112 protein-coding genes and 3 pseudogenes (2 of these 115 only partly in view) are annotated in these 115,343 nt (G+C 62.0%); 59 read left to right on the top strand and 56 right to left on the bottom strand.

Annotated elements, in window-relative coordinates:
• From R4P65_RS03235 to R4P65_RS03140, 20 genes and pseudogenes are all read right to left on the bottom strand, one after another.
• Positions 1-684, bottom strand: partial view of a hypothetical protein gene (locus R4P65_RS03235; protein ID WP_317825420.1) — the beginning only. It extends 810 nt beyond the left edge of the window; only the first 684 of its 1,494 coding nucleotides appear in the window; the start codon lies at positions 682-684; the stop codon falls past the left edge of the window.
• A gap of 15 nt (positions 685-699) precedes the next feature.
• Complete coding sequence (locus R4P65_RS03230; RefSeq protein ID WP_317825419.1) at positions 700-2,418, bottom strand: hypothetical protein; 1,719 nt, start codon at positions 2,416-2,418, stop codon at positions 700-702.
• Between the two features lie 316 nt (positions 2,419-2,734).
• Entirely contained in the window at positions 2,735-3,025 is a 291-nt protein-coding gene (locus R4P65_RS03225) for a hypothetical protein (protein ID WP_317825418.1), read from the bottom strand.
• 3 nt (positions 3,026-3,028) lie between these two features.
• Positions 3,029-3,409 carry an HK97 gp10 family phage protein gene (locus R4P65_RS03220; protein WP_317825417.1) on the bottom strand — a complete coding sequence of 127 codons (381 nt, stop codon included), beginning with the start codon at positions 3,407-3,409 and terminating at the stop codon, positions 3,029-3,031.
• Positions 3,409-3,747 carry a hypothetical protein gene (locus tag R4P65_RS03215; protein ID WP_317825416.1) on the bottom strand — a complete coding sequence of 113 codons (339 nt, stop codon included), beginning with the start codon at positions 3,745-3,747 and terminating at the stop codon, positions 3,409-3,411. The genes R4P65_RS03220 and R4P65_RS03215 overlap by 1 nt, the downstream gene beginning before the upstream one ends.
• 12 nt (positions 3,748-3,759) lie before the next feature.
• Positions 3,760-4,173, bottom strand: coding sequence for a hypothetical protein (locus R4P65_RS03210; protein ID WP_317825415.1), 414 nt, complete (start codon positions 4,171-4,173; stop codon positions 3,760-3,762).
• An 11-nt stretch (positions 4,174-4,184) separates the two neighbouring features.
• Positions 4,185-4,535 (bottom strand): hypothetical protein, encoded by a 351-nt coding sequence (locus R4P65_RS03205; protein ID WP_317825414.1) that lies wholly within the window; start codon positions 4,533-4,535, stop codon positions 4,185-4,187.
• Positions 4,535-4,846, bottom strand: a complete 312-nt coding sequence (locus R4P65_RS03200) for a hypothetical protein (protein WP_317825413.1) — start codon at positions 4,844-4,846, stop codon at positions 4,535-4,537. The genes R4P65_RS03205 and R4P65_RS03200 overlap by 1 nt, the downstream gene beginning before the upstream one ends.
• Complete coding sequence (locus tag R4P65_RS03195) at positions 4,846-6,621, bottom strand: Ig-like domain-containing protein (RefSeq protein WP_317825412.1); 1,776 nt, start codon at positions 6,619-6,621, stop codon at positions 4,846-4,848. The genes R4P65_RS03200 and R4P65_RS03195 overlap by 1 nt, the downstream gene beginning before the upstream one ends.
• Complete coding sequence (locus R4P65_RS03190; RefSeq protein ID WP_317825411.1) at positions 6,621-7,778, bottom strand: phage portal protein; 1,158 nt, start codon at positions 7,776-7,778, stop codon at positions 6,621-6,623. The genes R4P65_RS03195 and R4P65_RS03190 overlap by 1 nt, the downstream gene beginning before the upstream one ends.
• On the bottom strand, positions 7,778-9,097 hold the full coding sequence (locus R4P65_RS03185) for a terminase large subunit domain-containing protein (protein WP_317825410.1): 1,320 nt from the start codon (positions 9,095-9,097) through the stop codon (positions 7,778-7,780). The genes R4P65_RS03190 and R4P65_RS03185 overlap by 1 nt, the downstream gene beginning before the upstream one ends.
• 64 nt (positions 9,098-9,161) lie before the next feature.
• Positions 9,162-9,479, bottom strand: coding sequence for a hypothetical protein (locus tag R4P65_RS03180; RefSeq protein ID WP_317825409.1), 318 nt, complete (start codon positions 9,477-9,479; stop codon positions 9,162-9,164).
• Positions 9,480-9,630: 151 nt separating this feature from the next.
• Positions 9,631-9,978, bottom strand: a complete 348-nt coding sequence (locus R4P65_RS03175) for an HNH endonuclease signature motif containing protein (protein ID WP_317825408.1) — start codon at positions 9,976-9,978, stop codon at positions 9,631-9,633.
• Positions 9,979-10,235: 257 nt separating this feature from the next.
• Positions 10,236-10,526: a hypothetical protein gene (locus tag R4P65_RS03170; RefSeq protein ID WP_317825407.1), complete on the bottom strand. Its 291-nt coding sequence runs from the start codon at positions 10,524-10,526 to the stop codon at positions 10,236-10,238.
• 73 nt (positions 10,527-10,599) lie between these two features.
• Positions 10,600-10,842: a hypothetical protein gene (locus tag R4P65_RS03165; protein WP_317825406.1), complete on the bottom strand. Its 243-nt coding sequence runs from the start codon at positions 10,840-10,842 to the stop codon at positions 10,600-10,602.
• A gap of 798 nt (positions 10,843-11,640) precedes the next feature.
• Positions 11,641-11,991, bottom strand: a complete 351-nt coding sequence (locus R4P65_RS03160) for a hypothetical protein (protein WP_317825405.1) — start codon at positions 11,989-11,991, stop codon at positions 11,641-11,643.
• Entirely contained in the window at positions 11,988-12,722 is a 735-nt protein-coding gene (locus tag R4P65_RS03155; protein WP_317825404.1) for a hypothetical protein, read from the bottom strand. Before R4P65_RS03155 ends, R4P65_RS03160 begins: the two co-directional genes overlap by 4 nt.
• 11 nt (positions 12,723-12,733) lie before the next feature.
• A complete protein-coding gene (locus tag R4P65_RS03150) occupies positions 12,734-12,922 on the bottom strand; it encodes a helix-turn-helix domain-containing protein (RefSeq protein ID WP_317825403.1) in 189 nt (62 codons plus the stop codon).
• Between the two features lie 325 nt (positions 12,923-13,247).
• Positions 13,248-13,847 (bottom strand): annotated as a pseudogene (locus R4P65_RS03145) (DUF222 domain-containing protein); the annotation flags it as partial.
• 61 nt (positions 13,848-13,908) lie between these two features.
• On the bottom strand, positions 13,909-15,606 hold the full coding sequence (locus R4P65_RS03140; protein WP_317825402.1) for an MFS transporter: 1,698 nt from the start codon (positions 15,604-15,606) through the stop codon (positions 13,909-13,911).
• A gap of 149 nt (positions 15,607-15,755) precedes the next feature.
• Here R4P65_RS03140 and R4P65_RS03135 point away from each other — a divergent pair, with 149 nt between their 5' ends.
• The 9 genes from R4P65_RS03135 to R4P65_RS03095 all read left to right on the top strand — a co-directional run bounded on the left by R4P65_RS03135 (position 15,756) and on the right by R4P65_RS03095 (position 24,699).
• A complete protein-coding gene (locus R4P65_RS03135) occupies positions 15,756-17,249 on the top strand; it encodes a condensation domain-containing protein (RefSeq protein WP_317825401.1) in 1,494 nt (497 codons plus the stop codon).
• On the top strand, positions 17,249-18,712 hold the full coding sequence (locus R4P65_RS03130) for a condensation domain-containing protein (protein WP_317825400.1): 1,464 nt from the start codon (positions 17,249-17,251) through the stop codon (positions 18,710-18,712). The genes R4P65_RS03135 and R4P65_RS03130 overlap by 1 nt, the downstream gene beginning before the upstream one ends.
• A gap of 117 nt (positions 18,713-18,829) precedes the next feature.
• Positions 18,830-19,735, top strand: coding sequence for a sulfurtransferase (locus R4P65_RS03125; RefSeq protein WP_317825399.1), 906 nt, complete (start codon positions 18,830-18,832; stop codon positions 19,733-19,735).
• Positions 19,732-20,148: a SufE family protein gene (locus R4P65_RS03120; RefSeq protein ID WP_317825398.1), complete on the top strand. Its 417-nt coding sequence runs from the start codon at positions 19,732-19,734 to the stop codon at positions 20,146-20,148. Before R4P65_RS03125 ends, R4P65_RS03120 begins: the two co-directional genes overlap by 4 nt.
• Before the next feature lie 4 nt (positions 20,149-20,152).
• On the top strand, positions 20,153-21,553 hold the full coding sequence (locus R4P65_RS03115) for a condensation domain-containing protein (protein ID WP_317825397.1): 1,401 nt from the start codon (positions 20,153-20,155) through the stop codon (positions 21,551-21,553).
• A 138-nt stretch (positions 21,554-21,691) separates the two neighbouring features.
• A complete protein-coding gene (locus tag R4P65_RS03110) occupies positions 21,692-23,488 on the top strand; it encodes an acetyl/propionyl/methylcrotonyl-CoA carboxylase subunit alpha (protein ID WP_317825396.1) in 1,797 nt (598 codons plus the stop codon).
• A 76-nt stretch (positions 23,489-23,564) separates the two neighbouring features.
• Entirely contained in the window at positions 23,565-23,990 is a 426-nt protein-coding gene (locus tag R4P65_RS03105) for a DUF1707 domain-containing protein (RefSeq protein WP_230812502.1), read from the top strand.
• Positions 23,990-24,340: a hypothetical protein gene (locus tag R4P65_RS03100; protein ID WP_317825395.1), complete on the top strand. Its 351-nt coding sequence runs from the start codon at positions 23,990-23,992 to the stop codon at positions 24,338-24,340. Before R4P65_RS03105 ends, R4P65_RS03100 begins: the two co-directional genes overlap by 1 nt.
• Entirely contained in the window at positions 24,337-24,699 is a 363-nt protein-coding gene (locus tag R4P65_RS03095; RefSeq protein WP_317825394.1) for a VanZ family protein, read from the top strand. Before R4P65_RS03100 ends, R4P65_RS03095 begins: the two co-directional genes overlap by 4 nt.
• Here R4P65_RS03095 and R4P65_RS03090 read toward each other — a convergent pair whose 3' ends face one another.
• Positions 24,700-25,500 (bottom strand): tyrosine-protein phosphatase, encoded by an 801-nt coding sequence (locus tag R4P65_RS03090; protein ID WP_230812498.1) that lies wholly within the window; start codon positions 25,498-25,500, stop codon positions 24,700-24,702. It lies immediately after the preceding gene.
• Between the two features lie 130 nt (positions 25,501-25,630).
• Between R4P65_RS03090 and uraD the strand changes: the two genes are divergently transcribed.
• From uraD to R4P65_RS03060, 6 genes are all read left to right on the top strand, one after another.
• Positions 25,631-26,149, top strand: a complete 519-nt coding sequence (gene uraD / locus R4P65_RS03085; protein WP_317825393.1) for a 2-oxo-4-hydroxy-4-carboxy-5-ureidoimidazoline decarboxylase — start codon at positions 25,631-25,633, stop codon at positions 26,147-26,149.
• Positions 26,146-26,475: a hydroxyisourate hydrolase gene (uraH, locus tag R4P65_RS03080; RefSeq protein ID WP_317825392.1), complete on the top strand. Its 330-nt coding sequence runs from the start codon at positions 26,146-26,148 to the stop codon at positions 26,473-26,475. The genes uraD and uraH overlap by 4 nt, the downstream gene beginning before the upstream one ends.
• 64 nt (positions 26,476-26,539) lie before the next feature.
• Positions 26,540-27,457 carry a factor-independent urate hydroxylase gene (pucL, locus tag R4P65_RS03075; protein ID WP_230813208.1) on the top strand — a complete coding sequence of 306 codons (918 nt, stop codon included), beginning with the start codon at positions 26,540-26,542 and terminating at the stop codon, positions 27,455-27,457.
• 53 nt (positions 27,458-27,510) lie between these two features.
• Entirely contained in the window at positions 27,511-28,824 is a 1,314-nt protein-coding gene (locus R4P65_RS03070) for an 8-oxoguanine deaminase (protein ID WP_317825547.1), read from the top strand.
• A 7-nt stretch (positions 28,825-28,831) separates the two neighbouring features.
• On the top strand, positions 28,832-29,641 hold the full coding sequence (locus tag R4P65_RS03065; RefSeq protein WP_317825391.1) for an FAD binding domain-containing protein: 810 nt from the start codon (positions 28,832-28,834) through the stop codon (positions 29,639-29,641).
• Positions 29,638-32,346, top strand: coding sequence for a molybdopterin-dependent oxidoreductase (locus R4P65_RS03060; protein ID WP_317825390.1), 2,709 nt, complete (start codon positions 29,638-29,640; stop codon positions 32,344-32,346). The genes R4P65_RS03065 and R4P65_RS03060 overlap by 4 nt, the downstream gene beginning before the upstream one ends.
• Here the strand turns inward: R4P65_RS03060 and lat are convergent.
• Positions 32,343-33,671 carry an L-lysine 6-transaminase gene (gene lat / locus R4P65_RS03055; RefSeq protein ID WP_317825389.1) on the bottom strand — a complete coding sequence of 443 codons (1,329 nt, stop codon included), beginning with the start codon at positions 33,669-33,671 and terminating at the stop codon, positions 32,343-32,345. The genes R4P65_RS03060 and lat overlap by 4 nt on opposite strands.
• Before the next feature lie 65 nt (positions 33,672-33,736).
• A complete protein-coding gene (locus tag R4P65_RS03050; protein WP_003940830.1) occupies positions 33,737-34,201 on the bottom strand; it encodes an Lrp/AsnC family transcriptional regulator in 465 nt (154 codons plus the stop codon).
• A 30-nt stretch (positions 34,202-34,231) separates the two neighbouring features.
• Between R4P65_RS03050 and R4P65_RS03045 the strand changes: the two genes are divergently transcribed.
• Complete coding sequence (locus R4P65_RS03045) at positions 34,232-35,527, top strand: VOC family protein (RefSeq protein ID WP_317825388.1); 1,296 nt, start codon at positions 34,232-34,234, stop codon at positions 35,525-35,527.
• On the top strand, positions 35,514-37,019 hold the full coding sequence (locus R4P65_RS03040; protein WP_317825387.1) for an aldehyde dehydrogenase family protein: 1,506 nt from the start codon (positions 35,514-35,516) through the stop codon (positions 37,017-37,019). The genes R4P65_RS03045 and R4P65_RS03040 overlap by 14 nt, the downstream gene beginning before the upstream one ends.
• On the opposite strand, the gene R4P65_RS03035 is transcribed toward R4P65_RS03040, so the two are convergent.
• The 3 genes from R4P65_RS03035 to R4P65_RS03025 are packed head-to-tail and all read right to left on the bottom strand — an operon-like array spanning position 36,970 to position 40,188.
• Positions 36,970-37,755 carry an alpha/beta fold hydrolase gene (locus tag R4P65_RS03035; protein ID WP_317825386.1) on the bottom strand — a complete coding sequence of 262 codons (786 nt, stop codon included), beginning with the start codon at positions 37,753-37,755 and terminating at the stop codon, positions 36,970-36,972. The two genes, R4P65_RS03040 and R4P65_RS03035, sit on opposite strands and share 50 nt — an antisense overlap.
• Entirely contained in the window at positions 37,752-38,816 is a 1,065-nt protein-coding gene (locus R4P65_RS03030) for an isopenicillin N synthase family dioxygenase (RefSeq protein ID WP_317825385.1), read from the bottom strand. Before R4P65_RS03030 ends, R4P65_RS03035 begins: the two co-directional genes overlap by 4 nt.
• Positions 38,797-40,188: a nucleobase:cation symporter-2 family protein gene (locus R4P65_RS03025; protein ID WP_317825384.1), complete on the bottom strand. Its 1,392-nt coding sequence runs from the start codon at positions 40,186-40,188 to the stop codon at positions 38,797-38,799. The genes R4P65_RS03030 and R4P65_RS03025 overlap by 20 nt, the downstream gene beginning before the upstream one ends.
• Before the next feature lie 134 nt (positions 40,189-40,322).
• On the opposite strand from R4P65_RS03025, the gene R4P65_RS03020 reads away from it, so the two are divergent.
• From R4P65_RS03020 to R4P65_RS03010, 3 genes are read left to right on the top strand one after another with little or no spacing between them, the layout of a single operon-like run.
• Positions 40,323-40,886 carry a helix-turn-helix domain-containing protein gene (locus R4P65_RS03020; protein ID WP_317825383.1) on the top strand — a complete coding sequence of 188 codons (564 nt, stop codon included), beginning with the start codon at positions 40,323-40,325 and terminating at the stop codon, positions 40,884-40,886.
• Positions 40,887-40,940: 54 nt separating this feature from the next.
• Positions 40,941-41,945, top strand: coding sequence for an acyl-CoA dehydrogenase family protein (locus R4P65_RS03015; protein ID WP_317825382.1), 1,005 nt, complete (start codon positions 40,941-40,943; stop codon positions 41,943-41,945).
• Positions 41,946-41,979: 34 nt separating this feature from the next.
• On the top strand, positions 41,980-43,071 hold the full coding sequence (locus R4P65_RS03010) for an N-formylglutamate amidohydrolase (protein WP_317825381.1): 1,092 nt from the start codon (positions 41,980-41,982) through the stop codon (positions 43,069-43,071).
• Positions 43,072-43,095: 24 nt separating this feature from the next.
• On the opposite strand, the gene R4P65_RS03005 is transcribed toward R4P65_RS03010, so the two are convergent.
• Complete coding sequence (locus R4P65_RS03005) at positions 43,096-44,427, bottom strand: anaerobic C4-dicarboxylate transporter family protein (protein WP_317825380.1); 1,332 nt, start codon at positions 44,425-44,427, stop codon at positions 43,096-43,098.
• A 106-nt stretch (positions 44,428-44,533) separates the two neighbouring features.
• On the opposite strand from R4P65_RS03005, the gene R4P65_RS03000 reads away from it, so the two are divergent.
• Both R4P65_RS03000 and R4P65_RS02995 read left to right on the top strand, forming a co-directional pair.
• Complete coding sequence (locus tag R4P65_RS03000; RefSeq protein WP_317825379.1) at positions 44,534-49,081, top strand: ATP-dependent helicase; 4,548 nt, start codon at positions 44,534-44,536, stop codon at positions 49,079-49,081.
• 48 nt (positions 49,082-49,129) lie between these two features.
• Positions 49,130-49,921, top strand: a complete 792-nt coding sequence (locus R4P65_RS02995) for a DNA-formamidopyrimidine glycosylase family protein (RefSeq protein WP_317825378.1) — start codon at positions 49,130-49,132, stop codon at positions 49,919-49,921.
• On the opposite strand, the gene R4P65_RS02990 is transcribed toward R4P65_RS02995, so the two are convergent.
• Positions 49,908-50,477, bottom strand: a complete 570-nt coding sequence (locus R4P65_RS02990; RefSeq protein ID WP_230812462.1) for a TetR/AcrR family transcriptional regulator — start codon at positions 50,475-50,477, stop codon at positions 49,908-49,910. The genes R4P65_RS02995 and R4P65_RS02990 overlap by 14 nt on opposite strands.
• An 88-nt stretch (positions 50,478-50,565) precedes the next feature.
• On the opposite strand from R4P65_RS02990, the gene R4P65_RS02985 reads away from it, so the two are divergent.
• The 3 genes and pseudogenes from R4P65_RS02985 (at position 50,566) to R4P65_RS02975 (ending at position 53,117) form a co-directional block, all read left to right on the top strand.
• On the top strand, positions 50,566-51,507 hold the full coding sequence (locus tag R4P65_RS02985; RefSeq protein ID WP_317825377.1) for an oxygenase MpaB family protein: 942 nt from the start codon (positions 50,566-50,568) through the stop codon (positions 51,505-51,507).
• A gap of 17 nt (positions 51,508-51,524) precedes the next feature.
• The gene (locus R4P65_RS02980) at positions 51,525-52,061 is read left to right on the top strand and encodes a hypothetical protein (RefSeq protein ID WP_317825376.1); all 537 of its coding nucleotides are present in this window, start codon (positions 51,525-51,527) and stop codon (positions 52,059-52,061) included.
• Positions 52,062-52,162: 101 nt separating this feature from the next.
• A pseudogene (locus R4P65_RS02975) lies at positions 52,163-53,117 on the top strand (aldo/keto reductase).
• On the opposite strand, the gene R4P65_RS02970 reads toward R4P65_RS02975, so the two are convergent.
• Both R4P65_RS02970 and R4P65_RS02965 read right to left on the bottom strand, forming a co-directional pair.
• On the bottom strand, positions 52,999-53,742 hold the full coding sequence (locus R4P65_RS02970; protein ID WP_317825375.1) for a 3-hydroxybutyrate dehydrogenase: 744 nt from the start codon (positions 53,740-53,742) through the stop codon (positions 52,999-53,001). The pseudogene R4P65_RS02975 and the gene R4P65_RS02970 sit on opposite strands and share 119 nt — an antisense overlap.
• Positions 53,739-55,115 carry an MFS transporter gene (locus R4P65_RS02965; RefSeq protein WP_317825374.1) on the bottom strand — a complete coding sequence of 459 codons (1,377 nt, stop codon included), beginning with the start codon at positions 55,113-55,115 and terminating at the stop codon, positions 53,739-53,741. Before R4P65_RS02965 ends, R4P65_RS02970 begins: the two co-directional genes overlap by 4 nt.
• Before the next feature lie 153 nt (positions 55,116-55,268).
• On the opposite strand from R4P65_RS02965, the gene R4P65_RS02960 reads away from it, so the two are divergent.
• Complete coding sequence (locus tag R4P65_RS02960) at positions 55,269-56,216, top strand: LysR family transcriptional regulator (protein WP_317825373.1); 948 nt, start codon at positions 55,269-55,271, stop codon at positions 56,214-56,216.
• Here the strand turns inward: R4P65_RS02960 and R4P65_RS02955 are convergent.
• The 3 genes from R4P65_RS02955 to R4P65_RS02945 form a co-directional block, all read right to left on the bottom strand.
• A complete protein-coding gene (locus R4P65_RS02955) occupies positions 56,185-56,901 on the bottom strand; it encodes a GAF and ANTAR domain-containing protein (protein ID WP_095969034.1) in 717 nt (238 codons plus the stop codon). The genes R4P65_RS02960 and R4P65_RS02955 overlap by 32 nt on opposite strands.
• Before the next feature lie 50 nt (positions 56,902-56,951).
• Positions 56,952-57,494 carry a hypothetical protein gene (locus R4P65_RS02950; protein WP_095969033.1) on the bottom strand — a complete coding sequence of 181 codons (543 nt, stop codon included), beginning with the start codon at positions 57,492-57,494 and terminating at the stop codon, positions 56,952-56,954.
• A 100-nt stretch (positions 57,495-57,594) separates the two neighbouring features.
• A complete protein-coding gene (locus R4P65_RS02945; RefSeq protein ID WP_003940825.1) occupies positions 57,595-59,337 on the bottom strand; it encodes a glycerol-3-phosphate dehydrogenase/oxidase in 1,743 nt (580 codons plus the stop codon).
• 108 nt (positions 59,338-59,445) lie between these two features.
• Here R4P65_RS02945 and glpK point away from each other — a divergent pair, with 108 nt between their 5' ends.
• Positions 59,446-60,936 carry a glycerol kinase GlpK gene (glpK, locus tag R4P65_RS02940; RefSeq protein ID WP_317825372.1) on the top strand — a complete coding sequence of 497 codons (1,491 nt, stop codon included), beginning with the start codon at positions 59,446-59,448 and terminating at the stop codon, positions 60,934-60,936.
• Between the two features lie 171 nt (positions 60,937-61,107).
• Positions 61,108-62,523 carry an MFS transporter gene (locus R4P65_RS02935; RefSeq protein ID WP_317825371.1) on the top strand — a complete coding sequence of 472 codons (1,416 nt, stop codon included), beginning with the start codon at positions 61,108-61,110 and terminating at the stop codon, positions 62,521-62,523.
• Here the strand turns inward: R4P65_RS02935 and R4P65_RS02930 are convergent.
• On the bottom strand, positions 62,520-63,416 hold the full coding sequence (locus tag R4P65_RS02930; protein ID WP_317825370.1) for a LysR substrate-binding domain-containing protein: 897 nt from the start codon (positions 63,414-63,416) through the stop codon (positions 62,520-62,522). The two genes, R4P65_RS02935 and R4P65_RS02930, sit on opposite strands and share 4 nt — an antisense overlap.
• 84 nt (positions 63,417-63,500) lie before the next feature.
• On the opposite strand from R4P65_RS02930, the gene R4P65_RS02925 reads away from it, so the two are divergent.
• Complete coding sequence (locus R4P65_RS02925; protein ID WP_317825369.1) at positions 63,501-64,415, top strand: CoA transferase subunit A; 915 nt, start codon at positions 63,501-63,503, stop codon at positions 64,413-64,415.
• Positions 64,412-65,197 carry a CoA-transferase subunit beta gene (locus tag R4P65_RS02920; RefSeq protein ID WP_317825368.1) on the top strand — a complete coding sequence of 262 codons (786 nt, stop codon included), beginning with the start codon at positions 64,412-64,414 and terminating at the stop codon, positions 65,195-65,197. The genes R4P65_RS02925 and R4P65_RS02920 overlap by 4 nt, the downstream gene beginning before the upstream one ends.
• On the opposite strand, the gene R4P65_RS02915 is transcribed toward R4P65_RS02920, so the two are convergent.
• Together R4P65_RS02915 and R4P65_RS02910 are read right to left on the bottom strand one after the other, a co-directional pair.
• The gene (locus R4P65_RS02915; protein WP_317825367.1) at positions 65,178-66,359 is read right to left on the bottom strand and encodes a PLP-dependent aminotransferase family protein; all 1,182 of its coding nucleotides are present in this window, start codon (positions 66,357-66,359) and stop codon (positions 65,178-65,180) included. The two genes, R4P65_RS02920 and R4P65_RS02915, sit on opposite strands and share 20 nt — an antisense overlap.
• A 180-nt stretch (positions 66,360-66,539) precedes the next feature.
• On the bottom strand, positions 66,540-67,943 hold the full coding sequence (locus R4P65_RS02910) for an NAD(P)H-quinone dehydrogenase (protein ID WP_230812434.1): 1,404 nt from the start codon (positions 67,941-67,943) through the stop codon (positions 66,540-66,542).
• 154 nt (positions 67,944-68,097) lie between these two features.
• On the opposite strand from R4P65_RS02910, the gene R4P65_RS02905 reads away from it, so the two are divergent.
• Positions 68,098-68,568 carry a gamma-glutamylcyclotransferase gene (locus R4P65_RS02905; protein WP_230812432.1) on the top strand — a complete coding sequence of 157 codons (471 nt, stop codon included), beginning with the start codon at positions 68,098-68,100 and terminating at the stop codon, positions 68,566-68,568.
• Positions 68,569-68,581: 13 nt separating this feature from the next.
• Here the strand turns inward: R4P65_RS02905 and R4P65_RS02900 are convergent, their stop codons facing one another.
• The 4 genes from R4P65_RS02900 to R4P65_RS02885 are packed head-to-tail and all read right to left on the bottom strand — an operon-like array spanning position 68,582 to position 72,729.
• The gene (locus R4P65_RS02900; RefSeq protein WP_230812430.1) at positions 68,582-69,658 is read right to left on the bottom strand and encodes a hypothetical protein; all 1,077 of its coding nucleotides are present in this window, start codon (positions 69,656-69,658) and stop codon (positions 68,582-68,584) included.
• Between the two features lie 54 nt (positions 69,659-69,712).
• Positions 69,713-70,861, bottom strand: a complete 1,149-nt coding sequence (locus R4P65_RS02895) for a M20 family metallopeptidase (protein WP_317825366.1) — start codon at positions 70,859-70,861, stop codon at positions 69,713-69,715.
• A complete protein-coding gene (locus R4P65_RS02890; RefSeq protein WP_317825365.1) occupies positions 70,858-72,018 on the bottom strand; it encodes a M20 family metallopeptidase in 1,161 nt (386 codons plus the stop codon). The genes R4P65_RS02895 and R4P65_RS02890 overlap by 4 nt, the downstream gene beginning before the upstream one ends.
• Positions 72,019-72,030: 12 nt before the next feature.
• Entirely contained in the window at positions 72,031-72,729 is a 699-nt protein-coding gene (locus R4P65_RS02885) for an enoyl-CoA hydratase-related protein (RefSeq protein WP_317825364.1), read from the bottom strand.
• A gap of 67 nt (positions 72,730-72,796) precedes the next feature.
• Here R4P65_RS02885 and R4P65_RS02880 point away from each other — a divergent pair, with 67 nt between their 5' ends.
• Positions 72,797-73,594: a purine-nucleoside phosphorylase gene (locus tag R4P65_RS02880; RefSeq protein WP_317825363.1), complete on the top strand. Its 798-nt coding sequence runs from the start codon at positions 72,797-72,799 to the stop codon at positions 73,592-73,594.
• Positions 73,591-75,183 (top strand): phospho-sugar mutase, encoded by a 1,593-nt coding sequence (locus tag R4P65_RS02875; protein WP_317825362.1) that lies wholly within the window; start codon positions 73,591-73,593, stop codon positions 75,181-75,183. Before R4P65_RS02880 ends, R4P65_RS02875 begins: the two co-directional genes overlap by 4 nt.
• Here R4P65_RS02875 and upp read toward each other — a convergent pair.
• The gene (upp, locus tag R4P65_RS02870; protein WP_007727319.1) at positions 75,180-75,803 is read right to left on the bottom strand and encodes a uracil phosphoribosyltransferase; all 624 of its coding nucleotides are present in this window, start codon (positions 75,801-75,803) and stop codon (positions 75,180-75,182) included. The two genes, R4P65_RS02875 and upp, sit on opposite strands and share 4 nt — an antisense overlap.
• An 81-nt stretch (positions 75,804-75,884) precedes the next feature.
• On the opposite strand from upp, the gene R4P65_RS02865 reads away from it, so the two are divergent.
• From R4P65_RS02865 to R4P65_RS02845, 5 genes are read left to right on the top strand one after another with little or no spacing between them, the layout of a single operon-like run.
• Positions 75,885-76,199, top strand: a complete 315-nt coding sequence (locus tag R4P65_RS02865) for a type VII secretion target (RefSeq protein WP_317825361.1) — start codon at positions 75,885-75,887, stop codon at positions 76,197-76,199.
• On the top strand, positions 76,196-77,188 hold the full coding sequence (locus tag R4P65_RS02860; RefSeq protein WP_317825360.1) for a C40 family peptidase: 993 nt from the start codon (positions 76,196-76,198) through the stop codon (positions 77,186-77,188). Before R4P65_RS02865 ends, R4P65_RS02860 begins: the two co-directional genes overlap by 4 nt.
• On the top strand, positions 77,185-77,538 hold the full coding sequence (locus tag R4P65_RS02855) for a hypothetical protein (RefSeq protein ID WP_411742504.1): 354 nt from the start codon (positions 77,185-77,187) through the stop codon (positions 77,536-77,538). The genes R4P65_RS02860 and R4P65_RS02855 overlap by 4 nt, the downstream gene beginning before the upstream one ends.
• Positions 77,535-77,834 (top strand): YbaB/EbfC family nucleoid-associated protein, encoded by a 300-nt coding sequence (locus R4P65_RS02850; RefSeq protein ID WP_317825359.1) that lies wholly within the window; start codon positions 77,535-77,537, stop codon positions 77,832-77,834. Before R4P65_RS02855 ends, R4P65_RS02850 begins: the two co-directional genes overlap by 4 nt.
• Positions 77,835-77,881: 47 nt before the next feature.
• Complete coding sequence (locus tag R4P65_RS02845) at positions 77,882-79,120, top strand: primosomal protein (protein ID WP_230812417.1); 1,239 nt, start codon at positions 77,882-77,884, stop codon at positions 79,118-79,120.
• Positions 79,121-79,135: 15 nt separating this feature from the next.
• On the opposite strand, the gene R4P65_RS02840 is transcribed toward R4P65_RS02845, so the two are convergent.
• Genes R4P65_RS02840 through R4P65_RS02830 form a run of 3 tightly spaced genes read right to left on the bottom strand, consistent with a single transcriptional unit; the run spans position 79,136 to position 81,923 of the window.
• Positions 79,136-80,221: an adenosine deaminase gene (locus R4P65_RS02840; protein ID WP_317825358.1), complete on the bottom strand. Its 1,086-nt coding sequence runs from the start codon at positions 80,219-80,221 to the stop codon at positions 79,136-79,138.
• Between the two features lie 9 nt (positions 80,222-80,230).
• On the bottom strand, positions 80,231-81,526 hold the full coding sequence (locus tag R4P65_RS02835) for a thymidine phosphorylase (protein ID WP_317825357.1): 1,296 nt from the start codon (positions 81,524-81,526) through the stop codon (positions 80,231-80,233).
• Positions 81,519-81,923 carry a cytidine deaminase gene (locus R4P65_RS02830; protein WP_230812412.1) on the bottom strand — a complete coding sequence of 135 codons (405 nt, stop codon included), beginning with the start codon at positions 81,921-81,923 and terminating at the stop codon, positions 81,519-81,521. Before R4P65_RS02830 ends, R4P65_RS02835 begins: the two co-directional genes overlap by 8 nt.
• Before the next feature lie 253 nt (positions 81,924-82,176).
• On the opposite strand from R4P65_RS02830, the gene sdhC reads away from it, so the two are divergent.
• From sdhC to R4P65_RS02810, 4 genes are read left to right on the top strand one after another with little or no spacing between them, the layout of a single operon-like run.
• The gene (sdhC, locus tag R4P65_RS02825; RefSeq protein ID WP_020969155.1) at positions 82,177-82,581 is read left to right on the top strand and encodes a succinate dehydrogenase, cytochrome b556 subunit; all 405 of its coding nucleotides are present in this window, start codon (positions 82,177-82,179) and stop codon (positions 82,579-82,581) included.
• Between the two features lies 1 nt (position 82,582).
• Positions 82,583-83,038 carry a succinate dehydrogenase hydrophobic membrane anchor subunit gene (locus R4P65_RS02820; protein WP_003940699.1) on the top strand — a complete coding sequence of 152 codons (456 nt, stop codon included), beginning with the start codon at positions 82,583-82,585 and terminating at the stop codon, positions 83,036-83,038.
• A gap of 15 nt (positions 83,039-83,053) precedes the next feature.
• Complete coding sequence (gene sdhA / locus R4P65_RS02815; RefSeq protein WP_019747692.1) at positions 83,054-84,805, top strand: succinate dehydrogenase flavoprotein subunit; 1,752 nt, start codon at positions 83,054-83,056, stop codon at positions 84,803-84,805.
• The gene (locus R4P65_RS02810) at positions 84,805-85,572 is read left to right on the top strand and encodes a succinate dehydrogenase iron-sulfur subunit (protein WP_230812409.1); all 768 of its coding nucleotides are present in this window, start codon (positions 84,805-84,807) and stop codon (positions 85,570-85,572) included. Before sdhA ends, R4P65_RS02810 begins: the two co-directional genes overlap by 1 nt.
• 53 nt (positions 85,573-85,625) lie before the next feature.
• Here R4P65_RS02810 and R4P65_RS02805 read toward each other — a convergent pair whose 3' ends face one another.
• Positions 85,626-86,648 (bottom strand): LacI family DNA-binding transcriptional regulator, encoded by a 1,023-nt coding sequence (locus R4P65_RS02805; protein WP_317825356.1) that lies wholly within the window; start codon positions 86,646-86,648, stop codon positions 85,626-85,628.
• 75 nt (positions 86,649-86,723) lie between these two features.
• On the opposite strand from R4P65_RS02805, the gene R4P65_RS02800 reads away from it, so the two are divergent.
• From R4P65_RS02800 to R4P65_RS02785, 4 genes are read left to right on the top strand one after another with little or no spacing between them, the layout of a single operon-like run.
• Positions 86,724-87,515 (top strand): SDR family oxidoreductase, encoded by a 792-nt coding sequence (locus R4P65_RS02800; RefSeq protein WP_317825355.1) that lies wholly within the window; start codon positions 86,724-86,726, stop codon positions 87,513-87,515.
• Positions 87,515-88,555 (top strand): Gfo/Idh/MocA family oxidoreductase, encoded by a 1,041-nt coding sequence (locus tag R4P65_RS02795; protein WP_317825354.1) that lies wholly within the window; start codon positions 87,515-87,517, stop codon positions 88,553-88,555. Before R4P65_RS02800 ends, R4P65_RS02795 begins: the two co-directional genes overlap by 1 nt.
• Positions 88,552-89,418, top strand: a complete 867-nt coding sequence (locus R4P65_RS02790) for a TIM barrel protein (RefSeq protein WP_029254998.1) — start codon at positions 88,552-88,554, stop codon at positions 89,416-89,418. The genes R4P65_RS02795 and R4P65_RS02790 overlap by 4 nt, the downstream gene beginning before the upstream one ends.
• Entirely contained in the window at positions 89,415-90,416 is a 1,002-nt protein-coding gene (locus R4P65_RS02785) for a Gfo/Idh/MocA family oxidoreductase (protein WP_317825353.1), read from the top strand. The genes R4P65_RS02790 and R4P65_RS02785 overlap by 4 nt, the downstream gene beginning before the upstream one ends.
• Positions 90,417-90,474: 58 nt before the next feature.
• Here R4P65_RS02785 and R4P65_RS02780 read toward each other — a convergent pair whose 3' ends face one another.
• The 4 genes from R4P65_RS02780 to R4P65_RS02765 all read right to left on the bottom strand — a co-directional run bounded on the left by R4P65_RS02780 (position 90,475) and on the right by R4P65_RS02765 (position 94,575).
• Positions 90,475-91,287 (bottom strand): ATP-binding cassette domain-containing protein, encoded by an 813-nt coding sequence (locus R4P65_RS02780; RefSeq protein WP_007727336.1) that lies wholly within the window; start codon positions 91,285-91,287, stop codon positions 90,475-90,477.
• 3 nt (positions 91,288-91,290) lie between these two features.
• Positions 91,291-92,349: an ABC transporter permease gene (locus tag R4P65_RS02775; RefSeq protein ID WP_003940759.1), complete on the bottom strand. Its 1,059-nt coding sequence runs from the start codon at positions 92,347-92,349 to the stop codon at positions 91,291-91,293.
• Between the two features lie 63 nt (positions 92,350-92,412).
• The gene (locus R4P65_RS02770; RefSeq protein ID WP_317825352.1) at positions 92,413-93,414 is read right to left on the bottom strand and encodes a substrate-binding domain-containing protein; all 1,002 of its coding nucleotides are present in this window, start codon (positions 93,412-93,414) and stop codon (positions 92,413-92,415) included.
• Positions 93,415-93,573: 159 nt separating this feature from the next.
• The gene (locus tag R4P65_RS02765) at positions 93,574-94,575 is read right to left on the bottom strand and encodes a LacI family DNA-binding transcriptional regulator (RefSeq protein ID WP_317825351.1); all 1,002 of its coding nucleotides are present in this window, start codon (positions 94,573-94,575) and stop codon (positions 93,574-93,576) included.
• 116 nt (positions 94,576-94,691) lie between these two features.
• Here R4P65_RS02765 and R4P65_RS02760 point away from each other — a divergent pair, with 116 nt between their 5' ends.
• The 4 genes from R4P65_RS02760 to R4P65_RS02745 all read left to right on the top strand — a co-directional run bounded on the left by R4P65_RS02760 (position 94,692) and on the right by R4P65_RS02745 (position 98,232).
• Positions 94,692-95,717, top strand: coding sequence for a Gfo/Idh/MocA family oxidoreductase (locus tag R4P65_RS02760; protein WP_317825350.1), 1,026 nt, complete (start codon positions 94,692-94,694; stop codon positions 95,715-95,717).
• Positions 95,714-96,490 carry a TIM barrel protein gene (locus tag R4P65_RS02755; RefSeq protein ID WP_317825349.1) on the top strand — a complete coding sequence of 259 codons (777 nt, stop codon included), beginning with the start codon at positions 95,714-95,716 and terminating at the stop codon, positions 96,488-96,490. Before R4P65_RS02760 ends, R4P65_RS02755 begins: the two co-directional genes overlap by 4 nt.
• A gap of 174 nt (positions 96,491-96,664) precedes the next feature.
• Entirely contained in the window at positions 96,665-97,849 is a 1,185-nt protein-coding gene (locus tag R4P65_RS02750) for a phytanoyl-CoA dioxygenase family protein (RefSeq protein WP_317825348.1), read from the top strand.
• Between the two features lie 62 nt (positions 97,850-97,911).
• A complete protein-coding gene (locus R4P65_RS02745; protein ID WP_317825347.1) occupies positions 97,912-98,232 on the top strand; it encodes a hypothetical protein in 321 nt (106 codons plus the stop codon).
• 39 nt (positions 98,233-98,271) lie between these two features.
• Here the strand turns inward: R4P65_RS02745 and R4P65_RS02740 are convergent, their stop codons facing one another.
• The 5 genes and pseudogenes from R4P65_RS02740 to R4P65_RS02720 form a co-directional block, all read right to left on the bottom strand.
• On the bottom strand, positions 98,272-98,697 hold the full coding sequence (locus tag R4P65_RS02740) for a hypothetical protein (RefSeq protein ID WP_317825346.1): 426 nt from the start codon (positions 98,695-98,697) through the stop codon (positions 98,272-98,274).
• 58 nt (positions 98,698-98,755) lie between these two features.
• Positions 98,756-100,192 (bottom strand): rifampin monooxygenase Iri, encoded by a 1,437-nt coding sequence (gene iri / locus R4P65_RS02735; RefSeq protein WP_317825345.1) that lies wholly within the window; start codon positions 100,190-100,192, stop codon positions 98,756-98,758.
• Positions 100,193-100,313: 121 nt separating this feature from the next.
• A pseudogene (locus tag R4P65_RS02730) lies at positions 100,314-101,372 on the bottom strand (MFS transporter).
• A gap of 48 nt (positions 101,373-101,420) precedes the next feature.
• Complete coding sequence (locus R4P65_RS02725; protein WP_317825344.1) at positions 101,421-102,569, bottom strand: Gfo/Idh/MocA family oxidoreductase; 1,149 nt, start codon at positions 102,567-102,569, stop codon at positions 101,421-101,423.
• 106 nt (positions 102,570-102,675) lie between these two features.
• Entirely contained in the window at positions 102,676-103,413 is a 738-nt protein-coding gene (locus R4P65_RS02720; protein ID WP_230812384.1) for a GntR family transcriptional regulator, read from the bottom strand.
• A gap of 199 nt (positions 103,414-103,612) precedes the next feature.
• Here R4P65_RS02720 and iolC point away from each other — a divergent pair, with 199 nt between their 5' ends.
• From iolC to R4P65_RS02680, 8 genes are read left to right on the top strand one after another with little or no spacing between them, the layout of a single operon-like run.
• Positions 103,613-104,617, top strand: coding sequence for a 5-dehydro-2-deoxygluconokinase (iolC, locus tag R4P65_RS02715; RefSeq protein ID WP_317825343.1), 1,005 nt, complete (start codon positions 103,613-103,615; stop codon positions 104,615-104,617).
• A complete protein-coding gene (locus R4P65_RS02710) occupies positions 104,610-105,509 on the top strand; it encodes an aldolase (protein WP_317825342.1) in 900 nt (299 codons plus the stop codon). The genes iolC and R4P65_RS02710 overlap by 8 nt, the downstream gene beginning before the upstream one ends.
• A gap of 21 nt (positions 105,510-105,530) precedes the next feature.
• On the top strand, positions 105,531-106,403 hold the full coding sequence (gene iolB / locus R4P65_RS02705; protein WP_317825341.1) for a 5-deoxy-glucuronate isomerase: 873 nt from the start codon (positions 105,531-105,533) through the stop codon (positions 106,401-106,403).
• Positions 106,404-106,417: 14 nt separating this feature from the next.
• Positions 106,418-108,373 carry a 3D-(3,5/4)-trihydroxycyclohexane-1,2-dione acylhydrolase (decyclizing) gene (gene iolD / locus R4P65_RS02700; protein ID WP_317825340.1) on the top strand — a complete coding sequence of 652 codons (1,956 nt, stop codon included), beginning with the start codon at positions 106,418-106,420 and terminating at the stop codon, positions 108,371-108,373.
• A 52-nt stretch (positions 108,374-108,425) separates the two neighbouring features.
• Positions 108,426-109,331: a sugar phosphate isomerase/epimerase gene (locus tag R4P65_RS02695; protein WP_317825339.1), complete on the top strand. Its 906-nt coding sequence runs from the start codon at positions 108,426-108,428 to the stop codon at positions 109,329-109,331.
• 26 nt (positions 109,332-109,357) lie between these two features.
• Entirely contained in the window at positions 109,358-110,398 is a 1,041-nt protein-coding gene (locus R4P65_RS02690; RefSeq protein ID WP_317825338.1) for a Gfo/Idh/MocA family oxidoreductase, read from the top strand.
• A gap of 2 nt (positions 110,399-110,400) precedes the next feature.
• Positions 110,401-111,285, top strand: a complete 885-nt coding sequence (locus tag R4P65_RS02685) for a sugar phosphate isomerase/epimerase family protein (protein ID WP_317825337.1) — start codon at positions 110,401-110,403, stop codon at positions 111,283-111,285.
• 24 nt (positions 111,286-111,309) lie between these two features.
• On the top strand, positions 111,310-112,815 hold the full coding sequence (locus R4P65_RS02680) for a CoA-acylating methylmalonate-semialdehyde dehydrogenase (protein ID WP_317825336.1): 1,506 nt from the start codon (positions 111,310-111,312) through the stop codon (positions 112,813-112,815).
• Between the two features lie 62 nt (positions 112,816-112,877).
• Here the strand turns inward: R4P65_RS02680 and R4P65_RS02675 are convergent, their stop codons facing one another.
• Together R4P65_RS02675 and R4P65_RS02670 are read right to left on the bottom strand one after the other, a co-directional pair.
• On the bottom strand, positions 112,878-113,450 hold the full coding sequence (locus R4P65_RS02675; protein ID WP_317825335.1) for a dihydrofolate reductase family protein: 573 nt from the start codon (positions 113,448-113,450) through the stop codon (positions 112,878-112,880).
• A gap of 119 nt (positions 113,451-113,569) precedes the next feature.
• On the bottom strand, positions 113,570-113,968 hold the full coding sequence (locus R4P65_RS02670; protein WP_317825334.1) for a hypothetical protein: 399 nt from the start codon (positions 113,966-113,968) through the stop codon (positions 113,570-113,572).
• 103 nt (positions 113,969-114,071) lie between these two features.
• On the opposite strand from R4P65_RS02670, the gene R4P65_RS02665 reads away from it, so the two are divergent.
• Positions 114,072-115,343 carry the 5' portion of a D-alanyl-D-alanine carboxypeptidase family protein gene (locus R4P65_RS02665; protein ID WP_317825333.1) on the top strand. 39 nt of this gene lie beyond the right edge of the window, so 1,272 of the gene's 1,311 nt are visible here — the first part of the coding sequence; the start codon lies at positions 114,072-114,074; the stop codon falls past the right edge of the window.

Raw genomic sequence — 115,343 nt, 5'->3', positions numbered from 1 at the left:
GAGATAGACCGTGTCCCTACGCTTACGACGCATGTTGCGGACGTTGTTCTCGGAGGCGACATAAGACATCGTGTCCCCAAAAGAGCCATAGAACTGGCGAACCAAGTCGAGGACCGTACGACCGCCTACATTTTCCTGCCCCATCGGCCAGGTGACCGTGCCCGCATTGAAGAAGAAGTCCGAAATCGTTGACACCGACAGAGCAACACTCTTGAGGTAGATGGCTCTGTTCAGTGCGGTTTCCGCGAGGACGCTGGTGCCCGCTGGAATCTTGATGTTGCCGAGATCGCCCAGCTTGTCGGTGGCTGTCAGGTGAACCAGATAGAACCTCGGTACGCCGGTCTTCGGATGCTTCGGCCCCGGTTCGATCGTGATAGCCGAGATGCGGCCACGGAACATGAACCACTCAGCGAAGCCGCCGTCATTCTTGGTGTTGATGGTAATGATCTTGCCGATGATCTCACGGTCGCGCATGCGCTTCACGAAGTAGGTCGTCGGATCTTTGAAGGTGAACTGGAGAGTGCCCGGATCTGGATGTACCAGGTAGTCCGAGCGCCCCCAGGTGAACTTCATGCCGTCAAGGATGTCGATGCCACGGTCATTACCACAGGAGTAGATATAGCTGGAAGTTGGTGCATCACTGCGCTCTTCGAGCCAAACCTCTGGACTCACTTTGATGGTCATCGACATCCCCTTTCGTTAGAAATTGCGTGCATTGGTTGTGCCGGTCGTGATTCCGTAGTCAGACAGAATCTTCTTGAGTTGCACACCTGTGGCCACAGGGTCGATAGCGCCTTCGATGGTGACGTTGACGTTCGTGACGTGCTGAACGACGTTGCCCGAGGAGCCATTCGAGAACGATGTACCGATACCCAGGGAGCCAGACGAAGCCGCTGTGATCTGAGCCGGTGCAGCATCGAAACGCTGGAATGTCTCAGGCAGGAACTTCATGATGTCTGGCGGGAGGAACTTGAACTCTGCTTCACTGGAACCACCGAAGAGGTTTGTCATCCACGAGGGAGGACTCGGGAAGCGGATGCCGGTGATCTTGTCGATGAGCCTGCCGACGAAGTCGATGACACCCTGAATTGCGTCCTTGACTGCCTGCCACACACCGACCGCGACGTTCTTGGCAGTCTCCCATGCGTTCGAGAGACCGTCCTTCACCACCGCGATGATGATGTTGATCTTGTCGATGCCCCACTGGATCGCGTCGAGAATTGCGTTCCAGACCGTCGTTGCGACCGACACCATGATCTCCCAAACGTTCTGGAAGAACTGAGTTTTGGTGGCCACAAGAACGATGATGCCGATCAGGATGACGATTGCCGCGATGATCAGACCAACGGGGTTCATCATCATGGCCAGGTTGAATGCCAGCTGAATCGTGGTCCACACCGCAGTAGCAGCACGGACAACCAGCATGATCGCGTTGTAAGCAACCATCGCCCCTGTGACCGCGTACCAGGCAATAGCCATGCCAGCGAGGAAGGGAGCAATCGGTGTGATGAACGTGAGGATCTGGCCGAGACCCGTTGCAAGAGTTGTGATCAACGGTGTGACAGCAATCAGGGCAGTAGCGAGACCGGTACCGGCTTCAGCAACGAACTGAGCCAGCGGAGGAATCAAAGGTGTCAGGGCCACAACGAGCTCCGCGATAGCCGTTGCCACTTGAGGAAGGACGGGAGCCAGCGTCGTGAAGATCGTGACGAGCGCCTGACCCACAGCACCGCCGACCTCACTGAGAGCCGGGAGCATGCCGGTAACGGCCTGTGCCAAGCTGTTCAGAACCGACGCTAGAACCGGACCGAGCTGAACACCCAACTGAGTGAAGGCGTCGAGCACGGGGGCCAGCAGAGCATCCAGACCGCCCAGAGCCTGATTGAAGCCCTGGAAGAGTGCAGCCGGTACGGCAGAGAACTTCTCACCGATCGTGTCCATGATGCCGCCGAACGACGTGCCGAAGCCTGCCGCCTCTTGAGCCGCTGTGGCACCGAAGTCGATGAGTCCACCAGTAAGACCGACCAATCCGGGAGTCAGGGTCTCGACAAACGTTTTGGAGCCTTCGAGGAGCGCCTGAACGCCTGCCCTGCCTGGACCCGCAATCTGGTCGATGACGCCTGAGAACGCCTGAGAGGTTGCACCCGCGATGCCCTGAAGCTGTGGGGTGAGATCCGTGATGAGACTTCCGAATTGCTGGAAGGCTGGTGTCAGACCCTGCTCGAAAGTGGAGCTGACAGCGTCCCTCACGGCCTGAAACTGCGGAGCAATGGTCTTGGCAGCGTTGCTGATTCCGGTGAAGCCCAGGGCCACCACAGCCAGGGCAGGAGCCGCGACGGCAGCAAGACCAGCAGCACCGAGGGCAATAGATCCGACGATGCCGATAAGCGGTGCAGCTGCAGCAGTCGCCACAGTCATTGCCCCACCCATTTGAACGATAGAGCCGCCGATACGAGCAAAGGCCCCCGAAGCACCGCCACTCAATGTGTCAATGTCCCGAGAGAACTGACGTACTGAGTTGGCTGTGCGACGGAGGCCCCGTGCTGCATCTTCGGCATTGGCAACGATACGAATCGCGAGGATTGCGCTGTTAGCCATTGCTTTTACCCACTTTCGGCTTTCTCAGCCTGTTCGCGCAGGATCTCTACTGCGGTTGCGATAACTTCATCGCCCTCTTTGAGCCATTCACTGACTGGAATGTTCGTGGCCACAGCGAGGGCAACAACCATGTGCGCTATCGAACCGCTTTCGAAGGGTCGATTCCTTCAGGCCCACTCTCGGATTCACCTACGGCACCGGCTTCATTGCAGAAGTCGTCAAAGCCCTTGGTGTACTTGCCGAGTCGAGAGAGTGCCGCGAAGGCCATGAAGTTGATGAAGGTGAGAGGGTCGTCAGTAACGCTGCCCCACTTCTTCATCTTGGCCTGCTTCGAGTAGAGCATCTGATCTGCGATGTTGGTTTTGATGTCCTCGTGCAGAGTTCCGTCTTCCATCTCTACGTCGAGAATCATTCGTGTGAGTGCCATTGTCTAAACCCCTTCAATGCGACCGAGAATCCTGTCGATGCCCCGGTTGTAGTTGCGAACCCACAGCGGCTCAGTAGCTTTGGCAGCATCTGTAGCGAAGTGTGCGGGCTTGATGTTCCGTGCTGGCCAGCCCCATTCGATCGGGTTGGCGTACTTGACTGTCGTGTTGTTGCCGACGCGGACGACGCCTGCTTTCTTGGTAGCGCCAGCTCGGGCAGATCGACCAAGACGACCGGTCCGAGAGGGTGCTGTGTTTCCAGCGACTGTTGCGACGGTGTTGGCGGCTTCCTTGTTGAGAGCCTTCAGATCCGTTGCTTCGATGGCTGCACGTTGCAGCGTCTCGATCAATCGCTGGTCACCCAGCACCCTGACGGTGTAAGTCACTACCGCTCTACAAGGGCGACAGCGGTATTGGCGATGGTCGTACCGGCAAACGTCACAGTGACGGAACCGGTGCCATCGTTGAACTGCTTGACGAGCGGCACCCAAACCTCACCCGACGTGATCGCCAGGACGTATGCGGGATTGGGGTTCGGCTGACCGTAATCGTTGTTGCCGACTACGTCGATGGTCATCGTGACGATGGTTCCTGCCGTGTTCTTGGCAACCAGGAAGCGGTTGTTGCCGGTGCCGATCTCTGCTGTGGCCGAAGCGACTGCAGCGTTGAGAGTGGGCTTGAGACCTGTTGCCACAGAGAGCTTCTGGACTGGAATTGCAACCATGATTCAGAACTCCTAAACTGCCGGGGTCCATACAGGCTTGCCCTGTACAGAGAACTCGAAGTCGGCTGTGGGCTTGGTCTTGACCTTGCCGCCGAAGTCGATCGGGTCGACGGTGAGAGTGCCCGAGAGAGTCGGACCGTCAGCCGTATCAGGCGTGAAGCTGAAAGGCTGTTGGGTACCGGCATTGTCGTGGCAATACTTGTTGATGCCAGCGTCCGACCAGTCCTGTACGACAGTGCCCTTGAGGGTCCAGGTGTACGTGACATCGCCAGCGAGAACATCGCCACAGAGGGTGTTGAGTGCGTCCTCTTCATTCTTGTCGGGAGAGAGGGTGGCTTCGGTGATCTGGCAAGAGATCTCGATGAGAGTGCCCGACACACCAATCGTCAGGGTGCCTGGTCCCATCGTTCCGTAATTGACTGTCATTTCTGTTCTTTCTAGGAGGTAGGCACCTTGACAGTGACTACGAGAACCGGGAGCGGTTGACCGCTGAACCCAGGGGGTGTGATTACGCCGACCTGTGTGTCCCCATCCGGGTTGAGCACCGTGAGAACTTTGTCGAGCAGGGCAGAGAGATTGATGAGCGCCTGAGGGCGGCCCACGTCCCCAGTGATGAGAGTCAGCTTGATCGTCATTTCCGCTTGGCCACAGAGGTACTCATGACTGAGTGACTCCAGGTCAACGAAAACGCAATCAGGGTTGATGTCTCGGGGATCGAGGACCGCGTGCAGACCGTCGACGGAATTGAGCAGGTCCACAAGGGACTGAAGGGAGCCGAGAAGGTCCATCATCCGACCATCGGCTTCCGGTAGCTGCCAATTTCGAGGAGCATTGCGATGTCAGGATCGTTCCGCTGGATATAGACAGGTCCGAGATCGCCCATACTCTCGACACCACTGGAGGAGTTACGACGACGGTAAATGCGAGCCGCCAACATAACTCCCGCGTAGACGTGCCGGTACGGGAACTCGGTGCCCTTCCAGGCGAGGAGCAGATCATTCACCGCGTCCACAGCGTCCTCGACCAACTGAACATCAACGCCGGGGCTGAGTTTCAGGTAGTCGCGGACGGCTGTGTATGTGACGGGTGAGTCAGGCATTAGCTGACCGTGATTGCTGCGGTGTCGGTCTTGCCCTGGTAAGTAGCCGTGATGGTTGCTGCAGCGCCGGTAGCGACACCGGTAACAACACCAGCGGAGTTCACCGTTGCACGGGCAGGGTTGCTCGTGGTGAAGGTGACGTACTTGTTCGGGATGACGTTGCCGCTGTTGTCCTTGACGACCAGGAGCTGAGTTCCAGCCACAGCGATGGTTGCCGTTGCCGGGGTCAGATCCAGGGTCCAGCCGGATGCTTCCACGAAGACCTTGACGAGACCTGCAGCGTTGGCGAGGAATTCAGCGTGGTAGCCGAAGAGTGCGCCGTCGTAACCACCGTTGCTGATGGATACTGCGTCGACACGGATAGGCGAACCGCCCAGCTCGTAGAACTCGACAGCAGGCTTTGCACCGACGATGACCTGACCCTTGGGCACGAACTGAGATGCAACGAATGCGGACGGGCTGACTCCGAGAAGTTCCAGGAAGGCAGGAACATCGTTGGCCGATACGTTGATCAGCTCCAGGTGGTCCTCGGGGTTGACGAGCACGAAGGCCGCAGGAGCGCGGGTATCGAGCTTGACACGCTGAGCCGCGAGAGCAACGGCCTTCAAGATTCCTTCTGCGGCACCGGCAGCCGAAGCGTTGGCAGCGATGAAGGCAGCCAGAGCCTCGTCGGTCTCGTATGCGTAGGACTCAGCCATAGCCGAGAAGTACGCCGCGATGAACTCGGAGTCGTTGAAGTCGATGAACTTCCGGTCGATGTCGTGCGCGCCAGCCAGACGGAGAGCGTCGATGTTGACCGCTTCGGTCGTGGGCTGATTCGACGGGACATCGTTCTTGTCACCGGCATACGAAGCAACCTCGGGCTTGACCAGCCAGCGCCATCCAACTGCACGGTAGGAGGTCAGGGACTTGTTGGTGACGAGAGGAACGATGACGCGGTTGTACTGAACGCCGGACCACACCTCTCCGACCCAACCTGCAGGCGAGACAGCGGTGTTGGCCGAACGGGTGATGTCTGCGAGTGCAGCCGTGATGGTGTCGTTCATGTCACCGTTGCGAACTGCGTGCAGAGCCTGAACAACCTGAGAGAAGGTGATTTCAGACTTCTTGGGAGCGAGGACACCACCGGGGTTGAGGAGCTTCTGTGCTGCCTCGACCTCTGCGGCCTTTGCCTCTGCTGCGATCTTGTCGGATGCGGCCTTCTCTGCGGCTGCAATCTGCTCTGGGGTGAGTTCCATTTCGGTTTCTTTCTGTGAGCCGCCAGCGGATGCCGGGGAGTCTGATTTCTGTGCCAGGACGGACGACACGCGTGCATCCGAGAAGGCGGGGACTGCGACCAGGGCGACCGCGTCCAGTAGTGCGGAGATGACTGTCTTTCCGTCAGCGGACATTTGGACTGCGGAGAGTTCCACAGAGAGTCCGTCACGGATACCTTCGGCTGCTTCGACCAGGGCGATGTTGCCTGCCTCGGTGTTGCCGACCTTGAACTTTGCGACCAGCCCGTTGGGACCGTCTTCGATTGATTCCAGGTAGCCGACCGGAGATTCACGGTCATGATTGCGGAGCAGTTTCACTCGCTTCATGTCCTCGGGAATCTTGATTGCGCCAGCCTGGACAGTGACCTTGCCACCGGATGTGATGCCGGGGATGCCATATGGCAGAGCCAAGCCGTTGATGACTCGGGTCTCTACTGCCACAGCATCGGTAGGCAGGGAGACTGCTTCACACCGAAGGGGTCCGTTACTGTCGGCTGCTTGGATGGTGTTGTCGGACATTACTTTCCTGCCTTCGGTGAGTTGGATACCGGTGCCACCGAGGAAGGGGTTGCACCCGATGGCACCGGCTGGTCTTGGACGCGCTCGTCGTCGGACTTCACAGAGAGAGGAAGTTCGGTGCCGAGCACCTTGGTGACCTCGAAGTCGACGTGAACGCCCTTGGGAGACACGTCATCTTGAGAGAGTCGGGAAGCAATCGCCGCAATGTAGGGAGCCAGACCGTAGTCCAGGAACTCTGCGTTGCGGCTCTGCGTGGTTTCGTAGGTAAGACCACCGACCTGAGCCTGAGCGTCGATGAGTGCAGCCGGAATGCCCATGAGCCGAGCGATGTCGACAGCAGCAGCATTTCGACCCTCGGTGAGAAGGTGCTCGTTTGCCGATCCGTGTTCCTGTAGCTTGATCGACTTGTTGGTATATGCCACACCGCCATTGACGCCGCGCCGAGCAGCCACCCAGTCATTGACGAGGTCACTGACTTCAGTTCTCGTGAGCTGTGTGTCGCCCTCGTCGTGAAGTTCGATGTAGGCAGTAGGAGTAGCAGCAGCCCTGTCGGCAGACTTCAGAAGGTTGGAATACTGGCGAATAGTGCGAGCGCCAATCGCCAAGATGCCCTCATGAATACCGGGGATGAGAACGTACTCGTCTTCCCGAGCCGGCTTGGCGTCAGCACCGGTACCGATAAGGATCTGAGTACCGTCGTCGCTGAACGACCAGTTGGCGTAAGGAACATGGGAAGCCGCAATGATGGACTTGTCGAACTCACTACGAACGACGCGCCAGAGCGAGAAGCCGTAGAAGATCAGATCGTCCACAGTGGACTGCATGCGGTGGAACGGTGAGAGCATTCCACCTGTATGGGTAAGCCATTCGGGCTGTGTGGCCACCGGCTTGCCCTCGTCGTCGTAGGCGATCAATGGCAGTCGCGCAAGGAAGCCGCAGAGCAAACCGCGACCACGAACGACCGACGAGATCGACATAGCCTCTTGACGAGTAGGTGGAAGCTGGGCAATGAGATCGTCACCGAGCAGCCCCGTCCAGGCCACAGTCTGCAGCGGGGACGGCTCTGGTGCCCAGGGTGTTTCGATCTGCACTCGATGTGCCGCAGCCTCGATGACATGACCGTCAGGCACACCGAATAGTTCTTTCCAGAACCCCATTACGAACCTTCTTTCGCGAATGCAAAGCCAGGCTTGGGGGCCATCGGCTTGACGTGAGTGATTGCTCTGACCGCCAAGGTGGCTGCTTCGAGCGGAGCAATTGATGCTTGGTCGCTGGTGCGTTTGAACATCCAGGCGTCACCGACCGTGCGTTTGTCGGCGTACTTGACTGCCTCTGACATCGCGTAGTTCGGACGAAAGAGGATGGTGCCACAGATGATTCGGTCATAGACACCAGCAGCTGCAGCGCAACAATCCTTGGTGGACAACGTCAGCATCGGGATGTGTTCGAGATGGAGGTAGTCAGCCACGGTGCCCGAGGGACCGAAGCTGTCTACACCGATGTCCGACCTGTGGTTTGCGTACAGTTCGGCCAGTCGTGGTCCGACCCAATCGGTTCCTTCTCGGAATTCGATCAGCTCGACTATCGGAACACCCTCGACAATGGCTGCAGCACAGATGGCCGATGTCTTTCTATCGACACTGACCGCTGCACCGAAGCCGACACGAGCGTCATCCGGGATCTTCAGCTCAGTCTTGGTGCGTGCGTAGGCATCCAAGGGGACGAACTGCTCACGAGAGTTGGTCCAGCGGTTGCCGTATGCGCGAGCGAACTCACCGGGCGTCATCTGAACCTTGGCTGATTCGAGAGCCTTCATCTGGATGGTGTGACCGATTGCGGGATGGTGCGAGGCCACAGTGGGGAGGTCATTGGGGTCTACATCCTCGGGAATTGCCCACTCGAAGTATGCAATTCCAGGTTCTGCGGCCCTGCCCTTCTCGACATAGCCCTTGAACCAGACACTGTCTGCCGTACCAGCTGTACTGGTGATGACCGTTTGAGCACCTACGCGAGTGGCCTGAGTAGGGGTGATGGCCTGAATTACGCCCATTCCCTTGGCCATATCGAACGACCAGGCTTCGTCTACGAGGTTGAGGTCGGACTGTTTACCGTGCAGCGCATCATCTTTGGGTGGATGTGGCCGCAGTGTGGAGCCATTGGAGAAGGTGATCGACTCACTACCCTTGGCGCGCCGAATCGCCTTGATGACTCGTGCAAGCGGTGACTGTTCGAGTAGGTCGGCCAACTCATTCCACTTGTCGACGGCTTCGAGGCCGGTTTGCGCTGTGTGCCAGCATCTTTGATTGGGCTTCTGCAGGCAGCGATGCACCAGTGTGGCCAGCTCTAGTGTCGTCTTTCCCGACTGCCGAGGGACCGTGATGACCACAAGGGGGTAGATGTAGTTACCGAATCCGTCAGATTCACCGGCCACATCAGCGCAATACCGCTGCCAGGGCATGAGTGGAGTGCCCAACATTTCAGCGATCTTCGCTACTGCGCCACCGTAAGTCGGTCGTGAGTAGTCCCTTGCCGTAGCGAACTTAGGGGGTGGTGTATCCAGGCTTTCCCAGTTCATCGAAAAGCCTCCCTAGTTCATCTCCTTCTGCCTTCGCATCTCGACTCAGCGGCGTCATCTTCAGCGCCAGCAGGATGTCTTTGTACGGAGTCAGAAGTTGTGCGATTGCATAGCCAGGCTTGGAGCTGGTCGGTAGGGCTTCCGATGCGTCTAGTGCGTAGGCAGCTGCACGTGCCGCTGATACGAGTGCTAGGTCGGAATCCTGTAGTAGCGCGTCTCTCTGGGCTGCAGCTATAGCCTCTTCCAGCCAGATCGCGTGTCTTCCTTTGATCTCTTCAGTCATTTCTGAGCCGTTCTAAGTGGCCCCCTAGACGCTTTTCGGGGAAAAATGGACACCGGGCGCGGGGGCAGCCGAAGGCCCTCACCTAAAAAACTCGGGGTGAGGGTCATGTGTGTGATTAGTGATCTCTAACAATTTCTTTCAATGTTTTGATTCACCAATTACGAGAAGGTTCTGATACATGATGATCAGTAGGTGTGTGGGTAGCACCCCCCTGTGCTCTCTTCTTTTTTTGTTGAAGAAACCATTGAGAGAGAGGCATGTTGCCACGTGCACTGTTGCACCGTGAGTGAGCAGGTCGACCGTTCTCTATGCTGTTCTCTCCACCGTGTGAACGAGGAATGAGATGGTCTACGGTCGTGGCACCTGGTAGCCCACAGAGGTGGCAGGTGGTGCCGTACTCGCTTAGCACGCGGTCCCTGTATTTTCTTGCTGCCCTGCCTGAAAACGAATGCTGGCTCACAGCCCTACCCTTTCGAAGTAGATGGCCATAGACGCACATGAAGGGCACTTGGCCCACGACAAAGCCCCCGTATCGGAATCAATATCCAGTACGAGGGCTTCATCTGTTGTGCCGCATTCATCGCAGCCGGTGATCATGTTTCCTTGACTTCGTAGTGCTTCTCCACGAACACCATGCATCTGCCGCAGCAGCACCCACGAATATCCCCAGAAGGCCAGAGATCGAGTACAAGGTCAGCACCAGTATCGCCGCAAACATCACACCTCATCAGACGCTCGTTTTTCTCGTCGTTGAAGTTATCTGCATTGGTATTCATGGTTGCCGCCGTCGTACGCCAGTGTCTGCTCTACGGGCACCAGCTTGAAATGTGCGACATCCTGAGGCGTAGGAATGCCGAGGATGTTGTGCTGGAAACCTTTGGTCAACTTGGCGTCGAGTTCGTTCAATTCCTCTTCGCTGTAGTGCTTTCGGTAGCACTTGAAGCAGTAGGTCTCGTGATGCTTTGTTGCCATCAGCTTGTAGCCGTTGATCTTCGGGATCTTCGTGCCGCAGTCGTTGCAGAGCGTCTTGCCGTTGTTGGTTCTCATTCCGATTCGCCTTTTTCGTCTTCAGTGATCAGTGGCTGTTCTTCGTCCGGGATGCCGCCCTCGGTGAGTGTGCTCATCGGAACAACCTCGTCAGGTTCGTGGGTGCCGTGAAAGTGACTCGTAGACGGTACTTTTGGGCCACAGGGTCGGTGTCGTGGCTGGAGGCGGTGAGTTCTGCCTTGCGGTCGGCCCAGATGACATCGGAGGGCTTGACGGAAGGTTCCTGGACCAATCGCCGCTCGATATGGGTATTGGCTACCAGGATGACGAGAATTGCCGGGAGAATGGCACACAAGGCCATAGAGAGTGAGAGCATGACGAAACCCCTTCGAAAATGCTGGGTTGGAATGAAGAAACCCCCGACCGGCGTCCCCGGCTATGACTGCAGGGAGGTGATCGGGGGTTGAGAGTGTGCGCTGATTGGATTCAACGATTGCGCTGGCGCTAGCTTATCACTAATGCGGTGACAGTGTTTCTGCGACGGCTTTAGCCTAACACGAATCGTGTGACAGTGTTTTCGCGACGGCTTGAGCTTAACACCATTCATTGGACACTGTTTGTGCGACGGCTTGAGCCTAACATCAGACCGGCATCAGTGCGTTTACCAGAACCGGTAACCGGGGCCTTGAATCATTACCCACAGGATTCGGATACCGGGCAGTCCGATGATTAGTGCCGTGGTGATCGTGTCCGGCGTACTCATGACCGAGTCCCGTGAAGATCTATTCCGAAGCCGAGGTTCACTAGCGCCTGATGAACTTGCGGCCAGTAACTAGCCGACACGGTCCATTCCCGAAGAACCGGATTCCAGCGACGACAACTGAACGGGACGAGCTTGACGGCTTTGATTGCCGCCCGTGACGGAGATCGGAAAGTCGCATTACCGGTGTCGGTGTCGAGTTTGATCGAGATAACCATTGCGGTGCCTTTCTTGGTGCCGCGAAGCGGCATGCTTTTGGGTGAGGCGAAGCCGAACTGCCCTTTCCTGTGGAAACCCAATGGGATCTCTATGCCCCTCAGATCGACGCTGCGGCCTTGGATTGCCTAAGGGGTAGGCGGGTTAGGGTATTGGGGTGAAAGTGGCTCAGCGTTGGCCACAGGGATGGCAGCGGTGTCAGTCGGCGTAGGTAGCGGGGTCCGTCATCGTTGCGTACAAGGCGAGCGCATCGGTCTTAGCCTTCTGGATTATTTTCAGGGACTCCTCGATATCCGCGTTGTCGACGTTGATGTACACAACAGATCCGTGACCGCCACTGCCGTCAATAGCGCCTTCGTTTTCGCCCGGTTGGCCACTGATGTCGTATCTGATCTTCCGGTAACCGAGATTTTGGACTGACTCAAGTGCGGTTTGTCCCATCAGGTTGGATTCCTTGGCCCATCGCCTGGAGTTGTCGAACGCCTTCGGCTCGCTGCTGATTGCGATGTCCGTAGTGCCGTCGCCGCAGTCTTCGTGAGTGATCTTCATTTCGATGCCTCGTCTTCGTTCAGTTCAGCTTGGATTTCGTACCGGGTGAGTGCGTCCTGCTCGTCTGGGGTCAGCTGCTCACCGCGACGTTCTTTGTCTGCCAGCGCGGCCATCTCTGCCACAGGGAGGGCACTGGGGTTGCTTGTGTTCGGCGTAGCGCCCGGAGCCCCAGCGGAGGGCGGCGAAGCCGGATGTTTGTAACTCACTTCGCTTCTCACTCCACTCTCGCTTCGCTTCGTTTCGTGTCGCTTCGTATCGAAGGGACGAGTACTAGGCGTCGTACTAGGCGTCGTACTAGGCGTCACGTGACGCGTCACACCGCGAAGGGACCAGCACCGTTCAGGGTCGCATTTGCTATGGTCACCGGCCATATGGCGTCTATTTCGCTCAGTCCTGATCGCTGCATTCTCTGCACGTTTTTGCACCTCTTCTGCCGACAATTGATCGTCCAGGAAGTCGACAATCTGCCATCGTTTTGTCAGCGTTCTGTCAGACGTTTGTGCATCGTTCTGTACGACTTCTGACCACAGTTCTGCATCAACGAACGCCTGAGCGATGACAGCCGGTCGGCTTGCGTCCGTGAACAATCGAAGATCTCGGTACTGAATCAGGCCATCGGTGCCGTACTCGTTGGCGTAGGCAAGGGCCTCGAAGTACATGAGTCGCTGCGCCCGTGTGAGCTTGGTAAGACGGGGATCGCGGATCATCTTCAGGTCGAACCGGGACCACATTCTCTTCTGACTCATGACTTCACCTGTGTGGGGACGAGAAGGGCTTCAATCTCTGCGAGGTCGACCCGAAGGACACGCTCGGAGATCCGGTAGCCGGTCAGCTTGCCGCTCTGGACCCACCGACCGATAGTGATGGGATGCACGGTCAGCATCTTGGCCGCTTCGGCAGCACTGATGAGTTTGGTTGGTGTAGTTGACATCTCGACATTCCTATTCCACAGGTGTGTTCACTGTGGACGGCTCCGAAGCAGTGGCCCCCAAGCTCCGACCAGTTCGCGATGTCCCTATATGCCCATGAGGCTCAAGTGGATTACGTTTCCCGACCATTACTCGCTTGGGTGAGCTGATCGGCTACATCATTAGCATAACTAACATTCTCAGCACTGCCAAGTAGACCCGAAGCGTGGTTGAGGTTCAGGGCATCTATGCTGCTCAGCGAACCGGGCGACTCAAGATGTCTTCCAAGTGGAAAACGTCGCCCGTGTTATCCATGTGGATAACGTGACCCGTCTAACGAATCTTGACCCCGGTGAGGGCGTCGAAATCTCCGCGGACCACCACCCGACCGTTCAAGGTCGATGCGATGCGGAGCTCGTTGCGATCGGTGTCTTCGGCGGGCGGAATCTCATCGGATTCGAACAACCGCTCCAACGTCGCGATCACATGCCGCACCTTCGTTGTCGTCGCCTCCACACCCGACGCAGCCGCCAACAACAAATCGATGCACTTCGGTAATGCCTCCTCAGGCATCCCCTTCGGTGGTGATTCACAGAACGCCACGATCAACACGGCATGATCGAACGAGCAATCCCCACAATCAAATCTCGCTGCCACTGCCGGAAACGGCCGCAACGCCGCACCGAGGGCGGCGATCTTCTTCCCGTCTCGAACCTGCAGCATCGTGTTCGCCGCCAACCACGAACCGACACCGCGACTGGCAATCACCTGATCATCGGGACGCATCGACAGTTCGTCCACCACTGCCACCCGCACGGCTTCCAGGCGCAGAATCTCCGCACTCGCCTCGACAGCAGCAGCCCGCAACTCCGCAGCAGACAACCGCCACAGACGTCCACGCAACCCCACCGCAGAACCAGACACCACGTCCGACAACAAGACACTCATTGAATCCCCCGATCCCCACCCCCAACAATACTCGAACATGCGTTCGAGTCAAGGGTAACTCTCAGACAGGCGAATTGACCCGAGGCAGGGCAGTCGACGCCAACCCGATGCCGAGCGCAATTGCTGCGATGATCGCGAGTACACGGCGCTGAGCTTCGAGAAATGCTTCGCCGGCAGCGGCCCGAGTGGATGTGTACGCGGCATCAACTGCCACCTGAACGGATTGACCCCCGGCACCAGCGGAGCCGTCGCGGCGACATTGCGGCGCCACCTCCATCGGCGTTCCCGATGCCAATTGACTTGTCGCACAATCGACAAATGCCTTTTCTGCGATGTCGACGAGGCCAGGGCCTACGCCGGCCGCTTCGAGGTGCGCAACGTATTCAGGCCGCTCCCCCTGCACCGCTTGCGGCGCCTGCCCTGCCACGAGCGAGAAGAACACCACGCCGATCAATGCCAGTCCGATGGAGCTACCGACTTGCTGAACGGTCGGGAGAAGCCCGGACACCGAACCTGCGTGTGCGGGCTCGACCGTCGCGAGGATGGCGGTTTGCAGAGGTGCCACGAACAGTCCTAACCCAGCGCCTCCGAGAAGCAGTGGCCCGGCGAGCGCCAGCCAGCGTGGATCAGTTCCCTCGCGTTCGAGGATGACGGACAACGCGATCAACGAGCCGGCAAAAACTACCATTCCCAGAATCAGGACACGGTTTCCGAGCATCCGGTACACCGCCGATGAGAGTACCGCCGCCACACCCATCCCGACGGCCCACGGCAGCGTCATCACGCCCGCTCTCAGCGCGGAGAATCCGAATCCGAACTGAAGCGTGAGGCTGATGGTGAAGATCAGCGAAGTCAAGGTCCCGAAGAACACGAACGCAAGAATCGCACCGATGGCAAAGGCTCGGTCGCGGAAAAGCTCGAGACGAAGGACGGGATCGCCGCCTCGTTTCCCCAGACGCGATTCGTAGAGCACAAAAGCCAATCCCACCGGCACAGACATCGCGAGCATCACCACCAGCCCCGCAGGCCATCCACGCGCCCTCCCCTCGGCCAGGGGAAGGATCAGCAGGAACAGCGCCAGCGACGACAGCGCAGCACCGATCAGGTCGAGTGAGCGCACATGCTCCGCGCGAGCATCGACGAGATGGAAGAACCCGAGAATCAAGGCCGCGATACCGATGGGGACGTTGACAAAAAAGATCAGGCGCCAGCCCCAGTCGAACAGATTCCATTCGATCAGCAGCCCGCCGACCAGGGGTCCACTCACCGTTGCCAGCCCTATCGTCGCGCCGTAGATCCCGAACACCCGCGGATGCCTGGCCTTCGGGAACAGACCCGAGATGATGGCAAATGTCTGCGCGGACATCGCACCCGCCGCCAGCCCTTGCAGGCCGCGGAAGACGATCAACATCGTCGCACTCTGAGCGAGCCCGCACAGCAACGAGGCAGCGACGAATACGGACAGGGCGGTCAGAAATACAACTCTGCGACCGAACAGGTCCCCCAGCCGGGCCGCGGTGATCAAGGAACACGCGAAGGCCAGGATGTACACGCTGACCATGAGCAACTGCGCCGATACGCCGGCTTGAAGATCCACGGCGATGCTCGGAAGCGCAACATTGACGATGGTTGCGTCGAGCAACTGCATGAACGCGGCCGCCAGACTCGTGGCCAAACCGAGCCAGGGCGTCAGAGAAGTGGATCGCCGTCCGCCCTTTTGGTCGGCGCCGACAGCGTCACCTATAGGGTCCGGAAGCACCGAATGATCCTAATCGACACGAACCTTCTAGAACCTGTTCTTGTTTAGATTGTAGTATTTCGGACAATTCAGTCCCGCAGATGGGATAGTTCGTCGTCTGCCCATTTTCAGAGCAGGCTTCTCGACGACACACGCAGGAGTTCTACTCGATGGATCTGAACTTGATCACCCATTGGCACCCGCTTCCTGGACGGGTAATCGAATGGGGCGTCACGCATGCTTCCGCTCAGCGAGCCGCCGAAGCCGAGATCGACCGAGAACTACCCCCGACCACGATGCAGGATCGCCACCTGCGACGCGCCCGCGTCACCGCAGAGAAGGGTGATCCTCAGTCTCCGTGGATCGGTATCGCCTTCGATTTCGCCGGAACCCTCGACCGCGACGCCATGACGCGAGCCCTGCAGCGCTTCGTCCGACGCCACGACACACTGCACAGCTGGTTCTCCTTCGACGAGGCCACCACCGACGCAGCGGACACCTCGTTCGAGGTCCGTCGACACGTCGTGCCGGTGGAGAGCATCGAACTCGAGTACCGCATCGGCGACGACGTCTCCGAATCCGAGGCGATCCGCGCGCTCGTCGCCACCAAGTTCGCCACGGAAACCAGCGCGCTGCAGTGGCCGGCATTCGTTTTCGGCGCCGTCGAGCACGATCACACCGACCCGGAAGCCAAGCCGAGTTTCACCTTGTTTCACGCCGTCGACCATGCCCATTCGGACATGAACTCGATGGTCCTGATGTACGCAGAATTGCGTCAGCTGTACGCAGCGGAAACGACCGGGTCACAGCCCGAGCTAGGCCCCGCGGGAAGTTACGCACAGTTCGGTCGTGTCGAGCGCGCGCGAACAACCGAACTGACGATGCAGTCACCCGCAGTGCATCAGTGGCTCGGCTACCTCATGCGCAGCGGCGGCTCGTTCCCCGGATTTCCCCTCCCGCTCGGCGCCGACGACGCCCCCAAACCGGCCATCGGTTCACGCTTCGACTTGGCCGACGACACCGAGTGCGAAAAATTCGGTGCGATCTGTAAAGCCAACGGCGCCAACTTCATCGGTGGGATCTTTGCCGCCCTCGCGATCGCGGAATTCGAACTGGCCGGGCGCGACAAGTACATCGCTCTCTCGCCGGTCAGCACGCGAACCGAGGCCGACTCGTTTGCGCAGGGCTGGTACATCAATCTGATCCCCGTCGGCATCGACGTCGACGACAAGCGACGTTTCACCGAGTTGGCGAAAGTCGGGCAGCAGGGTTACCACGACGGCAAGGCACTGCTCGATGTCTCTGTGCAGCAAGTCATCGACCTGGTTCTGTCGAGCTTGGCCGACTCGGATTCCGCTCCCGGCGGACTCTCGAAGACGCTCACCCCGCCGCCGATCGTGTCGTACATCGACGGTCGACGCATGCCGGATCCATACAGTTACGTCGAGACGAAGGCAACGGGAATCGTCGGCGGCAAAGAGACTCAGATCGCGTCGATGTGGATCAACCGGATGCACACCGGTACGTGGATCGCCGTGTCACACCCTGACACCCCCATTGCCCACGAGTCGGCCACCCGCTTCGCCGAGCACGTCTCCAACATCATCAAAACTGTTGCAGCTCAGGGCGATTACTCGTTCTCGGCACCAGAGGGAGTGTCCTGATGCATGTCACCTCGATCGATCGATACGGACTCGATCCCGGAATCGTCACCGAATGGTCGCTCCAACCCGCTGACGGCGCCGTCACGGAGTCGGAAGTACCACCGTCGTACAACCAGCATTTTCATCTCGAGACTGCGCGGACACACGGCATGGGCCGGAGTGTGTGGATGGCAGCCGCATTCGACCTTCCCGGCGAACTTGATCGGCCGGCACTCGATCTCGCGCTGCGCCTGTTCATCAGTCGCCATGACACGCTGCACACAGGATTCGAGGTGGGCGAGTTCACCACCACCCGAATGGGACTCGACCCTGACGGCACACACATCGAGATTTCCGATCCTCTGAAATTCGATTCCACCGAAGACCTCCGAGCGCACCTCAAGAAGCGATTCACGACGGTGTGCGATCCACTGACCTTCCCTGCCTACACGTTTGCCACGGTCGAACGCGAAGAGCACTACACGGTTCTGAGCGCCTTCGATCACACACTCGTCGACGGCTACTCGTTGGTCATCGCTCTCGGGGAACTGCGACAGATCTACGAGGGACTGATCGCCCTCCCCGAACTCGACGACCACGAGGCCGTCGACGCAGTGATGAGCCGACTGGGTGACCCGGGAAGTTTCGTGCGGTACTGCGAACTGGAAGCCGACGCTCTACTTCCCGTCGATAACGACCCTCGAATCCGGGAGTGGGCCAGGTTCTACGAGATCTGCGGTGGTACATCGCCGAGTTTCCCCTTGGATCTCGGCGTCGAGGGCGGAAAGCCCGCGCCGCAGGGCGCCGATGTGCGCGTGCTACTCGACGAGGAGCTGACGGCGACGTTCGACGAGATCTGCCTTTCCGCCGGTGGTAGCGTGTTCACCGGAATCCTCACTGCGATGGGCCTTTCCGTTCACTCTTACACCGGACAGTCGACGCTTCCCCTGCAATTCCCACTGCACATCCGCAAAGATCCGCGGTGGGCCGACGCAATCGGTTGGCTCACCACAAGTGCGCCGATCACGGTGCAGATCACTCCCGATGCGGATTTCGGCGCCTCCCTTGCACATACGCACGCGTCGTTCCGAGTTGCGTTGACGCTCGAGGGTGTCACCATGGCTCAGGTTCGAGATGCTTTGGGCGACAAGATTCGACGCACGCGCACAGACGTCTTCATGGTGTCGTACATCGATTACCGCAAACTGCCCGGCACCGACGATCACGATCTCCTCAACGCTCATCACATCAGCAACGTGACGGTCGCCGACGATGCCCAGTTCTGGATTTCGCGAACGAACCGTGGTCTCTCGCTGCGGTCGCGCTTCCCGGACACCGAGACGGCAAACGAAACCATGGTGAATTTCCTCACCGAACTCGACCGGATTCTGAGAGAGGTCTGCACCCGGGGTGTAACCCCGATCGGAAGTGTCACCGAACAATTGAGAGATTCGAGCGTCGGAGCAGGAACACCGAGAATTTAGTACGGCAACGGGTACGAGCAGGCAGAACCTGCTTCCGGGCGTCTCACCTTGCGCACAGCGCATAGAATCGATCAAGTCCGTGTTCGAACCGAACGATTCGCCTTCAGGAGTACGCCCGTGCCCGTTGCCCCCGATCCCTCAACCGCGTTTGCCGAGTTCGCGCATCCCGACCGGTTGGTCTCGACGGAATGGCTCTCGGCGAATCTCGGTACGCCGGGCCTCAAGGTCGTCGAATCCGATGAAGACGTGTTGTTGTACGACGTCGGCCACATTCCCGGAGCAGTGAAGATCGACTGGCATCTCGACCTCAACGATCCGGTCACCCGCGACTACATCGACGGCGCGAAGTTCGCAGAGTTGATGAACCGCAAGGGCATCAGCCGCGACGACACCGTGGTCATCTACGGCGACAAGAGCAACTGGTGGGCCGCCTACGCACTGTGGGTCTTCACACTGTTCGGCCACGAGGACGTCCGTCTTCTCGACGGTGGCCGCGACGCATGGATCGCCGAGAACCGCGACACCGCTTTCGACGTTCCCGACATCACGTCAACCGATTACCCGGTCGTCGAGCGCAACGACGCTCCCATCCGCGCATTCAAGGACGACGTTCTCGCGCACTTGGGCGACGGACCGCTCATCGACGTTCGATCTCCGCAGGAGTACACCGGCGAGCGAACCCACATGCCCGACTACCCCGAAGAGGGCGCGTTGCGCGGTGGACACATTCCCAGCGCTGTCAGCATCCCGTGGGCGAAGGCAGCGGCACCGGACAGCCGCTTCCGCACCCGCACCGAACTCGGCGAGATCTACGGCGCTCTGTCGGCCGAGGACAGCATCGTCGCGTACTGCCGCATCGGTGAGCGTTCCAGCCACACCTGGTTCGTGTTGACCCATCTTCTCGGCTACCCGAACGTTCGTAACTACGACGGTTCCTGGACCGAGTGGGGTAATGCAGTGCGCGTCCCGATCGTCCAGGGCGAAGAGCCCGGCGCAGTTCCTTCCTCCGTATCGGCGTCATGAGCACTCTTCCTTCGGCTCTGGCCGAGATCGTCGACGACTTCGCAGCCGTCGGCGCCTCGGACAAGCTCACCCTTCTTCTCGAGTTCAGCCGAGAGCTACCGCAGTTGCCGGCGGAGCTCGAGCAGAGCGCGATGGAGCCGGTCCCCGAATGTCAGTCGCCGCTGTTCCTCTCGGTCGACGATTCGGATCGCGACAACGTCCGTCTGTACTTCAGCGCGCCCCCCGAGGCTCCCACGACGCGTGGTTTCGCATCGATCCTCGCGCAGGGGCTCGACGGTCACAGCGCCGACGAGATCCTCGGTGTACCCGACGACTTCTATTCGGCGCTCGGTCTCGCAGAAGCTGTGAGCCCGCTCCGTCTGCGCGGAATGTCGGCCATGCTCGCGCGCATCAAGCGGCACTTGCGGGGCTGAAAACATGGAGTTCACCGAACTGGCCGACTATGCGATTCCGGCCGGCGCACTCGTCGAATGGTTGCCGTGCGCAACCGGGCCCTGGGTTCCGGATCCGCGGCCCGTCTCCTACATTCACGAGGCACATCTCAGCCGTTCCGCTGCAGGCGCAGGCGACAAGTCTTGGCTGGGAACAGCTTTCGAGATTTCCGGTCCACTCGACGTCGATGCGTTCCGAGTCGCTCTCGGCCGGTGGATCGATCGCCACGAAGTTCTGCGCTCGCATACCGTCCTCGAGCCGTCGAGCGGCGAGATCACCCGGCACACCGTCCCGATCGGCGGGATCGACATCGGCGTCGTCAGCCACGGCTACGACGCGTCCAGCCAGGACAACTTCGATCACCTTCACCGCTTGTTCGACGATTACGCGTCCCCGCACAGTTGGCCGTCGTATGTCTTCGCGACGTTGACGCCACGCGGTGGCGACGGTCCGTTCACCGTGTTCTTCGCGGCGGATCACTCGATCATCGACGGTTTCTCGATCGTCCTGGTCGCCCACGAGATCGGTGCGCTGTACCGCGAGGCCTCGACCGGTAGTGCTGCAAATCTGTTTCCGGTGGGCAGTTACGTCGATTTCGGTGCCGTCGAGCGCGAGCAGATGGCCGACATGGAAGCCGAGAAGGCTGCGGTCGAGATCTGGCGTAGGGCTCTCGACACGGACGGATTACCCCAGTTCCCGCTACCGATCGGTGAACGTGGACCCGATTCTCAGAACGGCCTGTCGACCTGGCTGCTCGACGCCGACCAGTCAAAGGCCTTCAGTTCGACGTGCGCAGCCGCCGGTGTCGGGTATTTCGCCGGACTTCTCGGTGGTCTTGCCGCCGTGGGTCGTGAAGTCGCGGCGGCCGATCGATTCGAGGTCGTGACGCCGGTCCACACCCGCAGCGCTCAGGAGTGGGCGGGGGCGCTCGGTTGGTTCGTCGGACTGTGCCCGGTCGAGTTCGTGGTCGGATCGGACTGTTCGTTCGGCGACCTCGCGAAGCGCGCCGCCGACTCGATCGCTTCGGTCAAGCCTGCCGCCGCTGTCCCGTTCGATCGGATCGGCGAGCACCTCGGAACGCCCATCCGACCGCGATTCGTGGTGTCCTACATGGACGTTCGCTTTGTACCCGAGGCCGCACAGTGGCCCGAATGGAACGCTAGAGCACTCCGAAGCAAGGCATACACGCACGACGTCTACATCTGGATCAACCGCACACCCCAGGGCCTCAACCTCGCAGTCAGGTACCCAGGCAACGAGACGGCGAATGCCGCGGTCCACGCCTACGTGGCCGCACTGCGCCGGATCGTCGAAGAAATCGTCACCGAACCGGACACCGGCACCTCCGACAGCTACTCATCGGTAGTTTTCGAAACCGTTTCCTAAGCCGGAGTGGGCTTTAGCGATCCGGTTACAACCAGCGCCGAAGCGATGCATACACTCCGAAGTGATGCCAATCCCCCGATGGTGAAATCCCAGAGGAATACACCGCGGAGACAGACTATGCGAACCACAGGAGGCTCAGTGCCCAGTCATGCCAGCGCGCACATTACGAAGGTGCTTGTCGCGAACCGCGGTGAAATCGCGGTACGGGTCATCCGGGCGGCCAAGGATGCCGGCTACGGCAGCGTTGCCGTCTACGCCGAGCCCGATGCAGAAGCGCAGTTCGTGAAGCTCGCAGACGAGGCATTCGCCCTCGGTGGACAGACGTCCGCCGAGTCCTACCTCGTGTTCGACAAGATCCTCGACGCAGCCAAGAAATCCGGCGCCGACGCCATCCACCCCGGCTACGGTTTCCTCTCCGAGAACGCCGACTTCGCCCAGGCGGTCATCGACGCGAACCTGATCTGGATCGGTCCCTCGCCGCAGTCCATCCGCGACCTCGGCGACAAGGTCACCGCTCGCCACATCGCGGAGCGTGCGAAGGCACCGATGGCGGCCGGCACCAAGGATCCCGTCAAGGGCGCCGACGAGGTCGTGGCATTCGCCAAGGAATACGGCGTACCGGTTGCGATCAAGGCTGCCTTCGGCGGCGGTGGACGCGGCATGAAGGTCGCGCAGACCATCGAGGAAATCCCCGAGCTGTTCGAGTCGGCAACCCGTGAGGCCATCGCAGCCTTCGGTCGCGGCGAGTGCTTCGTCGAGCAGTACCTCGACAAGGCCCGCCACGTCGAGGCTCAGGTCATCGCCGACCAGCACGGCAACGTCGTCGTCGCCGGTACCCGCGACTGCTCGCTGCAGCGTCGCTTCCAGAAGCTCGTCGAAGAGGCTCCGGCCCCCTTCCTGACGGACGACCAGCGTGCACGCATCCACGCGTCCGCGAAGGCCATCTGCAAGGAAGCCGGCTACTACGGCGCCGGAACGGTCGAGTACCTGGTTCAGGGCGACACCATTTCCTTCCTCGAGGTCAACACCCGCCTGCAGGTCGAGCACCCCGTGACGGAAGAGACCGCGGGCATCGACCTCGTGCGTCAGCAGTTCCTCATCGCCAACGGCGAAGAACTCTCCATCAAGGAAGATCCCACCCCGCGTGGACACTCCTTCGAGTTCCGCATCAACGGTGAAGACGCCGGTCGCGGCTTCATGCCTGCCCCCGGTCCGGTCTCCGTCTACCACGAGCCCACAGGCCCCGGCGTTCGCGTCGATTCCGGTGTCGTCGCCGGCGACGTCATCGGTGGACAGTTCGACTCCATGCTCGCCAAGCTCATCGTCACCGGAGCGACCCGCGAAGAAGCCCTCCAGCGGGCATCGCGCGCCCTGGCCGAGTTCGAGATCGACGGCCTCGCGACCGTCCTCCCGTTCCACCGCCACATCGTCGAGAACCCGGCATTCGTCGGTGACGGCGAGAAGTTCGACATCTACACCAAGTGGATCGAAACCGACTGGGAAAACACCATCGAGCCGTACGCCGGTTCCGGTGCCCCGGCCGACGACGAGGACGAGGCTCTGCCGCGTCAGAACGTCGTCGTCGAGGTCGGTGGACGTCGCGTCGAGGTCTCCCTCCCGGGCCAGTTCTCGCTCGGCAACGGCGGCGGCGCTGCCTCCGGTGCGATCCGCAAGAAGCCGAAGGCGCGCAAGCGCGGCGGCGCCGGCGGAGGTGCAGCATCGGGTGACGCTGTCACCGCTCCGATGCAGGGCACCGTCGTCAAGGTCGCAGTGACCGAAGGCCAGGAAGTTGCCGAAGGCGATCTGATCGCGGTTCTCGAAGCCATGAAGATGGAAAACCCCGTCAACGCGCACAAGGCCGGTGTCGTCACCGGACTGTCCGTCGAGCCGGGTGCAGCAATCACGCAGGGAACGGTTCTCGCAGAACTGAAGTAGGGCCTCCGGCCCCGTGCGCCTTTCCGGTAGTCCCCACTACCGGAAAGGCGCACAGTCGTTTGAGTAGGCTGTAACGATGGCTGACGTCCCCGACATTCGCATCGGCACTGCAGAACGCGAGCAGGCACTTGATCTCCTGAGCGAGCACTTCGCTGCAGGGCGCCTCACCGTCACGGAATTCGACGAGAGAAGCGGAATCGTCAGTGCCGCAACAACTCGCAGTGAACTCGTTCCGGTGTTCGCCGATCTACCGGGCAACTATCAAGCTCCAGGCACCGCTCCCCTGTCGATGGTGACGCCTCCCGACGCACCGGCGGAGCGAGGGTTCAACCCCGACTGGTCCGGACGGATCATGGCCGTCATCCCGATTCTCGCGGTGATCCTGTTCTTCGTCACCGGTACCTGGTTGTGGTTCCTCGCCATTCCCCTTGCCGGTGCGCTGCTGTTCGGCACCGACAGGGAACGCAAAGCCAAGCGCCGCCGCGAGCGGGACTCCGACTGATGGAGCCGATCGAGATCAACGCAGGTGGCTGGTATCTGCGGGCATTGCGCGCAGACGAGCGTGTGGACGACCGCCCAGCGCTTGCCGACGGCGGTATCACCGACCCCGAGTACGTGAGTCAGCGGAGCGTTCAGTGGAATGAAAACAGCGTCTACTCCTGGGCCGTGTGCCAACCCAACACCGGTGAGCTTCTCGCCGAGGTCGTTCTGACGCCTCTCGACTCCACCGCTCTGCTCACCAGCTGGGCCCGCGACGGGCACACCGAGGCACTCTCGACAGCTGCCGAGGCTGTCACGAGGTTCGCAGAGGGTGCACTCGGACTCGTTGTCGTCGAGGGGCAGACGAATTGAAGAACAACCGATACTGGCCGCTGGCGATAGCCGTGGTCATTGCCCTGATCATGTTGTTCTCTCCGGGCTCCACCGTGCCGTCGAGCCCGGAGAACACCGACAAGATCACCCACACGTTGATGTTCGTGGTGTTGGCGATCACCTCGCTGCACGCCCGGATCCCGGCGTGGCTCACGGCGGTGTGGCTGGTGATCTTTGCCGCGATATCCGAGGTTCTTCAAGCAGCGCTGCCCATTTCGCGTTCGGGTTCGATATGGGACGGCACCGCCGACCTGCTCGGCATTGCCATCGGGATCGGTATCGTCAGCCTCGTGATGCGGCGTCGAACGGCCCGCGACGACGAGCCGAGCAGGTCCTGATCAGCTGAGCAGGTTGCTCCGCAATTGGTCCTGGGTCGACGCGTCGATCTTCAGGCCGTCAGCGAAGTACGCCTCGATCGATCCGTGGACCTGCTCGAGCTCTGCCATCGACGCCTCCAGGTACTCGCGCCTGACACCGAGGACACCTTCGAGCAGAGTCGGGTCGATACCCTTCGCCTCGAATCGTTCGAGGAGTGGCGCGAACATCGGCAACAGAATCTTGTTGGTTTCGAGGTAGTCCGCGAAGACCGCGTCCTCGGAGGCACCCAGGAACAGCAGTAACGCGGCCGCTGCCCAACCCGTGCGATCCTTGCCCGTGGTGCAGTGAACGAGAGCCGGCGAGCTGGACGGCTGCGCCAAGTCGACGAATAGTTGCCGGTACGACGCGACCGCACTCGGCAAGGTCACGAAATCGCGGTAGCTTCCCTGGAAGTATTCGAGTGCCTGGCCGCTGCCCAACGCTTCGGCAGCGAATGCCGGGTCGGCGATCATCTGCTGCATCTGAGCTGGAATGGCGCGATACTGCTTGTCAGCCAATACGTCCAGGCCGAGTTCCCGGATACCTTCCGGCGTCAGGTCCGGCGCCGTCTCACGTTCGGATTCGGTGCGCAGATCGTAGATCGTGACGATTCCCAGATCGGCGAGTGTCTGTGCTCCCTCCGCACTGAGCGATGCCAGGTCCGTGGAACGAAACACGCTCCTGGTGCGGACGGTGCCACCGAAGCTCGATTCGGGGCCACCGATGTCTCGGAGGTTCGCCAGGGACGGTACGACGGAAGACAGCTTCGGAGTGTCGGTCATACCTGAGAATGTATCGGTCGCCAAGAAAGTGTGATCCGGAAAGGGCGGCCGGAGAAACAAGATCGAGACACATCATCTCCCGTAATTGCTGCGCTACAGATCCGTAACATGCTCAAGTAATCCTGTGGACATGCCTACAACGAATTCCAGTGGTCTCGGAGCCTTCGACGCGCTCGTTGACCGCCAGGCAGTCGCAGCCCTGCTCGAGTGTTGCCATTCCGCGATGTGGGCAGAGCAAATCGCCGGGTCGCGCCCCTTTGCCGATCTGAAGGCTCTGTTCGACACGGCAGATGCGGTGCTGGCCAAGCTTCCCGAATCCGAGATCGACGACGCACTGTCCGGCCACCCGCGAATCGGCGAGCGAACCGAGAGCGCGTCCTCGATCCGGGAGCAGTCGGGCGTTTCGTCCGCGACAGAAGATGTACTCGCGGAACTTCGGCAGAAGAACGCCGAGTACGAGGACAAATTCGGCCATGTTTACCTGGTCTGCGCGTCGGGGAAATCTGGAACGGAGCTCCTCGACATCCTTCGAGGTCGTCTCCGAAACGACCCGGCGACCGAGCGTTCCGTGCTTCGAACCGAATTGGCCGCCATCAATCGGATCAGACTTGCCCGTCTGATCGATTCACTCGCCGGAGGCGCAGCATGAGCAAGTCCCTGAGCACGCACGTTCTCGACGCGACGACGGGCAATCCCGCGGCGGGGATTCGCGTCGAACTTCGCGATCGAGACGGCGCCACGATCACCACTGCCGAGACCGATTCCGACGGCCGTATCCCCGAACTTGCTCCGGGCGGCCTGACCGCCGGCCACTACACCCTGACTTTCGACACCGGAACGTATTTCGAGACCAACGGAGAAGAGAACTTCTACCCGGAAGTGACAGTGACCTTCCGGGTGGACGACACGGCACGGGGCTATCACGTCCCATTGTTGCTGTCGCCCTTTGCTTATTCCACCTATCGCGGGAGCTGAACACGTGACTACCGAAAACATCACAACCGGCAACATCACGACCGGCAATACAAGCGCCGAACGGTTGAGCGGATCGATCGAACTCTCGGGTCACCAGTACGGCAAAGCGGAAAATCGGGTAGTCCGAATCTATCGAGACACCCCCCGTCACGAGATTCACGACATCAACGTCTCCACCTGCCTGCGTGGAGATTTTGCCGACGCGTACCTCACCGGTGATCAGTCGAAGGTTCTGCCGACCGACACGCAGAAGCAAACGGCCTATTCCTATGCCAAGGAAAAGGGTCTGATCTCGATCGAGACGTACGGACTCGAACTCGCCCGCCATTTCGTCGACGACATCGAACCGGTCAGTGGCGCGCGGATCGAGATCGAGGAATACGCCTGGGAGCGTGCGGTTGTCGACGGCAGCGAGCACGACTACACCTGGATTCGGAAGGGGCAGGAAGTTCGAACGGCGTCGATCACCATCTCCGATACGGGGACAGCCGATGCCGGGACGTGGGTGATCGGCGGCTTGAAGGACCTGGTGATCCTCAAATCGACCGGTAGTGAGTTCTCGGGTTTCCTCGAAGATCCGTACACGATTCTGGAGCCGACCGACGACCGCGTCATGGCGACGACGTTGGTCGCCCAGTGGCGATTCGTCACCACCGACGTCGACTGGGAATCGGTCTACGCGGGCATCAAGGCACAGATCGTCAAGCAGTTCGCACAGGTACATTCACTTGCCCTGCAGCAGACGCTCTTCCACATCGGCAAGGCAATCCTCGAGGAATTCCCGATCATCGCGGAAGTTCGACTGTCCGCCCCCAACAAGCATCATTTCGAATATGCACTCGGCCGCTTCGGAGTGGAGAACGACAACGAGGTGTTCCACGCCGCCGATCGTCCGTACGGCCTTATCCAAGCGGCGGTCAGTCGATCCGACGCACCAGACGCGGGACCCTCGTGGACCACCTATGCCGGCTGGTTGTCGTGACCGAATCAGCTCTCGGGACAACACTTGTCGTGGCGGGCGCCCATGTCGTCACGATGGACGGCAACCGCTCCGAGCACTCCGACGGCTACGTCGTGATCTCGGGCAACAAGATCGTCGACGTGGGGGCCGGAAAGGCGCCCGTGCACCCGAGTGCGCAAGTGATCGACGGCAACGGTTGCCTGATCACACCCGGTCTGGTCAACACTCATCATCATCTCTACCAATGGATCACCCGTGGCCTGGCAGCAGACTCGACACTCTTCGAGTGGCTGACCACGCTGTACCCCGTCTGGGCGGGTATCGACGCCGACGCCGTCCACGTGGCGGCCACCGGCGGCCTCACTTGGTTGGCAAAAACCGGATGTACGACCACCACCGACCACCACTACGTCGTTCCCCGCGACGCCGGCGACGTTTTCGAAGCCGAGATCACCGCCGCTGCGCAGGTCGGCCTTCGATTCCACCCGTGTCGTGGGTCGATGGATCTCGGCCAGAGTTCCGGCGGCCTGCCACCGGATCACGTCGTGGAAGAACTCGATGACATCCTGACCGGCACGCAGTCGGTGATCGACCGTTGGCACGACCCGAATCCCGGTTCGATGCTGCAGATCGCGGTAGCCCCCTGCTCACCCTTCTCGGTGACGGAGTCATTGCTCCGAGAGTCCGCGACGCTGGCCCGCGAAAACGGCGTGCGTATGCATACGCATCTGGCCGAGACCCTCGACGAGGAGAGCTTCTGCCGAGAGCATTTCGGTTGCACGCCGGTCGAATACATGGAACGCGTCGGCTGGGTGGGCCCGGACGTCTGGTACGCCCACGCAGTCCATCTCGACGATGCCGGTATCGAGACGATGGCGCGAACCGGAACTGCCGCGGCGCACTGCCCGACCTCCAATGCGCGCCTGGGAGCCGGTATCGCTCGTGCCGCCGATCTGGTCAACGGCGGGGTCACCGTGGGCCTCGGTGTGGACGGCGCGGCGAGCAACGAAGCATGCAGCCTGATCGAGGAGTCTCGTCATGCGCTTCTGTTTGCTCGGGCCAAGGGCGGACCGCAGACGATGACGGTGCGAAAAGCCTTGGAATTGGGAACGATCGGCGGCGCACGAGTTCTGGGCCGCGACAGCGAGATCGGATCGATCGAGGTCGGAAAACTTGCCGACCTGGCGGTGTGGAAACTCGACACCATCGCGCATGCCGGCATCACCGATCCGGTGGCAGCGCTCGTGCTCGGCTCGACTCCCCCGCTGAAGTTACTGCTTGTCAACGGGCGAATCGTAGTTGCCGACGGACGAGTCACCACCGTCGACGAGGACGTCGTGGCCTCGGATGTCGCACGCGCACAGCGCGACCTACGCGGAAAGGCTTGAGGTCGCGATGGACCTGCACAGCGTCGACGAAGTTCTGGTGCCGCGGACCCGCGCCGAACTCCCCTGTGCGTCACCCGGCATCGGGTTCATCGGCGGCGGCACCTGGCTGTATTCGGAACCGCAGCCGCACCTGACCACGCTCGTCGACTTGTCCGGCCTCGACTGGAGGGCAGTCGAGGTCAGCGATCACGGGATCGAAATCGCGGCCACCTGCACCATCGAGGAACTGTGCCGCGCCGAACTGCCCGCGTCGTGGACCGCCGCACCGCTCTTCCGGCAGTGCGCCGATGCATTGCTCGCATCGTGGAAAGTCCTGCGATACGCGACAGTCGGCGGCAACATCGCACTGTCCTTCCCGGCCGGTGCCATGACGACACTGTACACTGCCCTCGATGCCGAATTGACGATCTGGCGCCCGGATGGAACCGAATACTCGTTCCCCGTAGTCGAATTCGTCATCGACGATTCTCGCAACGTTCTCGGTCCCGGCGAGATCATCCGTAGTATCCGGATTCCCGCACACGCACTGACCGCACGCACCGCGATGCGGAAACTGGCGCAGACGTCGCTCGGGCGCTCCGCTGTCGCCGTGGCCGGCCGGTGCGGCGCCGACGGTTTCACCCTAGCGGTCACCGCTGCCACCCGCCGTCCGTACGCTCTGAAATTCGACAAGCTCCCCGACACCGCTGCACTCGCGAATGCGTTGCGCACCAGGATTCCGGAAGACGCCTACTTCACCGATGTTCACGGAACTGCGCCATGGCGGCAGGCGATGGCTGCGCTCCTCGCCGAAGAAATCCGAGGTGAGCTGGAATGAAGTACTCGGTGGACGGAGTTCCCCGCGACGACCAACCCCGCCCTGGGCAGTGCCTGAGAACATTCCTCCGCGAGCATGGAACGAACTCCGTCAAGAAGGGGTGCGACGCCGGGGACTGTGGGGCGTGTTCGGTGCTCGTGGACGGGCACCCGACCCACTCGTGCATCTTTCCAGCCCATCGCGTCGACGGCCGCGAGATTGTCACCGCTGCCGGACTCGGTACACCGGAGAGCCTGCATCCCACTCAACAGGCCTTCGTGGATGCGGGCGGCTTCCAATGTGGTTTCTGCACAGCGGGAATGGTGGTCACGGCATCGGCACTGTCTCCGGAGCAGAAGACCGATCTCGCCTGCTCGATGAAAGGTAACCTGTGCCGCTGCACTGGATACAGATCGATTCGTGACGCCCTGGCTGGTACTGCCAACACCGAGACTGCCGCGTTGGGCTCAGCCCAAGGCCGTTCGATCGCAGCACCGGCTTCCGCTCGAATCGTCACGGGTACCGAGCAGTTCACGATGGATTTCGCCCCGGGCGAGATGCCGAACGGCCTGCTCCACACCGCGGTGCTCGGGAGTCCGCACGCACACGCGCACATCACCCGGATAGAGACGGCAGCAGCCGAAGCGGCGCCAGGCGTCGTCACGGTACTCACATTCCATGACAGTCCGGACGTGTTGTTCTCGACTGCTCGGCACGAGGACCGCAACGACGACCCCGACGACACACGGGTGTTCGATCGCACTCTCCGTTTCCGCGGCCAACGCGTCGCCGCGGTCATCGCCGAAACCCCTGAGCAGGCTTGGCGCGCCCTCGCCCTGATCGAGGTGGATTACGAGGTCGTCGACGCGGTTTTCGAACCCGACCGTGCGCGCTCCCCCGGCGCTCCGCTCCTGCACGGTGACAAAGAGGAGAGTTCCCGGATCGCCGCGGCCTCCCGCAATGTGGTTGCAGCACTTCACGATGGTGTCGGTGACCTGGATCGCGCGCTGCAGGATGCGACTGCCGTCGTCGAGGGCACCTGGCAAACCGCACGGGTCCAGCACGTGGCATTGGAAACCCACGGCGCAGTGGGATGGCTCGAGGAGGATGACCGCCTCGTCATCAGAAGTAGCACGCAGGTGCCGTTTCTGGTTCGCGACGAGTTGGCCCACATCTTCGACCTCGACCGCGGCCGCATCCGCGTGTTCGCCAAGCGGGTGGGCGGAGGTTTCGGCGGGAAGCAGGAACTACTCACCGAAGATCTGGTCGCACTGGCCGTCCTGCGAACCGGTAGGCCCGTTGCTTACGAGTTCAGCCGAAGCGATCAGTTCACCATCGCACCGTCGCGGCACCCGATGCGAGTATCGGTACGTGCCGGCGCCGATGCCGACGGCACTCTCACTGCGCTCGCCATCGACGTCCTTTCCGACGCCGGGGCGTACGGGAACCATTCGATCGGAGTCATGTTCCACGGTTGCGCCGAATCGATGGCGGTCTATCGGGCTGCGACCAAACGCGTCGACGCCGAGGCGGTTTACACGAACAACGTTCCGTCCGGAGCCTTCCGTGGTTACGGTCTCGGTCAGATCATCTTCGCTGTCGAGTCGGCCATGGATCAGCTCGCGGAGCGTCTCGGCATGGACCCCTTCGAGTTTCGGCGGCGAAATGTCGTCGTTCCAGGAGACGATTTTGTCGACTGGCACGTCGAAGACGGTGATCTCGAATTCGGCAGCTACGGACTGGACCAGTGCATCGACCTCGTCGACAGGGCACTGTCGAGCGGACGCGGAGAGACTGCACCGGCGGGGCCGCGTTGGCAGATCGGACGGGGCATGGCAATTGCGATGATCGCGACGATTCCGCCGCGCGGTCACTTCTCCGACACCTCCGTCACACTCGAGGCCGACGGTCGGTACGTCGTGAACATCGGGACTGCCGAGTTCGGCAACGGAACCACGACGGTCCATCAACAGATCGCTGCCACGGAATTGCGGACGACAGTGGATCGCATCAAGATTGTTCAATCCGACACCGACTCCGGTGGATACGACACCGGAGCGTTCGGGTCGACGGGAACGGTTGTTGCCGGAAAGGCTCTCCTGATCGCCTGCGAACGCCTCCGTGAGCGGATACTGACCCGCGCTGTACGGGTAAGCGGGCACGGAGCGCAGGTCCGCGATCTTTCGCCGGACGGGGTCGAATCCTCGCACGGTTGCATCGATTTCCCGACGCTACTCGAAGGTGGCCCGCTCGCCGCTGACGGTCGCCACGACGGAACACCGCGCTCGGTCTCGTTCAATGTTCACGGTTTTCGCATTGCCGTCGACACGGATACCGGCCGGGTGAAGATCCTGCAGTCGGTTCAGGCCGCCGATGCCGGCACCGTCATCAACCCGGCCCAACTCCGAGGGCAAGTGGAAGGCGGTGTGGGACAAGCACTCGGCGCTGCGCTGTCGGAGGAGATAGTCATCGAAGAAGGTCGGGTGATCAATCCGCAGCTGCGCAATTATCACGTTCCCCAGATCGGGGATCTGCCGATCACCGAAGTACTGTTTGCCGACACGTACGACAAACTCGGGCCTTTCGGCGCAAAATCGATGAGTGAGGCCCCCTTCAATCCTGTAGCACCGGCGTTGGCAAACGCGATTGCCAACGCGTGTGGAGTCCGTATGTACTCCACACCGATGACACCGGATCGAGTGTGGGGCGAGCTGCAGAGGCCCTAAGTCTCGTGTGCGAGCACGCGCTCGACCGCGTCGACCGCGTCGTCCAGCTCACTGGTGGTCACCGTCAGGGCGGGCCGGAATCTGATTCCTTTCTTCCCGGTTGGCAGTATCATCACGTGCTCGTCTTCTCGTAATCGCTGTACGACGCGATCGCGAAGGTCACTGTCTTCCAGGGTGATCGCGCACATGAGGCCACGACCGCGCGGCTCAGTTGCCGCCGCGTACCGCCCGCAGACTTCGGTCAACCGGGCAAGGAGATGTGCACCCGTGAATCGCGCGCGGTCGATCAGTCGGTCCTGTTCGATGACTTCGAGTATCCGCCGGGCACGCACCATGTCGGTGAGGTTGCCACCCCACGTCGAATTGATCCGGGAACTGACGTGAAACACGTTGTCGTGCACTTCATCCACGCGCCCACCGGCCATGATTCCGCACACCTGCGTTTTCTTGCCGAACGCCACCACATCCGGACTCAGTCCCAATTGTTGGTAGGCCCAGGCAGTTCCGGTGATTCCGCAACCGGTCTGTACTTCGTCGAGAATGAAGAGGGCGTCGTTTTCATGGCACAACTCCTGCATCGCCCGCAGAAATTCCGGCCTGAGATGATGGTCGCCGCCCTCGCCCTGGATCGGTTCGGCGATGAAACAGGCAATATCGTCGGGGTTGTCGGCAAAAGCTCGGCTCGCTTGATCGAGAGCTTGCCTCTCCGCAGCTTCGACATCGCGGCCGTCTGCCAGGTACGGCGAGTCGATACGTGGCCAGTCGAACTTGGGGAATCGCGCGACCTTGCCCGGCTCGGTGTTGGTGAGCGACATCGTGTAGCCACTGCGGCCGTGAAAAGCCTCGGTCAGGTGCAGGACCTTGGTCCCCAGATCTGCTGACAACCCACGGCTTTCGTTCCACCGACTCTTCCAATCGAAGGCAACCTTGAGTGCATTTTCCACCGCCAGGGCTCCGCCGTCGACGAAGAACAAGTGCGGGAGTCCCGAATCCCCCAGCACCCGAGCGAAAGCCGCAACGAAGCGCGCCATAGGTTCGGTGTAGATGTCGGAGTTACTCGGCTTGTTGGAGGCCACGACGGCCAACTCCTGTTGGAACTCCTCGTCGCCTGTGATCGCAGGGTGATTCATACCCAGGGCCGAAGAGCCGAAGAAACCGAACATGTCCAGATACTCGGTCCCGTCTCGCAAGTCACGGAGATAGGAACCGCGCGACCCTTCGACGTCGAGAATCAGATCGAATCCGTCGACGAGGATGCTGGCCTTCAACACCTCGTAGACCGGAAAGAGCGCACTGTCACCGAAGTCTCGCATCGCAGTACTCATACGCGAAGGTTATGTCAATTTTACGAGAGTGTCGATAGAACACCGCAAAAGTTATTGAACATGCGTCATTCGTCGTAAAAAGTTTGTAGGATGATGGTGCTTCGCGTGTTGACGTTGGCTGCCGTACGGATCTCCTGCAGCAATCGCTCCAACGCCCGAGGTGACGCCACCCGGACCAGGAGGACGTAGCTTTCACTCCCGGCCACCGAGTGACACGAGACGACCGCCGGCAGGTGACGCAAGCGAGCAGGCGCATCGTCGGGCTGCGAGGGATCGAGAGGAGTGATGGCGACAAATGCGGACAGATTGTGACCGAGTGCCTCAGGATCGATCTTCGCCGAGTAGCCACGGATCACCTTGCGAGACTCCAATCGACGCACTCTCGACTGGACTGCGGAGATCGAGAGTCCAGCCTTCTCAGCAAGACTCGCGAGAGTGGCACGGCCGTCCAAGACCAATTCACGCATCAAAAGTCGATCGGTTTCGTCGACCGGGACACCGGCAACGTCACTGGTTTCTGTTTCTCGCACCTGCGCAGGCTAACGCAATCGGACATTCGTATGGTTGAAACCTGGGAGCTACGTGCACGGTTCGCAGCGGCCCTCGCCAAGATGTATGGCGACGAGGTCCCCGCTTACAACACCTTGGTAGATGTAACGCTGCAGGTGAACCGTGATTTTGCTGCCGAACATCCGGATTCGGCGGAGCGTCTGGGCAGTCTCGCGAGGGTCAGCACCGAGCGTCACGGCGCCATCCGACTGGGGACTCTCGACGAACTACGTGACGTAACCACCGTCTTCGGCGGATTCGGTATGTTTCCGGTCGGCTACTACGACCTCCGGCTCACGGACTCCCCTATTCCCGTTGTCTCGACAGCATTTCGTCCGACCGATCCCGCCGAACTCGCACGGAACCCGTTTCGCGTTTTCACCTCGGTACTGACTGTCTCCGATTCCAGGTTCTTCGACACCGACCTAGAGCGTCGGATCACTGCGTTTCTGCGTCGCCGCACCCTGTTCTCTCCCGAACTTCTTCAATGGGCACGGCAATCGAGCCACGGGGGCGGCCTGCCAGAGCCCGAGGCCACACACTTCGTCGACGCGGCGACCTCCGCGTTTCGGCTCGGCACCGATCCCATCGACGCAGCCTGGTACCGCGAACTCGCCGCGATCTCACCGGTCGCTGCAGACATTGCGGGGCAGGGCTCGACACATGTCAATCACCTCACCCCGCGGGTACTCGACATCGACGAGTTGTACCGCCGAATGACCGAGCGCGGCATCACCATGATTGACCGCATCCAAGGCCCGCCGAGATGGAGTGGACCGCTACTGCTTCTGCGGCAGACGTCGTTTCGCGCATTGGCCGAAGACAGGCGCTTCCGCCGGCCGGACGGATCGATCACCACAGAACCTGTCCGCGTCAGATTCGGTGAGGTGGAGGCCCGCGGAATCGCATTGACCCGCAGCGGTCGAGAGATCTACGACCGACTGATCGCCAGGCCCGAGGATGCACACTGGGACAGGGAATTTCCGCACTCCGAAGACGGACTCGATGGGGCGGGGTTGGCCTACTTCACGTACCGAAACGAAGGATCGACGCTCGTCCGCGATCCTATCGTCTACGAGGACTTCCTACCGGCCTCCGCGGCCGGCATCTTCGCATCCAATCTCGATTCGGTGACCGGATTCGTTTCCGATGCGCCGGGCGCCGAATACGGGCAGGATCGATTGGAGGACGCCATCGACCACACCATCGAAGATCCGTTCGAGTTGTACCACGCACAACAAGAGGCGTCACGTGCCGCGCTTTCTCCCGCCTACAACCACAGAGGACTCCCCAGTGAACCTGCCTGATTCTTCGAGCCTCGCCGATCGCGCCGAAAACGCCCTTGCCGCGTGCGGTGTCGAGTGGCCCGCCGGCGATCTGAGGGCACATACCCCGATCACTGGTACGCAACTGCGTACCGTCCGGCAGCACTCCGGTAAAGAAGTCGACGACGCCGTCGACGCGGCGCATCGAGCGTTCCTCACCTGGCGCACCGTCCCCGCTCCGGCGCGCGGAGCGGTCGTGCGCCGGCTGGGCAGCCTACTGACCGAGCACAAGGAGGACCTCGCGGAGATCGTGACCCTCGAAGCAGGCAAGGTCACCTCGGAGGCTCTCGGTGAGGTACAGGAGATGATCGACATCTGCGAGTTCGCCGTCGGTCTCTCCCGGCAGCTCTACGGACGCACCATGCCGTCCGAGCGTCCCGGACACCGGTTGACGGAAACGTGGCACCCTCTCGGCGTTGTCGGGGTCATCTCCGCGTTCAACTTTCCCGTCGCGGTGTGGTCGTGGAATACCGCCATCGCTCTCGTGTGCGGCGACGCCGTCGTCTGGAAGCCTTCGGAAACTACGCCGCTGACTGCACTGGCTTGTGACGCCCTCCTCCGACGCGCACTCGCCGACTGTGATGCGCCGATAGACGTGCACCAGTTGATCATCGGCGGACGCGATGTCGGTGAGGCCTTGGTGGACAATCCACTTGTGGCCTTGGTCAGCGCTACCGGTTCCGTGAGAATGGGCCGCGCCGTGGCTCCACGAGTTGCCAAGCGCTTCGGACGAAGTCTCCTGGAGCTGGGTGGAAACAACGCCGCTGTCGTCACGCCGTCGGCAGATCTCGAGCTTGCCGTGCGCGGAATTGTCTTCTCCGCCGCCGGAACTGCCGGGCAGCGCTGCACCTCACTGCGCCGGCTCATCGTTCACGAGTCGATCGCCGACAACGTCGTCGACCGCGTTGCGTCCGCATACGCGCAACTCCAGGTCGGCAGTCCCTTCGACTCCGGTGTTCTGGTCGGGCCGCTGATCAACGAAGCCGCGTTCGAGGCGATGCAGAAATCGCTCTCGGCCGCGCGCGCGGACGGCGGGACCGTAGTGTGCGGCGGCGACCGCATCGGCGAATCCGGGTTCTACGTGACACCTGCACTCGTTCGTATGCCCGCACAGACCGAGGTGGTACGGGCCGAGACTTTTGCACCCATCCTCTACGTCTTGACCTACACCGATTTCGACGACGCCATTGCGCTGCACAACGATGTGCCTCAGGGACTTTCGTCCTCGATCTTCACGCTCGATCAGCGTGAAGCCGAGCGTTTTCTCGCCGCCGACGGTTCCGATTGCGGCATCGCGAACGTGAACATCGGAACGTCCGGTGCGGAGATCGGCGGCGCTTTCGGCGGGGAGAAGGAGACGGGCGGCGGACGCGAATCGGGTTCGGATTCGTGGAAGGCATACATGCGCCGAGCCACCAATACCGTCAACTATTCGGACCAGCTTCCGCTGGCTCAAGGGGTCGAGTTCGGCTGAACACCGGCTGGGCGAAGTCGGTGATCGCGTCGATCAACTCAGGGAGCGCCGACAACTGCGGTGCATGATCGGTGCCCAGGCTGACCACCTGGGCACCGGGGACGAGTCTCTGCATGGCACGCTGAGCCTCGATCGGCACAGTTCGATCCAGGGTGCATTCGACATAGAGCCTCGGCACGGTTCCGAATCGCTCCTCGGTCCAGTCCGCTGCCATCAAACGGGCGGAGTCCAATTGTGGGACAAGCATGCGCGCTGCGCCTATCGCATCGGCGACAGGCGCTTCGTGGAAGAACACGGCGGCACCGGCTTCCGGCGGAACTGCCGTTGCTTCGCCTTCGCCGACAGGGACCAACCAACGCGAGATCCCGACCGGACTTTCCAAACCGGCTTCAGCACACAGCATCCCGAAATCCATCTGTGACGGCAGCATCATTCCCGCGACATAGACAAGACCCGTTACCTGCGAAGGTATCCACTCGGCCACCTGCGAGGCCACGATCCCGCCACCTGAGTGACCGACCAGGATGGCCGGCCCGTCCAAGGACTCGACAACTGCCACAACATGTTCGGCAACCACATCGAGATCGATCACGTCGTCGGGGTTCCAACTTCCCGAGCCGGGAAGCTCCACCACAACGGGATTGAAGCCGTCCGCCTTCAGAGGGCCACGCACCCGATCCCAGACCCAACCACCTGCCCAGGCGCCGTGAATCAGGACGATATTCCGTGCACTCACTGCTTCACCTCGAACTCGGCCGCCGAGAGCACCCGAGCCGCCTCACGACCTGCGGCGGCGTTGGACTTTCCCTGCCTCGACCCGGCCAATTTGGCCTTGATGTGATCGCGAACGGTAATGGGTTCGTACTCCAAGCCGGAGTCGTCATGAAAATTCGGCAGAGTCGCAATCACCGCATCGACGTTTCCGTCGTGAAAGAAGGCCGCGGACCGCCGACGCTTGATGGTGCCATTCACCACTGGCGGCGCGACCCGGTGCAGAGTGGACATCCACCGATCGTTGGTCAGTCGGGCGGTGAGATCCCCGAGGTTGACCAACAGCGCATCGTCTTCCGGGCAGACGTCATGCCAGCGTCGGTCGCTCCCGAGCACCTGCAAACCCTCGACCTGATCCGCCCACAACACGGTGACCAGACCGAAATCGGTATGTTCCCCCATCCCCTTCAACTCGCCGTCCAATGTCACCGTCCCTTCGGACAATGCATAGTTGTTCATCCGCAGTACGTCGATGGAATGGTCGGTGATCGACTCGAAGAATCCCGGGGCCAGACCTAGCGCGTCTTCGAATATCGTGGTGAGTGTGTGTGCAACACGCACGCCGTGGGCGTAGTAGTCCTCTACGCGCTCCCTGAATCCGCGAACAGCGGGCCACAGGTTGATTCCGTAATCCTCCTCCGACAGTTCGAGTTCGGTGAACGATCGGGCTTCGGTTCCTATATTGAATGCCTCGAAGAAGTCGTTCATCCGAGTCGCGGATTCGACGCCTAGACTCAGGCTCAGTGACTCGCTCTTGGGCGGGCTGTACCCACGATTCGCGCCCTCGATTCGGTAGCCCGACTTCGTCTCCATCGGCAGCCCGAAGAAGTCGTCCAAGGCTTCGGCGAGGCCGGAAGAAACGGCGGCCGGAACACCGTGGCCCCGAATCTGCACGAAACCTACAGTCCGACAAGCATGGTCGACTTCGGCAGCCACTCGCGCCTTGTCCTGGTCGGCACCGCCGAGTACGTAAGGCGAGATGTCGATGACGGGCACTTCGAATGGATCAGACTGGGACTGCGACACCGGCGTCTCCTGCAGAGTTGGTAGCGGGTTCAGTTTTGGCAGTGGGGTGAAGGCTCTCGCGCGATCGCCTCGCGAGTTCACCGAGTCGGGTGTGATTGAACAGCAGATTGAGTGAAAAGGCCGAGGCCGCAGCCAAGGTGATGCCGCTACCGAGAAGAATCTGGGCCGAGGAGGGGAATCGCTCGAACATCCCCTCCGCAAATTCCGGCAGAATACCGATTCCGACGGATACAGCAGCGATCGTGGTGTTGATCGGGTCGCTGAGATCGACCTTGCGCAACGTATTGATTCCGACCACGGCGACAGTCGAGAACAAGATGATTCCAACGCCGCCGACCACCGGATCGGGAAGGGCTGCAACCACTTCACCCATTCGCGGGATGAGGCCGAGGACGATCAGAATGGCACCGCTGGTAGCCGTCACGTACCGGCTGTACACCCGGGTAGTGGCAACGGCTCCGACATTCTGCGAGAAAACAGTGTCGACAAAGGCGTTGAAGATTCCGCCCAGAACTCCCGACATACCGTCGGCCACCAACCCTCGTGCCAGATCTGCTTTTTTCAAAGGCTTTCCGGTGATCTCGCTGACCGCCAGCATGCTGGCCGTCGATTCTGCGAAGACGACTGCCATGACGATACTCATCGCCACCACGGCGGTGACGGGAAACTCCGGTGCGCCGAAGTGGAACGGCATCGGGAAGCCCACCCACGCCGAGCCGCCGACGCCACTCAGATCGATCAGGCCCATCGGGATGGCGATCACGGTGCCGATCACCAACGCCATCAGCACACCGAGCTGCGTCCACATCCCTCGGCCGAGGCAGATGAACGCCACCGCGACTACGACGACTGCCGCAGCCAGCGCCAGGTTCTTCGGGTCGGCGAACGACGGGGAGGTGGGGTCGTTACCGACGATCAAGCCTCCTGCGACCCCGATCAACGAGATGCCGATAACTGTGAGGACGACGCCGGTGACCAGGGGCGGAAAGTATCGGACGATCTTGGCGAACGGTACAGCCAAAGCTATGCCGACAACACCACCGACCAGCATGGACCCGTACACGGCCTGCAGGCCGTACTCCTTGGCGATCAGAATCATCGGCGTCAGCCCGGCAAACGTCGCCCCGCAGACGATCGGCAGGCGCACACCGGCGACTTTCCCGACGCCCAGGCTCTGGATGATCGTGATGATGCCTGCAACGAGTAAGTCCGCGCTGATCAGCATCGCTACCGTGCTGCGATCCAGTCCTACTGCCGCACCGAAAACCAGCGGAACCGTGATGCATCCGGTGTACATGATGAGGACGTGCTGAAGAGCAAAAGCAGACTGGCGGGCAATGGGAAGCCGCTGGTCGACTGGATGGATGGCCATGCGCCGATCTCCGTCCGAAGCTGGAAGTGTTTCGTGTACGGGACTATTCAGCACGTCGATAATTTCTTACCGTGGTCGAATTTGTTTCGTCTGTGTAATCAAAACTTTCACCAGAGCACTGCTATCTTCGGCACATGGACGACGACCAGAGAGCGATAGCGACCGCAATCGGGGCTGCCGTGCGGACGGCGCGAAAAGAAGCCGGTTTGACGTTGCGTGAGGTTGCCGTGAAGTCGGGCTTGTCGCAGCCCTTCTTGAGCCAGACCGAGAACGGCCACGCAGTACCCAGTGTCATGAACCTTCATCGCCTCGCGCAATCGCTCGGCACCACTGCGCACGCACTCTTGGCGCAGGGTGAGCGAACTCCGTCCAGCCTCGTCCGCGCCGGCGAGGGACGAACATTCGAACTGGCACACGATTCGGTGATCCGCTTCTGCTCCACTGGTTCACGCACCATGGAACCCAACGAGATCACGGCAGCACCTTATTCGGAGGCAGGTGAGCACACCGAGCACGCCGGCGAAGAGTTCATTCATGTTCTCGAAGGATCTGTCGAGGTCGAGGTGGGACTGGACGAGCATCACGTTCTTCACGTCGGTGACACACTCCTCTACACTTCGACCATCCCGCATCGGTGGTTCAATCGCACCGATGCGGTGGCGAGATTCCTCATCGTGAGTTCGCCGCCCTCGTTCTAGATGCTCGGTTCCGGTTCCACACCACAACCCCCGCTCACGGCTTACCCTGACAGCGTGACCAAGTGGCCGGAGCTTGCGCGTGAGATCGCCGATACCGTTCTGTTTCCCGTCGCCGACAGCGTCGACGCCGACGGAGAAATTCCCAGCAGCCATTTCGACGCGCTCGCCGCCGACGGCTTCTACGGCATCGCCGCCCTCGGCGAGGGCGGACCTAACAGCGAAGAACTGGTCGACGTCCTCGAAACCTTGTGCGGCGGTTGCCTGGCGACGACCTTCACCTGGATGCAGCATCACGGCGTCGTCGGAGCCTTGGCTTCGAGTTCCAACATTTCTCTGCGCGAACAATACTGGGACGGGCTCGTTTCCGGCACGATTCGCGGTGGCGTTGCGTATGCCGGCGCCATCCCCCGACCACCGCTCCTGTGGGCGAAGCGGGTGAACGACGGCTACGTCCTCGACGGAATCGCACCCTTCGTCACCGGTTGGGGCATCGTCGATGTTCTCGTGGTGTCGGCGCGGGACGAGTTCGACAATTCCATCGTCCATTCCGTTGTACCGGTGGGCGAAGCGCCGGGGCTGACGATCGAGGAGCTTCCCCTGATTGCTGCGCGCGGGAGCAACACCGTCCGAATCGTGTTCGACGCTTTCGAAATTCCCGATACCGACGTCTGTTCTGTCGTCAGCGATGAACAATTCCAGAGCACCCAACTACCCGGACTGTGGCTCAACGGCGCGATGGCGATGGGCATCACCCGCCGCGCTGTCACCGAACTCGCGGATCTTGGCGTCGACGCCGGTGTGTTCGAGGAACAAGCCGCCCGGGCACGCGCGGATCTCGATGCAGCACTGCGCGACGGCGGCGAGATGTCGGCTGCACGCGCCCGCGCATCGGAACTTGCGATACGAGCGTCGGCCGCGCTCGTCACCGCCACCGGAAGTCGCGCCCTGGTCGGCAGCAACACCCCCGAGCGGCTCATGCGTGAAGCCACCTTCACTCTGGTCGCGGCTGGTCGACCGGAGATCAAAACTGCTCTCGTGGAACGACTCAGCGGATACTGAGTATGCACGGTTGCACTCGATTACGCTGGGGCTCATGACCAGCGGAGAACCAGTACTCATCCCGGCCGGAACCGTGTTCACGCCAGAGGACCTGACGTTCTACGCCGATCGTGACTCCCGCAGTCTCGACGACGCCATCGCCGAAGCCGACCTTCTTGTCAGTTGCCCGCACTCGGGTTCCGCGATTCCAGCAGAACTCTCACGCTTTCTCGCACCCGAGTTCACACAGCGGTTGCAATTCAACTTCACCGACATGTCCACCAGTCCCATCGCGCGCCGCTGGGCCGAAATCGATTCGCGCATCGTGTACGTGGAGAACCCGCACCCCAGAATGATTCGCGATCCCAACCGTGCGAAGCCCGAAAACCTGGAAGCGTCACTGCGCGAAGCCTTCGCCCGCGTCCACAAGGCCGGTGCCGGCAACAAGGCTGACCTCACCGGCGTCGACGCAGTTCGCCCTGTCACCTTCTCGTTCTACCCCCTGCTGCTCGAGCCGACCGACGACGCGGATTGGAAGAACCTCGCCGAGACCTTCACCGAGACAGCCGAACACGGTTTGGGCGTCTACGAGAGAACTCGCGACGCACTGATCGAAGCCATGGTGGAGAAGAGCCTCGAACTCGGCCGATCATTCGTGACGTTGTCGTTCCACGACACGATGAACCACACCACCCGGCGGGACGGCGCCGTCAATGTCGAACGGCCGGAAGCAGATCGACTCCCCGATGTCGTCGCGCTCTCCAATCGTGGCGACCACGACGGCAATCGACGCGGCGACAATCCCGTGACTATGGATCCGGATCTCATTCGCACACTTGCGGTCTCACATCGCAAGGGATTTCAGGTCGACGATCCAGATGCCGTCGCCCTCAATCAGCCGTACCTCGGCAGTTTCGAAATCATCCGAGCCGGATCCAGATTCGCCGAATTGAGCGCCAGCGCTGCCGAAGCCGGGATCACGTTGAGCGCGGTTCAGGCCGAATTCAAACGAGAATTCCTACTGGGAGACGAACTGGCCGCACACATCATGGAGCCCGGCGTCGACTGGCCTACACCCGACACCGAACGGGTGGACCAGCTCGCCCGCGCGTGCAAGGCGAGCTGGGGCCACTACCGCAACAGCTGACTCAGCGGTATCACTCCGGCTGACTCAGCCGAGCACCACTCCGAACACCGCACCGGCCGCAATCGTCGTCACGGCCAAAATGATGGTCGGCAGGAAGAACGAGTGGTCGACAAGCTTGGAGCCGAGCTTCGTGCTGCCGGAGAGGTCGAAGTTCGCAGCCGCGATCTGCGAACCGTTTGTCGGCAACAGATAGACGCCGGCAAACGCTCCGGCCCACATGCCGCTCACCAGGCCTGGTGCAATCCCGGCCGCGAGACCGATCGGCACAATGGTCCTGGTCGCAGTCGACTGACTGGTCGTCAGTACACAGACCAGGAACACACCGAGCGCGAAGATCCACGGCGCGGCGTTGACCCAGTCACCGACGGTGCTCGTGATCAGCTCGGAATGGGCGCTGATGAACGTGTCAGTCAGCCATGCCAGACCGAACAACGCGATGGCCGAGACCATACCGGCACGGAACACGGTCGAGGACGGCACGTCGGCGACATTCGGGCGGCACACCAGCAGGATCAACGTACCCACGACGAACATCAGCATTTCGATGATCGGTGTCATCCCCATCGGAGTGCCGTCGGCGGCTTCGGGGCGAATTCCCTTGAACAGACCGAAGATCACGATAGCCAGAACGCCGGCCAGGAAGATCAGTGCCGCGTTTCGTCCGGTCTTCGTCGAGACGAGTTCGGTCTTGGATGCTGCACCCGGTCCGGCCAACTCGCCCGACTTCAGCTTCGCCTGTATCTCCGGGTCGTCGTCGAGATCCTTGCCGAGGCGGTTGACCGCGATGGACGAGAGGACGATGCCGACCACGGCCGCCGGGAAGGTGATCTTGATGATGTCGATGAGTTCGAAATCGTAGGGCGCGACGTCGGTCAGCGTGACCATGGCCGCCATCGCCGCTGACACCGGGCTACACGCCAACGCCACGCCGGTGGAGACGACTGACAGCGACAGCGGCCGTGACGGCCGCACCCCGTTCTTGTACGAGACGTCGTAGATGACGGGAAGCAGCGGGTAGAGGATGTTGGACGTACCGGCGCCGGCCGAGAACAGGAACGACACCAACGGCGCGATCAGCGTGATCTGTTTCGGTCGGGATTCGATCAATTTGGCTGCGATGGTGACCATCCAGTCGATACCACCTGCCGCCTGCATCATCGACGACGCCAGGACGACGGACAGGACGATGAGGAGAGCGTCGACCGGCGGACTGCCGACGTCTTCTCCGAAGACGAACACGAGGACGGCAACACCTGCGCCGCCCCACAGGCCGAGAGCGACACCGCTCGATCTGGTACCCATGACAATCGCCCCGAGCACTACCGCCAGCTCGAGGACAATCTTGACTGCTTCCATCAGGCACTCGCCTTCTCCAGAACAAGAGAATCGCTGTAACAGGGCAAATAGTATGCTCTGCACTTCGGCTCCGGGCACGAACACGCTGTCGGTGGGAAGGGGCAATATGGTGGTCGTGACCAACGTCCTCGGCAGATTCTCGCCCGCAACACGCGAGTGGTTCGGCGGTGCCTTCAGCGCTCCCACCGCTGCACAGCTCGGTGCCTGGGAATCCATCGCGAGCGGCTCTCACACACTTGTCGTCGCACCCACCGGATCCGGCAAGACATTGTCCGCTTTTCTCTGGGCACTCGATCAGCTTGCGGCCAAGGACGAAGGCGAACGCACCACCAAAGTCCTCTACATTTCGCCGCTCAAGGCGCTGGGTGTGGACGTCGAACGAAACCTTCGCGCACCGCTGGTCGGCATCACACAGACTGCGAAGCGTCTGGGCCTCACTCCGCCCGAGATCACCGTCGGTGTCCGTTCCGGTGACACTTCCCAGGCCGATCGGCGCTCGTTGATCAAGCGGCCTCCGGACATCCTGATCACGACGCCGGAGTCGCTGTTCCTGATGCTCACCTCCGCTGCCCGGGAAACACTGGTGGGCGTCGACACCGTGATCGTCGACGAGGTTCACGCGGTGGCGGGTACCAAGCGGGGTTCACACCTTGCGCTCTCCCTCGAACGTCTGGACGGCTTGCTCGAGCGTCCGGCGCAGCGCATCGGATTGTCGGCCACGGTTCGTCCGCACGAGGAGGTCGGGCGGTTCCTCGCCGGTTCGGCACCCATCCGGATCGTGGCGCCGCCTGCCGCAAAGACATTCGACCTCACTGTCCGTGTTCCCGTCGAGGACATGACCGAATTGGGTATCGCGACGCCGGCCGACGGTTCCGAATCCCCCACCCCGCAAGCCGGTTCGATCTGGCCCCACGTCGAGGAACAGATCGTCGACCTCGTTCTCGATCACCGATCATCCATCGTGTTCGCCAACTCTCGCCGCCTCGCCGAACGATTGACGGCCAGACTCAACGAAATTCATGCCGAGCGCGCCGGCCTCGTCGTCGACAAGTTGCCACGACCGCCCGCACAGATCGGGGCTCCCACCGAGGTCAACTACGGCGCGGAACCTCTCCTTGCTCGCGCCCACCACGGATCGGTCAGCAAAGACCAGCGCGCCCTCATCGAAGACGACCTCAAATCGGGTCGATTACGATGCGTCGTCGCCACCAGCAGTCTCGAACTCGGAATCGACATGGGTGCCGTCGACTTGGTCATCCAGGTCGAGGCACCGCCTTCGGTTGCCAGCGGCCTGCAGCGTGTCGGGCGCGCCGGCCACCAGGTCGGTGAGATATCGCGAGGCGTCGTCTTCCCCAAACATCGCACCGACCTGATTCATTGCGCGGTGACGGTCGAGCGCATGGTCGAAGGCAAGATCGAGGCGATGGCCGTTCCAGCCAATCCCCTCGACATCCTCGCCCAGCAAACGGTAGCGGCCACCGCACTCGAGCCGATCGACGTCGACGACTGGTTCGAGACCGTGCGCCGAAGCGGTTCCTTTGCAACGCTTCCCCGTTCGGCGTACGAGTCAACTCTCGATCTGCTCGCCGGGCGGTACCCCTCGGACGAGTTCGCCGAATTACGTCCGCGCCTGGTCTGGGATCGCGAGTCCAACACACTGACGGGGCGCCCGGGTTCGCAGCGTTTGGCCGTCACTTCCGGCGGCGCCATCCCCGACCGCGGCCTCTTCACCGTCTACATGGTCGGAGAGAAAGCATCACGCGTCGGCGAACTCGACGAAGAAATGGTCTACGAATCCCGCGTCGGCGACGTCTTCGCTTTGGGCGCCACCAGTTGGCGGATCGAGGAGATCACCTTCGATCGGGTTCTGGTCAGCCCCGCCTACGGCATGCCAGGTCGTTTGCCCTTCTGGCACGGCGACGGACTCGGCCGCCCCGCCGAACTCGGGCAGGCGTTGGGACAGTTCGTCCGCGAGACGGCACTGGGTAACGAAGCCGACGTCGTCGAGCGTTGCCGAGTCGGTGGGCTCGATCACAACGCCACAACCAACCTGATTCAACTCGTCGGTGAGCAGAAGAATGCCACCGGGCAGGTGCCGTCGGATCGCACTCTGGTGGTCGAGCGTTTCCGCGACGAACTCGGCGACTGGCGTCTGGTGCTCCATTCCCCGTACGGCCAACGGGTTCACGCGCCGTGGGCCCTCGCGATCGGCGCACGCCTCCAGGAACGATACGGCGTCGATTCCAGCCCGACGGCCTCCGACGACGGCATCATCATCCGGCTCCCCGACACCGAGAACGAACCTCCCGGTGCAGAACTGTTCACCTTCGACGTCGAAGACATCGAAGATCTGGTCACCCAGGAGGTGGGCGGCTCCGCGCTGTTCGCTTCCCGATTCCGCGAATGTGCCGCCCGCGCACTACTTCTCCCCCGCCGCAATCCCGGCAAACGTGCACCGCTGTGGCAGCAGCGTCAGCGGTCAGCACAACTACTGGATGTCGCCCGCAAGTTCCCGACATTCCCGATCCTGCTCGAGACGGTGCGGGAGTGTTTGCAGGACGTATACGACCTGCCTGCGCTGAAGGAACTGTTCGGCAAGATCGAGAAACGGCAGATCCGAATCGTCGAGGTGGAGACGGCCTCGCCGTCTCCGTTCGCGAGTGCGCTCCTGTTCAACTATGTGGGCGCATTCATGTACGAGGGCGACAGTCCCCTCGCCGAGCGACGCGCTGCCGCACTGTCGTTGGACTCCACTCTGTTGGCCGAACTGCTAGGGCGCGTCGAATTGCGCGAGCTACTCGACGCCGGAGTGATCGAGCAGGCCGAAAGTGAGCTGCAACGGCTCGCGCCCGACCGCAAGGCCAAGGATCTCGAGGGTGTTGCAGACCTCCTGCGCATGCTCGGCCCGTTGACCACCGAAGAAGTCACCGAACGCTGTCTCGAAGATCCGGTCTCGTGGCTCGAGAAGTTGGTCGCGGACAAACGTGCTCTCCACGTCGCGTATGCGGGCGAGAACTGGTGGACCGTCGTCGAAGACGCCGCGCGCCTTCGCGACGGACTCGGCGTTCCCCTACCCATCGGCGTTCCCGCCGCGTTCATCGAGCCGGTCGATCAACCTCTCGACGATCTCTTGAGCCGATACGCCCGCACCCACGGCCCCTTCACCCTCGCCGACGCGGCCGGCCGGTTCGGTATCGGCGTTTCCGTCGCACGTGACGTTCTCGGTCGACTCGCACTCGAAAAGCGAGTCCTCGAAGGAGAATTCCGTCCGGCGTCAACCGGAAGCGAATGGTGCGACGCCGAGGTCCTGCGCCGCCTACGCCGCCGCTCGCTCGCCGCTGCACGCCAAGAGGTCGAGCCGGTCGGTACCGCAACGCTCGGACGATTCCTTCCCAGCTGGCAGCACGTAGGCGGCACGCTGCGCGGAATCGACGGTGTTGCAACCGTGGTCGATCAACTTGCCGGAGTTCCGATTCCGGCGTCGGCTCTCGAATCGTTGATCCTGCCGAGTCGCGTCGCCGACTACTCTCCCGCGATGTTGGACGAACTCACGTCGACCGGTGAAGTCCTGTGGTCCGGATCCGGAGCAATCTCCGGCAAAGACGGGTGGGTAGTGCTGCATCCCGCCGACCTGGCATCGATCACGCTCAATTCACCTGCCGACACCGACGTCTCGGAGTTGCAGAAGCGCATCCTCGACCTGCTGTCCGGCGGCGGTGCCTACTTCTTCCGCCAGTTGGTCGACGCGTTGAGAACTACGGAGTCGGCTGCGGACACGGTCGACAGTGCGGTGACGACAGCACTCTGGGAGTTGGTGTGGCTCGGACACATCGGAAACGACACCGTCGCACCGCTTCGCGCACTTCTCTCCGACACCACCAGAACAACAACCAGTCACCGATCACCTCGCCGGGTTCCTCGTGCCCGTCCGTACCGCGGGATGGCCCGCGCTTCCACGCCCGCTCGCACCGGACCGGCAACCGCCTCCGGTCGGTGGTTCCAACTGCCAGGCATCGAACCGGATCCGACCATCCGGGCGCACGCCACGGCCGATCTGTTGCTCGAACGGTACGGCGTGGTCACCCGCGGTTCGGTGATGAGCGAGAACGTGCCGGGCGGCTTCGCGTTGATCTACAAGGTACTGAGCACGTTCGAGGACAACGGTCGCGCTCGACGCGGATACTTCGTGGACACCTTGGGTGGCGCCCAGTTCTCGACCCCTCCCGTGGTGGACCGCTTGCGCACGTTCGGTGATTCCATCGAGGGACGCCACACCTCTTCGGCTGCAGTCACTCTCGCGGCCTGCGATCCGGCAAACCCGTACGGCGCGGCGCTGCCGTGGCCGGCGTCGGGGGGCGAGGAATCCCCTGGGCACAGGCCCGGACGAAAAGCCGGCGCATTGGTAGTTCTGGTGGAGGGTGAGTTGGTTCTGTTCGTCGAGCGCGGCGGTCGCACGATCCTGACATTCACCGACGACGCCGGAACGTTGCGCATGGCAGCACTGTCGCTTGCACAGAAGGTGACTTCTCGCGCTATCGACAAGTTGGTAGTAGAGAAGGTCGACGGAGAGACCATCCACGGCCACGATTTCGCTCCGGTCCTGGTCGAAGCCGGCTTCGCAGCCACCCCTCGCGGATTCCGCTTGAGGTCATGAGGATTGAGGTCATGATGGTTGCGATCGTGAAGTGCTGGAGCGACGACAATGCCTGAGGGCGATACCGTGTGGCGGGCCGCCAACGAACTGCGAGCGGCCCTAGCCGAGAAGTTACTCACCACCTGCGACGTCCGCGTTCCTCGTTATGCCACCGTTGATCTGTCGGGCCATCGCGTGGATTCCGTCGCCAGTCGCGGAAAACATCTCCTGATCCGAGTGGGCGAGGCGTCCATTCACACGCACCTGAAAATGGAAGGTCAGTGGCAGATTTATCGCCCCGGCGAGCGCTGGCGCAGACCCGCCCATCAAGCACGCATCATCTTGGCCACCGAAGACTCTGTAGCAGTGGGCTTTTCACTGGGAATTACCGAGATCCTCGAACTCGGGCAGGAACAGGAGGCCGTCGGGCATCTCGGACCGGACCTGCTCGGCCCCGACTGGGACAGTTCCTTGGCCGTCGAGAATCTTCGCGCTGCCGACTCCGAGCCGATCGGAATCGCGCTCCTGGATCAGCGAGTGATGGCCGGACTGGGCAACGTGTACCGCAACGAGATCTGCTTCCTACGAGGCATTCACCCGAAAACGCCGACTCACCTCGCCGGAAATCTCGACGCGATAGTGGACTTGTCGTTCCGCACAATCAACGTCAACAAGTCGCGTCGCATCAGGGTCACCACCGGCGACACTCGTCCAGGTAGGCAGACATGGGTATACGGCAGACGCGGAAAACCGTGCCGCCGATGCGGAACCCGCATCAGAGAAGACACCCTCGGACCGGATCAGCTCACCGAGCGAAATATCTTCTTCTGCCCGGCCTGCCAGCCGTTCACGCCTGATTAGCGTTGATCAAAAGCCTGACGCAGTGGCGGACAAATCGCTCGCGGTCCACGACGATCGTGCCGTCCAGGTAACCGATGAACAGCGTGAACAACGCCCCGACCAGTCCGACGGCCACCAATTGCTTGTCCACCGGATCAGCGATCTCGGACAACTGGTCGTACACCAGATCCACGAACGCCGGCATCGATTCGATACCGCGTCCACTCAAGACGGGTTCCGAGAGCGGAGCGATCAGGAGTACTCGCCCCATCGCCGGATCGTCGACCATGAGCTTGACGAAAGCGTCGACCGCAGCCGTGGCGACGGCCTCGGATGTCGTCTCCGACTCCACTGCCGTGGCAAGCGCCGACTGCGCGCGCTCGGCAACGAATGTGTGGACCGCGACGACGTACTGATCGCGATCGGTGAAGCTCTCGTAGAAATACCGCTCGGTCAGACCGGCGGCCTTGCAGACCGCACGCACGTTGACGGCCGGACCGTCGACCGCACCGAGCAGTGTCACTCCGACGTCGAACAACGTCGCCTTCCGAGTGGCCCTGCGCTCTTCGATGCTCACAACTTCCCCACTTCGCCGATACTTTGCTCTTCGATGCAACCGGTACTCGATCCTTGACTACCGCTGTTGTCGATCCTAATCTGACAACATGCGTAGTCAACTTGATGACAGCAGCACCCCGGTTCCCCTCGGTCCGGATTCCCTGACCTGGAAGTATTTCGGCGACTGGCGCGGGATGTTGCAAGGTGTCTGGGCCGGTTCGATGCAGAACATGCATCCAGGGCTCGGCGCCGGCGTCGAGCAGCACTCGCAGTTCTTCGACGAGCGCTGGGAACGGCTGTACCGCTCGCTGTATCCCATTGCAGGCGTGGTCTTCGACGGCGATCGCGCGCAGCAGACAGCCGAAGAAGTCCGCGGATATCACACGCGAATCAAGGGCATCGACAAGTTGGGGCGCCGATACCACGCCCTCGATCCCGACACCTTCTACTGGGCGCATGCAACGTTTTTCATGGGCACCATCGTCACGGCCGAGAACTTCTCCGGCGGCTTGACCGAGGCTCAGAAACGACAGCTCTTCACCGAACACATTCAGTGGTATCGCCTGTACGGGATGAGCATGCGCCCGGTTCCCGAGACCTGGGAAGCATTTCAGGAGTACTGGGACCACATGTGCCGCAACGTACTCGAAGACAACAAGGCAACCCGCGACGTCCTCGACCTGTCCGGCCTCGGAAAGCCCCCGTACATGACCTGGCTTCCCGATCCGTTGTGGCGACTCGCGCGGATTCCCCTCGCACGCGGATTCGTGTGGCTGACGGTGGGCATGTACGACCAACCTGTTCGCGACCTTCTCGGTTACCCGTGGAGTAGCCGAGATCAGAGAATTCACACCACTGTCGGCCGAAGCGTCAACGCTATCTTCCGCCTGGTGCCGTGGCGATACCGGTATCAGCCACGTGCTCGCGCGGGATGGGACCGAGCGAACGGCCGAATCCCCGCCGACGCACCACTGGTCCACACACCGGCGCGCAACCTCCCCCCGCTCGAGCAGCGAGATAACCCGATGCACTACAGCCCCAGGGTCTGATCTGCCATGCTCTGAACATGGAGTGGGACCTGCGAACCCTGCTGAACCGGCCGATCACCTCTCACGGTGCGCCGCTGGGACAAGAACGTGTCGCGGCGAGGACCACCGCGTATATATACGGCAACATTCTTGTCCTCGCCGCACTCATACCGGTGACGAAATCTCAGGAACCGCTTGGCGCCGCGATTGTGGTCGGCACGGCATTGTCGACATACATCGCCCACACCTTCGCCGAGGGCGTCGGCGAGAGTATTCGCAACGATCGCCGACTGACGACCGCGGAGAGAATCGACTCGCTTCGCGATTCCGTCCCGATCCTCACCTCTGCGGTTGTTCCTGTCGTCATTCTCGCGACGGCGTGGTTCAACTTCCTGGAACCACGGACGGCGCAGTTGATCGCGGAAATCGTCTTGATCCTGCGGATCGGGTCCACCAGTTACGTGATCAGCCGACTTCACGGCGAGAAAGTCAGTACGAACACCCATCTGGCAGCGTTCGGCCTCGCCGCCGTCGCCACCCTCATAGTCGGCTTGAAGATAGTGCTCACTCATTGACGAGCCTCCCAACCGCAAATTCCCTGGCCTGAAGAGGTACTGCCGTTACCCGACTGAGCAGTCACTCCCGTGGCACCCGGTCCGTCGCTACCGTGGACGACATGAGCATTCCGAGTCTGACACTGAACACCGGTCTCGACATTCCGGCGTTGGGCTTCGGCGTCTACCAGACGCCGCCGGACGAACCAGTCGCCGCCATCGGGTCCGCACTGTCGACGGGGTATCGCCATATCGACACGGCTGCGGCCTACGGCAACGAGAAGGGCGTCGGTGAGGCGATCCGGCCTCGATCGCGGCGAGGTCTTCGTCGAAACGAAAGTTTGGATCACCGACTACGGGTACGACGAGACTCTCCACGCCTTCGACAAGAGCGCTGGCAAACTCGGTGTCGAACAACTCGACCTCCTCAGCCTCCACCAGGCGTTGACGAGCGAGTTCGAGCGCACGATCGACGCGTACAAGGCGCTGGAAAGGCTTCTGGCCGACGGAAAGGTCTGCGCCATCGGAGTCAGTGACTTCATGCCGGATCACCTCACCCGACTCCTGGACGCAACGTCCGTGGTGCCGGCGGTCAACCAGATCGAGGTCCATCCGTACTTCAGGCAGTTGACTTTGCTCGAGGCCGACGCCGATCACGGAATCCTGTCTCAGGCATGGTCACCGATCGGCGGAATCACGTTCTACCGCGACGGCTCCCACGGCTCGACCCTCGGGGACGCCACCATCGGCGCCATCGCGTCCGCTCACGCCGAGACGCCTGCACAGGTGATGCTGCGCTGGCACCTCCAGCAGAGCCGCCAAGTGATCCCCACGTCGGTGACACCCTCGCGCATCGCGGCGAACTTCGATGTGTTCGACTTCGAACTCACCGCCGAAGAACTCTCCGCAATCGACGCACTCGACACCGGTGTTCGCGGCGGTCCCGAACCTGAGTGGTTTAACTGGCGCTCCACCCACCGTCGATGGTGTACGACGCCCCCGTCACCATCGACGCCTCGGTCGATGCCAGCCAGCCCACCAGCGATGCCACTTCTGCCGGCTCGACCATCCGTTTGATTGCGCTCTCGGTAAGCATCACCTTCTCGACAACCTCGGATTCACTGATGCCGTGAACCTTTGCCTGGTCTGCAATCTGGGACTGCACGAGGGGCGTCAAGACGTAGCCCGGATTGACGCAGTTGCTGGTGACGCCGTGTGGGGCGCCCTCAAGCGCAACAACTTTCGACAACCCTTCGAGTCCGTGCTTTGCCGTGACGTACGCACTCTTGAATGCCGAAGCGCGGAGCCCGTGGACCGAGGAAATGTTCACGATGCGCCCAAATCCTTTGTGATACATGTACGGCAGGGCCGCTCTGGCAAGGAGGAACGGCGCTTCGACCATGAGACGCTGAATCTTCCGGAAGTCCTCGACATCGAAATCCTCGATGGGACTGACCCGTTGAATGCCGGCGTTGTTGACAAGGATGTCCGTCTCGAGCGCCAGATCCACGAGTTGGTCGGTGTCGAGGAGATCGACGGCCCACGCAGTGCCGTCGATCTCGTCGGCCAGCGTCTTCGCGGCGACATCGTCGAGATCAGCGACGGTGACGTGGGCGCCGCGGGCGACAAGGAGTCGAGCACACGCCTCGCCGATACCGCTGGCACCACCGGTGACCAGTGCCGTTTTGCCGGAGAGCGTCATGCGGAAACACCGGCCCGCTCGTCGGCGAGCACTCGTGCGTCGGCAGCATCGACGGACTCGAGCGAGATTCCCTTGGTCTCCCGCGCGAAAACGACTGCGACGATGGTGACCAGGGATGCCAGCAGGAGATAGATCGCGATGGGGACCGAGGAGTCGAACTTGCTCAGCAGTCCGGTCGCGATGATCGGAGCCAGTGAACCTGCCACGATCGACGTGACCTGATATCCCAGGGAGACACCGGAATAGCGCATCCGGGTCGGGAACATCTCGGCCATGATCGCGGGTTGGCCGGCGTACATGAACGCGTGGAACACAAGCCCGATGATGATTGCCGACAAGATGACTGCATTGTGCCCGCTGTTCATCATCGGAAAGGCGAAGAATCCCCACGTTCCGGCGGTGACGGCGCCGATCATGTACACCGGGCGTCGACCGATCGTGTCGGACAGCTTGCCTACCAACGGGATCACCGCGAAGTGCACGGCGTGTGCCGTCAGCATCCACCAGAGAATGTGCGCCGTGTCCGCATGGACCACCACCTTGAGGTAGGTAATCGAGAAGGTCACCACGAGGTAGTACATGACGTTCTCGGCGAAACGCAGGCCCATAGCGGTCAACACTCCACGTGGGTAGCGCTTGACCACCTCGAAAACACTGTACGAGGTTGCCTTGACCAGTTCTGCTTCCTTCTGTGCCGCAATGAAAATGGGAGCGTCGGTCACCTTGGTCCGAACGTAGTACCCGACCAGAACGATGACCGCGGAGAGCCAGAAAGCCACGCGCCAACCCCAACTCATGAACGATTCGTCCGAGAGCGTCGACGTCAGGATCAACAGCACAACCGTCGCGACCAGGTTGCCCATCGGCACGCCGGCCTGAGGCCAGGACGACCAGAACCCGCGGGATCGATTCGGGCTGTGCTCGGCGACAAGGAGTACCGCCCCACCCCATTCACCACCGACTGCAAATCCTTGGATGAAGCGCAGCGTGACCAGCAGTGCCGGTGCCCAGTAGCCGATCTGACCGTAGGTCGGTAGGCAGCCCATCAGGAAGGTCGCGGCACCGACCAGCAGCAAGCTGAACTGCAACAACTGCTTCCGGCCGAACTTGTCTCCGAAATATCCGAAGACGATTCCGCCGAGTGGCCGGGCGGCGAATCCGACGGCGTAGGTGATGAAAGCCGCGATGATCGCATCCAGCTCGTTGCCGCCGCCGGGAAAGAAGACCTTGCTGAAGACCAGCGTGGCCGCCGTGCCGTACAGAAAGAACTCGTACCACTCGACCACGGTGCCCGCCATCGAGGCGCCGACCACCTTCTTCAGCCCCGATGGCGGGGCTTGGCTCTCGGGCTTCGGCATGTTGTCGACGCTCATCGTGGACTCCCTCGTCTTCAGTTCGCGATTCGCCTGCTCTTCACGATCAGGAATGTGACCGCTCGCACATTTTTTGTGACTCGATGAGTATCAGTGCAGATTCTTGGCACGACAATGACAAATCTCGCACCATATGGGTGCAAAAATGCAGATATGACTCTCGGACTGAGCCCGGACGACCTACTGGTACTTCTCGCGGTCGGTCGCACCGGTCGCTTCAACACCGCCGCCGACGACCTGGGCCTCAACCACACCACCATTTCGCGCCGCATTTCCTCGCTCGAGAAGAGCCTCGGCGGCCGTGTGCTGGTTCGCTCGTCCGGCGGTTGGGAGTTGACCGACCTGGGCAGACAAGCCCTCAGCGCAGCCGAGCGCATCGAGGCCGCGGTGAACGAACTGGCGCTCGACTCCACCGGTCAGCAGCAACTCGACGGCGTCGTGCGAGTCTCGGCGACCGACGGATTCAGCGCCTACATCGCGGCGCCCGCCGGCGCAGCGGTTCGCAGACGCCATCCCCGCGTCAGCGTCGAGATTGTTGTCGCAACCAGAAAGGCGTCGCAGATACGCTCGGGGCTCGACATCGAGGTTGTTGTCGGCAAACCTCAAGTTCACCGCGCCGAAGCCGTCCATCTGGCCGACTACGCGCTGGGTTTGTACGCCTCCCGAGAGTATCTACGTCAGAATGCTGTCCCCGAAAGTGCCGAAGATCTGGCCGAACACTCGCTCGTGTATTTCATCGACTCGATGCTGCAGGTCGACGAACTCGATCTGGCTCGCAAGCTAACAGTTTCCATGCGCGAGGCCGTCACGTCCACCAACGTGTTCGTCCACATCGAGGCAACGCGCGCGGGTGCCGGCATCGGCCTGCTCCCCTGTTTCATGGCCGAGCAGCACGACGATCTGATTCGCGTGCTGCCGGCTCACATCGAAGTCAGACTTTCGTACTGGCTGGTGGCCCGTTCGGAATCCTTGCGACGCCCGGAAGTCGCAGCGGTGGTGACGGAACTTCGAGAGACGGTGGATCGCAAGCGATCTCAACTCCTCGGCTCTCCCAGCACGAACGAAGCGCTCAGTCCAGAGTCGAACGATGTTGGACGATGACCTTACGCGCCAACTCGGCGATCTTGACGTTCATGTTCTGCGAGGTTCGCACCAGAATGTCGAAGGCCTCGTCGTCGGACACACGATGCAATGCCATCAGCAGACCGACGGCCTGACCGATTTCACGACTGCTCGCCAGGCCGCGCCGCAGCGAGTCGGCGTCCTCTCCGCGGTTCAGCGCGGTGACGGCCACGGACGCAAACGACGCCAACATGATCGCGTGGTCGGCAACGGTTTCGGTGAAAGCACCCGGAGTATCCGAGAAGAGGTTGAGGGCACCGAACTTCTGACGATCGACCATCAGTCGGAACCCCATCGAGCCGCGAATGGGTGTCTCTGCCACTACCTTCCGGGCGAATTCCGGCCACTGATTCGGAGTGCGAAGGTCCGACTCGAGCTGCGGTGCCTCCGTGTCGAGAGCGTCGATGCATGGCCCCTCACCCGTGGCCCGCTCGAGATCGTCTGCGTACTCGGCAATCTCGTCGCTGGCAGCCACCGTGACGTTGGTGTTTCCCCGTCGCAGCATCAGACTTGCGTGGTCGCAACCGGGGATCAACTCGACGGCTGCCGAACAAATCGCGGAGTACACCTCGGCGCTGTCTGCCGCGGAATAGAGGATCTCCGCCAACGCCGCGAACACTGCCTTGGGATCTGTCAGTGCTTGGTCGCGCTCAGCCATCTCCATACACCTCGGGGTCTACCGTTCATCGAATTCTTCATCGAACGGTACAAACCTTACTTACTCGAGCGGATGGGGTCGCCGCCGCTCGCCGATTGCCGCCCGTCTGCCCCCTGAAATGCCTCGGTGGCTGCGCGGTGATGCAGACCCGTCACGGTTCTGATCTGCTTGGACACCAGGTCGTTGAGCTCGCGGTACTGCTCCTCCGTCTCCCCGGCCGGAATGTCTCTCAGAACCTCCCACATCGCACTCTTGCCGCACAGCGCGGTCCGCATGATCTCGAGAGTCGCCAGCTTCACGAGGCGATTACGCCAGATGGCGTCGACGTGAACGAGGCGTCGGATCCGATTGACCGTCGCATCGATCTTGGAGTACCGCGGCAGCGATATGCCCTGCGTGTCCTCGATCAGCTGAAGCAGTTGTTCGATCTCGTACTCGAGCTCACCTGGCAGCGAATCCAACTCGCCTTCAGCCCAGGCACCGTACGAGTCCGAGAGTGACCGCGAGAGTTGCAGCCCTACCATCGCTCCGCACAGGTGAGTGACCAGATAAGCGGTGGCTATGTGTTCCTCAGCAGACCGCGACCGACTACCGAACATTGGGATCCTCCTGGGCGACGCTCGACCGGTCTGTGCTGACACGGGTGGTGATTCGTCATCCGGCCTACCCACGACAGAGCGAGAGCAAACGACGGGCGACTCAGACCCGATCCGGCACCACGACAACGGGCTCGAGAATCTCGGCCCGCGACTCCGGCGCTGCGGCGCGCAAGGCATCGGCCGACTCGTCGTCCGGCTGGGTCTGTGACTCGATCTCCGCTTCGACACGTGCTCGGTAGGTGTCGACTTCACGCTCGACGGTGGCGGCATCCCAACCGAGAATCGGTGCGACCAATCCGGCGACCTGCTGCGCGCAGTTGACCCCGCGATGCGGATACTCGATAGCGATGCGCATGCGGCGAGCCAGGATGTCGTCGAGGTGTAGGGCGCCCTCGGCCGCAGCCGCGTACACAGCTTCGACCTGGAGATAATCGGGCGCATCCGTGATGGGCTGCAACAACTCCGGCGTCTGGCGGCCGAGTTCGAGGACCTCGGTGATCAACGAACCGTAACGGTCGAGCAGGTGCTTGACTCGATACGGATGCAAGCCGTACTGCTCACCCAGTTGCACGGTCTGGTTGATCAACGCGAAGTAGCCGTCGGCACCGACGAGCGGCACCTTCTCCGTGATCGACGACGCCACGCGCGCAGGAATGTCTTCTGCAGCCACGTCGACGGCGTCTTCCGCCATGACCCGATACGTCGTGTACTTTCCGCCGGCGATGGCGACCAGACCGGGAGCGACCCGGGCGACGGCGTGCTCGCGCGAGAGCTTCGACGTCTCGTCGCTCTCACCGGCAAGCAGCGGACGCAGACCGGCGTACACACCGTCGATGTCGGCGTGCGTCAGCGGTGTGACCAGCACGGAGTTCACGTGACCGAGGATGTAGTCGATATCGGCCTTGGTTGCCGCGGGGTGCGCAAGATCTAGGTTCCAGTCGGTGTCGGTGGTACCGATAATCCAGTGACTGCCCCACGGAATGACGAACAGCACCGACTTTTCGGTGCGCAGAATGATGGCAGCTTCACTGACGATGCGATCGCGCGGGACGACGATGTGTACACCCTTCGACGCTCGCACCCGGAACCGTCCGCGCTGACGTGAGAGCGCCTGGATTTCGTCCGTCCAGACACCGGTCGCGTTGATGACGACGTGACCCTTGACCTCGGCGGTGCGACCGTCTTCGCAGTCGCGAACACGAACTCCCGAGACCCGGTCCGCCTCGCGCAGAAAGCCCACGACCTGCGTCGACGTTCGCACAACTGCGCCGTAATGTGCAGCGGTGCGTGCGACGGTCATGGTATGCCGAGCATCGTCGACGACGGTGTCGTAGTACTGGATGCCACCGGTCAGCGAACTGCGCTTGAGGCTCGGCGACATGCGCAGCGCGCCCGCCCGGGTCAGGTGCTTCTGGGAGGGGACCGACTTTGCGCCCCCCATCCGGTCGTAGAGGAAGATTCCTGCCGCCATGTACGGGCGTTCCCACACTCGGTGAGCCAAGGGGAACAGGAACTTCAGCGGCTTGACCAGGTGCGGCGCCAGCGTGGTCAGCGAGAGTTCGCGCTCACGCAACGCCTCACGAACGAGGCCGAATTCGAGTTGCTCGAGATAGCGGAGGCCGCCGTGGAACATCTTCGACGAGCGACTGGACGTGCCGGATGCGTAGTCACGGGCCTCGACCAACGCAACCTTGAGTCCGCGGGTTGCCGCATCGAGGGCAGCTCCGACACCGACCACACCGCCACCGACCACGACGACGTCGAATTGCTCGGTCTGAAGTTGTTCCCAAGCAGCTTCACGCTGCTGCGGGCCGAGAAACTGCGCACCTTGCTGCTTACTCAACCCGGTCTCCTGTAAGTCGACGACGAATCCGTTTACAGGCTAGTAGCTTGATCCACATACTGCGACAGCGCCCGGATTACTGCGAACGCGCCCGAACCTAGGAGCACAGTGAATCAATACATCGCCGCCATCGACCAAGGCACGACGTCGAGCCGCTGCATGATCTTCGATCACAACGGCGCCGTGGTGAGCGTTGCGCAGAAAGAACACGAGCAGATTTTCCCGCGTGCCGGTTGGGTCGAGCACGATCCGGTGGCGCTGTGGATCAACACTCGGGAGGTGGTTGCCGGCGCTCTCGCGAAGGTCGATCTCACGCGGGCCGACATCGCGGCCGTCGGAATTACGAATCAGCGTGAGACGACCATCGTTTGGGAGCGTTCGACGGGTAAGCCGATCTACAACGCGATCGTGTGGCAGGACACGCGCACGGATCAACTGTGTGTCGAACTGGGCGGCGACGAGGGTCCGGACAAGTATCGAGACAAGACCGGACTACCGCTCTCGACCTACTTCGCCGGGCCGAAGATCCGCTGGATTCTCGACAACGTGGACGGAGCGAGAGCCAAAGCGGAGGCCGGGGAGCTGTGCTTCGGCACTGTCGACACGTGGATCGTGTGGAACTTGACCGAGGGTGTTCACGTGACAGATGTCACCAATGCGTCACGCACGATGTTGATGGATCTGGAGACCCTTCAGTGGGACGAATCGATCTGTGCGGACTTCGGAATCCCGATGTCGATGCTCCCGGAAATCCGTAGTTCTTCCGAGGTGTACGGCACCGGTCGCCCTCGCGGCAATCTCGCCGGAGTACCGGTCGCCGGAATTCTGGGTGACCAACAGGCAGCGACCTTCGGTCAGGCCTGCCTCTCCGAGGGTGAAGCCAAGAACACCTACGGCACCGGCAATTTCATGCTTCTCAATACGGGAACTAAGCCGGTTCACAGCAAGCACGGACTGCTGACCACCGTCTGCTACAAACTCGGCGAAGCCCCCGCCGTCTATGCACTCGAAGGTTCCGTCGCGGTGACGGGATCCTTGGTCCAGTGGCTTCGAGACAATCTCGGAATCATTCAGAACGCCAAGGACATCGAGCCGCTCGCCGCAAGTGTCGACGACAACGGCGGCGCCTACTTCGTACCCGCGTTCTCGGGACTCTTCGCACCCCGGTGGCGACCGGACGCGCGCGGCGTCATCGTCGGCCTGACGCGCTTCGTCAACAAGGGACACCTCGCCCGCGCGGCACTCGAAGCAACGGCATACCAAACCCGCGAGGTCATCGACGCCATGCGAGCGGATTCAGGCGTCGAACTCTCCGCGCTGAAGGTCGACGGCGGCATGGTGGTCAACGAAACCCTGATGCAGTTCCAGTCGGACATCCTCGGAGTTCCCGTCATCCGTCCGGTGGTCAACGAAACGACAGCGCTCGGCGCTGCATATGCAGCGGGCCTCGCCATCGGTTACTGGGCGGACACCGAAGACATCCGAAACAACTGGGCCGTCGGTCAGACTTGGGAACCGGCGATGAACGAGTCCGAGCGAGCACGGCTGTACGCGGAGTGGAACAAGGCCGTCGAGAGGACGTACAACTGGTCGGAGTAGTCACCCCGACCCTTCCATACCGGAAGAGCTGATCGTGGTCGCCTATTGATACTCCTGAGGTATCAATAGGCGACCAACTTGGTATTGGACGTGACCTACACCACTCTGCGAATCTCATTCAGGCGCGCCACGTTTCGGCGCCGCGAATGATGCAGAGAAAGGTCGCCACGCATGAGTTCACCCACTCGCAGTTCCGAGGAGAGCAACGCCAAAGCACGAAGAGCCGGTATCGCTTCGTTCATCGGAACCACTATCGAGTGGTACGACTTCTACATCTACGGCACCGCGGCTGCCTTGGTCTTCGGCGACATCTTCTTCTCCGACACTCTCCCGAGCGGAGTCGGAACGCTCCTCGCCTTCATCACTCTGTGGGCGGGCTTCCTCGCCCGGCCGATCGGCGGGATCATCTTCGGTCACCTCGGCGACCGGATCGGACGCAAGAACACTCTGGTCATCACCTTGATGATGATGGGCGTCGCCACCGTCGGCATCGGACTCCTCCCCACCTACGCACAGGTAGGGATCTGGGCGCCGATCGGCCTGGTCACCCTTCGCGTCATCCAAGGAGTCGCGGTCGGTGGCGAGTGGGGCGGTGCAGTGCTCATCGCCAGCGAGAACGCGCCGAAGGGCAAGAGCATCCTCTACTCCGCGTTCGCTCAACAGGGCTCACCCGCCGGAAATCTGTTGGCCACCATCGCATTCTTCCTGCTGTCCTCGATGCCGACGCCGTCATTCCTTCTCTACGGCTGGCGAATCCCATTTCTCGTTTCGGCAGGCCTGGTCATTCTCGGGATGATCATTCGCCTCAAACTCGAAGAGTCCGACGAGATGAAAGCCGTTCTCGCCCGCAAGAAGATCGTCAAACTTCCGCTCGCCGAAGTGTTGCGCAAGCATTGGGTACTGGTTCTCCTCGGCGCCGGCGCACTCCCCCTCGCGCAGGTCACCTACTTCAAGAACACCTTCGCATTGTCCTGGGCCACGAAAGAACTCGGATACGACCGAGGAACCTTCCTCGCCGCCATCGCGATCGCGCTTGTCGTACAGTTCATCGTCCAACCGTTCGGCGCCGTCCTGGTCTCCAAGATCGACATGCGAAAAGCCATGTGTCTGATGGTGATACCGGAATTCGTTCTCATGCCCGCGATGTTCTTCGCCATCAGAACCGGGAACTTCACCATCGCAGTAGTCGCGATGTGTCTCGCCACGATCCCGCACTCGATGTTCTACGGCGCGATAGCCGGCGTTCTCGCTCGGGCCTTCCCCGCCAACATCCGTTACACCGGCCTGTCGACGGCGTACCAACTGTGTTCCCTCATCGTCGGCGGCGGAACTCCGGTACTGGCGCAATGGATGCTCAACACGTCCGGCAACATCGTCGGGGTCGCGATCGTGTCGGGGCTGTACGCACTTGTCTCGCTGATCTGCACCCTTCTCCTGCTCCGCCGAACCGGGTACAACGCAAGCGAACTCTCGACGGCCGAGCAGGCGGATTACGACGAACTCGAACTCGAGAACACCCTTGCCGGAAGCGCTAACTCGCCTAAGTCCGAAGCCGGTGAAATTACTTCAGGTCGGGCAACCGTCTAAGCCAGCGACGGCAGAGCCTGCTCGGACAATTTCAACACTTCGAGAAGAGCAGGTCTGTCGTCTCCCTCTCGCCAGGCGATACGAAGTTGAAGAGGAGGAGGTGGATCCATGACGGGAACAAAGACCACATCCGGGTTCACGATGCTCTGGGCTACCGAGGAGATGGTCAACGAGCATCCGATTTCCGCGGACACCAGCGCGATCAACGACATCGAATCCGGTGCCGTCTGCACGATTCGGGCGAGGAACCCTGCGTTCTTCGACGCAGTGAGCAGAGATTCCCTCAGAATCGACCCTGGTTCAGCCGGAAGCGTCACCCAATTCTCGGACTCCAATTCGATCAACCGAACCGAGTCCCTCAACGCCAACGGGTGGTCTTTCGACATGGCAACCAGAAAGTCCTCCTCGGCGATCAACCTCGACGTGATCCCGAGCGGCGGAACGGTCCACCGCACCATCCCGATGTCGAGTCGTCGATCGAGCAGCATCAACAACGCCTCGTTCGCGAAAGCGGAACTGTCGAGGACGAATTCGATACCAGGATTCGTCTTTCTCACCAATTTCGCCCACCGCCCGACGAGCAGATGCGACGAGGTTCCCGCAAAACCCAGGCGAACGCGACCTGTCGTTCCCTTGCCTGCCGCGGACACCGCGATCTCGGCCATCCGGCACGCGTCCAGTATCTCGCGCGCCGGCAGCAGCAGCGCTTCGCCGGCAGCAGTCAACCGCACGGTTCGAGTACTTCGATCGAACAACGGCGAACCGAGCTGTTTCTCGAATTGCCTGATCGTTCGACTCAGTGGCGGCTGCGCAATCCGAAGCCTCTGCGCCGCACGGCCGAAATGTAGCTCCTCAGCCACCGCGAGAAATGCGTTGATCTGATGAATTTCCACCCGACATTGTTGCGCCATGCCGGCCGACCCTGTCAAGTTTCCGAAACCGACCGAGTGCGCGAGAACGCAAGAAGAGGTACACACGTGGACAAGACCCTCTCGATGAAAGAGGCCATCGGTCGATACGTCGGAGACGGCATGACTGTTGCACTGGAAGGATTTTCGCATCTCATTCCGTTTGCCGCGGCACACGAGATCATCCGGCAGGGCAGAAAGGACCTCACGCTGTGCCGGATGACGCCGGACATCGTTTCCGATCAGCTCGTCGCCGCCGGCTGCGTCCGAAAGCTGGTTGCATCGTTCTTCGCCAGCGGGTCCGCGGGCTCTCTGTACGAGTTACGCAGACGCATCGAGAAACAGGACCCGCTCCCCCTCGAAGTCGAGGAATACAGCCACTACGGCATGGTCTGCCGGTATCAGGCTGGAGCCGCCAGGCTTCCCTTCTTTCCGCTACGGTCGTACGCCGGGAGTGATCTGCCCGCGCTCAACCCACAACTGAGACTCGTCGACGACCCGTACGGCGGCGGGAGCGTCTACGTTGTGCCGCCACTGAATCCGGATGTGACGATCATCGGTGCACAGCGAGCGGACGCGTCCGGGAACGCACAGATCTGGGGCATCGCCGGGGTGCAGCAAGAAGCCGTGTACGCCGCGAAGAAGGCGATCGTCATTGTCGAAGAACTGGTCGACGACGAGGTCATCAGGTCCGACCCCAGCCGAACTCTGATTCCCTCGCACGCAGTCGACGCGGTTGTCGTCTGCCCACGCGGCGCGCACCCGTCGTACGCACAGGGATACTACGACCGCGATTGCGGCTTCTACCGACGCTGGACCGAAATTTCCAAAGATCCTTCACGGCTGAGAGATTGGCTCGACGATTGGGTGTACGCACTCGACAGTCACAGCGAGTATCTCGCCCAACTCGGAGCAGACTACTGGACCGATCTCGAGGTCGGATCAAAACTCTCCACACCAGTCGACTACGGGAGCAGACTATGACCACCACGATCGACATCGGTCCGACCACCTCTACCGAAACCATCGTCGCCGTCGCGGCACGCGAATTGGCGGGTAAACGCCGAGTCTTTGCCGGAGTTGGGCTACCCACGCTCGCAGTCGATCTCGCGAGGCACACGTCGAATCCGTATGTCGAGCTGATCTACGAGTCCGGGGTGTGCGGCGCGCACCCGTCAGCCATGGCCGAGGGTATCGCCGACTCCGTGGTTGTCTCCGGTGCCGAATCCGTGCTGAGCATGGCCGCGCTCTTCGGCTATGTCCTGCAAGGTGGCAACGTCGACGTCGGATTTCTGGGGGCCGCTCAAATCGATCGAACGGGCAGCCTTAACACGAGTTTCATCGGTGACTGGAAGAACCCGACCGTCAGACTGCCCGGAGCGGGCGGGGCTGTCGAGATCATCGCGAACGCCGCCGAAATCTTCGTCGTAATGCGTCGCCACGACCTCAGTTCGTTTCCTGCCGAGCTCGACTTCTGCACCTCACCAAGCCCCGCCCGCGCCCTCGCCAGCGGAAAGGGCATCATGCCGGCAGGTGCAGGAGTGACCAAGGTTTTCACCAACCTCGGCGTCCTGACACACCAGGGCCCCGGCGGCGAACTGGAGTTGACCAGCGTCCACGAGGGAATCTCTGTCGATCAGGTACGGGAGTCGACGGGATGGGACCTGGCCGTCGCCGACCATGTCACCGTCACCACCCCACCATCGGGCACGGAGATCGATCTGCTCCGCAACACGATCGACAAGGTCAGGCTGTACCTACGCTGACACTGTCCCGGAGCCTGCCTACGGCATCGACCAGCACGGCTTCAGGATACGTCGCGAAACACAGTCGAGCGCTTCGGCTGAGGTCCGCTTCGACTGCGAACGCCGAACCTGGGACAAAAGCGACTCCGTATTTCAGTGCGACCCCCAGGAGTTCGGTGGTATCGACGTCGTCGAGAAAATCCATCCAGCAGAACATGCCGCCGCGGACCTCGGAAAAGCTTGCACGACCACCCAATTCAGTCTCCGCGGCCGTGACCATTGCCTTCGCTCTGGCTCCGTACCCCGCCCGGAGCTTGTCGAGATGCGCGTCGAACCACCCGCGGTCGGAGAAGAGGTCAGCGGCGATCTGCTGAGTGAGCGAAGAACCGCACAGATCAGCACCTTGCTTGATCAGTTCGACGGCCTCGCAGACTCGCCGATCGCCGTGCAGCCAGCCGACGCGTAGCGCCGGCGCCAACACCTTGGAGGCACTGGACAGCCGAATCACCCTGTCCGACAACGCCGCCAGTGGCGCGGGCGGTTGGTCGCCGAAGTACAGCTCGCCGTACGGGTCGTCCTCGAGAACCCAGAATCCGTATCGGTCGGCCAGTGCAGCCAGGTGCGTTCGGCGCTGCACGGAGAGCACCGCGCCGCGCGGGTTGTGAAAATTACTCACGGTGTGAACAACTTTGGGCCGAAGACCGGCATCGAGTTTCACCTCGAGCGCGGCGGTGTCCATCCCGTCCTCGTCCAGCTGGACCGGAACGAGACTGGCCTGCGCCGTCCGAAAGACCTGGAGCGCACCGGGATACGCCGGTTCCTCCACGACCACAACGTCACCGACGTCGAGGAGCACCTGTGCGAGCAAGCTCAAACCTTGCTGAGAACCGTGTGTGATCACAACTTCGGACGCGTCGAGTGATCGCCCGATTTTCGTGGATTCGCGCTCGGCGACCACCTCACGGAGGCGACGCAGGCCGGAGGTCTCGCCGTACTGGACGGACGAAGGGTCACCGAGCGAGTCGTGTGCCGCCTTCGAGATTCGTTCCCGCGGAATGAAATCGGGGTCGGGTAGCCCGCCGGCCAAACTGATGACGTCGGGTCGGGCAGTCAGGGTGAGTAGATCGCGAATTGCAGAACTACGGAGTCCGTCCATACGAGCGGACAGCGCGGCGTGTGTCATGTGAAGCTCCCAGGCACGCAAAGTGTAGGTCAGAGGAAAACACCCTGAGCCGTCCTGGGTCAACGGGGCGGGAGAGCGCCGAGATACCGACCCTTGATTCGGTCGGTATCCCGACTATCTCACCAATACTTCAGTATGTGAAACAGAGTTCCCACATTATAAGAAGACTCTGATCCGTTCTCAGTCCAGGTCGTCGTGACGCATGAGCTGACGAGCAGCCTCGGTGATCGATCCGGTCAGCGACGGGTACACCGAGAACGTCTGCGCCAGGTCGTTGACCGTCAGGTTGTTCTGTACGGCGATCGCGATCGGCAAGATCAGTTCCGAAGCAGTGGGTGCGACCACAACACCGCCGATGACCACGCCGGTAGCCGGACGGCAGAAGATCTTCACGAAACCGCGACGCAAACCGGACATCTTGGCGCGCGGGTTGGTATTGAGCGGCAACATGACGGTGCGAGCAGGCACCTCTCCGTTGTCGATCGCCGCCTGCGAAACACCCACCGTTGCAATTTCGGGGCGCGTGAAGACGGCCGACGCGACAGTCTTCAACTTGATCGGGCTGACGCCTTCACCGAGCGCGTGGTACATCGCGATGCGTCCCTGCATCGCAGCCACCGAGGCGAGCGGAAGCAGTCCGGTGCAGTCACCGGCAGCGTAGATTCCGGAGACCGTGGTGCGCGAAACCCGGTCGACACGCAGGTATCCACCCTTGTCCAACTCGATGCCGACCCGTTCCAGGCCGAGACCGTTGGTGTTGGGGACGGAACCGACGGTCATCAAAGCGTGGCTCCCTTCGACCGTGCGGCCGTCGGAGAGCTTGACGACGATGCCCTTCTCGGTGCGCTCGACGGCGTCCGCGCGGGCGTGCTTGACGAGGGAGACACCGCGCTCGGCGAGGGCGTCCTCGAGTACGAGTGCCGCATCGGCATCCTCGCCGGGCAGAACACGGTCACGACTGGACACGAGAGTGACCTTGACACCCATCTCGGTGTACGCGGAGACGAACTCGGCACCGGTGACACCGGAACCGACCACTACCAGGTGCTCGGGCAGCTCGTCCAAGTCGTAGAGCTGACGCCACGTCATGATTCGCTCACCGTCGGGCTCCGCGCCCGGGATGATGCGGGGGCTGGCGCCGGTGGCGATCAACACGACGTCTGCGTCGATGGTCTTCTGCTCACCGCTTCCGAGCGTCGCGCGAACCTGGTGCGCCGCCATTCCGAGGAGCGGATCGGTCAGTTCGGCGGTACCGGAGAGAACCTCGACGCCGACCGTCTGCAACCGTGCGCGAATGTCCGAGGACTGGGACAACGCGAGACTCTTGACTCGGGAGTGGATCTTCGGCAATGAAACCGAAGCCTGCTCCGGATCCAAGGTGATGCCGAGATCGGATGCACGACGCATGTCGGTGCGGATTCCGGTGGACGCGATGAATGTCTTCGACGGAACACAGTCGAACAGCACACATGCACCGCCGACGCCGTCCGAATCGACCAGGGTGACCGTGGCCCCGTGCTGCGCGGCTACCAGTGCCGCCTCGTAGCCGGCGGGTCCGCCACCGATGATCACGATCCGGGTCATGTGTCCTCCAAGTCCTCGCGTGGCCGGCAGGGGTCTCCCGTCGACCAGTGTCACGCTATTCGAGCACCACGTGTCGCGCAGTGCTTGTACCAGATTACTTGCGTCCGGTGGTCCGCTTCGCCACACCCTCGGACCACGGTTTAGGCTTGCGCCCGTGTCGATTTATGCCGCTTACGGTTCCAACATGCATCCCGAGCAGATGTTGTTGCGCTGCCCACACTCGCCCATGTCCGGGACAGGGTGGCTGCGAGGCTGGCGCCTGACCTTCAGCGGCGAGGACATCGGCTGGGAGGGCGCTCTCGCCACCGTGGTCGAAGATCCCGACTCCAGTGTTTTCGTGGTTCTCTACGACGTCCCGGAAGAGGACGAAGTAAGCCTGGACCGCTGGGAAGGCGCCGAACTGGGTCTGCACCGCAAGATCCGAGTGCGGGTCGACACAGCCGGCGATGCAGTCCTCGCGTGGCTCTACGTCATGGACGCGTACGAAGGTGGACTGCCGTCCGCCCGCTACATCGGTGTGATGGCCGACGCCGCCGAAATTGCCGGAGCGCCGGCCGAGTACGTGCGTGAACTGCGGACGCGAAACAGCCGCAATGTGGGTCCGGGTAACGGAGTGACGGACTAGATCGCTGTCCTGCTCAAAGCAGCAGGAAATACGCGAGCACCGCGAGTGCCGCGAGCACGACCACAATCGCGACTCCGACGAGAATGCGCTTCGAACCGCGCGACTCCGATTCGCCTGCGACAACCTCAGTTTCCGGCTCGGCTGTTGCCACCCCGGCTGCGGTTTCAGCCGCCACCTTCTCGCGCCCCAGGGTGTCGAACACCTCGGTCACGTCGTGTGAAGGCGGCAACCCGATCGGCACGATCGTGTGCGACGTCGAGGTGAACCCGGCAGCGAGGATCGCGGCTCCCAGCGCGGCCGACTGTTCGGGTCCGGGTCCGAGTTCACATCTGACACCGAGCTTTTCGGCAATCCCGGCAGCTATGGACATCATGGCTGCCTTGTCCGTCGCCGGTTCTCCGTCACCGGTGACGACTACGGCGTCCAGGTTCTCCGGCATCCAACCGAACGCACCCAAAGCCGTCGCGAGGCGTGAACTCGGCGAACTCCCGTCGCCGGCAAAGCCGAATGCGCGGCCCGCGGCGACACCCGAACGCACCAGCGTGACCGCTGCTCCGGTGTCGTCCACGTGATAGATGCCGATGAGCGTGCCGGCGAGTGCCGCGATTTCCGACTCGAACCACGCCGAAACCGCCTCGGCATCCGAGACGAGTGTGACTCGTTCGAGGCCCGCGTAAACGAGAGAATCCTGCATGAGGGCAGCAGTGGACGAGTCCCAGCGCGACGGGTACGTGGCGACGATGTCGGGGGCTCCCCCGCTTCGACCACCGCGATCGGGCAGCGGCTCACATTCCTGCAACAGACAGCGAATCGAAGTTGCCACCAAATCCTCGGCGCGGTAACGAGTATCGGCTGTTCCTGCGACGCCACTCGGGTCCCCGACGCGACCGACAAAACCCGACCAGCTCTCGGCGAACTCCCGACCGGCACCCAATTGCTCGGTGCCACCGAGCACCGTCGTTCCGTCCTTGCGTTGATTGAGGATCGTGTCCCGAACCAAGACCACTGGATCGGCCGAACCCGGATCGTTCGACGCAACGACAGCCGTCGACACCAATGTGCCGATTCGCACTCCCACACCTATGGACATGCCCGTACCTTCACTCGAACGAACGAAAAACGGTACCCCCGACGGGAACCGGAACTATCCCAGAACCAGGCTCGTGAGAACCTTCACACCGACGCCGAGTGCACGCTCGTCGAGATCGAAAGTGGGTTGGTGGATATCGAGCTGATCGCCTTCACCCGACCACACGCCGAGCCGCGCCATGGCACCCGGCACGGTTTCGAGGTACCACGAAAAGTCCTCGCCACCACCGGATTGCGGGGTGTCTGCCAAGGCATCTTGTCCGACGGTCGCGATGGCGTCCTCGAACATCCGAGTGGACACCTCGTCGTTGACGACCGGTGGCACTCCGCGACGATAGTTGAGTTGGTAGCGAACGCCGGTGGGTGCGAGCAATCCGTGGACGATTTCTTCCACGAGCGGTTCGAGCAACTCCCACGTATCGTGATCGCCGGTACGTACCGTGCCCGTCATCATGCCCGTCTGCGGAATCGCGTTGGGCGCCTGACCTGCACTGACCGCGCCCCACACCATGACGGTGCCGGTACGCGGATCGATACGACGGCTGAGCATTCCAGGCAGCCCGGTCACGACTGTGCCGAGTGCGTAGATCAGATCCGTGGTCAGGTGCGGCCTCGACGTGTGCCCACCCGGAGAATCGAGGACGACCTCGATCGTGTCTGCAGCAGAGGTGATCGCGCCCAGACGCATGCCGACCTGGCCTGCCTCGAGTCGCGGATCGCAGTGCAGAGCAAAGATTCTGGACACACCGTCGAGCGCGCCGGCCGCGATGACGTCGAGTGCTCCACCAGGCATGACTTCCTCTGCGGGCTGGAAGATCAACCGAACCCCGACGGGAAGTTCGGGCAGCGTGGTCAGAGCCAATCCGGCGCCGAGCAGGATGGTGGTGTGGGCGTCGTGCCCGCATGCATGGGATACACCGGGGACCGTGGACGAATACGTCGCCCCTGTCGCTTCCTGCATCGGCAAAGCGTCCATGTCGGCGCGAAGTGCGATTCGTGGACCTTCCGGTCCGATGTCGCACGTGAGGCCGGTGCCACCGGGAAGGATCTTCGGCGACAGCCCAGCCGCAGTGAGGCGGGTCGCGACGAATTCGGTGGTCGCGTATTCGCGGCGAGCCAACTCCGGGTTGGCATGGATGTGTCGACGCCACGCGACGAGGTCGTCGGTGTGCGCGTGAATCCACGTATCGATTGCCGCGTTCACCGGCGATCTACCCCTTCCAACAGACGGGCGCGTTGTTCTGGATCGGACGCTACCCGGACAGCAGTGCGGGCCAACGCAATTGCACCGTCGACTACCGCTCGATCTGCGGAGGTGGTGATACACGCCGCAGCGAACTCCGGCTGATGTGTCACTGCCCCCGATGAATCCAAGCCTATGACCGGGTGAATTCCCGGAATCACATTGGTCACATTACCCATATCCGTACTACCCAGCGGACGGGAGCGCTCCCATTCCACCGCCAGTGGCACCCGCCCGAGATCGACGATCTGTTCACGGTACGCCGACGCCAGCCACGGATCGGGGGTCAACTCGGTGTAAGTGGGCGATACCGTGCGGATTTCGTGGGTGCATCCGGTGCCGAGTGCGCCCGAGGCGAAGCAGGCGTCGGCACGCTCGGACAGATTGGCCAACGACGCGGCCGTCTCGGCACGCAGGTAGTAGAGCAGTTCGGACCGGGCCGGAACGATGTTGGGAGCCGTGCCGCCGTCACTGACAATTCCGTGAATCTGCTGGCCTGGCTGCAGGTGCTGACGCAACAGTCCGACCGCCACCTGCGCGAGCGTCGCTGCATCAGCGGCATTACGACCGAATTCAGGCGCAGCAGAGGCGTGCGCTTCGCGACCGTGATAGCTGACCGCGATGTCCGCGAGGGCCAGCGAGGTGGCACCGATGATGTCGATCGGTCCTGGATGAACCATCATGGCCGCACCGACGCCGTCGAATGCACCACGCTCGAGCATCAGAACTTTGCCGCCACCGGTTTCCTCCGCCGGAGTACCGATCACTCGGACCGTGATCCCCAATTCATCGGCCACGGTAGCCAACGCGATGCCGGCCCCGACCGCGGCGGCGGCAATGATGTTGTGCCCACAGGCATGACCGATCTCGGGCAGCGCGTCGTACTCGGCGCAGATCGCGATGACCAACTCTCCGCTGCCGTAGGTGGCGTCGAAAGCCGTCGGCAGATCGACGATCCCGCGAGTGACCGCGAAACCGTGCTGCGCCAGCAGGTCCGACACTTTGGCAGCGCTGCGGAACTCTTCGAAGGCGAGTTCCGGATCGCTGTGAATCGAATGCGACAGCGCAATCAGATCGGCCTCTACAGACCTGACTGCACTGTCGACATTCTGATTCACGCGATCATTGTCTCACCCGAAGGAGAAGTTGCTCTTGTCAGTCACCTGAGCGAGGTCCGCAAGAGCATCGCGGTGAATACCTGCCTTGATTCCCGCCAAGTTCTTGCCGTGAGTCGACGTCAATGCCGACGCCTTGGCCACTGCTGCCGCGAGCACTCCGTCGCCGTCGACCGTTTCCTGCACGATGCCGGCAGCAAGCGCGTCGGCGCCGCCGAATCGACGCCCCGTCGTCATCGCGTCGACTGCCGTCTGCCTGGGCAGACGACTGTTCAGCAATGCAGACATCCCGACTGTGAACGGCATGTTCAGTCCGACCTCGGGAAGGCAGTAGAAGCCGCGGTCCGCGCGCATGATCTGGAAATCGTGCGAGGACGCCAGCATGGCGCCGGCGCCGAATGCGTGCCCCTGCACGGCCGCGACCGTGGCCATCGGGAAGGTCAGCAGCCGGCTGTAGATGGTGTGGACCTTGTCCAGGTAGCCGGGAAGACCGTCGAGATTGCCGAAGATCCACGTCGTGTCCAGGCCGTTCGTGTAGAACTTGCCCGTCGCCGTGGTCACCAGGGCTGCCGGCCCCTCGTGCGCTTCGACCTCGTCCAGCTTGCTGTGAACAGCGTCGATCCACTCGGGGCCGAAGCGGTTCTCGTTGTCCGTTTCGCCCTCGTTGCCGAGGTACAGGATGAATACGTCGCCGTCGCGTTCGAGATAAGGCATGGATGGGAGAGTAACGCCCGCCAACTCACCCGGCGAACCGACCCGACTCCTCAGTAGGGTTGCTCACATGGGAACGATCGCCGAGGCCGCCGCCGCTGCTCTGTCCGCCATGACTGGCTCTTCGTCACCGTCAGTCGCCATCGTGCTCGGGTCGGGGTGGACCGATGCCGCAGACGTGTTCGGCGACGCCGGTGCGGACGTGACAGCCGAAGTCTCGATGGCGGATCTTCCTGGCTTCGCCCCACCGTCGGCGCTCGGTCATGCGGGCACCATTCGTTCGGTGCGCGTCGGAAACACCGAAGTCCTGCTGCTGCACGGGCGCGCGCACGCGTACGAAGGCCACGACCTCGGCACCGTCGTCCACCCGGTCCGGACAGCCATTGCTGCCGGCGCCGACACGGTCATCCTCACCAATGCGGCCGGCGGAATTTCTGAAAACTATGCCGTCGGTCAACCGGTGCTGATCAGTGACCACCTGAACCTGACGGCCCGATCTCCCCTCGTCGGCGCAGAGTTCGTCGACCTGGTCGACGCCTATTCGCCGGAACTGCGTGCGCTGGCTCGCTCGATCGACCCGGACCTTGCCGAGGGTGTTTACGCCGGGCTTCCCGGACCGCACTACGAGACTCCGGCCGAGATTCGAATGCTTCGCACACTGGGTGCCGATCTGGTCGGCATGTCGACGGTTCACGAGACAATCGCGGCCCGCGCGCTCGGCGCCCGCGTTCTCGGCATCTCGATGGTCACCAACCTGGCCGCCGGCATTACTGGTGCCCCGCTGGATCATCAGGAGGTGCTGGCGGCAGGCAAAGCGTCGGCAGCCCGGATGGGAGTGCTGTTGCGTCAACTGGTCGAGCAACTGTGACACCTACCCACGTTACCGAGTGGATCGACGCCGATCCGGACCCAGTCACCCGCGCAGAATTGGCAACTCTTTCGGAACATGAACTGGCCGAACGCTTTTCCTCGCCACTGGCGTTCGGCACCGCTGGGCTTCGCGGGCCGGTGCGCGGCGGCCCCAACGGCATGAACCTCGCGGTCGTCATCCGGACCACGGCCGGTCTGGTGGCCTGGCTGACAGCTCGCTGCCAGGGCGGCTCCCGCGTTGTCGTCGGCCGCGACGCCCGGCGCGGTTCCGAGGAATTTGCTCTCGCCGCCGCAGAAGTCATGGCAGCGGCCGGGTTCGAGGTGACCCTGCTCCCCCGTCCATTGCCGACACCGCTGGTGGCGTTTGCGGTGCGCAGGCTCGGGGCAGCGGCGGGTATCCAGATCACCGCCTCCCACAATCCTGCTGCCGACAACGGCTACAAGGTGTACCTCTCGGGTGGGGCGCAACTCGTCTCCCCCGCCGATCGTGAAATCGAGAGCGAGATCGCCCGCATCGGTGGCGCCGCCGATGTCCCTCGAACGCCGGTGATTCCCGTCGGTAATTCCCTGGTCGAGGAGTACATCGCCCGGATCTCCACTCTCCCGCACGGTAGCTCCCGCTCGATCCGGATTGCACTCACGGCAATGCACGGCGTCGGCGGCGAGACTGCGACAGCTGCTCTGCGAGCAGCAGGATTCGAGGACCTGCACGTCGTGGCGGAGCAGTTCGATCCCGACCCCACGTTTCCGACCGTCGAGTTCCCCAATCCCGAAGAGCCTGGCGCCGCAGACCGCCTGCTCGCACTCGCCCGACGTGTCGACGCGGATCTGGCGATCGCTCTCGACCCGGATGCCGACCGCTGCGCCGTCGGAGTTCGCGACGGTGATCAGTGGCGCATGTTGCGCGGCGACGAAACCGGGGTGCTTCTGGCCGACCACGTACTGAGCACGGCGCCCGAAGATTCGTTGGTGGCGACGACGATCGTCTCCTCGACTTTGCTCTCGAAGTTGGCGAGAGCCCGCGGAGCCAGGTTTGCGCAGACGCTCACCGGCTTCAAGTGGCTCACACGCGCGGGCGACGGTCTGGTCTATGCCTACGAGGAAGCGATCGGGCACTGCGTCGATCCAGAGGTGGTGCGAGACAAGGACGGCATCTCGGCTGCCGTACTGGTGGCCGATCTGGCTGCCACCCTCGCGGGCAGCAACAGAACCCTCTTGGACCTTCTCGACGACTTTGCCGTCGAATTCGGACTGCACCGTGGGGACCAAGTATCCCGCCGCGTCGAGGATTCGAGCGACATCACCGAAATGATGGAACGGTTACGCGCCGATCCGCCCGGTCAACTCGCGGGAGAGTCGGTCACCGTCGAAGACTTGTCCCTGGTTCGCGGCGGTATGCGCACCGACGCAGTGATATTCGACGGACCGTCGATCCGCGTGGTTGTGCGACCGTCCGGCACTGAGCCCAAACTCAAGTGCTATCTCGAAGTCGTGGTCCCGGTGGCCGACCGCAGCGATCTCGCGAGGGCGCGTGGGCAGGCGAAGGCTCGGCTGGACGAACTCCGAACCTTCGCCCTCTCGCTCTAGCGGGGTCCGAACTGCCGATCGCCGGCGTCACCGAGACCGGGGACGATGAAAGCGTTCTCGTCGAGTCCGTCGTCGATGCTCGCGATGACCAGACGCACCGGGTGTCCGGAGGCTGCCAGCGCATCGACGCCGGCCGGAGCAGCTACGACGCACACTGCCGTGACATCGGTCGCGCCACGCGCAACCAGCAAGTCGATGGTGTGCACCATCGAACCACCGGTCGCGAGCATCGGATCGAGCACGAATACCGGGATACCGGAGAGATCCGCGGGCAGGGATTCGAGGTACGGAACCGGCTGATGTGTCTCTTCGTCACGGGCCATTCCGACAAAGCCAACGCCGGCCGACGGGATCAGCGCACTGGCTTGTTCGACCATGCCCAGACCGGCGCGCAGCACCGGCACCAGCAATGGCGGCTTCGCGAGCCGGATGCCCGTCGTCGCTGCGACCGGGGTGTCGACCGGAAATTCCTCGACCTCCGCGTCACGCATGGCCTCGTAGACCAGCATGTGCGTGAGCCTGCGAAGTGCGGAACGAAAAGTTGCGTTCTCACTGCGTGCATCACGCATTGTCGTCAAGAGGGCCGCCGCGAGCGGATGGTCGACTACGTGCGTTTGCATGACCATCAGAATAGTTCCTCGGGAACCGGAGCACCCCGCGCGGCGTCCAAGAAGGAGTAAGCGCAACGGGGGGAAGACAAGTTGACAAATCTGGATCTGGACACTGAAAGCATCGCGGAGTTCGCCACGCGGTTGGGCACTGTTGCCGACAACGTCGCGCAAACTCGACACGACGCGGCGGGCGGCGATCACTTGGCTCTGTCCGCTGTGCTGGGGCTGATCGGCGGCGACTTCGTCGATGTCGCGAGCCGAGCACAGCAAGCGCACATCGACGACATCGATCGACTGTCCGCTGTGATCTCCAGCGTCCAGTCAGCCACCCGCGACGCTCACGCCGTCTATCTCGACTCCGAGGAATCGGTACGAACGACTCTCGCTGAAGCCGCACGCTCATGATCGACGTCGACGCACTCGCACGACCGATCATCGATCTGGTCGACATTGTCGGGACTGGCGTCCCCAGCGCAAGTGGACCCGACGTCGGCATCCGAATCGCTACGGACGCCCTCGAGATCGCATACCAATTGGGAAGCGCTGCTCTGAGCGAACTGGCGTCCTCTCAGAGCTCGTCCACGGCCCTCACCGCTGCGGTGACCAAAACCGAGCAGACGCAGACGTCGACGCGAAACCTCGCCGATCGTGGAAACGACATCGCCGGCGTCGTGGACGAAGCAACAACGTCCGTGTTCGCGGGAATGACCGACCTCGGTGAGATTCTCCAGTCGTTTCTGACACTCGCGATCAAGGCCGGGCCGACGCTCATGACACCGACGGGCCAATTGATGTTGTTGTCGGCCGCGTTGGAGCACCTCGGACGCGCGGTATCGGTTGTCGAGCGGGTACGCGGTGAGCTGGCGGGGTCGACCGACAAGATGTCCGCGCTGATCCCGCCCGTCCCGATACCCGATCCCGCACCTGGAGTCTTCGAGTCGGCGGGTGGTTCCAGTTCCACAGGTCGATCGGGTTCCGCAGGTGGTTCCGGTTCCGCGGGCGGTGTAGAGGTCGAACTTCCCGACGGCTCGATCGCCACCGCACCGAACGCCGAGGCCGCTGCTGCCGTACGCAACGCGCTTACTCAACAGGGTGTCCCGTACGCCTGGGGAGGCACGACACCCGGAGTCGGTCTTGACTGCAGTGGTCTGACGCAATGGGCGTACGGCCAGGCCGGAGTCGATATTCCGAGGTTGGCTCAGGAACAGGGAATCGGGAACCAGGTCGATCAGAACAATCTGATGCCGGGCGACCTCGCGGTCTGGGACGGACACGTCGCCATGGTGATCGGCAACGGTCAGATGGTCGAAGCCGGTGACCCTGTCGAGATCAGTGCCATCCGAACCACGAACAGCGGCATGGGCTTTCACGGTTTCTACCGTCCGACAGAATGACAGGAAACATGAACGAGAACATGCGGGAATCACCGCCGATCATCACAGCCGCCTCCGTCAACCGCGCTGGAACCATCGCAGTCCGCGCCACGGAGCACGCCGTGCCCGTGGACCTGCGGATCAGCCAGGAGGAACTGCGGTACGTCGGGGAACGGTTGGCGCAACAGATACTCACGCTGTGCTCGAAAGCAGCAATCGAGGCCGGCGCCCGCCATCGTGTGGAGCTCGAGGAGACCGGAGTCCCGGCAGCGATCCTCGATCGGCTCGGTCTCGCGACCCGAGACGAACTGGCCGATGTCGACGCCGCCGAGGGCCAGATCCTTCCGTCGAGCTGGATGCGTTCGATATGAGCGAGATTGATCGAATCATGGAGCTGGCGAAACACCGGACCGGACTCTTGCAGGACGCCGTCGACGGGGTCAACGCTCTGCGGGCAGTCGTCTCGAGTGAAGGTGGGATAGTCACAGCGACTGTCGACGGGCTGGGTGCTCTGGTCGACTTGCGGATCACCGATGCGATCACCGCCATGGATTCGCGCTCGGTAGCCGCACTGACGGTGGCAACCATTCACCAGGCAGTTCAGCAGTCCAATGATGAACGAGAACGGCTGGTGGGTGAGCTCCGCGTGTCGCTGAAACAAACGTGACCAACCCCCGCTATGCCTTTCGCTCTGCGGTGGATAGGCTTCCGCCCATGGCTGGAGACATCGTCCCTATCGAAATCGGACTCACCGACGGAGACCTCGTCACTTTGTGGGCACCCCGCTGGCGCGAGGGCGACGACGAGTGGGAAGCGTTTCTCGGCCATGAGGAAGACCTCTACGGGTTCTCCTCCGTCGCGGAACTCGCGGCCTTCATCCGCACCGACTCGGACAACGACCTGGTCGAGCATCCGGCGTGGGCCGTCGTCTCCGGACTGTCGGCAGCCGAGCTCGAGCCCGAAGAGAACTTCACCTTCGACTTCGTCGGCGTGCCCGAGCTGGCCGCAGGTGACCCTGAGGCACTGGTGGTCTCGGAACTCGAAGACACCCTGAACATGGCTCGCAACATCGGTGAGGTGTGCGAACTCGACGCGGTCATCCGCTTCTTCAGCGGCCATCCGGTACTCGGCGCGCTGGCCACCGGCGCCGGCACCTTCGAAGGTCGCGAAGGACTTGAGCTGTGGGATCAGGTCGGTGCCGCAATCGTCAAGGACTGGGATGCGGTTCTCGACGCCATCGACAAGGTGGTCACCTCCCCGAAGGTCGACGCTGCCGCCGTCGCGGTCGCCGAAGCTGAACTGCTCGCCGCTGCCGAGAACACCGTCGACGCCGACGATGTCGCCGAGGAGGGCGAGGACGAGGAATTCGACGAGGACGACCTCGACGAGGAAGAAGACGAAGTCGAGACCTTCTGGGGCGAGGTCGGCGTCGATCCGATCCGCATCATCACCTCGGCCGAGACGTTCTACACTCTGCGCTGCTACATGGGAGATCAGGCGATCTTCCTGGGCAAGGACGGACTGATCACCGTCTTCCGCAGCGAGCGCGCACTCGCTCGTTATCTCGCGGACAACCACGAACACGATCTCTCGCAGGTCAGCACGTACGGCGAAATTCAGAATGCTGCCGTCGACGGTTCACTCGAAATCGAAGTCACGGACGAGAATGTCTACGTTCTGCCCGGCATCGCCGACGACCTCGCACAGGGCCCGGACGTGGTCGACGCCGAGCAGTTGGAGCTTGCCGTCGAATTGTTCACCGATGCAGCGGATTTCGCCGACGACGACTCCACCGAGGAAGTTCTGTCCGCGTCGAACGAGCTGGGTTGGTACGTCTCCTACCTTCTCAACCCCGATCCCTCCCGGATGGCCCCGAGTGCGCCGTTCACCAAGGAATCCGAGGCCTGGCGTGAACTCGAGCGTGAGTTCGAGGCCCGGTTGCGACCTGAGTAGTCGGGTGCACGTCATCTAGCCGATGAGCACGGCGTAACCCGGCTTGATGACGTCGTCGATCAACGCGAGGCGCTCGTCGAACGGAATGAAGGCCGACTTCATCGCATTGATGGTGAAGCGTTCCAGATCGGTCCAGCCGTAACCGAAGGTCTCGACCAACGCCGCCATTTCCCGGCTCATGCTGGTATCGCTCATCAGCCTGTTGTCGGTGTTGACGGTCACGCGGAAACGCAAGTCCGCCAACAGTCCGAACGGATGGTCCGCCAGGGCGGCTACGGCTCCGGTCTGTACATTCGAACTCGGGCACAGTTCAAGGGGAATGCGCATGTCACGGACGTAGTTTGCGAGCCGACCCAGCTCTGCCCCACCGTGGCCGCCTACGTCGATGTCGTCGACGATCCGCACGCCGTGCCCCAACCGGTCCGCTCCGCAGAACGCGATCGCTTCGTGGATCGACGGCAATCCGAAGGCCTCACCCGCGTGGATCGTGAAGTGAGCGTTCGCATCACGCATGTATTCGAAAGCGTCGAGATGCCGGCTCGGTGGGTTTCCGGCCTCGGCGCCGGCGATGTCGAACCCGACCACTCCGCGGTCCCGGAATCGCACCGCGAGTTCGGCGATCTCACGCGACCGGGCGGCATGCCTCATCGCCGTCAGGAGACACCCGATTCGGATCTCCCGTCCCGCGACCCTGGCAGCGGATTCGCCGGCTCGGAAGCCCTCGAGCACGTGCTCGACGACCTCGTCCAAACTCAGGCCCTGTTCCAGGTGCTGCTCGGGCGCAAAACGGATTTCGGCATAGACGACGTTGTCGTCGGCCAGATCCTCGGCACACTCACGTGCTACCCGTGCAAGCCCTTCCGGGGTCTGCATCACGGCGACTGTGTGCGCGAACGTTTCGAGGTACAGCTCGAGTGAACCACTGTCAGCGGCAGTTCGGAACCATTGTGCCAGTTCGGATGCCGAATTCGCCGGCAGCTCGTCGTAGCCACACTGCTCGGCCAGTTCGAGAACAGTCTCGGGTCGGAGTCCTCCGTCGAGATGGTCGTGGAGAAGAACTTTGGGTGCGCTGCGGATCGTGGTCAACTCCGGTGCGTTCATTCGCCAACGCTAACGCGAATCACCCACAATTCGCTCGATGAGCAGCGGTCGCGAAACGGTGTCGGATTCGGTCCCGATGGACCAGCCACCACCGAGGCTTCGACGTGCTGCGTCAAATCTCTCGGGAGTATCCGTGTGCAAAGTCATCAGCTTCTGCCCGGCGCGGACCACTTCGCCAGGCTTTGCGTGGATCTCGATGCCGGCACCGGCCTGCACGGATTCACCCTGCCGTTCGCGTCCGGCTCCGAGTTTCCAGGCTGCGATGCCGACCGCCATGGCGTCGAGTCGGGTCAGTACGCCGTCTCGGTCCGCGGTGACGACGTCGCTGTGCCGGGCCACCGGCAGTGCTGCGTGCGGGTCCCCACCTTGGGCGGCGATCATCGCGCGCCACCGGTCCATGGCTGTGCCGTCGGCCAGTTTGTCTGCGGGGTCGATACCGTCGATCCCAGCCGCGGACAGCATTTCCCGAGCTAGGACCAGGGTCAGCTCGACGACGTCCGACGGACCACCGCCGGCCAGCACCTCGACGGATTCTCGTACTTCGAGAGCGTTGCCGGCCGTCAATCCCAGTGGAGTGTCCATCCCGGTGATGAGGGCGCTTGTGCGCACACCGGCGTCGTTGCCCAATTCGACCATCGTGCGAGCCAACTCGCGGGCGTCGCCGAGGTCCTTCATGAACGCTCCGGAACCGACTTTGACGTCGAGCACCAGTGCGCCGGTCCCCTCGGCGATCTTCTTGCTCATGATCGAACTTGCGATCAGCGGAATGGATTCCACCGTTCCGGTCACGTCGCGCAGCGCGTAGAGCTTCTTGTCGGCCGGGGCCAGGTTGGCTCCGGCAGCGCAGATCACGGCGCCGATTTTCGGGTCCGAGAGAATGTCGACCATCTCCGCCGCAGTGAGGTCGGCGCGCCAACCCGCAATGGCCTCGAGCTTGTCGAGTGTTCCACCGGTGTGGCCCAGTCCGCGTCCAGACAACTGCGGGACTGCAAGTCCGCACGCAGCGACGAGGGGCGCGAGCGGAAGGGTGATCTTGTCCCCCACTCCACCGGTCGAATGTTTGTCGACGGTGGGCAGCGGCAAGTCCGAAAAGTCCATCCTCCCGCCGGATTCGATCATCGCCTCGGTCCATCGACCGGTCTCCGCCCGCGACATTCCGCGGAAATAGATCGCCATCGCGAGCGCCGACATCTGTTCGTCGCCGACGACCCCCTGCGTGAACGCCTGAACTATCCAGTCGATCTCGGTCCCCGACAGTTCGCGGCCGTCACGCTTGGCGCCGATGATGGAAACTGCGTCAAACATGGCGGAGCCCCTCTGCTTGTTCCGGCCCGAAAGCATCGGGCAACAGCTCGCTCAGCGGCTTGAAGCCGCTGCTCGTGTCGACAAGCATCTCACCCCCGCCATGCTCGAGAAGAAGCTGTCTACACCTGCCGCAGGGCATCAGAATCGAGCCCTTCGAGTCACAGCACGTGAAGGCCACCAGCCGCCCACCCCCGGTGGCTGCCAAGTTACCGACGAGTCCACATTCGGCACACAGACTCAAACCGTATGAGACATTTTCCACATTGCATCCTGAGACGATTCGACCATCGTCTACCAGGGCCGCTGCACCTACCGCATACCCCGAGTACGGCGCATAGGCCTGACGCATGACCACTTGCGCGTTGTGCCGCAACAACTTCCAGTCGATGTCACCCATGGTTGGTTATCCAATCACGCTGACTGAATGGATGCAGAAACCACGCCGTAAGCGTCTCTCGGAGATTGGAAAGGCAAACCTTACAAAGAGTTTGGTACGCGTACGAATCCCGCATCTGATTAGTTCCCGGTTTCACATAGGTTTAGAGTCTGAGTCAAGTCGGTTCAGGATCCCGTCGAGCCCGGGCTGAGGTACATCGAAGCTCTCTGCAGGCTCGACGCGTCCACCAATGACGTTGGAGGCACAGCACTCGATGAGTACTACGACTGAAGCCGCTCCTCAGAAGGAGCGCACGAGGTCGCTTTACCGGGGCGACCCCGGAATGTGGTCCTGGGTTCTACACCGGATCACAGGCGTCGCTACTTTCTTCTTCCTATTCGTACACGTTCTCGATACGGCACTGGTTCGGGTCAATCCCGACACGTACGACGCCGTCATCGACACGTACAAGAACCCCCTCGTCGGCCTCATGGAGATCGGCCTCGTCGGCGTAGTCCTCTACCACGCCCTCAACGGCGTGCGCGTGATGTTGGTGGACTTCTGGTCGAAGGGCCCGAAGTACCAGCGCGTCATGCTCTGGACCATTCTGACGATCTGGTTCCTGGTGATGATCCCAGGCGCCGGACGCATCCTCATCAACATGTTTGCGGAGCACTGACATGGCGACTACTCACGGACCCGAAGCCAAGAGCCTGGGCACCTCATACGACCGTCCCGCAAGCCTGGACAACCCGCGGTCCCCGCGTGCGAAGGCTCGGAACAACTTCGAGTTGTACGCATGGCTGTTCATGCGCTTCTCCGGTGTCGCCCTGATCGTTCTGGTCCTGGGCCACATGTTCATCATGCTGATGCTCGACGGTGGCGTTCACCGTCTGAACTTCGCATTCGTCGCAGGTCGCTGGTCCAGCCCGTTCTGGCAGTTCTGGGATCTGACGATGCTGTGGCTGGCACAGCTGCACGGCGGCAACGGCCTGCGCACGGTCATCGCGGATTACTCCCGCAAGGACTCCACGCGCTTCTGGCTGACCACGATCCTCGTTCTCTCGATGATCCTGATCATGGGCCTGGGCACGTACGTCATCTTCACCTTCGACCCCAATATCTCGGCGAGCTAGGGGAGCACAGACTTCATGCAGGAACATCGTTATGACGTGGTCATCGTCGGCGCCGGCGGCGCAGGCATGCGTGCGGCAATCGAAGCTGGCCCCCGTGCCCGCACAGCCGTACTGACCAAGCTCTACCCCACCCGCAGCCACACCGGCGCGGCCCAGGGCGGCATGTGTGCCGCACTGGCGAACGTGGAGGAAGACAACTGGGAGTGGCACACCTTCGACACCGTCAAGGGCGGCGACTACCTCGCCGACCAGGACGCCGTCGAGATCATGGCCAAAGAGGCCATCGACGCGGTGCTCGACCTCGAGAAGATGGGCCTGCCGTTCAACCGCACGCCCGAAGGCAAGATCGACCAGCGTCGATTCGGTGGACACACCCGTGACCACGGCAAGGCACCCGTCCGCCGTGCGTGTTACGCAGCCGACCGCACCGGTCACATGATCCTGCAGACGCTCTACCAGAACTGCGTCAAGCACGACGTCGAGTTCTTCAACGAGTTCTACGCGCTCGACATCGCCATCACCGAGACCGAAGACGGCCCGGTTGCCACCGGTGTCATCTGCTACGAGCTCTCGACCGGCGAGCTGCACATCTTCCACGCCAAGTCGATCATCTTCGCGACCGGCGGCTCGGGACGCATGTACAAGACGACGTCCAACGCGCACACCCTCACCGGTGACGGCATGGGCATCATCTTCCGCAAGGGCCTGCCCCTCGAGGACATGGAGTTCCACCAGTTCCACCCGACAGGACTCGCCGGTCTCGGCATCCTGATCTCGGAAGCTGTCCGTGGTGAAGGTGGCATTCTCCGAAATGCCGACGGTGAGCGCTTCATGGAGCGCTACGCCCCCACCATCAAGGACCTCGCTCCGCGTGACATCGTGGCTCGTTCGATGGTCCTCGAAGTCCTCGAAGGCCGCGGCGCCGGCCCGAACAAGGACTACGTCTACATCGACGTGACGCACATCCCCGAGGAAGTTCTCGACGAGAAGCTCCCCGACATCATGGAGTTCTCGCGCACCTACCTCGGTGTGGACCCCGTCAAGGAGCCCGTGCCCGTCTACCCGACGTGCCACTACGTCATGGGCGGTATCCCCACCAAGATCAACGGTGAGGTTCTGCGCAACAACGACGAGGTCGTCAAGGGCCTGTACGCCGCCGGCGAATGTGCCTGCGTCTCCGTGCACGGTGCAAACCGCCTCGGCACCAACTCGCTCCTCGACATCAACGTGTTCGGCCGCCGCGCCGGCATCGCTGCAGCCGAGTACGCGAACTCCACCGAGTTTGTCGACCTGCCGGAAACCCCGGCCGCGATGGTCGAAGACTGGGTCGGCGTCATCCTGTCCGATCACGGCCACGAGCGCGTTGCGGACATCCGCACCGAGCTGCAGCAGTCGATGGACAACAACGCCTCCGTCTTCCGCACCGAAGAGCGCCTCACCCAGGCACTCAAGGATGTGCGTGCTCTCAAGGAGCGCTACAACCACATCACGGTCCAGGACAAGGGCAAGCGCTACAACAGCGACCTGCTCGAGGCCATCGAGCTGGGCTTCCTCCTCGAAATGGCAGAGGTCACCGTCGTCGGTGCCCTCAACCGCAAGGAATCGCGTGGCGGCCACGCTCGCGAGGACTTCCCGGATCGCAACGACGCCGAGTACATGAAGCACACGATGGCGTACAAGGAGGGTGACGGCCTGCTCTCCGACATCCGTCTGGACTACAAGCCGGTGATCCAGACCCGCTACGAGCCGATGGAGCGTAAGTACTGATGTCTGCGCCTGCTGTAGATGCACCAAAACTCCCCGCTGTTCCTGAGGGGGCCGTCATGGTCACCCTCAAGATCGCGCGGATGAACCCTGAATCGGGCGAGGGCCAGCACTGGGACAGTTTCCAGGTTCCGGCACTGCCCACCGACCGTCTGCTCAACCTGCTGCTGTACGTGAAGGGCTACCTCGACGGCACCCTCACATTCCGTCGCAGCTGCGCACACGGAGTCTGTGGATCGGACGCCATGCGGATCAACGGTGTGAACCGTCTGGCCTGCAAGCTGCTGATGAAGGACATGCTCCCCAAGGACGGCAAGCCTGTCACCATCACGGTCGAGCCCATCAGGGGCCTGCCCGTCGAGAAGGACCTGGTTGTCGACATGGAGCCCTTCTTCGACGCATTCCGCGCCGTGAAGCCGTTCCTCATCACCAGTGGCAACGAGCCCACTCGTGAGCGCATCCAAAGCCAGCACGACCGTGCTCGTTTCGACGACACCACCAAGTGCATCCTCTGCGCATGCTGCACCACGTCGTGCCCCGTGTACTGGAGCGACGGCAGCTACTTCGGTCCCGCTGCCATCGTGAACGCACACCGGTTCATCTTCGACAGCCGTGACGAGGCCGCTTCCGAGCGTCTCGACATCCTGAACGACAAGGACGGCGTGTGGCGTTGCCGCACCACGTTCAACTGCACCGATGCGTGCCCTCGCGGCATCCAGGTGACAAAGGCAATTCAGGAAGTCAAGCGAGCGCTGCTCTTCGCTCGTTAGGCCTTCGGCCTGTGCGCGGTTAGGGAGTCTCCGGACTCCCCAACCGCGCACAGCTATATCGGGGGCATATTGAGCGGTGTCACGACCTGAACCGGTGACGTCGTAAAGCCGAAGTGAGCGCCCATGGCGCCGTGTTCTTTCATGACCACCTGACAGGCAGTGCGAAGATCCGCCCGCAGATCGTGGTGTAGCACCGCCGATATTCGCCTCTCCCCCAGCAACTTTCGATTGTCTCCGTCGAGATCGTGGGCGACGAAGACGGAGCACTCCCGGTTCGCTTCGTCGAACGCGTCGACCGTGGCCAGGTTGCCGCCACCGATCGAGTACACAGCACAAATCTGCGGATCGGATTCGAGCGCCGCCCGCACCAATTTCCTACTCGTCGGATCCAGTCCGTCGCTGTTCGGAATGTCGATCAAACGTCGATGCGAGGCCGAGACGCGCATGGCGGAGCGAAATCCCATCTCCCGTTCTTCCTCCCCTCGAAAGAATCCGCTGCTCATACTGACCAGCACGTTGCCGTCCCGATCCCCCAGCCACTGATCGATCAAGTACGCGGCGGTGGCTCCGGCGGCCCGGTTGTCGATGCCGATGTAGGCGGCTCGCATGCTGCCGGCAACGTCGGTCACCAACGTGACGACCGGAATCCTCGCCGCTACGAGCCGATCGATCGCCGCCACGACTTCGAGAGTGTCGGGAGCCTTGACGATGACACCGTGGGACCCGCGTCGGCGAATCTTGTCGAGCGTCGATGTCATCGCTTCTACCGAACCGGTCTCACGAAAGTGAAACCTGGAACGAACAACAGCGGGCGCAAGGGTCGGCAGTTCGGCCTCGAGCGCGTCGCGGACGGCGTCGGAAAACCTTGCTGGAGTTTGCAACACGACATCGACGATGAATGTTCGACCGACCAGTTTCAGTTGCGAGCGTTGACGTTCCAGGTCCGTGATCGCCTGGCGAACCTCCGATCGTGTGCCCTCGCGAACTCCAGGACGGTCGTTGAGCACCCGGTCGACCGTTGCCTCACTCAGGCCCGACTGCTGCGCGATCTCCCGCACTTTGAATCGATGCGCCACAACTACCTCACAATGATGGATATTTGATGGTTTTTCGCTGTTGCTTGAGGTCTTCCTCACAGCCAGACTAAACCCATGACTTCTCCGCCGGGCGTAACCAGGCCCGCACTCCTGGCCGACACCGTCTTACTGGTCAGTGGCGGCTCGCAAGGCATCGGCGCCGGAGTCGTACGCGCCGCAGTCCGTGAGGGCGCTCAGGTGGCTTTCACCGGCCGACGCCGTGACGTCGGAAAGGCTCTCGAGGCAGAACTTCCGGGAACCCACTTCATCGAAGCCGATGTGGCGCAAACGGATTCCGCACTCGCTAGCGTGGCCGAGACGATCTCTCACTTCGGCCGTGTGGATGCTCTGGTCAATTCCGCCGGGCTCACCTCCCGCGGCACGCTGCTCGACACCACCGAGGAACTCTTCGACCAGCACATCGCGGTGAACCTTCGCGGTCCGTTCTTCACGATGCAGGCAGCAGTAAAGAACATGCGTGAGCGTGCGGTTCCCGGGTCCATCGTCAACATCATCTCCACGTCCGAACTCGGTGGCCAGCCGCATCTCGCGCCGTACGTCGCAGCGAAGGCCGGGCTGGCGGGACTGACGCGCAATGCCGCCCACGCGCATCGCTGGGATCGTATCCGGATCAACGGTCTCGACATCGGGTGGACACAGACCGAGGGTGAAGACCTCACGCAGAGAGCTTTTCACGACGCTGGTGACGACTGGCAGGAACGCGCGGGCAGCACCCTCCCCATGGGCAAGCTCGGACAGGTCGACGAAATCGCCGACGTTGTCGTCTTCCTGCTCTCCGATCGCAGCGGAGTCGTGACGGGTTCGATCATCGACTGGGACCAGAACGTCTTCGGAGGGCTGGACTGATGGGCGCTCGCATCGGAGTCATCGGGCTCGGAAGAATCGGCAGCTATCACGCCCGAAACCTGCTCGCGATGGATGGTGTCGACTCGCTGGTCGTGAACGACGCCGACGCGCGTCGAACCTCGGACGTGGCAACCGAACTCGACGTGGAGTTCGCTGCCGATCCCGACGCGCTGTTCGCTTCAGGAGTCGACGGCGTTCTGATCGCCGCGTCGTCGAGTTCACATGCCGATTTGATCGAAGCCTCTGTCCGCCGGGGTATCCCGACGTTCTGCGAAAAGCCGGTCGCCGACTCCATCGAATCCTCCGTTCGTGTACTCGAGGCTGTCGAGCAGACCTCGGTACCGGTCCAGATCGGATTTCAGCGCCGCTTCGATCCGTCATTTGTGGCGGCGTACGAAGCAGTTCGATCCGGACAGCTCGGTTGGATCCACACTCTCCGATCGACCACCCTCGATCCCGCTCCCCCACCGATCTCGTACATCGAGCACTCCGGCGGTATCTTCCGCGACTGCTCGATCCACGATTTCGACATCGTCAGGTGGGTCAGCGGCCGCGAAGTCACCACGGTTTATGCCACTGGTTCGAATCAAGGTGATCGTGCAATTGCGAATGCCGGTGACATCGACACCGCTGCAACGGTTCTCACTTTCGATGGCGGGACCATCGCGGTCGTGTCGAACACCCGCTACAACGGCCGCGGCCACGACTGCCGGCTCGAGGTACTCGGCTCGAGAGACTCCGTCGCTGCGGGACTCGACGATCGTTTGCCGCTCCGCTCGCTCGACCCCGGAATCTCGTTTCCCTCGAAGGAGCCGTACACGTTTTTCATGGACCGTTTCACGTCCGCCTACCGTGCGGAACTCGAAGCATTCCTGGGCGTAATCGCCGGGCGGCGGGAATCACCGTGTACGCCCACGGATGCGGTCGAGTCGGCCTGGATCTCCGAAGCTGCAACGCACTCTCTGCGCGAGGGTCGGCCCGTCACGATCACCGAAGTCAAAGATCTGTTCCTTCACGACAAGAATGAGGCACACACATGAGTACTCCTCGTATCGCCGGCGCACCGATCTCCTGGGGCGTGTGCGAAGTCCCGGGCTGGGGCTACCAGCTCGACCCTGCGCAAGTCCTCCGGGAAATGCGCGAAGTCGGTCTGGCGGCAACGGAAATCGGACCGGAGGGCTTTCTGCCGACTGCACCCGCCGAAATGGCCAAGGTGCTCGCGGATCACGATCTGAGCGCAGTCGGCGGGTTCGCACCGGTTCTGCTGCACGATGACGATCATGATCCGGTGCCCGGCATCTCCCCCATCCTCGACGGTTTTGTCGCCTCGGGTGCCGAGGTTTTGGTTCTGGCCGCCGCGACGGGTTCCGACGGCTACGATTCACGCCCGGAACTGGACGAGCAGAGTTGGAAAACCCTGCTGCACAATCTCGATCGCCTCACCGACGCCGCGGCCGAGCGTGGAATCAGGGCAGTTGTCCACCCTCACGTCGGAACGATGATCGAGCAGCGCGACGAGGTCCTGCGAGTGCTCGACGGCTCGGCCATCCCCCTGTGCCTGGACACCGGCCACCTGTTGATCGGCGGCACCGATCCTGTCGACCTGGCGCGTCAAGCTCCCGAGCGCATCACCCACGTGCATCTCAAGGACGTCGACGATGCCCTCGCATCACGCGTTCGCAGTGGTGAGCTCACATACACCGACGGCGTGAAGGCGGGAATGTACCGTCCGCTCGGTGGCGGCGACGTCGACATCGCCGGTGTCACAGCCATCTTGCAGCGCCACGGTTTCGACGGGTGGTACGTGCTCGAGCAGGACACAATTCTGACCGAGGCGCCATCGGACGAGGGACCGGTACGCGACGTGCGAGCCAGCGTCGAGTATCTGCGGTCGGTTCTGTGACACCTACCCCGCTGCGGATAGGCATTCTGGGAGCCTCACGAATCGCCGAGAACGCGATGATCAAACCTGCAACGGCCACCGGGCACCGCCTGGTGGCCGTTGCCGCACGCAACCCCGAGCGTGCCAGAGCGTATGCGGCACAGCATGGGATCGACAGGGTGGTCGGTTCGTACCCGGAGCTGATTTCGGATCCGGAGGTGGACGTCGTCTACAACGCGCTGCCCAACAGCCTGCACGGCCCGTGGAATCTCGCCGCCATTCAGTCCGGCAAGAACGTGCTGACGGAGAAACCGTTTTCGAGCAATGCGGTGGAAGCACAGGCGGTAGTCGAGGCAGCACGCGTGAGCGGAGTGACACTACTCGAGGGTTTCCACTACCTCTTTCATCCAGTGAACCGGCGCCTGCTGGATCTGGTTCGGAACGGCGCCGTCGGCGAATTAACTCGGGTGGAAACGGTACTGCGGATGCCGACGCCCGCCGCGAACGATCCGCGGTGGGAACTTGCCTTGGCGGGTGGGTCGCTGATGGACCTGGGCTGCTACGGATTACATGCTTCCCGGATGCTGAGTGACGTGTGTGGTGGGGCGCCGGTGGTGACCGCGACCCGTCACGAGGAATACGTTCCGGGAGTCGATTCGTGGTTCGACATCGAACTCGAATATCCCAGCGGTGCCACGGCATCCGTGGTGACCACGATGTTGGACGAGCGGTATCACTTCACCTTCCGGGTCTTCGGAACCAACGGAGACGTCCTGGTGCACAACTTCCTGCAGCCGGACGTGGACGACCGCGTCTCCGTCACGGTCGGTGGGCGCACGAGCGTCGAGCATCTGGGCACCAAGTCGTCGTACACCTACCAACTCGAGGCCCTGGCCGATCATCTGGCCGGGGACTCGACACTTCCCATCGGCCCGGCCGATGCGCTCGCCAACATGACGATGATCGACGAGGCGTACATGCATTCCGGCCTCGGGGTTCGGCCGACTACCACCCTCTGACGAAACGACCACTGCCTCGGTTCGATTCGAACCGAGGCAGTAGTTGTGACGTTCTGATCTAGCGGCGAAGCTCGTGGGTCAGTGTCTCGAGCTCGTCACCGCCTGCCATCTCCTTGGTCAGTTCTTCGAGCGAGATGTCGTCGTACTTGGCGTCGAGCTTCTGACGTCCTCGGTTGAGGAGTACGAAGTGATCGCCGACCATGTACGCGTGGTGCGGGTTGTGCGTGATGAAGATGACGCCGAAACCCTGCTCCTTGGCGGCGGTGATGTAGCGCAACACCATTCCCGATTGCTTGACGCCGAGCGCTGCTGTCGGCTCGTCGAGAATCAGCACGCGGGCGCCGAAGAAGATGGCGCGGGCGATGGCAACACACTGACGCTGACCGCCGGAGAGGCTGCCGATCGGTGCGTCGACGTCAGGCAGTTCGATGCCCATCTTCGACAGTTCCGAAAGAGTCGTCGCGCGCATGGCGTTGGCGTCGAGCGACTTGATCAGGCCGCCCTTGCGCAGTTCCTGCCCGAGGAAGAAGTTGCGCCACACCGGCATCAGCGCAACGACGGCGAGGTCCTGGTAGACCGTCGCGATGCCTTTGCCGAGCGCTTCTTTCGGAGAGTGGAACGTCGTGGGTTCGCCGTCGACGAGCAGTTCACCTTCGCTCTGCTGGTGTAGACCCGCGATGATCTTGATCAGCGTGGACTTGCCTGCGCCGTTGTCACCGAGCACGCCGGTCACTTCACCCGCGCCGACGCGCAGGTTGATTCCCTTGAGCGCGATGATGTTTCCGTATTGCTTACCGACGTCCTTGAGCTCGATCAGTGGCACGTTGCCGCCCGAGTTCGAGAGAGCGGGAACTTCAGCTGTGGTACTCATGTGTCACCTTTTCGCGGCGTAGTTGCGGAATGCGTTGTTGGCGATGACCGCGAACAGCAGCATGGCGCCGAGGAAGAACTTGAACCAGTCCGGGTTCCAGCCTGCGTAGACGATGCCCTGGTTGGTCATACCGAAGATGAATGCACCGATCGCAGCGCCGATCGCGGTTCCGTAACCACCGGTGAGCAGACAACCGCCGATGACTGCGGCGATGATGTACAGGAACTCGTTACCGACTCCCTGGCCGGACTGAACGGTGTTGAACGAGAACAGCAGATGCATGCCCACGAACCAGGCAGCAAAGCCGACGGTCATGAACAGACCGATCTTGACTGCCGTCACCGGCACACCGATCGCGCGGGCACTGTCCTGATTGCCCCCGACCGCGAAGATCCAGTTGCCGATCTTGGTCTTGAACAAAACAAACGTGGCAATCGCGGTGAACAGCAGCCACCACACGACCGTGATCTTGACGGACACCCCGAAGACCGAGAACGACGACGCGAATACCTTTTTCGCGGAATCGAATCCGGCCATGTCGGAGACGCTGGGTGTGGCCACCTGACCACTCACGAGCTTGGTGACGGCCAGGTTGATACCGGTCAGCATCAGGAACGAACTCAAGGTGATGAGGAAGCTGGGAATCTTCGTCTTCATGACGAGGTAGCCGTTGAAGAATCCGACAGCGAGCGAGACGACCAGCGCCAGAATCGCGCCCACCCACAGATTGAGGTGCAGGTTGTAGGCGATCATCGACGCGGCGAGCGAGGACGTGGTGACTGCGACGCCGGCGGAGAGGTCGAACTCGCCGCCGATCATGAGCAGGGCGACCGCGCAAGCCATGATGCCGATCGTGGAGCTGGAGTAGAGCACTGTCGCAAGCGCTTCCGGAGTTCGGAACGGTGCCGCGACGATACAGAAGAAGATGAAGATGGCGATGGCGCCGACAAGTGAACCCATCTCGGGGCGGAGCAGCAGACGCTGAATGCGTTTTTGCTCCTTCACCCGTTCATCGGTCACGACTTTGTGGGCGGCAAGGTCGAGATCTGCCTGAGTGGACATGATTTCCCTTCCGTGCTGGACAGGCGCACGGCGGGCGGATTCTCAGCCCTCCGTGCGCCCGGATCAGCGAGTTCCGTTCTTGGCGTACTCGGCGACCGAGTCGATGTTGGTGTTGTCGATGAACGCGGGTCCGGTCAGGGTCGGCAAGCCGCCGCCGATCACGTTGCCGTTGTTGAGGTAGAGCCACAGCGAATCGACGGCGAGGTAGCCCTGCAGGAAGGGTTGCTGGTCCACTGCCCACTGCACGTCACCGGATTTGATGGCGTCGACGAGAGCCGCGTTCGTGTCGAAGGTGACGACCTTCGCCTTGCTGCCCGCATTGCCGACCGACGTCACGGACGTCAAGGCAAACGGCGCACCGAGCGCGAGAACTCGATCGATTGCCGGGTCCTGTTGAAGTTTCGCGGTGATGGTCGACTCCACCGACGGCATGTCCTTGCCGTTGACGTTGAGAATCTCCGTCGTTCCCTTGAACGACTTCTTCACACCGGCACAACGCGATTCGAGGCTCACGTTGCCCTGCTCCTGAATCACGCACAGCACCTTGGTGGCACCTTCGGTGTTGAGTCGCTCGCCGGCAGCTTCACCGGCAATCGACTCGTCCTGACCGAAGTACTCCTTGACGCCCATGTCCTTCCAGGTTTCGAGGCCCGAGTTGAGGGCGACCACCGGAATGCCCGCGGCGGTGGCACTTTGGACCGCGGCAACCATGGCGTCAGGCTTCGCGAGGGTGACGGCGATCCCGTCGACCTTGCTGTCGATCGCACTCTGAACCAAGTTTGCCTGGTTCGGCGCCTCGGGATCGGCGGAGTACCGAAGTTCGATGTTGTCCTTCGCCGCTGCGGTTTCGGCACCCTTGCGCACCAGATCCCAGAACGTGTCACCGGGAACTTCGTGGGTGATCATCGCAATGGTGGCGCGGGGCGTGTCCGCCGTACCCGCGCCCATCCCGGATCCGGAAGAATCCGGCTTACCACCGGTGCTGGAACAGGCGGCCAGACCCAGGACCACGACTGAGGCTCCGGCCAGTACGGCAACGCTCTTGCGCCCCGTGAGAAACGACATGTGAACTCCCTCTCGACATCAACCAACGGCCCGCGAACGGATGGTGCTCGGTTGTATGTGAAAGATGTAATACCCGTCACAGTCGAATGTCAATAGTTTGTTCTGACATTAGGACTGCTTATCAAAGGCAGGCTACCCGAATGCAGTGAAAATGCCAGGTCAACGCACTGAGGGTCCAGTTGAACCTCGAACCACCAGTTGTGGCTGCACGACTATGTCCTTGCCCAAGAGTCCACTTCCGGCGTCGAGACGTTCGGAGATCCGCTCCACCGCGGCGCCGCCCAGAAACGCCGTGTCCTGCCCGACACTGGTCAGATCGATGTGCGCCAAACCCGCCAATGCACTGTTGTCGAATCCGATCACGGAGACGTCGCCGGGCACCGAGACTCCGGCACGCAAGAAGACGTCCAGGACTCCGAGCGCGCAACGATCGTTGAAAGCGAAGACCGCATTGGGAAGCCCTTGTTCGACCATCGACCGCGCGGCGTCTGCGCCGAACTCCTCCGTGAGGCCGCCGGGAAGGATCCGCGATTCCAGGCCGGCCCCCCGCATGGCCTTCCGGTAGCCCTGCCGCCTCTCCTGGGCGCCCGGACCACGTCCGCCGTCGACGTGGACGATCGAGCGGTGCCCGAGTTCGACGAGGTGATTCACGGCCATCACCGCGCCCGCCTCGTCATCTGTTCGGACAACATCCACGTGCACTGACGACATCTTCCGTGCAAGTACGACAACGGGAACCTTGTCGGCCAGGTCGACGATCTCTGCTTCCGGCGCCTGTGAACCCAACAGCAAGATCGCCTCACACCGGTCGTCGAGCAGGGTCCGCGTTGCACGAGAATCCGGCCGTCGCTCCGAGACCGCACTGAGGACGACGTCGTAGTGCGACCGTTCGGCGGCCACATAGATTTCGTCGAGCAGCTCCGCGTGAAATGTTTGCGCCGCAACGTAACTGACACCGATCAGGCGGCTGCGATGTTGGCGCAGCAGTCGCGCCGCATTGTCGGGTCGATAGCCGAGTTCGTCCGCGGCCGCCTTGACCCGTACCCGCGTCGCATCGCTGGCACCCGGGACATCGCGAATGACGATGGACACCAGTGCGCGTGACACACCGGCCAGGTCTGCTACGTCTTGCAAGGTGGGGCGTCGACTGTTCACCTCCACAGACTAGATCGTTCCAGCGAATACGCACCGAAGCATTGACGCGCGCCGCAACCAGCGCTTTACTGGCATGGACTAGAACGATCTAGTTCCTCATTCTCACTCCGAACGGAGCCCCCATGTCTGCCTCTGTTGCAGTCGGTCTCATCGGCGCCGGATGGATCGGCCGCTTCCACGGCGAGTCCGTCGCGCTGCGTATCCCCGGCACCCGTCTCGCCGCCGTCGCCGATCCGGCGCCCGGCGCTGCTGCGTCATTGATCGAACGTGTCAGTCCCGACGCCCGCGCGTACACCGACGCCCTTGAGCTGATTGCCGATCCGACCGTCGAAGCGGTGCTCATCAGTACGCCCGCATCAACTCACACCGATCTCGTGGTGGCCGCCGCGGAGGCCGGCAAACATGTCTTCTGCGAAAAGCCGATGGCCTTGACACTCGAGGACGCCGATCGCGCGATCGGCGCGTGTGCCGCGAACAACGTTGCGCTGCAAGTCGGTTTCAACCGGCGCTTCGCCGCCGACTTCACCGCGGCCCACGACGTGATCACCGCCGGCGGGATCGGAACCCCACAGCTACTTCGTTCTCTGACCCGCGATCCGGGAATCACCGCCGACGTCGCCTCCCGAGTCAAGCCGTGGACCATCTTCAACGAGACGCTGATTCACGACTTCGACGCTCTGCTCTGGCTCAACCCCGGCGCACGCGTCGTCGAGGTGTTCGCGCAGGCCGATGCTCTCATCCATCCGCAGTACAAGGAGCAGGGGTACCTCGACACGTCGATGGTTCAGTTGCGCTTCGACAACGGCGCTCTCGCGTCGGCCGAGGCCAGCTTCCAAGCCACCTACGGTTACGACGTTCGCGGCGAAGTTTTCGGTTCCGGTGGAATGGTGAGTGCAGGCGAGGTCACGCGGACCGCGATGCGTCATTACAGCGCACCGGGCGTTCTGGCCGACACACCTCGGGTGAACATCGAACTGTTTCACGACGCATATGTTGCCCAGCTGGCGCACTTCGCAGACTGCATCCGCTCCGGCAGTGCGCCGTCGGTCGACGGTCTCGATGCTCGCAACGCCCTGGAAATTGCCTTGGCTGCAAAAGAATCCGTGGAAACCGGGCTGCCGGTGTCGCTGTTGTCGGTGCCGCGATGAACCCCTTCGACTTGGCGGTCTCCGCCGAAATGACGTTCACCGAGCTCCCCTTCGTCGAGCGTGTTCGGCGGATCTCGGATGCGGGTTTTGCGGCAGAGATCTGGAGTTGGCAGGACAAGGACCTCGACGCTCTTGTCGCCACCGGAGCTCGGTTCTCCTCGATGACCGGCTACCTGCACGGCGATTTGTTCGACGAGGCGGGCAGCGCCGAACTCGTACGCACGGCGCAGCTGTGCCTCGCTCCGGCAGCGAAACTTGGCGTTCCACGGCTGAACTTCCATACCGGTGAGCTGATCGACGGGCAGGCTGCGCGCCCGCAGTATCGAACTACGGGGGCGATGTGGCTGACCGCCGGCCGCGCACTCGAGAAGATCGCGCGCCTCGGCGAAGACGCCGGAGTTGTCTTCTGCCTCGAGAACCTCAATACGATCGTCGACCACCCTGGTGTACCGATGGCCCGAGCCAAAGACACTCTGGCACTGGTGGAATCCGTCTCACACCCGAACCTCAAGATGATGCTCGACCTCTACCACGCGCAGATCGGCGAGGGGAACCTCATCGAACTCGTGCGGCGTTGTGGTGCGAACATCGGAGAGGTTCAGGTGGCCGATGTACCAGGTCGCTGCGAACCCGGAACCGGCGAGATCAACTACCCCGCGATCGCACGCGTTCTCGCCGACCAGGGTTACACCGGCACAATCGGTTTGGAGGGTTGGGCGTCCGGAGACAGTGAAACCGCACTCACTGCTTTCCGGAAGGCCTTTACTCTCTAGCCCTCCCCCGGGAACGTGATCCCGTCGCAGCGCGCGGATCTTCCGTCACTGGTCGAGCCCACGGGGAGCGCTTCCTGAGGTCCTTTTGATGGGTTCCAGGGGTAGTTTCGATGACTTCTCCTTGGCAGTCTTTGAGGTACAGCGCATCTTGAACACTGCAGGAAAGGTCCCCGAATGACTCCAGCACTGACCGACCACACCGTGCCGTCCGCGGGTAGGTTGCACCGAGAAGATTGCAACATCGAAGACTTCGCCGCTCTGGTCGCACACGAGACAGACCTTGCCGATTACCCGTACGCCCACTCGGTGGCCGACGGCGTCCTTCTCTACCGCTCGGATGCGCTGGTCGACCCATCGTCGAATCCTGACATCCGCGCCGAGATTCAGGACGAGATCGCCCGGGCGTTGCTTACCGGTCCAGGTATCACAGTCTTCCAAGGCGCGTTCGACGCGGAGGTATTGGATCGCGCCAGTGCGGTCTTTCGTGAAATCATTGCGCGCCAACACGAATCCGGCGCGACGTCCGGGGATCACTTCGCCAAACCCGGATCCAATGACCGAATCTGGGGCGCACAGATGAAGTTGGCGCTCGAAGATCCCGGCGCCTACGTCGACTACTACTCGAACTGCATCGTCGCTCTGGCTTCCGAAGCATGGCTCGGCCCCATGTACCAGGTGACGTCGGACGTCAACGTCGTCAATCCTGGTGGCTTCGCGCAGAACCCGCATCGCGACTACCACCTCGGTTTCATGTCGAGCGACGTCGCTGCGAAGTTCCGGGCTCATGTTCACCGCTTGACCCCCGCACTCACCTTGCAAGGTGCAGTCGCCCACGTGGACATGCCGGTCGAGACGGGACCGACGAAATATTTGCCATACTCCCAGCAATTCGAATCCGGATACCTCGCGTTCGAGCGTTCCGAGTTCAAGGACTTCTTTGAGGCCAAGTACGTCCAATTACCCCTGGAGAAGGGAGATGCCGTCTTCTTCAACCCTGCACTGTTCCACGCCGCCGGCCACAACAAGTCCGCCGACGTCTTGCGTATGGCAAATCTTCTTCAGGTGTCGTCGGCCTTCGGTCGCTCCCTCGGAACCATCGACCGGGAGGCACTCGTCAACGCGATCTATCCGGCACTGCTCGCTCTCAGCGAGGCGGGGTCCGACGAGGCAGTTCGGTGTGCCGTCGCCGCCTCGGCCGAGGGCTACGCCTTCCCGACCAATCTGGACCGAGACCAACCGATCGACGGCCTCGCGCCTCAGACGCAGGCCGAACTAATGACGGAGGCGGTTCGTGAGCGGATCTCACCTGAGCGACTGGCCGATCTACTGAAGGCACAGTCCGAGAGGCGAATGAGCTGAGGGACGGCAGCGCTGAATAGACCTGGGCCGCTTAATGCCGGTCGGTCGGTACGATCGTCAGCATGGGGTGGGACTTGTTAGTGCTGTTCGCCATGATCGGCCCGTTAGCCGTGTTCGGGTGGGCGGCTGTCCGGGCAAAGCGCCGCGGACTCGGGGGCTCGTTCGTCGGGCCGTTTCAGGAGATGTTCGATCCCGGTGCGGCGCGAGCACAGACGGTCATCGAACAGATCGCGGAACTTCCGGATCCCGCGGACTCCGGCGACCCGGACAACGACGACGACGACGTGCCGTACACAGTCACCTACGAGGGGGTTCGGCTCTACATCAACCCCGGTAAGGATCGACCGCGTGCAGGCGAAGGGACCGCCAAGCGAGCCGAGTGACAGTCGGACCGGATACAAACTGAAGGAGAACTGGTTCGGTCAGGACCGGCGCAGTTGATAGGTGACACCGTTTTCCAACTCGTCCGAGCTGAAGGACTCCGGGGAAAAGCGGCCCAAGCTCACCTCGTAGTTTCTCTGGTTTGCGGGGACGGCATCAAAATGTGCGGTGTAGGAGCACGTGCTCATTCCGTCAGGAAGTTGATCGATTGCCTCGACCTCGAGTGTCGACCTGGCGGACGCAGCGCCACTGCCCCCGAAAATTTGAATCTGGTCGTTCGGAGCCACACGGATCGAGTCGATCACGCACTCTCCAGAGTCGGCCTCGACTTGCTCTGCCTGACCGGTCACCGTCAATGTGGCAGCAAATGTTTTCGGCACATCGACATTGGTCGTGCAGCCCGTGAGTATCAGCACTCCGACGGCGATCAAGGCCGCAGGCGCGATCTGCCCCAATCCTTGTCCCATAAACGGCAACGGTAGTGCACCCGAGGTGTCACGGTGCTCGGTTACCGAAATCGAAGGGTCACGCGCGGTCCCTCGCCGGCCGGCCGAACCACTTGGACAGCTGAGTATCCAACTCCGCCTGCGTATCCCCGACCCATGCCACATGACCGTCCGGCCGAAGCAGGACAGCCGGAGCGTCCCATTCAGTGCTTGTGTCAACGATATGGTCGGCGCGATCGCTCCAACCATCGACGGACAGTTGGCCACCCTGGTCGAGAAGAAGTCCGCGGCCGGATCGCATCAAGTCGTAAAGGTTGCCGCGGGTCAACGCGATGTTCCGCAGCCGCCGACCGAGTAGGTCGTCGCCTTCGCCGAAATCGTAGCGAATCGAGATCGCAGTGATCTTCTCGGTCAGATAACGCTTGACGTCTTCGAATTCCATCAGCTCGGAGATCAAGCGCCGCACAGCTTGTGGACCGGCTGCGGTAGAGATCAGCTCGGCCTGCGCGCGCGTGTTGTCGAGAACGTCGGCAGCCACCGGACGCCGTTCCGATTCGTAAGTGTCGAGCAGGCCCTCCGGTGCCCAGCCGTTGATCTCGGCGGCGAGCTTCCAACCTAGGTTGAAGGCGTCCTGAACACCGAGATTGAGGCCTTGACCACCCATCGGTGGGTGGATGTGAGCGGCATCGCCGGCGAGGAACACCCGGTCACGCCGGTAGTGCTCCGCCAGTCGGGTGGCGTCACCGAAGCGCGAGAGCCACCGCGGGGAGTGCACACCGAAGTCGGTGCCGGCAATGGCCAATAGTTGTTGCTTGATGTCGTCGAGGGTGGTCGGAACCGCGCGACCGTCGGCAACTTCGGCCGCAGGGACCACGACACGAAAGGCACCATTGCCGGCGGGACCGACTCCGAATCGTTTGTGCGTTTCCCGGATTTCGGCGACAACGGCGGCCAGTTCATCAGCCGGCATTGTCACGTCCATTTCGCCGATCAACGTGTCCGCGCTCGACGGCTCGCCGGGAAACCCGACGTCGATCAGCTTCCGAACGGTGCTACGCCCGCCGTCGCAGCCAACGAGGTAGCGCGCGTGAAGTGTTGTGCCGTCGGATAATTCCGCTGTGACGTTGTCGGTATCTTGACGGATCGCGACGACGCGCTTCCCTCGCTGAATGTCCGCGCCAACTTCGGTGGCATGTTCGGCAAGAATCCTGTCGATCTCGGGCTGCGGTATGCCCAGTACGTACCCGTGCGCAGTATCCAGGTGCGCGGGTGCCGGTTTGCTGATCCCTGCGAAGAATCCGCCGAGCGGGTACTTGCGGCCGTGCGCGAGGAACTTGTCCAGCAACCCGCGCTGCTCCATGATTTCGATGCTGCGAACATGAATACCGAGGGCACGGACGAACTGAGTCGGCTCCTCGTCTTTGTCCACGACGACGACATCGGCGCCCTGTAGCCGGAGCTCACCTGCCAGCATCAATCCGGTTGGTCCAGCACCGACAATGATGACGTCACTCATGCGATCCCCTCCTTCGGGCAAGGCATTTGCTTGCTCGCAGCAGACGAGTGTGCACCATCACCCGGGCCTTGCCGCAAGCCCCGTGTCCCGCGTTATGATGAAAGTGGCGGGAAGCCCCTCTTCATCGGCGCGCCAACACCACAGCACCTGTATCGCGTGGGAGCCGCCAACTTTCGATCACCGTCGGCACCAGCATGATTCCAAGAACACCCAGAGTCAGCGAAAACGGCGCTCCGCCGCCGAGATCGCCCGACTCCGCCAACGGTGTGCAGAGCGTGATCACCAACGCGGACAGCGCAATACCCAGACCGGACGCCAACTCTTGCAGAGTTGCATGAAGGGTGTTGGCATCGGTCCGTTCCCCCGAGTCGACTTCGGCGAACGCCACGCTGTTGTACGCGGTGAACCCGATGGATCGCAGCGCGCCACTGACAAACAGTGCGACGGCTATGACGACGTCCGGTGTCGTCGACGAGATCAGAGCCAGTGCACCGAAGCACACCACCGACAGAACTCCGTTTCCCACCAGAACTCGTCTGATCCCGAACCTGCGCATGAGCGGCGCGGTGAGCGGTTTGGTCACGATATTGCCCGCTCCGGTTACCACCAGGCCCAACCAGTCGAGGCTTCGTTCCTGCACTTTCCGAAGATCGGGCACCATGCGCAACGCCAGCAGAAACCCGACGATCCGGATCGGAACGTTGATCAGGAAGATCCAACGCTACGAAGCGATCGACACGACGGCTCCACCCACAGCGGGCGCGAGGACCGGCGCTGTGAGCGCCGGCCACGTCAAGTATGCGATAGCCCGTACGAGTTCCGCCTTCGATGTCACTCGCAATACCGCGAGCCGCCCTACCGGCACCATCATGGCGCAGCCTACCCTTTGAAGTGCGCGCATTCCCACCATCATCGGCAGGGACGTGCTCAGTGCACATCCCACCGACGCCACCGTGAAAACGGCTATGGCAGAGATGAAAACATGTCGCGTTCCGAATCTGTCGGCCATCCATCCGCTCGCTGGGATCAGGACAGCCAACACCAGGAGATACGAACAAACGGCGACATTGACGTCGACGGCGTCAACTCCGAAGGAGTGGGCTATCGACGGCAGTGCCGTTGCGAGAATCGTCGCGTCGAGCATCTCCATGAACAGCGCTGCTGCCACGAGCAGCGCCAGCCCGCGGGGAAATGTCACTGCACCAGAGCCTTTCGGAGGCGCTGTCGATCAGCCGAGAGTGATCCAACCGCCGGAGGAAACCGAGGCGACCATCGCGTCCAGAGCCTGCGCCGACGCGACTGCATCAGCGATGGTCGCGCCCTGCGGCGCTCCGTCCATGATCGAGGCGATGAAATTGCGAGCTTCGATTACTTTCAGATCGTCGTAGCCCATCGCGTTGGCCGCGCCAGGCTGGAAGCGGCCGAACTCGCCCGACTCGGGGCCGACCAAAACCGTCGTGACGGATTGGTCCTGGTACTTCGAGCCTAGGCTGGTGCCCAGTTCACCCATCCGGCGGTAGTCCCAGAAAACGGCGCCTTTCGTGCCGTGAATCTCGAATCCGTAGTTGTTCTGCTCTCCCACGGCGACGCGGCATGCTTCGAGGGTGCAGCGGCCACCCGAACCGAGGCGCAGCAGTGCGCTGACGAAGTCTTCGTTCTCGACAGCCCCCATCTCCCCACCACTGGACCGTGCATGTCCACTGGTCGCGGCGGACGGACGCGCACGCTCCGGGATGAAGATCGCAGTATCCGCAACGAGAGCGTCGACGTCGCCGAGGAGATGACGGATCAGATCGATACCATGCGAAGCCAAGTCACCCAGGACGCCGGCGCCGCCGCGCTCACGCTCGTATCGCCAGCTCAAAGCGCCTTCGGGGTGCGCCGCATAGTCACTGAGGAAGCGAAAACGCGAATGAGTGATCGTGCCCAACTCCCCCGTGTCGATCAGGCTCTTTGCCAGGGCCACGGCCGGCGCGTTTCGATAATTGAAGCCGACGCTCGACTGCACACCGGCCTTCGAGACAGCTGCTGCAACAGCTTTCGCGTCTTCCGTGGACAACCCGACGGGCTTCTCGATCCAGATGTGTTTGCCGGCCTCTGCCATTGCGACGCCGATTTCACGGTGCAAGAAGTTCGGGGCGGTGATGCTCACCGCGTCGATCGCCGGATCGGCTGCGATATCGCGCCAGTCCTGGGTGAAAGCGTCGAAACCGAATTGGTCCGCTGCCTCCTCCCCGCGGCCCGGCACTTCGTCGGCGACGGCGGCCAGGCGGATCACGGGAAGCTGGGGATAGTGCTGCCGCAGACGCAGATACGCCTGCGTGTGGACGCGGCCCATCCATCCGAATCCGGCAACTGCTACTGAAATGCCTGTCATGAGGCTCCGTTCGGGTCAAATGATCGAAGGATCGCAGAAATGCTGGGATCACGAATCACCCCCACTGACTCGGTCAGGCGGGTACTCGTGTCACCGGGATCGAGATCTAGCGGTCGACCACGGTGGTGTCGAAGTAGTAACGCGACGCTCGGTAGCAGTGGCTGCCGTACTCGACGGCGCTACCTGAATCGTCAAATGCAGTGCGGCTCATGGTCAAGAGGGCAGCACCCACTTTCTCGTCGAGCAATCCTGCTTCTTCGCGAGTCGCCGCCCGAGCGCCGATTCGCTGCCGCGCCACACGGATGTGAACGCCGCGAGTTCGCAAGGTCTGGTATAGCCCCTGCGTCTCCAACTCCTCGGGATCGGGTGCGATGTCCACCGGAATGTAATTGGTCATCACTGCCAGCGGTTCACCGTTGGTGCTCCGCAAACGCCTGATGGTAGCCACTTCAGCGTCGGGTTCGAGGTTGAGTTCCGCGGCAACGTCCTCGCCGGGAACTCCCACCGTGAACTCGAGCAGCTTGGTCGTCGGCGCCTGGCCGGCTCTCGCGAGGTCGTCGAACAGGCTGGTGAGCTCGACCGGGCGGTGCACCGGACTCTGCACCACCTGCGTTCCGACTCCCCGCTTGCGAACAAGTAGGCCCTTGTCCACCAGTTCCTGGATCGCGCGTCGCGTGGTCGGACGGGAGAGATTGAGCCGTTTGGCCAACGCCAGTTCGTTCTCGAAGCGATCACCTGGGGCAAGTTCGCCGCCGAGAATAGCGCCCTCGATTGCCTGGGCCAGCTGGAAATACAGCGGCACCGGGCTCGAGCGGTCTAGCTCGACGGCGAGTGCTGCGACCACGGCCAACTCCGATCTGTCTTGGAAAGGCGCCGTATCGACGCTACTTCTCTCGGCAGTGTATGCGAACACTAACATTCACTTGACCGCAAGTCATAATGTCCGGACAAACTATTGACAATCGCTGTGTCGCGGCGCACAGTTTCAGTCATACATCGGTGCCCTGCGCGGGCAGCCAACCACGAACTCTCGGGAGTCAGTCTTGACAAGCATCAACACTCACCAGAGCGGGTCACACATCCCTGACGCACCCTTCGACGTGCTTGCCATCGGCCGATCGGGGGTCGACATTTACCCACTTCAGACGGGCGTCGGACTCGAAGACGTCGAGACGTTCGGCAAGTTCCTCGGCGGCAGCGCAGCCAATGTCTCGGTAGCGGCCGCCCGCCTCGGTCGGCGAGCAGCATTGATCTCCGGTGTCGGGGACGATCCCTTCGGAAAGTTCGTCACACGTGAGTTGGCGCGTCTCGGTGTCGACAACAGGTTTGTCGTCACCAATTCCGAGTACCCGACACCCGTGACGTTCTGCGAGATATTTCCCCCTGACGACTTCCCGTTGTACTTCTACCGCAAGCCGTATGCGCCTGATCTTCGGATCACCCCGCAAGACATCGACCTCGACGCCGTTCGAACAGCCTCGCTGTACTGGTCGACTGTGACGGGGCTGTCCGAAGAACCGAGCCGCAGCGCACACTTCGCCGCCTGGGAAGCCCGCGAACGCCGCCCGCTGACAGTTCTCGATCTGGACTACCGCCCGATGTTCTGGTCGACGCCCCAGGAAGCGACCACTCAGGTGCAGCGCGCCCTCGCACACGTGACTGTGGCGGTGGGAAACCGTGAAGAGTGCGAAATCGCGGTCGGTGAGACCAACCCGAACAAGGCGGCCGACGCACTTCTTGACCTCGGCGTCGAACTGGCCATCGTGAAGCAGGGTCCGAAGGGCGTTCTCGGAAAAACGCGAAAGCAGTCGATCACCGTGCCGCCCAACACCGTCGACGTGGTCAACGGGCTGGGAGCAGGCGACAGCTTCGGCGGATCACTGTGCCACGGTCTGTTGGCCGGGTGGCCGCTCGAGAAGGTACTGCGCTATGCCAACGCGGCCGGTGCGATAGTCGCATCTCGGCTCGAATGCTCCACTGCGATGCCGACCGCTGAAGAAGTCCACGATCTCGCCGAAGCCACAGCCACGGAGGCAGTCAATGTCTGACAAGCTCGCCGCCCGCCCCCTCGCCACCACCTACGCAGAAGTGACGGAGCTGCGTGCGAACGATCCGCAGATCATCGAAAAGTCCTGGGCTGCACGAACTCCTCGCGCCACTGTTCGAGGCAATGGTCGACTGATGATCGTCGCCGCCGATCACCCGGCGCGTGGGGCACTGTCTGTCGGCGGCAAGCCGACAGCGATGAACAGTCGTACCGATCTGCTCGACAGATTACGCACTGCGCTCGACAATCCCGGAGTCGACGGCGTCCTCGGTACCGCGGACATTCTCGACGATCTGCTCCTCCTCGGTGCCCTCGACGACAAGGTCGTCTTCTCGTCGATGAACCGCGGCGGCCTGGCAGGCGCGAGCTTCGAACTCGACGACCGCATGACAGGTTACACAGCGGCCGGTACCGCAAAGTTCGGCATGAACGGCGGAAAGATGCTGCTGCGCATCGCACTCGACGACGCGGGCACTCTACCCACCATGACGGCATGTGCCGAAGCCGTGGACGAACTGGCCGCGGCCGGACTGATCGCGATGCTCGAGCCGTTTCTCTCCAGTCGCGTCAAAGGCAAGGTGGTCAACGATCTCAGCCCCGACGCCGTCATCAAGTCCATCCATATCTCCCAGGGCCTCGGCTCCACCTCGGCGTACACGTGGATGAAACTGCCGGTCGTCGACGAGATGGAACGGGTCATGGATGCGACCACCCTCCCGACGCTCCTCTTGGGCGGCGATCCGCAGATCGCGCCGGAAGAGACGTACGCAAAGTGGGACGCTGCCCTTCAGCTGCCGTCCGTGCGCGGATTGATAGTCGGGCGCGCGCTGCTCTACCCACCCGACGGCGACGTGACGGCTGCCGTCGACACCGCAGTCAAGCTCGTCCACTAGACCCGATCTGGCAGGAGCAAGATGTTCAGTAAGTACTACGTCCCCGCCGGCACTTCCGCCGACGGTGATTTCACGACAGTGGTCACACCAGAGTCCGCCGGGTGGACCGAATCCAGCTTGTGGACACTCGAACTCGCCCCTGGCGCTGACGTCCACCTGCAGTCCGGCGAGAACGAGATAATGGTCGTTCCACTGGCGGGTTCGGCCGTGGTTGTTGCCGAAGGTACGGAGATCCCCCTGACTGGCCGCGCATCGGTTTTCGACGGTCCGAGCGATTTCGCGTACGTAGGACGCGACGCCGACTACTCGGTCGCCAGCGCGGACGGAGGCCGCTTTGCGCTGTGCGGAGCACGCGCCGACGCAAAGCTCCCCCATCGCTACGGTCCCGCATCAGGAGTTGCGGTCGAACTCCGCGGCGCCGGAAATTGCAGCCGACAGGTTCACAACTTCGCCACCGCAGACACTTTCGAGGCAGACTCCATCATCGCGTGTGAGGTCATCACCCCCGGCGGGAACTGGTCGTCCTATCCCAGCCACAAGCACGACGAGAACAGCGACGTCGAATCAGCCCTGGAAGAGATCTACTACTTCGAGATCGACCGAAGCCCCACCGGCACCCAAGGATTCGGCTACCACCGCGTGTACGGAACCGCCGAGCGACCAATCGAGGTGCTCGAAGAAGTCCGCTCCGGCGACGTCGTCCTCGTGCCGCACGGCTATCACGGCCCGTCCATCGCAGCTCCGGGGCACCACATGTACTACCTCAACGTCATGGCAGGTTCGGGCGAGATCCGGGCGTGGAACATCTGTGACGATCCGCAACACACCTGGCTACGCGGAAGCTGGGATCACCAGGACATCGACCCTCGACTGCCGTTGCAGTCCCACAACTGACGGAAGTGAAAGCTGTGGCACCCACCAACAACGCAACCGGCAATCGTCTACCTCGCGACGAGCCGACCGTCCACCTCACCGTTTCTCAAGCTGTCGTCCGCTTCCTCGCCAACCAGTACACCGAACGCGACGGCCAGCGCACCAAGCTGTTTGCCGGCTGCTTCGGAATCTTCGGGCACGGGAACGTCGCCGGGTTGGGGCAGGCACTCTTACAGGCCGAGATCCAGGACCTCGACGCCGGCCGCGAGCCGACACTCCCCTACGTGCTCGGCCGCAACGAACAGGCGATGGTGCACTCGGCAGTCGCCCACGCCCGCATGAAGGACCGCCTGCAGACGTGGGCAGTCTCATCCAGCGTCGGCCCGGGTGCCACCAACATGATCACCGGCGCAGCACTGGCCACCATCAACCGTCTACCTGTACTACTTCTGCCCGCAGATACTTTCGCGACCCGAGCCAGTGCCCCGGTCTTGCAGGAACTCGAACTCCCGTCGAGCGGCGACGTCACAGTCAACGACGCTTTCAAACCAGTCTCGCGATACTTCGATCGGGTATGGCGTCCCGAGCAGCTGCCCAGCGCTCTGCTGGCAGGCATGAGAGTTCTCACCGACCCCGTCGAGACCGGCGCAGTCACCATCGCCATCCCGCAGGACGTACAGGCCGAGGCTTTCGACTGGCCCGAGTCGTTCTTCGCCGAACGAGTCTGGCACGTGGCCCGCCCGCTCCCCGAGCGATCGGTGATCGAACGCGCCGCCGCGATCATCCGTTCGGCTCGCAAGCCGCTGATCGTCGCCGGCGGTGGCGTGATCTACAGCCAGGCTACGGACTCCCTGGCAGCGTTCTGCGCGCAGACCGGAATCCCCGTGGGGCAGAGCCAGGCCGGCAAGGGTTCACTGGTCTACAACCATCCACAATCCGTCGGAGCAGTGGGGTCCACTGGCACTGCGGCTGCAAACGCGCTGGCCACCGAGGCTGACGTCGTCATCGGAATCGGTACGCGGTACAGCGATTTCACGAGCGCATCGCGCACCGCGTTCACCGATCCCGATGTTCGCTTCGTCAACATCAACGTCGCTTCACTGGACTCCGTGAAGCAGGGTGGTGTCAGTGTTGTCGCCGACGCACGTGAGGCTCTCGACGCCCTAGCGCTCGCACTGAGCGACTACCGGGTGAACGACGAGTACGCGTCCAGGATCGGTGAACTCGCTCGTGATTGGGATGCTGTCGTCGAATCCGTCTACAACCCGGCCGAACCCGCTGCCGACGGGTCACTGAATCAGAATCAGGTGATCGGCCTGGTCAATACTCTGTCCGATCCACGTGACGTCGTGGTGTGCGCTGCCGGGTCGATGCCGGGTGACCTCCACAAGCTGTGGCGTACTCGCGATTCGAAGGGCTATCACGTCGAATACGGATACTCCTGCATGGGATACGAAGTTGCGGGAGGTCTGGGCGTCCGGATGGCCTGCCCCGATCGCGACGTGTTCGTGATGGTCGGCGACGGTTCCTATCTGATGATGGCCACCGAATTGGTCACCGCCGTGCAGGAACGCCTCAAGGTCATCGTCATCTTGGTGCAAAATCACGGATTTGCCTCCATCGGTTCGCTGTCCGAGTCGCTCGGTTCCCAGCGCTTCGGCACGCAGTACCGCTACCGCTCGAATGACGGACGTCTCGACGGAGGGGTTCTCCCGGTCGATTTGGCCGCGAACGCCGCCAGCCTCGGCGTCGACGTCATCCGCGCCAACACCGCTGCCGAGTTCACCGACGCGATCAAGATTGCCAAAGCAAGCGACACCAGCACGGTCATCCACGTCGAAACCGATCCGCTGATCGGAGCCCCTGACAGCGAATCCTGGTGGGATGTACCGGTATCGGCCACCTCCGAACTGGAATCCACCAAGAACGCACGGACAACCTACGAGTCCTGGAAGAAGATCCAGCGACCGTACCTCCGTCCATCCGAATGAAAATTCCGCACAACCACACCCCATAAAGCTTGCCCGCGAAAGGAATCTAGACATGAGCGCGATTCGCGTCGGATCAGCCCCCGACTCCTGGGGCGTGTGGTTTCCGGACGATCCACAGCAGACCCCTTACACACGATTCCTCGACGAGGTATCCGCGTCGGGATACGAATGGATCGAACTCGGCCCGTTCGGATACCTTCCGACCGATCCAGCCAAGTTGGCTGACGAACTCGGCACCCGCGGCCTGAAGCTTTCGGCCGGTACCGTTTTCGAACACCTGCACCAAGACGATTCCTGGGATGCCGTCTGGAATCAGATCAAGAACGTCGCCAAGTTGACCGCAGCCGTCGGTGGCAAGCACGTGGTGGTCATCCCTGAGATGTGGCGCGATCCTTCCACCGGAGCGGTACTCGAAGATCGAAATCTGACTCCTGAGCAGTGGCGCAAGAAGACCGACGGCATGAACGCTCTCGGCAAGGCAATGCTCGAGGAGTACGGCGTCATGGCGCAGTACCACCCTCATGCCGACAGCCATGTCGACATCGAGGACAACGTCTACAAGTTCCTCGAAGGTACCGACGAGCGTTTCGTCAATCTGTGTCTCGACACCGGCCACATCAGCTACTGCGGCGGCGACAATCTCGCCATCATCAACAAACATCCGGAGCGCATCGGGTACCTACACCTCAAGCAGGTGGATCCGGCGATCGTCGCCAAGGTGGAGGCGGAGGACCTGCCGTTCGGTGATGCCGTCAAACTCGGTGCCATGATCGAACCGCCGCGCGGAATACCCGACATGCCAACGCTTCTGGAGGCCATCGAGAAGCTCGGCATCGACGTGTTCGCGATCGTCGAGCAGGACATGTATCCCTGCCATCCCGACACTCCGCTGCCCATCGCACAGCGCACCCAGAAATACCTGTCCACCTGTGGCGTCCCCGCCGTCCGTTTCAGCTGAGCAACATAATCGAGGAGTACCACCGCATGTCTGACAACCAGGATCTCCGGATCGCAGTGCTCGGCGTCGGCATCATGGGGGCCGATCACGTCGACCGCATCACCAACAAGATCGGCGGTGCCCGCGTCACCGTCGTCAACGACTACTCGGTGGCCCGCGCCGAGGAAATCGCAGCGCTGACTCCAGGGGCGCGCGTCGTCGTCGATCCGTTCGATGCCATCGCAGCCGAGGACGTCGACGCCGTTGTGCTCGCAACCCCGGGCCCGACCCATGAGAAGCAGGTACTTGCCTGCCTCGAAGCAGGCAAGCCGGTTCTCTGCGAGAAGCCGCTGACCACCGACGCGGACAGTTCGCTGGCGATCGTCAAAGCCGAAGCAGCGCTGGGAAAGAAACTGATCCAGGTCGGTTTCATGCGCCGGTTCGACCACGAATACACCCAGCTCAAGGATTTGATCGACAGCGGCGATCTCGGTCGCCCTCTCGTTGTGCACTGCGCGCACCGCAATCCTGCGGTTCCGAACGGCTTCGACAGCGCGATGATCGTCAAGGACTCACTCGTCCACGAGGTCGACGTGACACGTTTCCTGCTCGACGAAGAGATCACCTCGGTGCAGATAATTCGGCCGTCTGCGAATTCGCATGCTCCCGAGGGCATTCAAGACCCGCAGATCGCTATATTCGAGACCGAGTCCGGTAGACACGTCGACGCCGAGGTGTTTGTCACCACCGGAGTTGCCTACGAGGTGCGCACCGAAGTTGTCGGCGAACTCGGAAGCGCGATGATCGGACTCGACGTGGGGCTGATCCGAAAGACCAAGCCCGGCAACTGGGGTGGGCAGATCACCCCAGGATTCCGCGAACGCTTCGGGCAGGCCTACGACACCGAGTTCGCCCGGTGGATCAAGGCAGTGAAGACGGGCGCCGGCACCGGCAACTACATCGACGGACCAGGTGCCTGGGACGGGTACGCCGCGGCCGCTGTCTGCGCCGCTGGCGTGAAGTCTCTGGAGACGGGTCAGCGCGTCGTCGTGGACATGGTTGCGCGCGACTCTGTGGCCGGAGCGTAGCGATGAAGGTCGCACTCGATCCCACACCGTTCCATCACGATTACTCGCTGCTGGAGCTTCCCCGAGTTGTTGCCGATCTCGGGTACGAGTACCTGCAGCTCACACCACACGTCGATATGATCCCGTTCTTCAATCACCCGAAAGCCGACGACGCGCTCGTCGCCGAGTTCCGGAAGGCCTGCGCGAGTGAGGGAGTCGGCATCGCCTCGGTGCTCCCGGTCCTTCGCTGGTCCGGCCCGGACGAGGACGCCCGCGAAGCAGCAGTGCGGTACTGGAAGCGGGCAATCCAGATCACCGTCGACCTCGGCGTCAACGTCATGAACACCGAATTCTCCGGCCGCCCCGAGAAAGCCGAAGAGTCCGAGCGTGCGTTCTGTCGTTCGATGGAGGAACTGCTTCCGATCATCGAACGCGAGGGGATCGACGTCCTGATCGACCCGCACCCGGACGATTTTGTCGAAGACGGACTTGCCGCGATCCGCACGATCCGTGGCGTGAACTCCAAGAACCTCGGCATGGTGATCGTGGCGTGCCACCAATTCCACATGGGTGGGGACCTTCCCGCCATCATGGAGGCCGCCGGCGACATGGTCCGTCTCGTACATGTGGCAGACACCATGGATCATCACCGTTCCCACGGACTTCGCTACATCACCAATCCGCCAGGCAATGCCGTTCGAGTGCATCAACACCTCAAAATCGGGGACGGAGACGTCAACTGGGACGAATTCTTCGGAAGCCTGGGAAAACTCGGCTTCTACGAACGTGAGAACACCGTGATGGTGTCGAGCGTCTTCGCCGAGAACGAAAACGCGCACGAGGTTTCCCGATACCAGCGCGAGACGATGAACGACTACGTCGTCAAATACACCTCCCCGCACTCCTGAGTCACCAGACCACTAGGAAATACCATGACCAGCACTGATACTCGTGTCATCGCGCACTGGTTGGACGGCAAGCCGTTCGCCGGAACGTCCGAGGACACCGCCCCCGTCACCAACCCCGCCACCGGACAGATCACCGGCCGACTGGCACTGGCGAACCTCGAGGACGCCCGCGCTGTCATCGACGCGGCTGCCGCAGCCTTCCCCGCCTGGCGTGACACCTCACTGGCCCGGCGCACACAGATACTGTTCAGCTTCCGCGAACTCCTCAATGCTCGCAAAGGTGAACTCGCCGAGATCATCACAGCCGAGCACGGCAAGGTTCTCTCCGACGCCCTCGGCGAAATCAGCCGCGGGCAAGAAGTGGTCGAATTCGCTTGCGGAATACCGCATCTCCTCAAGGGCGGGTACACCGAGAACGCATCGACCAAGGTCGACGTCTACTCCATCCGCCAACCCCTCGGCCCCGTAGGCATCATCTCCCCCTTCAACTTTCCCGCGATGGTCCCGATGTGGTTCTTCCCGGTCGCCATCGCCGCCGGGAACACCGTGATTCTCAAGCCCTCGGAGAAGGACCCCACCGCCGCTATCTGGCTCGCCGAACTCTGGGCCGAAGCCGGTCTGCCTCCCGGCGTCTTCAACGTCCTCCAAGGTGACAAACTCGCCGTGGACGAACTCCTGGAAAACAAGGCAGTCAAAGCGATTTCGTTTGTCGGGTCCACCCCCATCGCCCAGTACGTCTATGCCACCGGCACCGCCAACGGCAAACGAGTGCAAGCACTCGGCGGCGCCAAAAATCACGCCATCGTTCTGCCGGACGCCGACCTCGACCTTGCAGCCGACGCAATGGTCAACGCGGGATTCGGTTCTGCCGGCGAACGCTGCATGGCAATCTCCGCCCTCGTCGCAGTCGGCGACATTGCAGATGAACTCGTGGCCAAGATCGTCGAACGCACCACTCCCCTCGTCACCGGCGACGGCACCAAGAACTCCGACATGGGTCCGCTTGTCACCAAGGCCCACCGCGACAAGGTCGCCTCCTACGTCGATGCAGGAGAGAAGGACGGCGCCACCATCGTGGTCGACGGACGCACAGTTCAGGCCGATGGTGGACCTGACGGCTTCTGGCTCGGGCCCACCCTCATCGACCACGTCACCACCGACATGTCGATCTACACCGACGAAATATTCGGGCCCGTCCTCTCCGTCGTGCGCGTCGATACCTACGACCAAGCCCTCGAACTGATCAACGACAACCCGTACGGAAACGGCACCGCCATATTCACCAACGACGGCGGCGCTGCCCGACGCTTCCAGAACGAGGTGGAGGTCGGCATGATCGGCATCAACGTCCCCATCCCGGTTCCTATGGCCTACTACAGCTTCGGCGGCTGGAAGAACAGCCTCTTCGGTGACACTCACGCTCACGGGACCGAAGGTGTTCATTTCTTCACGCGAGGTAAGGCCGTCACCAGTCGCTGGCTCGACCCCAGCCACGGCGGGATCAACCTCGGCTTCCCCGAGAACAGTTAGCCGACAGGACAACTGTGGCCGAGACTCTCGAAGAGGCTCGGCCACAGATGTTTTCGATGTGTCTACGCGACCGTGGGGTGGTACGTCAGCACCTGAACTCCGGATTCGTACCGACGATCGTCCTTCAACTCGAGGACGATCTTGTCGGCCGATTCGGGGAACACTTTCCCGCCGGACCCGAGAATGACCGGAAAGACCATCAGGCGCAGCTCGTCGACCAGACCGGCCAGCAACAACGCGTGGACGAGCGTCCGACTTCCCGCCACCAGAATCTCACCGTCGACCTGCTCCTTGAGCCTCGGGACAGATTCCTCGATGGGACCGGTGAGCGCCGTCGAGTTGTTCCATTCGAGCGGCTCCGTCGAACTCGTGACGACGTACTTGGGCATCTCGTTCATCTTGTCCGCAAAGCCTTGGTCGTCCTCGCGCTCAGGCCAGGCGCCGGCGAAGCTCTCGTAGGTCCGTCGACCGAGTAGAAGCACGTCCGCGGCGAGGGTTTCGTCGAGTTTGAACTTCATCTGATCGCCCTCCTGGTACGGAAAGACCCATCCGGTGTGCGCATAGCCCGGTTCGCCACCGGGCGCTTCCATGACCATGTCCAAAGACACGAATTCTGTCACCACGATCTTGCCCATACCGATCCCCTGCCGTCAGTGCGTGTGTGCCATTCGAGTAGTCGACTACCCCACTGTTACAGACTCTGCGTGGTCGGGGAACTCAACGACGGCAATCGGCATCGTCAGCATCGAAGACGTCAGCACACAACCCAGGCACCGTTCTCCTTGATCAACGTGATGTCCTCGCGCATCATCTCGGACGGATCCTCGGTGCTGTAATGGCGAGTGTTGGCCGTCGCCGAATCCCCGTTCACCACGATGTTCTCCACACCGTCCAGTCTCAGACCGGCAAGTGTGTCGTCGAACGGCGACTCTTCGACTCGCGGACTCTCGCTGCGCATCGAACTGCATTGAGTGCTGTCGACTGCCTCCCAGTCCCTTTCGGCCATGAATTCGAAACTCTGACCGACGACGGCCGAGATTTGGCTCTCGGCCGACGGTTCCGAATTGCCGGAACATCCGACGACAGCGGCCAATGCTCCGACGAGTGTCATTGCCGCGAGCGTCCGGCGTCTACGTGTGCCTGCGAGGTCCATCCGCCCACTATGACCGATGTACAAACCGAATCGCCTGTTTTCTGCCCATGCGCTCGCGTGGCGATTCGGACGTTCCTTCGCGTTCGCATACCCTCGTATATCGATGATGTGGCGTCGAAAGTGTGCAGTGGCAGTGGCCGGAACAGTGCTCTCAGGGAGCATTGCGTTTTCCGGTGTCGTAGGTAGCTCGGGAATCGCCGGCGCCGAACCGGCCCCGCCGCCGACCACCACCACCGAGGCGCCGTTCACAACACCCAACACCGACAGCTGCCCGTTCACGAGTATTCCGGCACCGGCGATCGATCTCTCCGAAGCTCCCGCGCCCGGATCCACGGTTCCGACTGCTGTCCCGATTCCGGAAAGCCCCGTCGGTGGAGACAAGCTCGGCGAGTGTGGTGTTGTGCTCCCAGACGGCGCTCCCCCGCTCCCGGCCGACATCGCGGCATCCGGATGGGTACTCGCGGACGCCGAGACCGGTGAGGTCCTCGCCGCCAAAGATCCGCACGGTCGCTACCGACCGGCCAGCACCATCAAGATGCTGTTGGCTCTCGTCGCGCTCGACGAACTCGATCTCGACACCGAAATCACTGCAACTGCCGAAGACGCGGACGCCGAAGGTAGTGCCGTCGGCATCGGCAAGGGCGGTAAATACACCAACCGGCAGCTGATGCAAGGCCTGGTCATGGCGTCGGGAAACGATGCAGCGCATGCTCTTGCCCGCCAACTCGGCGGTGACGCTGCGGCCGTATCGAAGATGAATGCCCTCGCCGCCGACCTCGGCGCCCTCGACACCCGCACGGCAACTCCGTCCGGACTCGACGGCCCGGGGATGAGCAGCTCACCGTACGACCTGGCCGTGATTTTCCATACCGCACTGCAGAATCCGACATTCGCCGGTCTGATCCATACCGAGACCGTCGAGTTCCCCGGCTTCCCCAAGGACCCGACAATTCCCGATGATCAGGACCGGCCCGGATTCACACTCGCGAACGACAATCAGTTGCTCTACAACTACGACGGTGCGTTGGGCGGCAAGACCGGCTTCACCGACGACGCCCGCCACACGTACGTGGGTGCTGCGGAGCGTAACGGCCGGAAACTACTGGTGACATTGATGGGCGGCGAAGCCAAGCCGATCCGTCCGTGGGAGCAAGCTGCCCGTCTACTCGACTACGGATATGCACTCCCAGCGAGCACAACCGTCGGCTCGTTGACGGACCGTTCGACCGACGACGCCACGCCCGACGTCACTCGCACACCGTCTGCCGCTGCACCTGGCTCGATCTCGGCAGCGCCAACCGCCACCGACAGAGAGTCGGACACCACTGACCGCGTCCTCATCGGCGCGGTCGGTGGAGTGGTGGTGATCGCGCTG

This window comes from Rhodococcus sp. IEGM 1318, assembly GCF_033142465.1.
Lineage (GTDB): Bacteria > Actinomycetota > Actinomycetes > Mycobacteriales > Mycobacteriaceae > Rhodococcus_F > Rhodococcus_F qingshengii_B.
Note: the sequence above shows the minus strand (reverse complement) of the source record. Positions and strands in the feature narration are given on the sequence as shown.

Bases quoted from the DNA above. Each gene is read 5' to 3' on its own strand.
- R4P65_RS03230 (WP_317825419.1), bottom strand. From the start codon at position 2,418: ATGACTGTGGCGACTGCTGCAGCTGCACCGCTTATCGGCATCGTCGGA.
- R4P65_RS03225 (WP_317825418.1), bottom strand. From the start codon at position 3,025: ATGGCACTCACACGAATGATTCTCGACGTAGAGATGGAAGACGGAACT.
- R4P65_RS03215 (WP_317825416.1), bottom strand. From the start codon at position 3,747: ATGGTTGCAATTCCAGTCCAGAAGCTCTCTGTGGCAACAGGTCTCAAG.
- R4P65_RS03210 (WP_317825415.1), bottom strand. From the start codon at position 4,173: ATGACAGTCAATTACGGAACGATGGGACCAGGCACCCTGACGATTGGT.
- R4P65_RS03205 (WP_317825414.1), bottom strand. From the start codon at position 4,535: ATGGACCTTCTCGGCTCCCTTCAGTCCCTTGTGGACCTGCTCAATTCC.
- R4P65_RS03200 (WP_317825413.1), bottom strand. From the start codon at position 4,846: ATGCCTGACTCACCCGTCACATACACAGCCGTCCGCGACTACCTGAAA.
- R4P65_RS03195 (WP_317825412.1), bottom strand. From the start codon at position 6,621: ATGTCCGACAACACCATCCAAGCAGCCGACAGTAACGGACCCCTTCGG.
- R4P65_RS03190 (WP_317825411.1), bottom strand. From the start codon at position 7,778: ATGGGGTTCTGGAAAGAACTATTCGGTGTGCCTGACGGTCATGTCATC.
- R4P65_RS03185 (WP_317825410.1), bottom strand. From the start codon at position 9,097: ATGTTGGGCACTCCACTCATGCCCTGGCAGCGGTATTGCGCTGATGTG.
- R4P65_RS03180 (WP_317825409.1), bottom strand. From the start codon at position 9,479: ATGACTGAAGAGATCAAAGGAAGACACGCGATCTGGCTGGAAGAGGCT.
- R4P65_RS03175 (WP_317825408.1), bottom strand. From the start codon at position 9,978: ATGTGCGTCTATGGCCATCTACTTCGAAAGGGTAGGGCTGTGAGCCAG.
- R4P65_RS03170 (WP_317825407.1), bottom strand. From the start codon at position 10,526: ATGAGAACCAACAACGGCAAGACGCTCTGCAACGACTGCGGCACGAAG.
- R4P65_RS03165 (WP_317825406.1), bottom strand. From the start codon at position 10,842: ATGCTCTCACTCTCTATGGCCTTGTGTGCCATTCTCCCGGCAATTCTC.
- R4P65_RS03160 (WP_317825405.1), bottom strand. From the start codon at position 11,991: ATGAAGATCACTCACGAAGACTGCGGCGACGGCACTACGGACATCGCA.
- R4P65_RS03155 (WP_317825404.1), bottom strand. From the start codon at position 12,722: ATGTGGTCCCGGTTCGACCTGAAGATGATCCGCGATCCCCGTCTTACC.
- R4P65_RS03150 (WP_317825403.1), bottom strand. From the start codon at position 12,922: ATGTCAACTACACCAACCAAACTCATCAGTGCTGCCGAAGCGGCCAAG.
- R4P65_RS03135 (WP_317825401.1), top strand. From the start codon at position 15,756: ATGGATCTGAACTTGATCACCCATTGGCACCCGCTTCCTGGACGGGTA.
- R4P65_RS03130 (WP_317825400.1), top strand. From the start codon at position 17,249: ATGCATGTCACCTCGATCGATCGATACGGACTCGATCCCGGAATCGTC.
- R4P65_RS03120 (WP_317825398.1), top strand. From the start codon at position 19,732: ATGAGCACTCTTCCTTCGGCTCTGGCCGAGATCGTCGACGACTTCGCA.
- R4P65_RS03115 (WP_317825397.1), top strand. From the start codon at position 20,153: ATGGAGTTCACCGAACTGGCCGACTATGCGATTCCGGCCGGCGCACTC.
- R4P65_RS03105 (WP_230812502.1), top strand. From the start codon at position 23,565: ATGGCTGACGTCCCCGACATTCGCATCGGCACTGCAGAACGCGAGCAG.
- R4P65_RS03100 (WP_317825395.1), top strand. From the start codon at position 23,990: ATGGAGCCGATCGAGATCAACGCAGGTGGCTGGTATCTGCGGGCATTG.
- R4P65_RS03090 (WP_230812498.1), bottom strand. From the start codon at position 25,500: ATGACCGACACTCCGAAGCTGTCTTCCGTCGTACCGTCCCTGGCGAAC.
- uraD (WP_317825393.1), top strand. From the start codon at position 25,631: ATGCCTACAACGAATTCCAGTGGTCTCGGAGCCTTCGACGCGCTCGTT.
- uraH (WP_317825392.1), top strand. From the start codon at position 26,146: ATGAGCAAGTCCCTGAGCACGCACGTTCTCGACGCGACGACGGGCAAT.
- R4P65_RS03070 (WP_317825547.1), top strand. From the start codon at position 27,511: ATGGACGGCAACCGCTCCGAGCACTCCGACGGCTACGTCGTGATCTCG.
- R4P65_RS03065 (WP_317825391.1), top strand. From the start codon at position 28,832: ATGGACCTGCACAGCGTCGACGAAGTTCTGGTGCCGCGGACCCGCGCC.
- R4P65_RS03060 (WP_317825390.1), top strand. From the start codon at position 29,638: ATGAAGTACTCGGTGGACGGAGTTCCCCGCGACGACCAACCCCGCCCT.
- lat (WP_317825389.1), bottom strand. From the start codon at position 33,671: ATGAGTACTGCGATGCGAGACTTCGGTGACAGTGCGCTCTTTCCGGTC.
- R4P65_RS03045 (WP_317825388.1), top strand. From the start codon at position 34,232: ATGGTTGAAACCTGGGAGCTACGTGCACGGTTCGCAGCGGCCCTCGCC.
- R4P65_RS03025 (WP_317825384.1), bottom strand. From the start codon at position 40,188: ATGGCCATCCATCCAGTCGACCAGCGGCTTCCCATTGCCCGCCAGTCT.
- R4P65_RS03020 (WP_317825383.1), top strand. From the start codon at position 40,323: ATGGACGACGACCAGAGAGCGATAGCGACCGCAATCGGGGCTGCCGTG.
- R4P65_RS03010 (WP_317825381.1), top strand. From the start codon at position 41,980: ATGACCAGCGGAGAACCAGTACTCATCCCGGCCGGAACCGTGTTCACG.
- R4P65_RS03005 (WP_317825380.1), bottom strand. From the start codon at position 44,427: ATGGAAGCAGTCAAGATTGTCCTCGAGCTGGCGGTAGTGCTCGGGGCG.
- R4P65_RS03000 (WP_317825379.1), top strand. From the start codon at position 44,534: ATGGTGGTCGTGACCAACGTCCTCGGCAGATTCTCGCCCGCAACACGC.
- R4P65_RS02995 (WP_317825378.1), top strand. From the start codon at position 49,130: ATGCCTGAGGGCGATACCGTGTGGCGGGCCGCCAACGAACTGCGAGCG.
- R4P65_RS02985 (WP_317825377.1), top strand. From the start codon at position 50,566: ATGCGTAGTCAACTTGATGACAGCAGCACCCCGGTTCCCCTCGGTCCG.
- R4P65_RS02980 (WP_317825376.1), top strand. From the start codon at position 51,525: ATGGAGTGGGACCTGCGAACCCTGCTGAACCGGCCGATCACCTCTCAC.
- R4P65_RS02970 (WP_317825375.1), bottom strand. From the start codon at position 53,742: ATGACGCTCTCCGGCAAAACGGCACTGGTCACCGGTGGTGCCAGCGGT.
- R4P65_RS02965 (WP_317825374.1), bottom strand. From the start codon at position 55,115: ATGAGCGTCGACAACATGCCGAAGCCCGAGAGCCAAGCCCCGCCATCG.
- R4P65_RS02960 (WP_317825373.1), top strand. From the start codon at position 55,269: ATGACTCTCGGACTGAGCCCGGACGACCTACTGGTACTTCTCGCGGTC.
- R4P65_RS02955 (WP_095969034.1), bottom strand. From the start codon at position 56,901: ATGGAGATGGCTGAGCGCGACCAAGCACTGACAGATCCCAAGGCAGTG.
- R4P65_RS02950 (WP_095969033.1), bottom strand. From the start codon at position 57,494: ATGTTCGGTAGTCGGTCGCGGTCTGCTGAGGAACACATAGCCACCGCT.
- R4P65_RS02935 (WP_317825371.1), top strand. From the start codon at position 61,108: ATGAGTTCACCCACTCGCAGTTCCGAGGAGAGCAACGCCAAAGCACGA.
- R4P65_RS02920 (WP_317825368.1), top strand. From the start codon at position 64,412: ATGACCACCACGATCGACATCGGTCCGACCACCTCTACCGAAACCATC.
- R4P65_RS02915 (WP_317825367.1), bottom strand. From the start codon at position 66,359: ATGACACACGCCGCGCTGTCCGCTCGTATGGACGGACTCCGTAGTTCT.
- R4P65_RS02910 (WP_230812434.1), bottom strand. From the start codon at position 67,943: ATGACCCGGATCGTGATCATCGGTGGCGGACCCGCCGGCTACGAGGCG.
- R4P65_RS02900 (WP_230812430.1), bottom strand. From the start codon at position 69,658: ATGTCCATAGGTGTGGGAGTGCGAATCGGCACATTGGTGTCGACGGCT.
- R4P65_RS02885 (WP_317825364.1), bottom strand. From the start codon at position 72,729: ATGCCTTATCTCGAACGCGACGGCGACGTATTCATCCTGTACCTCGGC.
- R4P65_RS02880 (WP_317825363.1), top strand. From the start codon at position 72,797: ATGGGAACGATCGCCGAGGCCGCCGCCGCTGCTCTGTCCGCCATGACT.
- upp (WP_007727319.1), bottom strand. From the start codon at position 75,803: ATGCAAACGCACGTAGTCGACCATCCGCTCGCGGCGGCCCTCTTGACG.
- R4P65_RS02860 (WP_317825360.1), top strand. From the start codon at position 76,196: ATGATCGACGTCGACGCACTCGCACGACCGATCATCGATCTGGTCGAC.
- R4P65_RS02855 (WP_411742504.1), top strand. From the start codon at position 77,185: ATGACAGGAAACATGAACGAGAACATGCGGGAATCACCGCCGATCATC.
- R4P65_RS02850 (WP_317825359.1), top strand. From the start codon at position 77,535: ATGAGCGAGATTGATCGAATCATGGAGCTGGCGAAACACCGGACCGGA.
- R4P65_RS02845 (WP_230812417.1), top strand. From the start codon at position 77,882: ATGGCTGGAGACATCGTCCCTATCGAAATCGGACTCACCGACGGAGAC.
- R4P65_RS02840 (WP_317825358.1), bottom strand. From the start codon at position 80,221: ATGAACGCACCGGAGTTGACCACGATCCGCAGCGCACCCAAAGTTCTT.
- R4P65_RS02835 (WP_317825357.1), bottom strand. From the start codon at position 81,526: ATGTTTGACGCAGTTTCCATCATCGGCGCCAAGCGTGACGGCCGCGAA.
- R4P65_RS02830 (WP_230812412.1), bottom strand. From the start codon at position 81,923: ATGGGTGACATCGACTGGAAGTTGTTGCGGCACAACGCGCAAGTGGTC.
- sdhC (WP_020969155.1), top strand. From the start codon at position 82,177: ATGAGTACTACGACTGAAGCCGCTCCTCAGAAGGAGCGCACGAGGTCG.
- R4P65_RS02820 (WP_003940699.1), top strand. From the start codon at position 82,583: ATGGCGACTACTCACGGACCCGAAGCCAAGAGCCTGGGCACCTCATAC.
- sdhA (WP_019747692.1), top strand. From the start codon at position 83,054: ATGCAGGAACATCGTTATGACGTGGTCATCGTCGGCGCCGGCGGCGCA.
- R4P65_RS02810 (WP_230812409.1), top strand. From the start codon at position 84,805: ATGTCTGCGCCTGCTGTAGATGCACCAAAACTCCCCGCTGTTCCTGAG.
- R4P65_RS02800 (WP_317825355.1), top strand. From the start codon at position 86,724: ATGACTTCTCCGCCGGGCGTAACCAGGCCCGCACTCCTGGCCGACACC.
- R4P65_RS02795 (WP_317825354.1), top strand. From the start codon at position 87,515: ATGGGCGCTCGCATCGGAGTCATCGGGCTCGGAAGAATCGGCAGCTAT.
- R4P65_RS02790 (WP_029254998.1), top strand. From the start codon at position 88,552: ATGAGTACTCCTCGTATCGCCGGCGCACCGATCTCCTGGGGCGTGTGC.
- R4P65_RS02780 (WP_007727336.1), bottom strand. From the start codon at position 91,287: ATGAGTACCACAGCTGAAGTTCCCGCTCTCTCGAACTCGGGCGGCAAC.
- R4P65_RS02775 (WP_003940759.1), bottom strand. From the start codon at position 92,349: ATGTCCACTCAGGCAGATCTCGACCTTGCCGCCCACAAAGTCGTGACC.
- R4P65_RS02770 (WP_317825352.1), bottom strand. From the start codon at position 93,414: ATGTCGTTTCTCACGGGGCGCAAGAGCGTTGCCGTACTGGCCGGAGCC.
- R4P65_RS02760 (WP_317825350.1), top strand. From the start codon at position 94,692: ATGTCTGCCTCTGTTGCAGTCGGTCTCATCGGCGCCGGATGGATCGGC.
- R4P65_RS02755 (WP_317825349.1), top strand. From the start codon at position 95,714: ATGAACCCCTTCGACTTGGCGGTCTCCGCCGAAATGACGTTCACCGAG.
- R4P65_RS02750 (WP_317825348.1), top strand. From the start codon at position 96,665: ATGACTCCAGCACTGACCGACCACACCGTGCCGTCCGCGGGTAGGTTG.
- R4P65_RS02745 (WP_317825347.1), top strand. From the start codon at position 97,912: ATGGGGTGGGACTTGTTAGTGCTGTTCGCCATGATCGGCCCGTTAGCC.
- R4P65_RS02740 (WP_317825346.1), bottom strand. From the start codon at position 98,697: ATGGGACAAGGATTGGGGCAGATCGCGCCTGCGGCCTTGATCGCCGTC.
- iri (WP_317825345.1), bottom strand. From the start codon at position 100,192: ATGAGTGACGTCATCATTGTCGGTGCTGGACCAACCGGATTGATGCTG.
- R4P65_RS02725 (WP_317825344.1), bottom strand. From the start codon at position 102,569: ATGACAGGCATTTCAGTAGCAGTTGCCGGATTCGGATGGATGGGCCGC.
- R4P65_RS02710 (WP_317825342.1), top strand. From the start codon at position 104,610: ATGTCTGACAAGCTCGCCGCCCGCCCCCTCGCCACCACCTACGCAGAA.
- iolB (WP_317825341.1), top strand. From the start codon at position 105,531: ATGTTCAGTAAGTACTACGTCCCCGCCGGCACTTCCGCCGACGGTGAT.
- R4P65_RS02695 (WP_317825339.1), top strand. From the start codon at position 108,426: ATGAGCGCGATTCGCGTCGGATCAGCCCCCGACTCCTGGGGCGTGTGG.
- R4P65_RS02690 (WP_317825338.1), top strand. From the start codon at position 109,358: ATGTCTGACAACCAGGATCTCCGGATCGCAGTGCTCGGCGTCGGCATC.
- R4P65_RS02685 (WP_317825337.1), top strand. From the start codon at position 110,401: ATGAAGGTCGCACTCGATCCCACACCGTTCCATCACGATTACTCGCTG.
- R4P65_RS02680 (WP_317825336.1), top strand. From the start codon at position 111,310: ATGACCAGCACTGATACTCGTGTCATCGCGCACTGGTTGGACGGCAAG.
- R4P65_RS02675 (WP_317825335.1), bottom strand. From the start codon at position 113,450: ATGGGCAAGATCGTGGTGACAGAATTCGTGTCTTTGGACATGGTCATG.
- R4P65_RS02670 (WP_317825334.1), bottom strand. From the start codon at position 113,968: ATGGACCTCGCAGGCACACGTAGACGCCGGACGCTCGCGGCAATGACA.